Source organism: Priestia sp. YIM B13486 (assembly GCF_042787865.1).
Taxonomy (GTDB): domain Bacteria; phylum Bacillota; class Bacilli; order Bacillales; family Bacillaceae_H; genus Priestia; species Priestia megaterium.
Genome location: NZ_JBHZOZ010000015.1, coordinates 1 through 108,306 on the forward strand (window position 1 = coordinate 1; position 108,306 = coordinate 108,306).

Below are 108,306 nucleotides of genomic sequence, written 5' to 3' on the forward strand. Positions count from 1 at the left end.
GTCACCGGTACAATACCGACAACTGGCTGTTTAAAAGGTGTTTTGATCCCTGTCTCGAAATCAGGGGTCAGTCCCATTCATCTCGAGGCTTTTCTTTATTTGTCATTTAAAAATTCTTGCAGCGCTTCTTTATTTTTATCTAAATCAATAGCAAGCACCATACCAACACCGCTATACGTTTTGTTTTCAAACGATCCGTCTAACGGCAGTCGCAGACTTTGAACATCTTTCATGTTTCCTGTTACCACATCTTTAGCGAGAAGCATCATACTTTTTGTATCTAAATTTGTATCGATATAAGGATCCATTACGCCGAGAAGCTTCGGTATTTTAAACACGCTGTTTAGGCTTGCTACTTCATCTTTAAGCTTTAAAACGACTTCTTGCTGGCGTTGAACGCGTCCAAAATCACTCATGTTATCATGACGAAAACGTACATAGCCAAGCAGTTGTTCACCGTGTAAAACTTGGGTACCTTTGTGAAGCGTCATACCAATTCCCGAAGACATGTCGTGAGGCACGGTTACTTTAATGCCATCAGGTGCAATCGTATCTACAATTTTTGAAAACCCTTCGAAGTCCACAACTGCATAATAGTTAATATCGATATCAAAATTTTGTTTGATCGTTTTACGCAGCAGCTCAGGACCTCCGAACGCGTAAGCAGCATTCAGCTTTTGCTTGCCGTGTCCTGGAATATCCACATACATATCCCTCATAAGGGAAACAATTTTCGGATGTTTGCTTTTAGAATCGTAGTGAGCAATTAAAATAGAGTCTGTACGAGAATGCTTTTCCCCGCGCGAGTCACTTCCTAACAGCAGCATATTTACTTCTCCGTTATTTGGGAGACTGCCTTGAAACTGTTCAAATGTCGTGCCGTCATCCGCAAATTTACCATCGCTTGCCATCGATAGCCCTTGCTTATATTGGAAATAGCTGTATATGCCTCCAACGATAATAAAAAGAAACAACAAAGCAAAGAACACTCTGCCCCATCGAACTCTTCTTCTTCTTTTGCGTCTTGTTCGCTCCACGTTTCTGTCACCAGCTTTCTTTTTCAATGAAGTTCTCATAAAACAAGCAAGTAGCTAAGCTTTTAAAAAGCTCCTCTACTTGCTTGTTTGGATTGTATGGTGTGAAAGCTTACATTACTTTTCTGTTTCTTGGTCTTTTCCATACATGTATTTTGATGGATCGACCGGTTTAAAGTCATCTAATTTATTAAATCGTAATAAATCACCGTATAACACTTTATCAGAAAGTTCTAGCTCTCTTCCAACTTTCTTTTTATAAGCTTTCGCTTCGTCTGTTGCTGTGATTCTTTCTCCCGTGTTTGTATCGTAATACTTGCCGTCAATTGACGTGTATTTCGGAGAAACATAATCACCGTTTCTAAATGCTACTACCTGATCATGGTCTTTTGATAATAAATCTGTACCGAATTGAACATACTCTTTACTATCAATTCCCACTAAGTGAAGAAGCGTAGGTACTACGTCAATTTCACCGCCGTACGTATGGTTCACTCCACCTTTTACGCCTGGTACGTGAAGGAAGAACGGTACGCGTTGAAGCTGAGCGTTTTTATATGGCGTAATTTTCTCGCCAAGAACTTTTTCCATTGCTTTGTTATGATTTTCAGAAATACCGTAGTGGTCACCGTAAATCATAATAACTGAGTTGTCATATAAGCCTGAAGCTTTTAGCTCTGTAAAGAATTCTTGCAGTGATTCATCCAAATAACGAGCCGTTTGGAAATAACGGTCTACCGTTCCATCTCCTGTGTTTGCCGGCTCAATGCTAGCATCGCCTTTATCAAGGACAAATGGGAAATGGTTTGTTAATGTAATCATATGCGCATAGAAAGGCTGCTTCAATGACTGTAGCATTGGCATAGATTCTTTGAAGAATGGCTTATCTTTTAATCCATAGTTTACTTTGTTATCACCAGTCATATTGTAATAACTTGCGTCAAAGAATTTATCCACACCGAACTGTTTATAAATTTCATTACGGTTCCAGAACGTTTTATAGTCTCCGTGTAAAACGGCACTTGTATAGCCGCCCTCTTGATCTAAGATCGCTGGTGCTGCTTGGTACGTGTTGCGGCCTTTTAAGCTAAATGCTGATCCTTGAGGCAAGCCGTATAATGATGTATCCATCATAAGCTCTGCATCAGCTGTTTTACCTTGTCCTGTTTGATGGAAGAAGTTATCAAAATACATAAATTCATTTCCATTTGCTAATGAGTTTAAAAACGGCGTTACTTCTTGCCCGTTTAACTTGTAGTTAATCAGGAACGACTGAAATGATTCTAGATGAATTTTAATAATGTTTTTTCCTTTTGCTTTACCGGCATACTCAATATTTGGAGCTGCATAGTGACTTGTACTGAAGTTTTTCACTGTTGTTAAGTCATCACTGCTTGCGAATGCTCGCTGCTTTGAGTTTTTAAACGTTTGAACTGCATCATACACCGTGTAGTTGTATGCTCCTAAATATTTCACTAGGTAGTTGCGATCAAATGTTCTTGTTAGTAATTCAGGGCGATCTTTTTCAGCATAGTGCAAGTTAATTGCAAAAGCGATAGCTCCTGCCGCTAGTACCATGAACGTATAGCGGAATTTAAGGCGTGCTTTTGGCCATTCGATTTTTCTAACAAACAATAGCGCAATCAGTAAAACGATATCTACAAAGTAAAAAATATCGTGAGCTTTTACTAAATCAGCGATACTGCCTCCTAAATGACCCGCATTGCTTGTTTGCGTTAAAGTAGGCAATGTCACAAAGTCATTGAAGAATCGATAATATAAAATATTGCTGTACAAAATGACCGTCATGATTGTACTAAGGATAAGCGTCCAAACGATGGCTCTTTTCCCTTTTGCAAACAATGCTAACCCTAAAAAGATCAAAGTTGAACTAATTGGATTAATAAACAATAACGTTTTTTGCATTGAGTCACTTATATCTAAGTTGAACTCCACTTTGTAAGACATGTAAGACTTGATCCACATGAATAAAACCGCTATAAAAAAGTAAAACAACGGCTTTGAAAATAGTTTTTTCATTTTCAAATTCCTTTCACTAAAAAGTAGAGATTTCATGTTCAGCTAACCTCAGGAAAGTCCCCTACATTAAATCGTAACGGTTACGTCCTGCAAAAGATTACCTGAAAATGATTCAATTTGTCAAACAATATCATCTTCATCTCTTTTTTTAGTCATCTACAAAATTTACATTTCAACTTGTAATCTCTTATTTTTTATCGTGATGTTAATATTACACAATTGTTAATTTGTAAATTTTGTTCTCCCTATATTGCATACATATTAATTTACCACATTTCTGCTCTGCAATAAAAGTATTTTTATTTTATTAGGCATAATATTTCACATACTGAATGAAAAGGTACTATTGTACTGGACGTTATTCTTCGCTTGCTGTTAGGACTAGTAAAAATAGACTGATCTATGCTTAGTCTTTATCTTCATCAACAGCTATGCGGTCTCCGTGTGCAAAGGGCTGTGAAATAACTAGAAACTCAATCTCTTCGCTCGAACGATTCATCATTTGATGAAGAATGGACGGAAGCACTTCTATTCCTTCATGTGCTTTTACATCATAAATAATTCCGTCTACTTCTAGAGCAGCTGTTCCTTTTAGCACAAAGAAAAATTGCTGTGCTCTCGTGTGATAATGCCTTACCTCTTTCGTATGAGGAGGCATGCGCTCATGAATAATACTTACGTCTTTATTTTTCACTAGGTGCCACCCATCGCATTTTCCTCCCCACACGTAGTGTTCTGCGTTTTGCTTACTGACTTTCATGACTAGCTCCCCTTTTTCTAATAAATGAAGACCTGCAGATGAAATAGAAATTCTATGTGATCTTTTTAATCTTGCTATTGGAAATACTTTTTTTAGATGAAGGTTTTGGCTTCAAAGTAAAAAGCATTCCTAAAAAGATCAAAACAATGCCTGCCAGCTGAAAAAGCGTCGGGCGAAATCCCGTGAATGCTGTATCTAATAAAATAGCAACGGCTGGATCTAAAAACACTAGAACCGAAATCACCTGAGTTTTTAAGTAGCGCAGGCTGTCGAAAAACAAATAATACACTAAACCAGTATGTACAAAGCCCGTTACCAAAATAGCTGTCCAATTGGCCGCTGTTAAGAAATGAAAATCACTAAAATGAACAAACGGCAATAATAAAAAAATCCCTAAAAAAGTCTGAATAAATGTAACAGCGTAAGCACTCGTATGAATAATTCCTTTGCCAAGCAGCGTTGTGCATGCATAAAACAAAGCGGCTAAAAGCGCCCACAGTATTCCTGAAGACATGAAGCCATCAATCGTAAGTTCCTTCACCCCAATAATCAGAAGTGTTCCCACAAAACAAGTGAAAATAGACATAACGCCAAGAACCGTTAATTTCTCCTTAAAGATAAAGCTTCCCAGAAGCAATACTAAGACGGGTGCAAGATGATAAATAGAAATAGCTACCGTAACGGACATCATTTCAAATGCTTTAAATAGAAACACCCAGTTAAACACAAGGAATATGCCGCACAGTAAAATCTGCTTTATTTCTTTGGCATTCCATTTCTCCCTTTTATATTCACCGGTTACAAACCAGCACATTCCTAGAAAAAGCGTTGCACAAATACAGCGAACAAATACTAAATCAAAAGAAGGAAGTCCAGTTTGTGTGGAGAAAAAGCCAATTGAACCAAAAATACTCATTGAAACCATCATTTTTACCATTGGGCCAGCTTTCATTTTTCCACCTCACTTTCAGAAAACTATTATTATTCAAACATAAAGAAGTCTATTTGTAAATTAATGGTTCATAAGCTCTGTTCCATGAAAAAGCAAAAAGCGCAAAGACACGGGGTCAGTCCCATCGTCTTTGCGCTTTTCTGTCTTTCTTTTAATCTTCAACCGGGAACCAGCCTGGTGTGTTAATAACGGCTTGCCACAGCGGGTCAGGAATCACAAGCTTTTCCTGATCTTTTTTGCTTAATGTTGTCACAATTTCATTTTCACGGCCTTCTTTGACTTTTTGAACCCAGTCTGGATCCATAATTAATTCACGGCCAATCGCAAGCAGTGGAATGCCGGTTTCAAGAGCTGCTGCTGCTTCGTCTGCTGTATGAATAGAACCTACGCCCATCACAGGTACGCGGCTTCCTACGCGCTCTTGAATAATCTCAATACGTGAACGAGTATCTTCCACGCCTCGGCGAGGTTTTGACCAGAATTCCATTAGCGATACGTGAAGGTAATCAAGGTCTTTTTCTGCTAGTGCATCAACTAACTTCAACGTATCAGCCATTGTAATTCCAGGCGTTTCAGGCTCTTCTGGCGAGAAGCGATAGCCTACTAAAAATGGCTCTTTTGCATGTTTAGAAACGGCTTGCTTTACTTCGTCTACAATTGCCAGCGGGAATGTTAAGCGTTTTTCTACGCTACCGCCCCATTTATCTTGGCGGCGATTAGAATGCGGAGAAAAGAACTGCTGAATTAAATAGTTATTTGCTCCGTGGATTTCAACTCCGTCAAATCCTGCTTCAATAGCACGGCGCGTCATCTCACCAAAATCATGAATAATGCCGTCGATTTCTTCATTTGTTAACTCTCGAGGCACCGGTGCTCCTTCTTGTTCTGCAGCAACAGCACTTGCGCTAACAACCTCTCCATTTGGAACAAGCTCAGGCGGACACATGCGGCCTCCGTGAAAAATTTGAAGAACTGCTTTTGCTCCTTGATCTTTAATGGACGTTGCTAAACGGCGCAGACTAGGAATCATTTCATCGCTGTCTGCAGCAAACTCTCCGTGAAATCCTTTGCCGTTCGGCGTTCCGTATGTACATGCTGTAATGACCATGCTAACACCGTTTGAACGTCGTACATAGTAGTCTACTTCTGCATTTGATACTGTTCCATCTTCATTTGATGAAAAATTTGTCATAGGCGCAAGAATAACGCGGTTATCTAATTTGATGCCATTTGAAAAAGTAAACGGCTGTAAAAGCGGCTCATACTTTTTATTTGTCATTTTGTTTCCCTCCAAAAATGATACGGTCAAAAATATTGGCATATTATAGGTAGAAACTGTTTTTCCTTCCTATAATATGTGTCATTTAAAACTGTAACTTTAAAATATACTGTTATTTTAATCTGTACAGTTTCGCCTGTCAAAGAATAAGACTTTCTCATATAAAAAAGCACTCATATACTGAGTGCTTTTTTATCATTGCGAAAGAGGTCCCTGATTATACATGAATGCTTTTACTTTTACATATTGAGCTTCTAACTCTTGAAGTGTCAGTTCGTATAGGTGCCGATTTCCTTTTTTATAAATACCAAAATTCAATAGCGCATTAATAAACCAATTTCTCTTATGTTCCGTTTCAGGCTGTGTGTGTTGTTTCACCATTTCCACCACCTAAGTTTATCTCATTTTAATTTTGCAAAGCATTCGCTTTTACATAAAGGATTTTACTTCTGTACGATGAAAAAACAGTGAAATAGAGAGTTTTTTTATTTTAAATTTCCGCAGCCGGACCCGCCATTTTTTTGCGTCTTTTTACTCCTGACAATATTTTTTCAATATAATAAATAACAATAATAAAAACCGACATAATAGCAAAATAAGTACCGATTACAACAAAAGGATTCGGACTTTCAAAACCGCCTTCTTTTCCTTTCATCCCTCTTTCCGGACCTCCGCCATCGTGATCAAAGTTCGGACGTTCGTGACCAGCAGATGCCGTCGCCGAAGATTTGTTCTCGCCAAATGAATGGCGATCAAAATCCGGCTTCCCACCGCCTTTTTGCGGCATATCTGAGGAACTTAAATTCAGTACTTTCGCTACTCCTCCAAGCTTTCCAAGAAAACTCGTCTCATTTATTTCGTATATACCAACGACTAACAATGCAACGGTTGCGAGCTTAGCTGCTATGCTCAAGCTTTTCTTTGACTTTTTGAATTTCGTCATGTTTTTACATACATTTATAACCCATTGCCAATGAAGACCTATGTGAGCGGCTACTAGAATTAACACTAAAAATGATACCGAAATATGCGAAACCTTAAACCATTGTTCATTGCCCACATTAATATTTGGAAATACTACTCTTGAAATAAAAATACCGCTAATCATAATAAATGACATCGTAATCAACAGCATGATATTTAAAAAGTAACCAAACTTTGTTCTGCGCGGCAGCTTGCGGTCAAATAATTTAACCGTAACTTTCTTTACCCACTGCCAGTTTAGCAGCACGTGGGTAAAAAAGGCGACGGCAATCGCTAGCCCCGCAATTTCATGAAACGTTAACCCTCCCAATACTTGTTTGTTAAAAAATAAAACAAACGTAACAGCCATTAAAAGATCCAGTCCAAATCGGACGTACATCATCTTTTTCACTCTATTCATTCTCCTCAGCTATGTATTTGTCAAAACAACCTCTTTTTCATATTTCTTAATGTAAGCAGAGTTGGTGAAAATTAGGTGAAACGACTGGTTTTTTTACCAAAATAACCAGTCCTGAATTCTATAAAAAACAAAGTTCCATCATTTTATTTTTTAGAAAATAGCTGTTGACAAAGAAAAAAGAAGCACGTATAGTAATGGTTATTCATCAAGAACTTTCAGATTTTAATCAAAAACACAGCGATTGGGAGTAGTAGAAGCTTATTATTCGGTCAAGAGAGCTACGGGTTGGTGTAACGTAGTCCAATAATACTTTGAACTCGCCCAGGAGTGGTAATTCAGAAAGAATGCAGAAGTATTCTCTAAGTTTTAACGTCTAACCTTCGTTATCAGGTTTTAAGCAGGGTTCTTTAAGAGCCAACAAGAGTGGTACCGCGGTTAGCTAAAGCTTATCGTCTCTTCTCTCATTTGATAATGAGGTAGGAGACGATAAGCTTTTTTTATTTTATAAAAAAGTGGAGGGAAAAGTCATGAAGAAGGACAACCAAGGTTTGCAGCGAACAATGACTTCACGTCACATTATGATGATGGCGCTAGGTGGAGCAATTGGCGCTGGTTTATTTAAAGGAAGCAGCTCAGCTATTGATATGGCAGGACCATCAGTTATCATTGCTTATTTAATTGGCGGAATTATTTTACTATTCATTATGCAAGGTCTTGCTGAAATGGCGGTTCGAAACAGTGACGCACGAACGTTTCGTGATTTAGTTCAGTCGATTTTAGGAAGCTACCCCGCTTATTTTTTAGACTGGATTTACTGGAAAATGTGGGTGTTAAACATTGCAGCTGAAGCTGTTGTAGCAGCTATTTTTATTCAGTACTGGCTTCCTGATTATCCAATTTGGATGCTTGCTTTAGGCGTATCCGTTATTGTCACAGTTATTAACTTGCTTTCGGTCAAAGCATTTGCTGAAACGGAATACTGGTTAGCATTAATTAAAATTACGGTCATTGTAATCTTTATCATCGCTGGACTTCTGTTACTATTTGTATCATTTGGTCACCATACCGCAGCGGGCTTTTCGAACTTGAGCGATCACGGCGGTTTCTTTCCTAAAGGACCAACTGGGTTAATTACAGCGATGCTAGTTGTCATCTACTCTTACGGTGGAACTGAAATCATCGGGGTAACGCTAGCTGAAACAAAAAACCCTGAAAAAGTAGTACCAAAAGCCGTGCGCAGCACATTAACGCGCATCATTGCTTTTTATCTGTTCCCGTTTTTTATCATCGTGAGCTTGATTCCTTGGAATGAAGTGAACGGCGTTTCTCAAAGCCCTTTTGTAATGGTATTTAAAATGTTTGGAATTCCCGGAGCAGATCATATTATGAATGCCGTGATCTTGTTAGCCGTTATTTCTTCAATGAACTCAGGGCTTTACGGTTCATCACGTATTTTGTATACGCAAGCAGTAGACGGTCGAGTGCCGAAGATATTTTCGAAACTTTCTGTTAACAGAGTTCCTGTCTATGCAATCTTAATGTGTACATCATCTCTTTATGTGGGCGTGTTGATTTCCTTATTTGCAGGAAGTAAAACATTTGATTATTTGATGGGATCCTTAGGATATACCGTGTTGTTTATTTGGTTGATTATTGCGATCGCACACTTAAAGTCCCGCAAAGTTCAGCCAGAAGCATCGAGCAGCTACTCTGTTAAATGGTTTCCTTATACGACGTGGGCTGCCCTAATTGCACTAAGCGCTATTTTAATTGGTGTTATCTGCACAACCTCCGTTGTTATTACGGCTATTACACTAGCTATCTATTTATTTATTACAGCTACGTATATCTTTAAAGGCCGCTTTTATCGATCATCGGCAGTCAAGCACGCTAAATAAAAAAACGCCTCCTTTGAGTCATCAGAGGAGGCGTTTTTTTATTTAAAATGATAAGTACCAATAGCCAAGTGCAAAGCCGATATAGTTACCAATAATATAGCCAAGCGTTCCTACTACCAAGATAGGACCAACCAAACTTCCCCATCCTTTAGCAATTGCCATTGCACTTGCTGTCGTAGGTCCCCCTACCGTTGCATTGCTCGCCAGTAAAATATGTTCTAAATCAATTTTAAATACTTTTCCTAAAAGCAGCCCCACTATTAAATTACTTAGTCCCACAATGAGCACAAATAGAATCAAAAGAGGTGCTTTTTCAACAATTAACGGAATGGACGCCGGCACTCCAATGACAACAAAGAAAATATAAATGAAGTACGTGCCGATTTCTTGGCTTCCGCTAATGTTTTTAAAATAAGAAGGAAATAGATAAATGACAAGAAACGTAAGTGTGGAAAGCAATAAGTATTTTTCGCTCAAAATAGTATGTAATAATGTTTGAACTACCGAAACATTTGGACCGGTTGGAATGATTGTTCCAAACCATTCGGCTAATTTAAACGATGCAACCACTAGAAAAAATGATGTACCAATTGAAGCCGCCACGTCTTTTAACGAAATTTCTTTTTTTGCCCAATATTTTTCTGCAAGCGTATGGCGATCATTTTCTCCATATTGCCCAGCCTCTACTTCTTGAATATGAGGCGTCTTAAAATGTTTTCTAAAAAACTTCATAGAAGGAACAAACATATACACGGCAAACAGCAAAGCCATGACCATATTATCAGCAACCACCGTCGCGGAAACCATTTGACTTGATGGTTCAAATTTAGCCGTAACGGTAGCAAAATTAACCCCTCCGCCTACATAAGAAGCGCCGATAGCAGCTGCAATTTTTGCTAGTTCAGGAATATAATCTTTTAATAACAAGAAGCCTGCCGTGCTCCCTATAACCGTTCCTACTGCACAGATTAAGAAAATAAAAAGCAGCTTCCGGCTTTCTTGAAATAATTCTTTCATGTTGACTTGAAATAACAATAATGGAATGGCAAGCGGTACTAGATACGCCCAAACCGCATCATAAACCGGAGACTCTGTTGGAATGATTTTTAAATTTGATAGGATAAGCGCTCCCGCTAGCGCAATAATAGCTCCTGACAGAAAAGAAGCCCACTTATACTTTTGTTCGAGAAAAATGCTAACAGAAGCCCAAATCGCTAGAATTCCCCATAGTGCCCACGTATCATCAGCTTGAATAATAGTAAAAATCACAAGCTACTCCTTTCTTTCTCTTTTTCAAGAAATAGAATTTTCAGAAAATACACTTTAAATTTTATCAATATATGCCAAATTCCGTCAATCTATAAAAAAGAGTCGAGGACAAAGTAGTCTAGTTAAAGTGAAACACGAACTATCTATCACAAAGGATGAATAGTTCGTGTTTTTTTATGATTATAGTGAACGTAGGTTTTATGTTGGTAGCTAATTCTAGCTGTTGATTGGAGGACAAGGCGAAGCCTTGCACGGAAATCAACTGCGGTGTCACAAGCAGTCCAGCTCATGTATTCCGATTGTTAGTCTTTAGATTAGATTCATTTCGTTATGTCCCAGCCTCACTTTTTATTTACGAACAAGAACTGGAATCTGCTGCTGAATCTGCTGCAAAGGAGCGCTTGTTTTCTCTGTTAACGAACGCAAGATCCCCCCTTCGATCATACAGTTAATCACAACTGCGAGCTCTCCTGCCTGCTTTTCTTGAAATCCGCTCTCTATCATTTTTTCTCTAAAAAGTTTTTCCCAATCTTGAAACGCTGCGTAGCAGACTTCGCGCAGCGGTTCATTAATAAGCGCTGTTTCTCCAGCCAGCAGCCCAACAGGCATACCAGCAATGCTTTCTTCGTGTTCAAACTGCTTGGACAATTCTTCAATAAAATACTGAATAGCCTGCGATGCGTCAGAAGATTTATTTAGACTTTCTTTAATTTGAACTTGGACGTATTTATTCGTATATTGAACAGCGTGAATCGCCAGTTCTTCTTTCCCTTTTGGAAAATAATAATAAAGAGACCCTTTTGGCGACCCGCTCTCTTTAATAATTTGATTTAATCCTGTTGCATGATAGCCTTGCAGCTGAAAAAGCCGCGATGCTGTTTCTAAAATCTTATCGCGTGCATTTGCTTTCTTCACAAAACGATGCCTCCCCTATATAATAAGTGGTTTCTATAACACTACTTATCATATAAGGAAATGAAATTTTTGTCAAAATAAAGTGAATATTTTACCATTCGTTTTTTCTTTCTTTCATTCCTTATGACCTAATAATTGTTTTTCTTACTTCTTCCGCTAACGGTTGAAGAGGCGTAATAATACGGTCGCTTACCTCCGCCGCCGCTTCTACCATCGAGAGCTGCGCCACTGAAACAACAGTGTTATGCTCTTTTATTAGCTCATGTAAGACATGTTTTACCTTCTGTTTATACTTCTCTAGGTTTCCAGTCATTACTAGTTCAAAAGCACCTTCTATCACAACAGGGCGAACCTTTATCTTTACATTTTGATAAAATGCAAATTCGTCTAGACGCTTCATTGTTCCTTCTATGGTCTCCGGATTTGTAAACACGATAAGCTGCGGTTCTTCTATTTCACATATTCGGCGAAAATAAGGCTCATCGATTTTAATAATTGGAATATCGCTTGTAAATGCTTCTGGTAAAAGAGCAATGTAGTTCGTACACGTGAGTAAAATGGCATCCGATGAACATTCTTTCATCCACTTTAACTGCTTTTCTACTTTTGCAGCTGCTGCCTCCGCTGCAAACTTAGGGTCGGTTGTTATCCGATGTACAAGGCCGGGGTCTACGAAATGCATACAGTTCGCAAACGGCAGCGTTTTTTCTATATAAGAGATGTTCGAATGATGAGCGTGCAGGCAAGCAATTTTCTTCATCGTTTTCCTCCTGTATGATGGTCTTTGAAATACTGAATTAAAAATTCCTGAAACTTTTTCGCAACAGGAGTTAAATATTTATCCTTGTTCCACGCAATCCCAATTACCCTTGAAGCTGAGTCTTCTTTGAGCTTTATTTTTTTAATGCCTCGCAAGTCCACTCCCTTTATTTCAGGAAGCAAGGCAACCCCTAAATGAGCCGCTACAAAACCAATCACCGTCAAAAATTCTTCTCCTTCAAACGTAATATTTGGGACAATCTCCGCTTCTTCAAACAGCTGATCAAAAATTGTTCGGCTTCCGTATCCTTTTTTTAACGCGATAAACGATTCATGAGCCAACTCTGAAATCGAAAGCACTTGTTTTGAGGCAAAAGAATGCGTATCAGGGACATACGCGTACAGCTCGTCTTTCCATAAATATTCCCACTGAATTCCTGCCCTGGATTCCGTTACGGAAGACATACAAAAATCAATTTCTCCTGTTTGAAGCTGATCGAGCATGATGTTCGTGGCGTTCTCAAAAATTTGAAATTGAACGTTCGGATACTCTTGTAAAAAAGCATGAACTAGTTTTGGGACGGATGAAGCGCCTAATGATTTTAAAAAAGCAAACGAAATACTGCCGCGGTGAGGATGAATCAAATCTGAAAGCTCACGTTTAGCTTCTTCCATTTCGTTTAATACTTTAGCCGTTCGTTCATAAAAAAGCCGTCCGTATCGATTTAAAATAACTTGCCTTCCTTTTCGTTCAAATAGCGGCACGCCAAGCTCTGATTCTAATTTAGAAATTGAGCGGCTGAGCGTAGGCTGGGCGATTGATAATTTTTCTGCGGCCTTTGTGAAATGTTCCGTTTGAGCTACAACATTAAAATATTCGAGCTGCTGCCATTCCATTTTTTCACATCCTTTACTTATTACATAATACTATCAATTTCATATAAATTATACATTGGACGTCATAAAAAATTCATGTTTAAATGAAGAACGTAGCACTTGCTAAAAATGTTATGTGTCTGCATAGAATAAGTGTTGAAAGAAGGAATTAGTTTATGGATGTTTCAATTGTTTTAACAATGTTAGCCGTCGGACTGATCTTAGGATTTGTCGGAGCAGGCGGATCAGGTTTTATTATTTCAATTTTAACGCTGCTGTACGGCGTATCTGTACACGTTGCTCTCGCAACGGCTCTTACCGCAATGATTTTCTCTTCTTTATCTGGCGCCGTCAGTCATTACCGCGAAGGTAACGTATCTTTAAAATCCGGTATCTCTGTTGGTATCCTCGGTGCATTAGGCGCTTGGATTGGGTCTAACCTTTCATCCTTTATCCCAGAAGGCGAGCTAAAGTGGCTAACAGCCGGTATGCTTTTATTATCTGGCGTTTTACTTTGGCTGCGTATGTTTTTATTTTCCCGTCAGCAAAAAGAACGTACGATTCCAACAGGAGCTAAATTTATCGTCTATTCTTTACTAATTGGCTTAATCACAGGCGCTCTGTCAGGAATGTTTGGAATTGGATCAACTCCATTTATCCAGCTTGGCCTTATGATGGTATTAGGCTTGTCTATTCGTCAGTCGGCCGGAACGACAATGCTCGTTATTATTCCGATTGCCATCGGCGGGGGAATGGGCTATTATCAGCAGGGCTTTTTAGATATTCCACTGTTGATCCAAGTAGTGGTCGGCACAATGGTCGGTTCCTATATTGGAGCAAAGTTTACAAATCGTGTACCTGCTCCCGTATTAAAAACGTCCCTTGTAGCGCTGCCTATTTTCTCTAGTTTCCTACTTGTTATATAAGAAAAAAGCTTGAACTCTTGTTCAAGCTTTTTTTATGTCCATCTGATAAACAAACTGCTTTCCTTGGTTTCCAAAAATATGCCGGTTTGTATCAACAAAGCCGCTTCGTTTATACAGATGCTGCGCCGCCGTGTTTTTATGGTTCACGCCTAGCACCACTTCATTTTTAGTCGGAAAGTGATGGTTGATAAAAGAAGGAAGAAGTTTCAATGACTTTTTGCCAACTCCCTTTCCTTGATAATCAGGATGAATGGAATACGACCGTATTAAAAGCGCGCCGGAGCTCTCGGTATATTCTTTAACAGCTTTCCCTGCGTCAAGCACGAAAAAGCCGGCTACTTTGTTTTCTGTCAAAATCAAAACGGGCGTTCTATCCTTTTCCTGCTTACACCTAGCTAAGGCTTCAGCGGGAAGTGCCGTATAAATGAGCTGCTCTTTAGGCAACGTATAGCTATGTATAGATGACTCGTAGGCTTCACTATAAAACGCTAGTGCTACATTTACTGTATTATCCATTCTATACCTTACCCCTTTTTCCATAGTATAACATGCACAAAAAAAGCCGCATAAAGCGGCTTTTCCTTTATCTAGCGTCGGATACAACGGTAAAGCGTTCGTTTATATGCTCTCCTCGCTCAATTTCATCAATGACTGCAATGGCGTAATCAGCATAGCTGACATGGCTGTTTCCTTCTGAGTTTAAAATAACATGATCTTTCCCTGTTTTATAAGCATCTGTTCGTTTTCCTGAAGGATTAAAAAATGCTGCTGGGCTAATAAACGTCCAATTAATATCGCTTGTACTTTCTAAGTCTTTTAAATTTTGAGCTTGATTGTCAGCTGTCGCTTTGTACTCTTTTGGAAAATCAGGCGTATCCGCTAGACGCGTCGTTTTCTCCTCATCAACAAACAAACTGCCTGCTCCTCCTACAACAAGAAGACGAACGTCCGGAGCTTGTTTAAATACATGGATTAACGATTGCCCCGCTTCTACATGCAGATGTTCTTTTCCTTCAGGAGCTCCAAACGCATTCACTACTGCGTCGAAACCTTCAATATCGTTTGCCGTAATATCAAAGATGTCCTTTTCCAATGTACGAACATCCCGTTCTTCTACTTTGCCCCCATCACGTACGATTGCCGTTACATCATGCCCGCGATTTAAAGCCTCTTTTACGATAAAACTTCCTGCTTTTCCTGTAGCACCTACGACTCCAATTTTCATTTTATAACCTCCAGTAAAATTCTCTATATTTAGGTAATAGCCTTTTTTTGCTATGCTAAAACACTGCGAAACGATTTAAGCAAGATAGAGAACGAATAAAGAGGCTGAAGCGAAAGTTTTTTAGTTGAAGGAAGATCCGAACGTAGGTTATATATATGTCGATACTTCTAGCGGTTGATTGAAGGACAAGGCGAAGACTCCTGCGGGAAAAGCGGAGCAGGTGAGACCCCGCAGGAGCGCAAGCGACGAGGAGGCTCACCTGCCGCCCGCGGAAAGCGAAGCCTTGCACGGAAATCACCCGCGGTGTATAAACGATCCATACTGGTTCCTTTATCCGTTTGTTCGACTTTAGACTAATTTAGTTATGCCTTAATCTCTTTGACGAAAAATAAATAAGTGCTTATTCAATTTCAATAAATAACACGTGAGCCATAGAATGAATTGATTTAATCAATTCTACTTTATTCCCTTTCTTTTTTGCTTTTCCTTTTATTTCAACAAAATAAAACAGTTCACCTTGATGATGGTCTCGGTGAATTTCATAGGATGAAATCATAATATTTTCCCTTTCAATCTTATCAAGAAGCTCATAAATATCCTCTTGATTCGCTGCACGAAACTTAATTAAAAGGGAATGAGTAGAAAGAGATGTAAACATCACGTTCAATATTTCTAAGCCAATCAGCACCAATATAGTTGCACTAATGCCGACTGTATACATACCCGCCCCAATGGTTAAACCAATTCCCGACGTTGCCCATACGCCTGCGGCTGTTGTGAGCCCTCTAATATGCTGCTTCTGAATAATAATCATACCTGCTCCTAAAAAACCAATACCGCTTACTACTTGTGCTGCAACCCGGCTCGGATCAAGGGCCATATGATCTTGATGACGCACATCTGAAAAGCCGTATTTCGAAATTAACATAATCAGCGTGCTACCGACAGCAACTAAAAAATGAGTGCGAAAGCCCGCTTCTTTTGCTCTAAATTCTCTTTCTAATCCAACCAAAGCTCCTAACAGACCGGATAGAGCTAGACGACTAATAAAAGCTGCGGTCATTTTCCCTCCCCCTTTCTCTTCCTCTTCATTTTTTCATAAACACACCTATTAACTATTTCTATTTTTGTTATAATTTACTATAACCATTTTTTGAAGTGGAGGCTAATCAAAGTGGGTAAAGTTATCGATTATTACAGCAGATTTGATGAGGGGGGAAGATTAGAACGCGAGCCTATTGAGTTTCAAGTAAAATTGCATTTTATAAACAGACGAAAACACTAATAATCACCTCTACCTATCATAGGATAAATAGAGGTGATTATTGATGAACCGTTTATTCACATGGAGTACGAGCACTTTGCTATGTTTGATGTACTTCTTTTTGATTCCCCTTCCCTCTTATGCAAGCGGTGACTCTTACTCTTCCTATGCGGAACTGCAGCAGCACGAGATTCTCCATCAAGACTATGATATTCGCTACGAACAGCGCTTTAGCTACCTATCCATTATGGCCATTCACGGCGGAGGAATTGAACCGGGCACATCAGAAGTTGCCAAAGAACTCGCCGATCGCTTTTCCGCTTCTTATTATTTATTCGAAGGCATCAAGTCCACTAACAACGGAGTTCTGCACATAACCTCAGAAAACTTTGACGAACCGATTGCTAGAGGAATGGCTCAGCAAAGTATGTCCGGCATGACGATTCACGGCTATAGCGGTAGTCAGCCTATCGTATATGTAGGCGGAAAAAATCAGCTTTATAAAGAGCTGGTAAAGCAATCGCTGCGCAAACACGGCTTTACAGTCCGTGACGCCCCTTCTGATATAACCGGAACAAGCGAGCAAAATATTGTGAACGATAATCTGTTAAAAGCTGGAGTACAGCTTGAACTGACGGCCGAACTAAGAAAATCATTTTTCGCAAACCACGACTGGTCGAGAAACAACCGCATGAATGTAACGCCGCTTTTCCATACATTTGTATCTTCCTTACAAGAAGCATCTTCTTCCTATCAAACTTTCCTTTACTTTCAAGTTCACTAACTTATCAACTCTTGCCTGTTCCTTGATTTCCAAACAAAAAAGCCAGCGCAGTCTGTATAATCAAACGCGCTGGTTCTTATCTATTTCTCTCGCTAAAATAGACCGTTTAAAGTCTTTTTGTTTAAAGAACTCTTTAATTTCACTTCTTATTGGACGAACCAAGCTTTAAACAGCGAATCTATGCCCGTTTTTATCTCTTCGTCAGATAGTCCGGCAAATCCAAGCAATACATAAGGCGTGTTGTTGTCACCGGCACTATGATAATAAATAGACGTTGGATAAATTGATACCCCTTGCTTGGCAGCTGCTTCAATTAGTTTCTGTTCATTCATTCCGTTTTTCACCTTAAGAAGAATATGCAACCCAGAATGTTCTCCAATAACATCTACACGTTCTCCCATAGTAGTAGTCAAGCAATCTAGCAGCAGGGCTTGTTTCTTGCGGTATGCTGTTCTCATTTTATTCAAGTGACGTTCCCAGTGCCCTTCTTTCATAAACAGAAAAAGCGTATGCTGATGAAGTCTTGAAACAGGCTGTTTAAAAAGTTCACAGTGCTTTACATAGCTTGGACGAAGCCGGTGTGGCAGCACGGCATAGCTTATTCGAAGAGAAGGCATCAAAGACTTTGAAAACGTTCCCGTATAAATAACGCGATCGTCTTGATCTAATCCTTGAAGTGCGGGAATGGGTTTTCCTTTATAGCGAAATTCCCCGTCATAGTCATCTTCTATAATATAGCCATTCGTTTCTGCCGCCCACTCTAGTAGTTCAAGTCTTCTTGCTATCGGCATGACCATACCAATGGGAAATTGATGAGACGGCGTAATGTATACGGCATCCGCTCCGCTTTCTTTCAGTTCCTTCACTTTCAAGCCAGAATCATCAAGAGAAACAGGGATCACTGACATACCTTGCTTTTGAAAAACGTGCCTCGTCCGGTGAAAACCCGGATTTTCAAACCCAATTATTTTTTCTTTCCCCAACGTGACAGAAAGCAGCCACATAAGATACTGCGTACCTGCACCTATCACAATTTGCTCCGCTGTGCAGCGCACTCCTCTTGAGTGGTAAAGGTATGCTGCAATTTCTTGGCGAAGAAGCAGTTCTCCCTCTGGATGTCCGCTGTAAAAAAGCTGGCTTTCACCATGATAAATAGCTTGCACCGTTAGTTTTTTCCACGTATTATACGGAAATTTCTCCACATCTATCTTTCCGTGGCTAAAATCAATAGCAGTCGATTTCCGTTCTTCTTGCGGGAAAGAGACATAGGCGGGAGGCTGTTTTTGAAGCACGACTTCATTTTTTATCTCTTTTACAAATGCTCCTTTCCTGGCTAGTATCTCGATATAGCCTTCAGCTTCTAACTGTACATAAGCTGCTTCAACCGTATTTTGGCTAATGCTTAAATGAAGAGCTAGCTTTCGTTTGGAAGGCAGTTTTTCATGAGGCGGAATGGTACCTTTTTGAATTTGTTTTTTTATGTAGATATAAAGCTGCATGTACAAGGGATCTGTTTTTCTTTTATCAAGCAAAGGCATTAACTCTAACATGGTGTTCGTTCCTTTCTAACTGATACTATTAAAATTACCGTTTCTGACACTTACTCTCCATTCAGTTTCTTTATAAACTGGACTATATCTTATCCTTCAAGGAGATGACACAATGACCATTATTTATAAAACCAATGTCTCAATCCGTGCAGAACAAGCCGCTGAAGTGTTTGTACATTCAGGTATTAAACGTCCTGCACAAGACCTTGATCGAATTCAAAGAATGCTTGATCACGCTTCTCTTACTATTACCGCTTGGAACGGCAGCGAACTCATTGGCATAGCCAGAGCGTTAACAGATTTTAGCTACTGCTGCTATTTATCGGATTTAGCTGTTGTAAAAGACTATCAAAAGCAAGGAATCGGTACACAGCTCATCAAACACGTTCAATCAGAAATCGGCGAAGAAACCGCGCTGATTTTACTTTCCGCTCCTTCTGCTATGAACTACTATCCAAAAGCCGGCTTTCATCAAATTGATAATGGATTTAAAATTGATAGAATTCGGTAGACGCGAAGAAAGGAGCTTCTCCTTTCTTTTTATCCAAACGCCTGAGCTGCTATAGCAAAAAGATTGCCCTGTCTAGCAGGGAGAGGATTGACACCATACGCCATAACAGGAGGCTCATTTTGAAGCTGAAATCCGTGATTTTCCACAAGTTTCTTTAACGTTTCCTCATGAGAAGACAGGTCAATTCTCAGCTTTTCTTTGTAATTCTTCGCTAGTTCATCAATGACTAGCATCGCTGCTTCAGCGTTTGGAGCAACTACGGGACCAATCACGATATTGCTCGGCGTACGAACCGCTAAACCATAGCCCGTCATTTTATTTTGTTCGTTTTGTAAGACAACTGCTTTTTCAGCTTGCTGAATTCTACTTTTTAAAAATAGCTTTCTATTATCTCCAAATGCTGCTTCATCAAGCTTTACAATCCCTTTGAAGTCACTTCTCTTTAGGGGTCGTGTATAAAATCCTGAAACTTTAAATGCTCTTGGTGTGTATTCACTGATTATGTATTTACTTACATAGTCCACGGTTTTAAACCCTGTTGTTTGATATAAGTGCTCACCTTCTTTTGTCGCAATTAAGTAGGCATTCATCTCAGGGGAAAGAACTTGCAGACAGTGCTTCATGAGCTGCCCGGCTAACCCTTGTTTTCGGTAATCTTTTCTCACAATCACCATTCCTATAAAAGCTGACTGATTTTTGTACGAAATTACGGCCACACTTGATACGATGTCTCCGTTCTCATTTCTATGACCAAATACGTCTCCAGATGAAAAAATCGTATGTAAATCTGCTTCACTATAATCCCATTTTTCCAGCTGCGATAACAGCAGCAAACCTTTTATGTCTTTTTCACTAAATGTTTCAATCATTTCTGCATATGTCCTCCCAACTTTTCGATGCACTGTGTGGCGTTAAAAAGCATAAAACTAACATACTCATCCACTTTCAATTACCGTTTAATCATTAACGAATTCTCTAACTAAATAGTACAGAATAAATAGAATATTTTCTACATTATTTATCCGTACCAATGATCCCTTAAAATAAACTAATCATTCACACATAAACTAATGAAAAAAGACCTCTTTCCAAGAAAGAGGTCTTTTCTGTTATTTCACTAGCTTTTGCTCAGCTGCAGCTGAACTTTGACTTCGTTTATGAAATCCTTTTGCGTAGTACGCGATAATAAGACCGATAAACCATAATGGTCCGATGACAACTGCAATTCTTGTATCTGGATTATATGCCATGAGAACCACTACCAGCGCTAGGAACGCAAGTGACACATAAGATGTTAACGGAAATAAAGGCATTTTGTATTTCAGCTTTGCCTCTTCACCTGTTTTTAACGTTTTGCGATATTTAATTTGAGAAAGCAAAATAATTCCCCATGTCCAAATCGCACCGAATGTTGCAATACTTGTTACCCACGTAAATACTTTGGCAGGCACAATGTAGTTTAACGCTACTCCGACTAATAGCGCACCTGCTGATGCCAAAACAGCTTTTCCCGGTACGCCGCCCTTTGTAAGCTGACCGTATCCTTTTGGTGCTTCTCCGTGTTCTGCTAAGTTAAACAGCATACGGCCTGTACTAAAAATACCGCTGTTACAAGAAGAAAGAGCTGCTGTTAGTACAACAAAGTTAATGATACCAGCCGCCGCTGGAATGCCGATTTTTTCAAATGTTAATACAAACGGGCTTCCCTGTGAACCAATCTCTTGCCACGGATAAATCGACATAATGACAAATAACGCACCGACGTAGAAAATCAGAATACGCCAAAAGACAGAATCAATCGCTCTTGCTAGAGATTTTTCGGGATTTTTCACTTCTCCCGCGGTAACGCCGATCATTTCAATTCCTAAATACGCAAACATGACCATTTGCAGCGACAGCAAAATACCTTTGAATCCGTTCGGGAACAGTCCGCCGTTGTCCCACAAGTTTTTGATACCAGTCGCAACGCCGCCGTTGCCGATTCCGAACACGATCATTAATAATCCAACGGCAATCATTAATACAATCGCTAAAATTTTAATAAGTGCAAACCAAAATTCCAGTTCACCATATGCCTTAACAGCTAAGAAGTTAACCGTTGTCATGATGACAAGCGCCGATAACGCCCAAATCCAGTTTGGTACATCCGGATACCAATACCCCATATAAATACCAACGGCTGTAATTTCAGCCATACATGTTACAACCCATAAAAACCAGTAGTTCCAACCTGTTAAATAACCAGCAAGCGGCCCTAAGTAGTCGCGTGCGTACTTGCTGAATGAACCTGCAACAGGTTTTTGAATCGCCATTTCTCCAAGTGCTCTCATAATAAAAAACATAATCATTCCGCTAAATCCGTACGCCAATAATATTCCTGGCCCTGCTAATTTAATAGCAGATGCAGATCCAAGAAACAGTCCTACCCCTATGGCTGCTCCTAAGGACATCAGCGTCACATGTCTTTCTTCTAACCCGCGTTTCAATTCTTTCCCCTGAGTTTTCCCCTGCATAAACGTCTCCCCTTTTTCCAATCTGTCAAAACGAGATGAACACAGCCTTTTTTGTTAGCGCTTTCATATAAATTTGTGCTAAAAGACAGCTAGGCTGTATATTTGTATTCTATCACCTTTCCCTCACTTTTCTTTTGTCGAAAAACAAAAAAATTATCTTATCATTTTGTTTAAACGCACAATTAGACATAGGCACTACTTTTTTACTATGTATTTATTATTGCACTTAAGTAATAGTATTTTTTAAAAATAGAAAAACGCCGACTCAACTCCGTCAGCGCATCGTTCATTTTATGCTTTTTTATAAAAACTAGCATTTATCTCGCGGGTTCAAAAGTTTTACAGCCAGGTTCTTCCGTTTCAGAAACATGGTGACTACTTTCAGGACTCACAACGTAAATGGACTCTGCACTGCATTTATTTCCGGATTTCCAATACATGCACTCATTCACTTCACACAATACACCTTGAGCCACTGTTATCCCTCCTTTGCTTGTCTTATCTATTTACTACCCGAAATATAACGATTCTAACATTTTCACGCAAAAAAACCGCTTGTTTCTCAAGCGGATCTTTTTATTGCGTGTGTTCAACATACTGTTTTTTAGCTAAATATAACTCACGGCTCAGCGTGATCCGCCGTTCTCTCAAGTGCCTTAAGTTAGCCTGAAATTGTTCGTTAGTTGGCTCTTCTTGAATTAAGCGATACGTAAAAGAAATATCTTCATTTAACTGTTTAAAATCTTCCCATATCTCTTGAACTAGAGCGGATTGTTTTTCTTCAAATGAACGATTTTGATGCGTTTTTAGCGCCGCTAAAATTTCCTGCTGCCACGTTTCGTCTTTTATTTCTTTTGCTAATAAGTATAGATCTAAATAATCATTAATGCATAAATTCGTTTGTGTATTATTCAATGTCATCACCTTTTCTATACGAAATGTTTCTTCCTAAGAAGAGGATTTCATCATAGAAAAAGATTCCTCTTCTTATCTGTCAGAGCTAGGCTATGCTGGAATTAGCACCATTCAATAATTGTGGTTGCTGAGGTTTCAAAGGGCCAGTCCCTCCACCTCTCTAGATAAGAATATTTCGTTTTTAAATTATTTCTGACTATTCTAATATGTTTTATAGGTTACGTCAATAGCTTTTCAATAAAAAGAAAAAAGAAGTAAAATATGGTATGCTTTCATAAAGGATGGTGAGCACATGAAACGATATATGTTATCTGCTTTTTTGGGAAGCTTGCTGCTGCTTCTCAGCATTGCCTTTTCATCTACTTTCCATATTGCAATTGTCAAAACAACCGGAAGTATTGGAGGGATTATTTTAGCAGCAGCGGCTTTGATTATGAACGCGCTTGAAGCCCCCCCCTCCTCAGACAATACAGCTGGAGGAGCCCTTGAAGTACTAGATAAAGGCGCTGTTTGGGCTACTTATTTACTTTTACTTTCATTACCGAACCTCATCGCATGTATAACATCTTATGTTTTATGGACTCGCTGACATTCATCAACGTTACGGACGTTTTGCCACTTGGAAGCTCATTGATATTTGTTTATCTACAAAGCCAAGTTCACGATACACATGCTGTGCAAAATTCCCAGCATGAACGCTGAGTCTGATTTCAGGGTATCCTTTGATAGACAATTCATCAATTGCTTTTTGCATTAACGGCTTGGCTAAACCTTGCCCGCGGTATTCGGGTACAACATATAATTCGTAGATAAAGCCAATTTCTTCTTTTGAAAAGAAGTCGGTAGATGGGCCGATAAGAACCCAGCCTGCGAGTTTATTTTCTTGTCTTAAAACTAAATAATAACAGCCTTTTTCAAAGGCACTACCAACTAGTTCATTTACGCGTTCAGCTGACGGATGAAACTGCTTCATCGTTCCTTCAAACAGCGCATCAGCAGATTTCGTCCGAATTTCCTGTAATTCTTCTTCAGTAGCTTTTGCAATCATTATGGATCTCTCCTTTCGTGTTCGTTTTCCACATGCGAGGATAAATTCCTGCAAAAAAAGTCTTCGCCTAAGCGAAGACTTTTATTTAAATTCAAAATGTTCTTGATGATTGCCTCGTTCGTCCGTCCAGTTAATCATAATGTCTAAACTTGCCGCTTTTCCAGGAACAGCAAAATTCGCGTAGCGAAAACGCTGACCGCTTTTGCTTAAGTTAGACCTTTCAATAGGAGAAAACAAGCTGTATTTCGCCTTATTTTTTCCTTCGTGCCGAAAAGCTTGGACCTGCACGCGCTCTACGTCTTTTCCAATGTTTTCAACGGTTAATCCATATGTATGATAGACATTATTTTTCCACTTTAGCTGATTATCTCCCGTCATGCTCGCTTTTGTCAGTTCAACCGACCATTGTTCAGATGATTTCTTCATTGGAAGCTTCTCAATCGAAAGAGCGCTGACATGAATGGCTGCAAAAGCAAGCCAAACAAAACAAAAAGTGCTGACTGTATAAAATAGTCTTTTCATAGATTTTGATCTCCTTAGAAATTTTAGTAGTAGCATTTCCTGTTCACTCAAAAATTATGATAAACGCTTTAACAAAAAAAGCCTCTCCATTTAGGAGAAGCTTCTTAAATTAATGCATAAGCAAATCTTTTTGTTTGTCTAATGAGTGTTTTGTATATAAATCTCTTTCAATCGCATATTTAGGACGCTGTTTCACTTCGTTAAAAATCTTGCCAATGTATTCTCCGACAAGACCCATTCCCATTAGCTGCAAGCCGCCTACAAGCCAAATTGATAAAATAAGAGACGTCCAGCCGATTTGCGTATGATCTAAATATTTTTGAATCAGCGCATAAATACCAAACGCAATACTAAAGAGAAAAGAAGCTCCTCCAAGCAGCGTCAATAAGCGTATCGGCGCTACGCTAAAAGATGTAATTCCATCAAATGCAAAAGCAAGCATTTTCTTTAACGGATATTTTGATTCGCCCGCTGTCCGTTCTTTGCGGTCATATGTGACTTCCGTGGAGCGAAATCCTACTAATGGTACAAGGCCTCGTAAAAAGACGTTGCCTTCTTTATATTTCATAAGTTCACCAAGAGCACGTTTGCTCATGAGACGAAAATCGGCGTGATTTTGAACGAGCTGAATTCCTAGCTTATTCATAAAACGGTAAAACCCTACTGCCGTGGTTCGTTTAAAAAATGTATCAGTTTCTCTGCTGTCTCGAACACCATATACGACTTCATACCCGAGCCAATATTTCTCTATAAAAGTACGAATAACGCTGATATCATCTTGTAAATCTGCGTCAATGGAAATGACGCAGTCAGATTGCTTATGGGCTGCTTCTAGTCCTGCGAGCAAAGCATTTTGATGTCCTACATTCCGCGCTAGCTTCAACCCTTTTACAAACAAATTGCTGCAGCTTTCTTTTTCAATAAGCGACCACGTGCTGTCTTTGCTTCCATCGTCTACAAATAAAATGGTACTTTCACTTGATACAAGACGTTCATTTATCAGTTCTTTTACTACAGTAGTTAATTGAAAAGATGTTTCTGTGAATACTTCTTCTTCGTTGTAACATGGAACAACAATCGTTAAAATAGGTCTGTTCATGTTATTGCCCCCTTACTTTGCTTCATATACATACACTTTCCAAGCGGACTGTTTATCGTTAAACGCTTTTAAAAAGTGCAAACCGTCACTTTCAGCATTTTCGATTGGCACAGCTGAAAAGATATAGCGACCGCCCATTTTTTTAAATTGGCTGATATTAAGCTGCAAATGACGGATTTTTTTCGTTGAGTCTTTTCGGTAATCATATTTTTTCCCTAGCTCGCTAACAAACACATAGCAGCGGTTGCCCCAGTGATCATAGTAACTTTCTAACTTTTTATTTTTATCAAGCTCTTTGGCAATGATTTTGCGAAACTCATGTTTATACGTTAACGGATAGAAGTTGTTATACGTATCGAGCGTATAAAAGCCGTTATACTGAGCAATTGATGGATGAAGCCCAATGCTTGCTACCCGATAAGATGATTTAGGTTTCCCTATATATCTGCTGATTTCATCGAATTGATGGACAGCATAAAATTCTTTGACTGACGGCTCGTGATTGTAGCGATAATAAAGCTCAGGGTTCGCTATAAATAACACAAGCAGCTGTAAAATCAAACACACCCACACAAACTTTTTCCACGCCTTGCTCCGTTTCCATAAAACATAGCTGCCAACTGCAAACATCAAATAAATAATGAGCGGGCGTAAAAAATGAAATCTAGCAAAGTTAAACGTATTAAAAAGCTGATATTTTTCTTTTAACGGCTCCCATCCTTTATAAAACCAAAACGCATACCAAATCGACAGTAGTAGATTAAGGATAAATAACTGCAAAAACGTTTTTTCAAGCTTCCCCTTCTGATTCCGAGCAACGATCCAAAGTACGATAAAAGAAAGCGGTAAAATCACAAAGGTATGAAGCGTCATTACATGCGTATGCCCAAGCGTATAGTTCTTAAAAGCAAGGCGAACGGAATGTCCGAAACTTAGAGTAGAGCTTAAAAATTCATTTCGACTCGTCGGGGCCTCGGGAAATAAAAGAGAATCAACAAGACGGTATTCAATGAGCAGAAAGACAGCGGTCATCGCTGCAATACTGCTTAAAAAAGGAATATTCCAAACTCGTTTTTTAACTGCATCTCTTAGCCACAGCATTCCCATCGCCGTTAAAAAGAAGAAAAATCCTAGAACAAAGCTCGCGTAAAACGGAAGTAATAAAAGAGTAAGCCATTCCTTCCACGTTCCTTCGCGGTTTCGAATGGTTAAAAACGCCCACAGCGCCAGCGGCTGTCCTAATGTACTCAGCATGCCCGAAGGCCAAAATGGCGTAAGTGCAAAAGCAAGTGATACAAGCACTCGAATCGCATAAGCATCCTCACTTTTAATAAAATGCTTTTTTAATAATAAGTACATTCCAATTAAAGCAAATACGCGCGTGATCGTTTGGCTGAGACTGTACGCAAGCATGGTCGGAAATAAACCATACAGCCACTGAATACCGCTAAATTCTGTTCCAAACGTATTCCTCGGCAATCCATTAATAATTTGAGGTAATACGGCATGACTGGAGCCAAACAGCTCTCCGCTTCGATGCAGAACTTTATACCACGTAATATTTGAGTCTAAATTATCGTGCACGCGTATATGTGAATTTTCCCCGAGCAAAAACATAGGGGATACATACGCAAGCAGCAAAAGGAAAGCGATAATAAGCAATGTTTTTTCTTTATTCATAGCTGTTTCTTTCTTCATCTGTTAACACCTATTTCCATTTCATAATTGCTAGAAGCTAATCGTGTACGACGACTGCTTCTTTTTTTGTATTGAATACAAAGTATTTTTGACCCGTATAATTTAAAAGCGTATACAGACCTGTTCCGATTAATATACCGACGTCTTTTTTGAACGGACGCACAGCAGCAGGAAGTTGATGCAATAACCAGCTGGAGAACTGCAGTCCAATATAGTAAGACAAGCCGTAGCAAACGCCGATAACCAAAATAAAACGCAGTATGCTTGTAGATAAATGAACTCCGCTTTTAAACGTAAATATTCGATTTAACACGTAGCTGACGACTGCTCCTGCTGCGTTTCCGATAAACGTTGCTGCCCAGTAATGATGAAAAATATGAAGCAGCACATACATAATGGAAAGACCTACTGCTGTATTGACCAGTCCCACTACTAAAAAACGTACAAAAGATCCTTTCATACAAACTCCTTTTGATTTTTGATACTTTCATTAAAATTACATATTATGACTTTAAATACAGTTTCAGTGTAGCAACTCCACTTAAAAATCTAATGAAAATAACATTAAAAACAGATGAAAAAAAGCTAAAAGAATCAATAAAAATCAGGATTCTTTTAGCTATTTAGTAGAGCCTTCAATGATTAATTTTTGGTCGCTTTGATTGTCAAACGCATCCACTGCCGCTACTTCTATTTGATACGCAGTATGAGGCTGTAAACCTGATAACGGAAGACTTAGAACATCCGGAACGGGATCGCTGTAGTATTGAGAAAATGCATTATATGTTTTGACCACTTCTCCAGTTTGTTTATTTTTGACGGTAATGCGATAAGAATGAACCATCAGATTATCCACCGCTTGCGTAAACTGGATATACAGCTGATTCGATGAAGCTTTTTCTTGTATAACAGAAATAGTAGAGCTTGGGAGAAAAATCGGTTTTACTAAATCTCGTTCATTCGTGTAGTGAAACTTTTTTGCATCTGCAGGTATGTTAATTTCCCACGCTTCTCCTGTCCACTTATTTGCGTGAAAATCTCGCCTTTTAACGACTACTTTTCGATTATAAACCTCTACAAGAAGACCTTGACTCACATCTCGGTAGCCAGGAGGAAGTTCACCTTGTAAATATCCGGCACCAGGCCATATATACCGAACAGAAGACGTTGCAAGAGATGTAAAATCTCTTTGAAAAATAGTACGAGGATCGTCCAGCGGATGGTGGGTATGACCAGAAAATGTAATGACTTGCGGATAAGGTTTTAACGTATTGTAAAGAAGCTGTTCATTCACTTCTATCCCCCATCTGTTTTTCCCGTACAGTGTATTGTTAATAGGCTGATGAATAAAGACAAAAATCGGTTTTTTAGGATCGTCTCGCTTTGCTATCTTCAACTGTTCAGCAAGCCAGTTAATTTGTTTGACTGAATAATCACCCGCGGTCAGACGGCTTTCTGTTCCAAGCATGATAAAATGATATCCTTTTATCACTTGATGAAAATAAAGAGCTTTCATTTTAGTTTTAGATAAAAAACGCTGCTGCGCTTGCTGATTAGTTACGCTGTCCCTGTATTCATGATTACCAATCGTAAAAAGAGATACGGCCTGCGGCTGTTTATTTTGATTATAAATAGAAAAAAAGCGGTCGTATTCTTTTAACGCGCCGGTATCAGCCAAATCTCCTACTACTACAAATGCATCTTGTTTCGGTGCCTGTTCATTTAATTGCGTTAATGCATGTTGAAAAGTACGCAAATCAAGCGTTCCTGTTTCCTTAATATGAACATCACTGATCACAGGAAAAACTAGCTTTGGTTCGATGTATCCGCTTCGTCCGCTCTTCTCTTCGGCTCGTACGTTTAAGGTAATACCGCATATAAGAACACTTATTAATACTAAAGCGAGCCAGTCTTTTTTCAGCGTTTCCATAAAACCGCCGAGCATGATGCTTCCTCCTTTCTTCACTGCTGCGTCTCAGTCATTTTCTCTACGTGTATGAGCTTTTATTTTATGTAATTTCAAAATATCTAATCGTATAGTTTCAATATTTCTTTTCGTGTTTGCACACACTATGTTCACAATCAATTCATTACACTTTTCCTAGTCATAGTGGTATGATTTTCGTATATTACAGACTAATTGTTGAAAATGTAGGAGTGAATATTTTGAAAACGGTCGCTGTTATTGGAGGAGGAATTACGGGCTTAACCACTCTGTACTATTTGCAGAAACTAAAACGAGAACGTAATCTCCCGGTTAAATTATTATTACTAGAGAAACATGCCCATTTAGGAGGGAAAATCAATACGCGTGAAGCTGGGGAATTTATCATGGAAACAGGGGCGGATTCTATTGTAGCTCGAAAAGAAAACGTTATGCCTCTGCTAGAAGAGCTGTACTTAACAAACGATTTAGTATATAACGAAACGGGCAAATCGTTTATTTACTCTGCTAATGAGCTGCTTCCAATTCCTGAAGATACCATGTTCGGTATTCCAACAAGCGTGGAATCTCTTTTTAAAAGCGAGCTGATTTCTTCAAAAGCTAAAATTACAGCTTTAAAAGACTTAATCACTAAAAATACAACGTTTACGAAAGACAGCTCAATCGGACTCTTTTTAAAACATTTTTTAGGAGAAGAGCTAGTAGAAAAGCAAATTGCACCTATTTTATCCGGCGTCTACTCTGGCGATTTAGACAAACTTACGATTTCTTCGACTCTCCCGTATCTGCTCGACTACAAAAACACGTACGGCAGCATCATCAAAGGAATGGGAGCCAATGAAAAAAAATTCAAAACGGTAGGAAATAAAAAATTCATTTCGTTTAAACAAGGTTTATCAACGATTATTCACCGCTTAGAAGAAGAGCTTTCTGATGTAACGATTTTAAAAGATACGCCAACTACCAGCATAAAACGGGACGGTGAACGCTACCAAATCAGCACGCCGGGGCAAGCCTATTCAGCAGATTATGTGGTGTTAGCTACACCGCACACGGCTGCTCAGCACCTGTTGAACGATCCCGAATTAAACGAAGACTTTGAGCAGTTAAAAGATTCTTCTCTCATTAGCGTATACATCGGCTATGACGTTCCAGACGAATACCTTCCCGCTGAAGGCACTGGATTTATTGCCTCTCAATCAAGCAACTTAATCGCCAATGCCTGCACGTGGACGAGCAAAAAATGGGCTCACACTTCTAAGCGAGGGAATTTGTTAGTTCGCCTGTTTTATAAAAGTACGAGTCACCACTTTGACAGCCTGCGGACGATGTCAAAAGAAGAGCTGCTAGCAGTGGCACAAAAGGACATTGAAAACAGCTTAGGAATCAAAGAGGAGCCTATTGAAAGCGACGTAACCAATTGGGATAAATTGATGCCTACCTATCACCTTAAACACGGTGAACTTGTACGCAGCTTGACTCAAAAATTCCATGACAAGCACCCCGCTATTACATTAGCTGGCTGTTCTTACTATGGAGTAGGCATTGCAGCGTGTATAACAAACGGCAAACAAACGGCTGAAGCTATCTCTCAACAGTTGACTTAAAAAAGGTTTGAAAACAATAAAAGGCCTGAAAATAAATATATTATTTTCAGGCCTTTTATTACCTTTTCGTTAGCATATAAAGCTACTTTCCTTACTATTAACAACTCTTTTATCGCTTTTCTTTTTGCAAAGCAGCAGTAGCAAACAATACAAGATAGCGCTCGTCTGAAGTTAATCTAAGCCAATGTTTCACTTTATATCTCACAGGTTTCCGCTCCCTTCTTTCAAGGTTTTATATGAAAAGACTTTATATAAAAATTCAATAACGATAAGAAATGATGCTTGATATGTATTTTATTCCCACGCCCGCTTGTTTACAAACTTTTTTAAACGTAAGACTCTTCGTTTATTTCCCTGAAAATAACACCGTTTTCGCCATTATCATCTTACTATTTGAGAAAAAAGTGTACATTTCTTTCCTATTTTGACGAACATTGCGATAAATAAAAGCTGCCAATTGCGGCAGCTTTTATGTTAAAGGACTAATCTAATTATATTGCCTGATGGATCTTTTGTGATGAAATCTTGGTTTTCTTTAGACACAGCTGCTCCGATTTCACGAAGCTTATTTATTGCCTGCTCCCTTTCTTCTTCAGCTGGAAAAACAAGTGTAAATGACTCTAAACCAACGCTGCTTTCAAGAGGACTAGGCGCTCCAATTCCATTCCAAACGTTTAGTCCGATGTGATGATGATAGCGCCCAGTTGAAATAAACAATGCTTGATTATGGTAATTGCTCACAACCTCAAAACCTAATCCATTTCGATAAAAGTTTTCCGTTTGCTCTAATTCAGAAACGTGAAGATGAATATGTCCCATTAAGGTAGCAGAAGGTAATCCTGTCCATGGTTTACCGTTTCCTTCAGCTAATATCGCTTCTGCATCTAAAGGTTTTGTAGCCATTACTACTTCACTGTCATTCCATTCCCATGTACTTGACGGACGATCTCGATAAATCTCTATGCCGTTTCCATCTGGATCTGCCAAGTACAGCGCTTCGCTCACTAGATGATCAGACGCCCCTTGAAGCGGATAACCGCTATTTAACAAATGCTGCAGTATACTTCCTAAATCAGAACGAGTCGGCAACAATAGAGCAAAATGATATAAGCCTGTTGTACGAGGCTGTTTTGCTGTAACGTTTTCCGGCTGTTCAATCGATAACAGCGCCGTGCGTCCATCAGCTGTTAACAGAGCTTTGTTCTCTTTTCTCCCTAAAAGTTTAAACCCGATTATTTGCTGATAAAAAGCAAGTGAACGCTCTAAATTTTCTACTTTTAAATTTACTTTCCCAACAAATACATGAGGTGCACGGTGAAAGTTCATGATTATTTCTCCTTTTGAATGTATCATTTTTTAATCAACTTACTTTATGTAACTTATTATATTTTTATAACTTTATTTCGTCAAGTTATTTATTTTACTATCATAACTTAAAACTTATATCACTGCACAACCAATTGAATAAGCCCGCCTGCTCATAACATAGTATGAACAGGCGGGCTTATTTATCATTAGGCATAAACTATCAAAACAGTTCTCTGCTTTTGCGTTTGACATTTCCATTAACAAAATACTGTATTCTCTCTTTTTGCTCATTTGTTGGTTTTTTATACGTTTCACATTCAAACTGAAAACATGCTTTTTCTAAATCGACTTCATTTCCTACAATTTCTCCAATCGCACTCAATTGGTTTAAATCTTGCCAAAGTTCCTCAGGAGTTTCAGGGTCAAAATGAGATGAGAGATAATACTGCGCATCATATTTTTTAAGCTCTCTCTGAATCCGCTCAAAGTCTTCTTTATCATAACTCCAGTCACCGCTATAAAAATCTGGACATAGACAATCACCTAAAAACAGGACTTTTTCTTGAGGTATGTAGACAATGGACGAGTCCTGCGCGTGTACTCCGCCAATATGCTGAATGCAACAAGTGATTCCACCTAGGTCAACTTCCATATGATGATGAAACGTTACGTCCGGCTCCTGTAAAATTAACGTCTCTCGACTCGGCATTTCTTTCTTGATCATATCCCGGCAAAACTCGATTTCCTCCCCCTCCTGGACGCGTTTATCCAAGGAATCATCGTCCCAGCGCAGTGTCTTTAAATAGGCCAGCTTTTTCTTTGTTAAATGATGGCTGATTGTATACTTATTCATTGCATGAATACCAAATGTATGATCCCAGTGCCAATGCGTAATAGCTACTCCTTTGATTGGAGGGACGCCCATTTTTTCCACTTCTTCTAAAAATGATGATGCATGCGCAGGAGAATTCCCGGCATCTACGATGAAACTATACTTCTCCCCGCAGATAAGCCCGAGCACCGGCCGATCCGTTTCTTCAGAATGAGGAAAGTAATAAACATGGTCCGTTAGTTTTTTCAGCATATTTACACCCGCTTTATGTAGTTTAATAAAAGCCTCTTTACCAAATGGTAAATAATGATAAATAAACTGTATCATACTCGGTGCTGCTTGCCTATCCAATTAGCTGATATTGGACTTTTCTTGAAGAGCCATGACTTTTTCCGGCTCTGCTGCTTTGTACTTTAAGAAGATCATCACACTAATCATCACAATCATTCCTCCCACTAGCTGAGAAACAGTTGTCATTTCTCCAAGCAAGAAATAAGCGAGAATGATGGCACCAATTGGCTCGCCTAAAATAGCCATTGAAATTGTCGTAGCACCTACGTACTTTAACAGCCAGTTAAATAAGGCATGACCAAAAATATTAGGAATAAGCGCTAAAAGCAAAAAGATCCACCAATCTTTTATGTCATATTGAGTCAGCGATACATTTGTACAAATATTGTAGACAAATAGAACCAGGCCACCGATAAAAAAAACGGCGAAGCTATAGATGATTGAAGGCATTTTCCTGCATAATTCTTGCCCCGCGAGCATATGAACAGAAACAGCTACTGTACCTAAAATAGAAAGTAAGTCTCCGTAAAGAGCCGTTTTGGTTACTCCGATATCTCCCGATGCAATAATTACCGAGCCGCTAACAGCAATTAAAATGCTGATGATTCCTACTTTGCTTGTTTTTTCTTTAAATAAAAAATAAGCTCCTATCACTACGAAGACCGGCTCAAGCGCAGTCAAAATCATAGCGCTAGCAACTGTTGTATGTGAAAAAGACTCCATCCAAAACAGAAAGTGAAGCCCTAAAAACACGCCTGATACAGCTAGCATTAGCCATTCTTTTACCGTGCTGTTTTTAAAAAGAATTTTCATTTGCCTCCATGGTAAAAACGGTAAAAATAAAAGGACCGTAAACAGCAGTCTATACATTCCTAAAATAGAAGCAGGCGCGTCCGACCATTTAATTAAAATAGAAGAAAAAGAAACGGCTAATACACCGATTAAAAGAAAGACAGGAGGCGGTAAAGGAAGAGTTGATTTATTCATGCCATTACTCCTTTTAGAATCTCTTTTTTCATATTTACTACGGGAATATCCACTCCGTCTCTATGTACGATTTCTTTTTGCTCTATGTAAAAGCCGATTGATTCATACAAAGCTATATTACGAAAAACACTCATTCTCACCTTGCATAATAAACTTTCCTTGCCACACTCTTTGGCGTATGTTTCTAACCATTGAATAAGCTGTTTAGCCATTCCTTTTCCTTGAAAAGCAGGAATAACAGACAGGCGATAAAAATATAAGCTTGTTTCTTCTAGCGTAAAACGCGCCATCGCTACCGGCTTATTTTCGACGTATAACATGACAGCTTTTTTTCCGTGCTTTAACGATTGCATAATAGATTCTATTGTTTCATCAAGAGCACTGGACGGTGGGACAGAATCGCGATAGACGGAGAAGGCTTGCAGCATAAGATCATGAACTGTAGCAGCGTCCTCCGGCTGTGCTAAACAGTACTTCATAAATTTTCACCCTCTTTCTATAAAAATTAAGTATATCGAATTATTATACAACACCACCTATTTTTTTCCTACACTTTTATTGATTTTTATTAAGGAGAATAACCTCTTTTTACGCTTTTACACCTTCTTAACTTTACTCCATTAATCTATTAATTCATTAGCACACACTCTTGAGAACTTTTTGTCGAAATGGTTAAAATTCTGTTGGGAGGGAATCATCATGACATTTTCTTGGCTTATACCTTACATAGCCGTGTCACTTATCATTGTCTTAATACCAGGACAAGACATGATTTTCGTAATGACACAAAGTATTGCTTCAGGCGTCAAAGCAGGCATCAAAACCGTATTAGGATCTATTACGGGAACATTTGTACATACTCTTTTAGCCGCAGTGGGGCTATCTATTATCTTTCAAAAATCAATTATTGCCTTTACGATTCTAAAGGTTATAGGTGTTCTGTACCTGCTGTTTTTAGCCTACCAATCGTTTCGCGAGAAAAGCGGTTCGTTGGAATTAACAGAAAACGTTCAGCAGCACCATCACTTTAGAAAAGGATTTGTTAGCAACTTAACCAATCCAAAAGTAGCTATTTTCTTCATTACGTTCTTACCGCAGTTTGTTAATTCGTCTCTTGGACATGTAAGTTTGCAAATGATTTTGTTTGGTATCATCTTTATCGCCGAAACGCTCATCATCTTTTCACTTATTGCGCTATTTGCTTCTGGCCTTGGGAAAAAAGTCAAAAAAAGCCGTATCTTTCAGCACACATTAAAATATGTAAAAGGAACGGTTTTTGGCGTACTTGGCCTAAAACTTTTATTTTCTAGCAACAATTAAGTAAAACAAACTGAAATTTCTTTCACCCCTGCTGTTATCGCCTTTTCATACCCGCTTCATTTGTCATATCACCCTATTTTTCCATGTGAGGTTAGTTGACAAAAGACCAAAATTATTATTTTATATATATATAAGGTTCAGATTTAGCAACAAGATTCGACAAGGATAATGAAGAAAAACAGCGGGGAAATAGGGAGATCTATCTAAATAGAGGGAAAATTCTATAAATTCACGTTTTTTATTATTATTCTACTATAATTCATGAAGAGGTGAAACTATGCAAGAAGTAGTTCAAGGTTTTGTTAGTTCAATCAACGAATTTCTTTGGTCCTACTTACTGATTGCGATGCTGATTGCATTTGGTTTGTTTTTTACATTCAGGTCAAAATTTTTACAAATTCGGTTATTAAAAGAAATGATTCGTGTGTTAAAAGAAGGTGCGGATAGCTCTTCTAAAGACGGAATTTCGCCATTCCAAGCGTTTTGTATCAGTATGGCAGCCCGCGTTGGTACGGGGAACATTACAGGTATTGCGATTGCGATCGCTTTAGGGGGACCTGGTGCTGTATTTTGGATGTGGGTGCTTGCCGTTATTGGCTCAGCTTCAGCATTTATCGAAAGTACATTAGCACAAATATACAAAGTAAAAGACAAAGACGGCGGCTTTCGAGGCGGACCGGCTTACTATATGGAAAAAGGGTTAAAGAAGCGCTGGATGGGCGGACTGTTTGCTGTCTTAATCACTTTATCATTCGGCTTAATTTTTAATGCTGTACAATCGAACACGATTACTCTTGCGTTTGAAAATGCGTTCGGAACAAATCGTTTAGTGTTAGGAATTATTATGACAGTGGCTTTCGCTGCCATTATTTTTGGCGGAGTTAAGCGTATTGCAAAAATGTCAGAATACATTGTTGTGGTACTAGCTGTTGCCTATATTGCAGTAGCACTTTTCATTATTATCATGAACATTCAAGAGATGCCTTCTCTTATTGCGTTAATCGTTAAAAATGCATTTGGTTTCGATCAAATTGCCGGCGGTTCTCTTGGAGCAGCTCTTATGCAAGGAATTAAACGCGGATTATTCTCAAACGAAGCTGGTATGGGTAGTGCTCCAAATGCAGCCGCAGCTGCAACAACAAGCCACCCGGTAAAGCAAGGATTGATTCAAGCATTTGGTGTATTAACAGATACGCTTATTATTTGTAGTAGTACTGCCTTTATCATTTTGCTTTCAGGTACTTATACAAATAAAAATTTAAGCGGTATTGAGTTAACACAAGCTGCTTTAAGCACTCACATTGGCTCTTGGGCAACAGGTGCTCTTGCAATTATGATTTTCCTATTTGCTTTTAGTACATTAATCGGTAACTACTACTACGGAGAAACAAATATTGAGTTCTTGAACACAAATAAAGCTTGGCTAGTAACTTACCGTGTTGCTGTACTTGCAATGATTGTGTTCGGTTCTATTTCTCAAATTCAGCTTGTATGGGATTTAGCAGACCTGTTTATGGGCTTGATGGTAGTAGTCAACTTAATCGCGATTCTCTTGCTCTCGAAAATTTCTTTTGCAGCACTGAAAGATTATCTTGCTCAAAAGAAAGCTGGAAAAGACCCTGTCTTCTACCAAGACAGCATTTCTGGACTTGATAATATTGATGCATGGGATCATTCAAAAGATAAATCTAGCTCGAAAGAAGCGATCTAATAAAAAAAGCCGTGAATATTCACGGCTTTTTTTATTGTGCAAATTTACTTCTTTTTCTTTCTTCTAGTGAAGCAGTCTAAGACTAACCAAATACCTATAGTATAAATAAATCACGTCGTACGGAATCCAGTAGGAAAAAAATGTCCAGCCGAGATTCCATCCGTTTCCGTATGTAACTCTTTCCATATGCACATACGTTCCTTCTAAACATGTTGTAAACAGCGCAATAAGAAAAATAAAAAAATGAGGCTTTCCAATTCGCTGGATTAAAAAAATCATATAGCTAGCCAATACAGGATAGACGCCTAAATTAAAAGGCAGCGCTTCTAATGCTTCATTTTCTAAAGAAGTCCGGAGTTTCCAAAAACCATAATAGCTCCCTAATTCATTGATAACGATTGCTAAAATGCAAAAAGCAGTTCCTACTAAAGGCAGTAAACGACGATTTTTAGGATGTAAATAGAACGTTCCAAAAATCCAAGGTAAAACAAACGCCAGCGCTATATTGATAAGCAAAAATATCCGACCTTTTTCTTTCTAGTATGCCACACCGTTTCTTTTTCTAATCATCTCGTTATCTTGAACGCAGCAAGCGTAAAAGCACCTTATCCCTCGTCATTAAAACAGAGTGCTTACTTTATGATTACTATGGTTCCTCCCTTACTTCTTCCATTTATTTTAATGAAACAAATTCAGCGTCTTTTTTCTCGTAATAGTTTTGAACTAAACGCCCTGATAAAGCAGCTAATACCTGCTGAAATAACATCCCCAGTACGACGGGTACAGCAACGGGAGCTGGAAAATAAGATACGGCTAACACGGCTCCGGCGCTAATATTTCTCATGCCTCCGCAAAACGTAAGCGTCACAACTTTTGCTCGGTCCCATCTTAGCCATTTGCCAATCATCCAGCTGAAGAAATAACCAGCTGAACTCATTAAAAAGACGATCACGATAATAAACAGCAGTTTTTTATCAATATGTTTTAAATAAGGTGCAATTACTCCCCCGTTTATCATAACCATCACACTTAGCCCTATTTTCGAAACAGGTGCCAGCTTTGGTCCTAATGTCTGCTTAATTGTTCCTTTTGTATATTGATTTAAGCACATGCCTAACAAAGATGGAAGGACAATCATAAAACACAAATCTTTGACTAACTTTAGCGCTTCCAAATGCACGGTGTCTCCAACTACCAATAAAAGTGTATAAGGAACGATAAGCGGCGCCAAAAGAGTATCAATTAAAATAATGGATAGCGCAAGAGGAATGCTTCCTTTGTAAATCGAGACCCATATAAAACTAGTCACTCCTGTTGGAATGATCGCTGCTAGCAAAAGACCTGTGCTTGTAAATACATCATGTGGAAAAATCACTTGGCCAACGCTCCAAGCCCACGCTGGCATAAAAATATGTAAAACAAACAGGGCCATAATGATTGGAAATGGACGGTGTATCGTGGCATTTAACTGGTGAAAATTTGAATTCAAACTTCCGGCAAACGTCATTAATGCAAAAAGCCATGGAATTAAGAAGGCATACTGACTTAATGACGAACCGATAAGAACTCCTATGAGCAAGCTGACCGGCGTAATAAACGGCATCAATTTTTCTAGCATTCTATTCAATTGACTTAACAAAACTTCTCCCTCCAACGAACGTTTTCAATAAATAAGAAGATACATTAACGTTTATAATATCACCTATTTATTATACAACTTATTTTCAGACTGTTGTCTGTCTCTTTTACTAAAAAGAGATATATTCATAATTATCACTTAAATAGATTTAAAGGTATTTTTGTGCTATTTTAATAGGGAAGAAGCTTTTAAAAAGCATGAATTTAGGGTAAAGAACACTCTACATAGAAATGCTTTCGATCGACGGATATAAATGGACTGTAGCACAGTTTTGGTAATTAGGAGGATTGTATGGATTTTTTGAAGTCTCTATCATCGTTAGATGATTGGAAAAAAATCGTGATTGCGATTGGGATCTTTTTGATCTTTTTAATTCTTCGCAAGCTTTTCACGACTTATTTGTTTAAGTTTATTATTGGTTTTGTCAAAAATAAAAAAATCAATTTAATTACGAGCGTTTTGGAAGCTTTTGAAAAGCCGCTGCGCTGGATTTTTGTAATTATTGGTTTCAAGCTTGCTCTTCCCTATCTTCCCTTTGATGTTTTAACAGCCGACACGGAAAGACATTTAGTTCGTTCAGCTTCTGTTGGCCTTGCAGGATGGGGCTTGTATAATTTAGCTGCTTCTACCAATTTATTTTTTGCAACGTTTGCCAAAAATTTCGATATCCAAGTGGATCGAATCATTATTCCTTTTATTGAAAAGTTCATCCGCATCGTTGTTGTTATGCTTTCTATCTCCATCATCGCAGAAGAGTGGGGTTTTAACGTAAACGGCTTTGTAGCGGGTCTTGGTTTAGGTGGCCTTGCTTTTGCCCTAGCCGCTAAAGACACCGTTAGTAATTTATTCGGCGGAATTGTGATTATTACCGAAAAGCCTTTTACCATTGGAGATTGGATTAAAACACCGAGTGTTGAAGGCGTTGTAGAAGATATTACGTTTCGAAGCACCAAAATTCGAACGTTCGCTCAAGCAGTCGTAACGGTTCCAAATGCTACTCTTTCTAATGAACCTATTATTAACTGGGCTAAGATGGGAAAACGTCAAATTGCCTTTCATTTAAACTTGAATTATAATACACCAAAAGAAAAGTTAGAAACCGTAGTGACAAGAATTAAAAAGATGCTGACGGAGCACGAAGAAATTCACAATGAAACGATTCTTGTAAATTTTGACGGCTTTTATGAATCCAGTCTAAATATCTATCTGTATTTCTTTACAAATACAACCGTTTTTGCTGATTATTTAGATGTAAAAGAAAATATAAACTTCGAAATTATGGACATTCTTGAAGAAGAAGGCGTAGAATTTGCTTTCCCTACGCGCACACTCATCGTTGAGCAGGACGGAAAGCTTTCTGGCAATCCAAAAGAATTTCTAGAAAGTGCTCGAAGCTAAAAAAAGCTGACTACTAAGTCAGCTTTTTTTCCTTTCTTTTTTAGTTTGAAATGAACATTTGAGTCCAGTAATGACCGTAGCTTCCACCTTTAGCGTAACCTACTCCAATTTCGGTAAATTGACTCGATAGTATGTTTTTACGGTGACCTTCGCTATTCATCCATGCGTTAACCACTTCTTTTGGAGTTGCTTGTCCAGCAGCGATATTTTCACCTGCTGTACTGTATGTAATACCAAAGTTTTTCATCATGTCGAACGGACTTCCATATGTAGGCGATGTATGACTGAAATAATTTTTATCAATCATATCCTGCGATTTATAGCGAGCAACGCGAGCTACTTCCCAATTAGACTTTAAAGGCTTAAGTCCTACTTTAGCACGTTCTTGATTCACTAGCTGAACTACTTGCTCTTCGTATGAACTTCCTGCTTTATCGGTTGGAATAGTAATTTTCTGTCCCGGATAGATCGAATTAGGATTTTTAATAGCAGAATTCGCTTCAATCAGCTCGGAAACGCCAACCTGATATTTTACTGCTATTTTCCACATCGTATCTCCCGATTGAACGGTATGTACGGTTGCTGCTTGCGCAGTGTTATTAAGACCAAAAGCTAGAGTGACAGACAACAGTGTTACTAATAAAAGTTTTGATAGAGTTTTCATACTTTTATTAAAGCAAATTGATTTTAAGATTCATAGCGGTAATATTATCCCTTAGTTCCATCATATTACTTTATCATCTTCCCAGCACGCTTTTTCCATAAGAAAGGCGCATTGCTCTTTTGCAATGCGCCTTTTTGTTACGAAGATAAAGCCTGTGACTGATTCATGTCTGAAACATTAACCCCTTCATCCGTGCTTTGATGCACCTGACGTTTTTTGATCACATCAATATATTGAATATGATGGCCTTCCATTTTCGTAACGGTAAAGTCATACTGATCAAAGCTAAGGCTTTCTCCTTGCTTGACGTCATATTTTTCCGTCAAGACCCAGCCTCCAATTGTATCAACATCCGTATCATCAATTGTTGTGCCAAGCAACTCGTTAAGCTCACTTACTAATAATTTTCCATCTACAATATAATGATCGGGTTTGACTTTCTGAATTAATGGAAGTTCATCCGCATCAAATTCATCACGAATTTCACCGACAATTTCCTCTAAAATATCCTCTACTGTTACAATCCCTGCTGTTCCTCCGTATTCATCAATTAAAATAGCCATATGGATGCGTTCACGCTGCATCTTAAGCAATAAATCATGAATAGGAATCGATTCAATTACTTCAATAACAGGACGGATATACTGTTTTAAATTTATTTTTTCCTTGCTGTTGTTCATGACAATCTCGGTTAAAATCTCTTTCATATTGACCATTCCAATAATATGGTCTTTATCTCCATCGATGACCGGATAGCGGGTAAACCGCTCTTCTTGGACCATCTCAAGGATGTATTCGACCGTATCTTCCTGGTCAATCGAAACGACTTCCGTACGCGGCACCATAATCTCCTTGGCAACGCGATCATCAAAGTCAAAAATCTTACTTACATATTTAAACTCCGATTGATTGATTTCACCGCTTTTATAGCTTTCTGATAACAAGATGCGAAGCTCTTCTTCACTGTGTGCAAGCTCATTTTCTGAAGCAGGCTTTAGACCAAATAACCCTGTTATTAAACGAGAAGAACTGTTTAATAGCCAAATGAAAGGATAGGTTACTTTATAAAAGAGTATAAGCGGACGAACAAATAATAAAGTGACTTTCTCTGCTTTTTGAATTGCAAATGTTTTCGGAGCAAGCTCTCCGACCACAACGTTTATAAATGTAACAACCGCAAAAGAAATCGCAACAGATAGTACTTTTGTTAAAGCTCCGCTTATCCCTAGTTGATCAAGTAATGGGGACAGGAGATGCGAAAGTGTAGGCTCTCCTAACCAACCAATTCCCAGCGCAGTAATCGTAATACCAAGCTGACACGCAGATAAGTATTCATCTAAGTTTGAAATAACTTGCTTCGCAGCTTTTGCATTGCTGCTCCCTTCTGCTATAAGCTGATCCACTTTGGAACTCCTCACGCGAATAATCGCAAACTCGGTAGCAACGAAAAAAGCAGTTAATGCAATCAGTACCGCTAGTAAAATCAAGTTAAATATGTCCAATCAAGTTCCTTAGCTCGTTTAAAAACGAGTAAGGACTCACCTCCTAAAAAATAAAAAATTTGGATAAAGAACTCTATCCCTGTACTGATCACTTGGAAAAGTGCATATAAGGAGGAATCAAATGATAAATGTATAAACATTTTTATATGGAGCAAAACTGCCAGTCTTTCTTCCTTATCTCACGTTTCACTCGTTAATGTAGCAGGTCATTCTTTATTCAGCTGTTCTAGATGTGAAGCAATGGCTCACATCGCTTCATTTCATGATGTTGCTTCAGCGCTGATTCTCTCTTCCATTCATTTATAAAAAATTTAGTAGTTTACAATCTTTATAAAGTTAAAGTCTGTTAACGTCTTAAAAGAGCGATTATGTGATAAAGAGCGATATGCGTGAAGCAAATGTAGGTTTATATAATACTGTATTGTACGCTTTGACACTGGTGCATATAATGCTACTTCGCCAACGTGGTACACTGCCCCATCCAATCACCTCTATTTCCGTATATCTAAAAAGAATAAGGAATAATTATCCTATTTCTTTTTAAACTTATTGACTTTATTTTAAATGTTAAAAACTTTGCAGTCAAACGTTTTAGTTAGTCTCCTGCCCTTGCTATTTACTGGTACGGCGATTTTTAGCAGGTAAATAAAAGCTTGCTGCTACACAAAAAAACCCAAGGACAAAACAGATAATGGGGAGTTTCATACCTATTGCTTCAGCATAATAAGTGAGACTCCTTCCGTGAATAGGGACAAGATTCATTTCAAAAATCAAAATCAAAACAGCTGTCACTTTGAGTGCAATACCAACAATGAAGAGACAAACTCTCAAGCCTCCACTCATATGCGCAAACATCCCTTCTATCCATTAGCGAATGGATGATGTACTACACCATATGATACATCCCTACACTTTATCACTAAATGCTAAAAAAGCGCTATGTCCATGCATAGACGCTTATAAATTTGCGACCACTTGTCCAATGGAATCATAGATAACCAAATCAAACAAATAATCGTAATGCGTAGGTTCTTTATTAATCATCACCATGTTTGTACGATTGTACCGGCTCACAAGCAGCGGAATCTGATTAATCGGTGCTACTTCAAGCGATGAACCAAGCACGATGAATAAATCAGATGACAGCGCTGCTGTAACTGCTTCATCGAACTGATGAATGGCATCTCCAAAAAGAACAACATTTGGCTTTAAAAGGCGCTCACACGCTGTACATTGTGGGAGAGCTGACTGATTTAAATACGCTAAGTCATACTCTTCTTTACAGCTCGGACAATGAGCTCTCTTAATGGACCCATGAATTTCAAAAACGTTCGTGCTTCCTGCATCTTGGTGCAAGCCATCAATATTTTGCGTAATTACATGCACGGTTTTGGCTTCTTCTAGTTCAGCAATAAAGCGATGGCCCGTATTTGCTTTATACTGATGCAGCATTTTAATATGAAAAATTTCTTTAAACAGCGGCCAAAATTCATGAGGATATTGCTCATAGAAGTCAGCAGCTACTATGTCCACAAAGCTTTTATTTTGGCGATATAAGCCATTTTGAGAGCGAAAGTCCGGTATGCCCGACTCTGTGCTCATTCCTGCTCCTGTAAAAAAACAAATGTGTTTAGCATCATCAATGAGCTGTTTTAATTCTTTGTACTGTTTTACCATTGCATTTCTCTCCTATTTAACAATTAGCACAGGAATCGTTACTTGCTGTGCAATCTTAGAACTCACGCTTCCAAGCAGCATGCCTTTTACAGGATTTAACCCTCTGCTTCCTATTACTACAAGGTCAAATGAATTTTGATTAGCAAATTGAATCACTGTTTTAGCCGCGTCTCCGTGCATAAACGTAATCTCATACTCCACGTTTCCTTGCTTTAAAATTTCATCTGTTGTATGTATCCGGCTTTCCCGTTCCTCATCGCGGCTAAGTGATTTTAATCTTGAATCACCCTCTACTGCATAAATGACCTGAATAAAACTGTTTTCCGTCAGCTGAGCCAGCTGAACGGCTTTTTCTGTTGCTTTAGCTGCATGCTCTGAGCCATCTGAGGCAAGTAAAATTCGTTTAAACATCACGCTTCCTCTCCTCTTTTGTAAAATGGTCTTCTCTCTTTACTATATCACTCGCTGTTCAAATGTAATCATTTTTTTGATTATTTCTATAATTTTTAAAATTATTTGTCTACTTTTATGATAAACTGAAAGAAAACTTGTACAGAGGGGATGGAACGATGTTTGGTTTTGAATTAATTTGCACCTTTTGCAAAGGACTCGGAAAGCTAGCCGTTATTCCTGGTATCAGTTACATGAAAACATGCAAACACTGCGAAGGAACAGGGATGCAATCAAAAAAAGACGAAACTCCTTCCATATAAGAAGTTTCGCCTCAGCCATACTGTGATTAGATTGAAAGCTCTTTAGATAAACGGTACATATCAGCATTGATATGGTGAGGTTCACCTAAAATTTCCATAATATCATAATCTACAATTTCATTTTTACGGATACCGATTGCACGGCCGCCTTTACCTTCTAGCAGAAGCTCGACTGCACGACCGCCGAAACGGCTTCCTAGCACACGATCTTGAGCAGTTGGGGAACCACCGCGCTGAATGTGTCCTAATACTGTTACACGCGTTTCAATACCTGCAGCTTCATGCAGCTGCTTCGCTACTTCATTACCATTGGCTACGCCTTCAGCTACTACGATAATGCTGTGCTTTTTACCGCGCTCTTGTCCTTTTCTCAAACGGTCAACCATTTCTTGGAACTCATCTTTTGCTTCTGGAATAAGGATTGTTTCCGCACCGCCAGCAAGACCTGACCAAAGAGCAATGTCTCCTGCATTACGACCCATAACTTCAATAATAAACGTACGTTCATGAGAAGTCGCCGTATCACGGATTTTATCAATAGCATCGATAACCGTATGAAGAGCCGTATCAAACCCTAATGTAAAATCTGTTCCTGGAATGTCGTTATCAATTGTTCCTGGGATACCGATACAAGGGAAACCAAGCTCTGTTAGTTTTACAGCTCCCATATATGATCCGTCTCCACCAATAACTACTAAGCCTTCAATACCGTGCTTCTTAAGGTTTTCAATACCTTTTAAACGCCCTTCTTCTGTTTTGAATTCTGGACATCTTGCAGAATAAAGCATAGTTCCGCCGCGTTGAATGATGTCACCGACATCTCCAACTTCTAGCTTTTTAATATTTCCTTCTATTAATCCTTGATACCCTTGATAGATACCGTAAACTTCCATACCTTCATGAATTGCTTTACGCACAACAGCACGAACCGCAGGATTCATACCTGGAGAATCTCCGCCGCTTGTTAATACACCTATTCTTTTCATTACTTTCACCTCATCAAAGTCACATACATGACTACTATATTATAGTTCTACATTTTACCCGAGTTCGAACTTTTTGTGTAGTAATTCACAACATATTTCTTTGTTAAATTTTAAATGTACATACTTTTTCATATCTTTTAGTTATTTACCGTCAAATATTCAAAGTTTTTCTAGCAATATTGCACATCTAAAGAACCCTTTTAGTTACAGCTTTTATAAGACTATATTCACCTTTATATTTCATTTTTTTCATATATGTAATGAAATTGTAACGTAGAACACTGTCGAAAGATGATATGATGAATTTACTCAAATCAGGAAAAATTTTCAGGGGGTACTAGTTTTATGAAAAAAGTAATAGCAGCTCTTACGCTTGCTGGCGTTATTGTTTCTACTAGCCCGATTGTCAGCCAAGCGGCTCTAGGCGACCAAACGCTTCGCCAAGGCATGAATCACCAAGATGTTAAACAACTACAACAAACGTTGAAAAATAAAGGTTATTTTAAAGGGAATACGACTACATACTTTGGGACTGTTACAACTTCTGCTGTAAAATCATTTCAGCGCAAAAATGGACTAGCAGCAGATGGTATTGTCGGAAAAGGAACGTATGCTAAACTAGGCGTTTCAGCAAAGGGCAAATCGCCTTCTAGCTCAGCGCGCTATAACCCTAACGCAGTGATTAACAAAGGAAAACAGTATATGGGCGTTCGATATCGCTGGGGCGGAACAACGCCAAGCGGCTTTGACTGCAGCGGTTTTATTGGCTATGCGTTCAAACATGGCGGCGGGGTTCAGCTTCCTCGAACAGTAGCTCAAATTTATCAAAAAGGAACGCGCGTCTCAAGTCCAAAAGCTGGAGATATTGTGTTCTTCCAAACCTATACAAAAGGGCCTTCTCATGCAGGAATTTATTTAGGAAATAACCAGTTTCTTCACTGCTCTTCATCTAAAGGTGTGAGCATCTCTTCTCTAAAAGAGAGCTATTGGAGCAAACGCTATTTAGGTGCTAAAAGAATGTAGTTTCTATAAAAAGGGCAAGCTGTGCGATTTTGATGCGGCTTGCTCTTTTTCTGCATGTAAAAGATTTGGTATAGTAGAAGCAGCACATTACATTGCAAAACCAAGCGTGTAGATGAATACTGTAAAGGAAGTTGAATAAATGCACACCCTTTTAATTGACATGGATTCTGTCATTTGTGATCTTATGACGGATTGGCATAACCAATATAACAAAGATTATTGCGACAGCTTATCGGTTGAAAAGTTAAAATGCTGGGAATCAGAAAAGTATGTAAAGCCGGAATGCGGCACGAAAATTTATGACTACCTCGATCAGCCGGGGCTTTTTTTACATTTACAACCTCTCCCTCATGCTGTTGAGGTTCTTAAACGACTTTATGAAAGGTTTTCCATTTTAATTGTTACAAGCAGCCGTACCTATGCTTATACAGAAAAAGAGCAGTGGGTTGAGAAACACCTTCCATTTATCGGAAAATACAATATCGTGTTTACACACCAAAAAGATAAAATATACGGAGACTTGCTATTTGATGATGCACCGCATAATTTGAAGGCTTTTCAAGCTACAGGTCGCCATGCTGTTGCCATGAGCTACCCTTATAACGAAGAAGTAAATGTCCCTCGCGTGGACGATTGGCTTCAGTTTGAACAGTACGTAAATACTTATTTTAACGAATGTTAAGCTAAAAAACACGTGGACTTTGTCATCAGAGAATGAATGCAGTGCGTTTGTTAGCACAGCTATAAGCATAAAAAAACCGCCTTTTGGGCGGTTTTTGACGGATAGCCCCTAAGGGTTATCCGCTTTTTATTTAAAAAAGATATCGTTTTTTAGTACTTATCAGCTGATGAGAAAAAGTCCATAATGGCATGGATAATTTCAACGGACTGAAAAGAAAACAATGATATGGCTGTTAATGAAAAGAAACCAATCATGGCCATACGTACAAGTAACATAGACTAATCGCCTCCCTGTTTTGAACTAAATGAACGCACCCAAAACAATTCGCTATCTGTCTTTGTTTGTACGACGTTTTCGCCAAGCAAAGGCAGCTCATTCACTGCGTGTAACAATGACAATGAATCTTCATCTTTCTCTTAAAGACTAAGCGTATAGTTAGTATATCAAATGAAACTTTTTCTTCAAGGCTATACTAGCGGTAAAAAAGGAAATAGTATGAAACGATGCGTCTTATCTTTATTTCATACAATTCAGTACCCTAATATTTATTATATTAAACCTTTTAGGAAAATTGCTACTATTATATCTTTTTTTATAAAAAAAGATATAAAGACATAACTAAATCAATCCAACCTAAAGACGAACAAGTGAGATAAATGATCTCGACCGCTTGTTGCATCGCTGTTGATTTCCGTGTAAGACTTCGTTTTCCGTCAGCGTCCGATGAGCCTCCTCGTCTACATATACGAAACCTACGTCCACCCTACCAATGAAAAAATCCGAACGCGTTAAATTCTCAAGCAAGAATCAAACTCATTCGGATCTTCTTTCAATTAAAATAATTTTGTCTCTTCACTTTATTTATCGACACGTACTGTAATACTCATTGACAATGTCTAAAATGGTTGGGTATTCTTCCACCCATGTAAAATTTGTTTTTTCATTTTCTTTTTTTACTGCTTCTTGTTCTGCACTTATCTTTTCCATTGTTCAATCTCTCCCTTTAACTGTTATATAACATTTATATTAAATTAACTTTGTTTTATAACAATTTTCAGAAAAAAGTTGGACAATGACGTATGAAAAAAAGTTATTGTGCCGATAAAATTTTTACATAATACGTACGAGTCCTCGGTCCATCAAACTCACAAAAATAAATTCCTTGCCACGTTCCTAACAGCAGCTGCCCATCGTGAACGATTATATGCTGAGAGGAGCCGACCGTGCTCGCTTTGAGATGCGCCGCCGTATTTCCTTCCATATGAAGATCTAACTTATGTTCCCAAGGATATACTTCATCGAAGCGTCGGATCATATCGGTTTTTACATCCGGATCCGCATTTTCATTAATTGTTATACCAGCGGTTGTATGAGGACAGTAAACAACTACAGCCCCTTCTTTTAATCCTTCTGTTCTTATTAATGCTTGTACCTGACTCGTCACGTCAATCATTTCGTCACGCTTATTCGTTTTTAACGTAAATGAATGTAGCATACCATCACCTCTTTTCTTTACCATAACATATCTTTTCTATTCTTCCACATTTTTCGCATAACTCGTTTTTACATCGTAAACACTAAGCTCATTAACACAACAGGCGGTGAGTTTATTTATGCTCGATTCAAAATTTCAGCCCAATGCAGACTACACCGTTCAAACGTTTCTAGATTTGGTGGGTCAAAATACAGACGTTGGTTCCAAAAAATTATGGCTGTCTCCCACAAAATATATATGTATTATTTATCTCCAAGGATTAGTAGACGGAGAAAAACTTGATAATCTTACTCAGCATGTTGTTGAGACAAAAGCAAAAAGTGAAACGCAAACACTCGATGACATCGATTCGTTTATTTCTGTCATTAAAGACAAAGAAGTTTATACATACAAGCAAGCGATCTCGTGTTTTTTTAAAGGTCAGCCCTTGCTGTTCATTAGCGAAAGCACCACGGCATACTCGCTGAATATGTCTATGACCAAACAGCGCTCTTTAAGTGAACCTACAACAGAAAAAGTAGTGCGCGGCCCTAAAATTGCTCTTATCGAAAACTTAGATGAAAACCTTGGTCTTTTAAGGCAGCGTTCTACCGAAGAAGAAATGGTTATTGAAGACATTTATATTGGAAATACAAAGGAACATCGAACAAGTATCGTTTTTCATAATAAACACTGTCAAACTCACATCGTGAATCAAGTCCGAGAGAAATTATTAGACATTCCTTTAGATAACATTCAAGACTCAGGAATGATTGAAGAATTTTTAGAAGAAGCACCTTACTCACCGTTCCCTCAAGTACAAAATACAGAAAGACCGGATCGTGTTCTCGCTGCAGTGAATGAAGGGCGAGTAGCCATTTTAGTAGATGGCTCTCCTTTTGCTCTTTTAGTGCCTACAACTTTCGATATGATTATGAAATCACCCGACGATTATTACGAAAGATGGATAGCTGGTTCGTTGCTAAGATTACTAAGGTACTTGTCTATTTTTATTACCCTATTCTTTTCAGCTATTTATATTTCACTCGTTTCGTTTAACCAAGGTCTGCTTCCGACGGAGCTTGCTATTACTATTGCGGCCACACGAGAAAACGTTCCTTTTTCTCCTTTTATCGAAGCAGTGGTTATGGAAGTGACGCTTGAATTATTGCGCGAAGCCGGTCTGCGTCTCCCTACTCCTGTGGGACAAACAGTTGGACTTGTAGGCGGGGTTGTGATTGGTCAAGCAGCGGTGGAAGCCCATATCGTTAGCTCCGTTATGATTATTGTTGTATCTGTATCGGCAATTGCGTCCTTTACCGTTCCTCAGTACGGAATTGGTCTTTCGTTTCGAATTTTGCGTTTCGTATCTATGATGATTGCAGCAATATTTGGATTATACGGAGTTACCATGTTTTTTCTTGTTCTCGTCATTCATCTAACCAAGCTCGAAAGTTTTGGTATGGCTTACTTCAAACCGTTTTTTGCGTTAAATAAAAAAGCGTGGAAAGATTCTTATATTCGTCTGCCAAACAAAAGTCTAAAACAGTCTAAAAGTAAAGCCAAATAAAACTGACAAAAGGAGGACCATATGGAACAATCACAGTCACAATCAAGCAAGCTTCTTTCAGACTTTTATGCCATTTCAATTATCTCTTCAACCATGCTGGGCGTCGGTTTATTAACACTGCCAAGCAGCATTACAAACCAGACAAATAATGCAGACGGATGGATTGTACTTATTATGGACGGCCTTTTGTTTATTGGAATTGTTCTTTTTTTAGTCTGGATGGTTAAATATTTTACGATTAGCTGTATGTTTGACTTCACGCAAGAAGTAACCGGCAAGTTGATTGGAAATATCTTTAACTTCGCTATAGTCGTTTATTTCACATCTGTAGCAAGTTTTGAAGTAAGAGCTATGGCAGAAATGATCCATTTCTATTTACTGGAAACGATGCCCATTGAGTTAATTATCCTTTCGTTTATTTTGACAGGCGTCTATTTAATCACTGGGGGTATTAATTCTATTGGAAAAGTAATGGCCCTATGTTTTCCTGTAACGGTCATCATTCTTCTTATCTTATATCTTCTTAGTATCGGAATGGTCGATTTAAAAAACTTACAGCCCGTGTTAGCCGATGGATTCAATCCGCTTCTTGCTGCTTTTACAACCGTCTCTGTTTCCTTTTTAGGGATTGAAACGATTGTATTTCTTCCAAAGCATATGAAAAACAAAAATCATTTACGAAAAGTTTCTATCATCGGATTTTCCATTCCTTTACTTTTATATATTATCACTTACGTATTAGTTGTCGGCGCGTTATCCGTTCCGGAGGTAAAAACGACCGTCTGGCCTACGATTGAATTTGTTCAGACGCATGAAGTAAAAGGAATTTTCTTTGAGAGGCTTGAATTATTTTTACTTATTGTCTGGCTTCTCCAGTTTTTTTTAACCTTTGTAATGTATTTCTTTTTAGCTGTTTCAGGATTTAAAAAGATTTTCAAAAACCGATCAACTACTAATATTATCTTTCTTGTACCCGTTTTATTTATGAGCTCTTTAGCTCCCAAAACAGCAAGCGACGTGTCGAATTATTCAACTGTTCTAGGCTGGGCATTTTTAGTGACATTTTTGGTTATCCCTCTTTTTTTCAGCATGTTAATGAAAATAAAAAAGGTTGTGTTCAAATGACGAAAAAATGTCTTCCTGTCATGATGACCATTTTTTTATTGTGCGGCTGTACAAATCATCGAAACATTGAACAACTTGCTCTTGTTATAGGCGTGGCAATGGATATCACATCGAAAATAGAACCAAAAACAGGAAAAAATCAGCTTGTGCTGACTCATCAAACGTTAACCGAGACAGAGTCCGGAAATATGTCTTCTTCCATTCCATACAAAAACATTACAACAGCTGGTCCTACCATTCATGAAATCACGCGAAATATTTCGCTGAAATCTGATCCTATATACAGCCAGCATCAGCGAGCACTTTTAATAGGAGAAAAAGCAAGCAAGACCATCCCTCTTGATGCGCTTATCAATCAGTTTGTACGTGATAATGAAATACGCCGCAGCAGCCTTGCGTTTGTTACAAAAGGCGATGCTAAAAACGTTTTAACGATTCAAGGAATGTCTGTACCGCCTGTAAACTTAATTTACGAGCTTGTTTATAATAAATTCAAAACGAACAAAATTCTAAATCCCCTAACCATGGGAGAGCTATCGGCTAAGTTAAAAACAGATCAAAGCTTTTTAATACAGCGGCTTTCTAAAATAAAAAATAGCGTTGAAATAGACGGCGCGGCAATCATAAAAGATAAAAAAGCAAAATTCACCTTAACTCAGCACCAAGTGGAGGCATTAACGTGGTTAACGGGGAATATTAAAGGCGGAATTATTTACGGCAAACACGGTCCATACCCCTTTTCCTATGAAATTGGAGATGTTCAGCAAGATGTGAAGGCCCGCATTGATTCAAATCACTCCGTTCATTTTGACATCAACGTTCAAACAAGCGGCAGGCTATCAGAAGATTGGGAGACTTCAAAACAGGCTCTTGCCGCCTCTAATGTAAAGAACACCGAAAAAAAAATAGAAAAAATCATTCGAAAAGATGCAGAAAAAACACTTCGCTTATTACAAAATAATTACAAAGCTGATGTGATTGACCTGCATGATTACGTACGAATTCATCATCCTCATTTTTGGAAAAAACATCAGCATGAATGGGATGAAATATTTAGCCAGTCGACCATCGACTATCATGTTCATGTTCAAATTAAAGATTTTGGGACACAGGGCAGGGATTAGCTCTTATTACTCAACGCCAGCTTCAGTCAGCTCTTTTTTCTTTAGTTCCATAATCGTGAACTTATCGGTATAGTTTTTGCTGACGAACAGCTGGCGTTCATTGTCGTTATTAAAATAAAATTTTTTATCATCTTGATATTGAAAATTTACTTTTTTCTTTTTCATTTGTTTAATAAACGTTAAGTAGTCATCTGAATGAATGAGATACCTTTTAGGCTTATCCGATATTTGCACAACATCTTCACCCGAAGATTTTAATTTTACAATACTCCATGCAATAGGAAGAGGATTACCTTCTTGAAAGATCGTTTTGTGAAAAATGAGCACAAAGAAAGCAGCTGTAATAATTGAAATAAGAACAAGCTGTTTTTTCACCGTATATCATCCTTTCTTCACGTCGTTACTACGTTAAGTAATACGACAGGCGTATGAAAAAACCTGTTCATCCGCAAAGGTTGTGTAAAGAAATAATGCAAAATCAACAAAATATAACAGTTTGGTTACCTTTTGATTAAATAACATTACTTCTTTACAAATTTAGCTAATCACGTGATAGACTAAACTCAACATATTAAGTCAGGACTAAACTAAATGAGGTGTTGCGTATGACTACAATGCGGCTTCAATCATACTTAACAACAATGTTTCCAAATGTTCAAATGAAAAGACCTCTTTTTTATAACGCGCCCGCAGGTATCCGCTTTACGCTTACCAATCAAAAAGGCGTATGGGAACGAGAATACATGAAAAATGTGTACGCACGCGCTTACGAAATTTTTGAGACACTCCATGAAAAAAATGATGAGCTGTTACTTGTTTTCAAAGCGAATGCTGCACAGGATGATTTACTTTTAAAAAAGAAAAAAGAAACAGCTATTAAAAAATTCATTCGCTCTCGCCTGAAGAAACAAGAAGTTCAATCCGTAGCATTATTAAATAACGCTGAGTATATTATTGCCTGTAAAACAAATGATGTGAAAGAAAAGCTTCTTTTGCAATCAATTGCCAACCGCGATCTTCATATTCATCCGGCTATTGAAGAAGAGTGTTACATTGTGAATTTGAATAAAGAAACCATCTTCCACCTATACGACGAGCGCGGACTGGACATTGTATCGAACAATCAGTCTTCTCTTCAACTTCTTCAGCAAAAGTTTCACGACTGGATTCTAGATATTGATGCAGCTTGCTCTAAAAAAGTACAATAAAAAAAGCAATCATTCAGTAAAGGAATGATTGCTTTTTTTATTAGGCTTGATGGACAGGAGACGCTTTTTTTAAAAACAGCCAGTTGATAAGAAAGAATAAGAAGCTTACGATAACCATTGTTCCGAATGTAAGTAACAACGACCCGTTCGAAAAGCTTTTTATAAAATGAATAACCGGTTCTTTTGTCACTGGAATCGTAAACAGTAAAATTAAAACAGCACCGGTGATCATCCCTCCTGTTTGCCCGAATTTGTAAACGATGCTGCCGAGCAAACACGATGCTGCTGTAACAAAAAAAATAAATACAGCGTCCGTTAAAAAGTGAACAGTGACAGTAGGGTCATGAAAGATAAAATCGCTCGCATAATAAAGCTGAACATTCATTAAATTCAAACTATTAATCACCTTTATGGAAATGCTCATGATGACAACATTGATAAGGGACATTACAATTGCAAATAAAGCAAAAACACAGGTCATCGTTAAAAGATATGCTTTACGAGTAGCTCCTAACTTTAAGCAAAAGGAAAAACTTTTTCGAATGATAATAAAACTTACAATACCTGAAAAGATGTACTGCGGCATACTTGTTACTAATAGAAGATGCTCATTCACCTGACTGAACACTAAAATATCTACTACAACAAAAGCTAACAGAATCGTCCAAAAGCGAATCATTAAATACTTTAGTTCAACGTAGAGTGAATAACTAATGGCGGCAAACTGTCCTTTCATTACGCTACACCTCCACGATTTGCTGTAAGATAAATCATAATATCCTGTATATGAACAGCTTCTATATGAAATGAACTGTCGACAAGCTCCTCAGCATAAATATCTTCATTAAAGAGGACTATTTTTTTCTCTCCTCCGAATACTTGTTCATGGATTACTTGCTTTCCTTTTTCATATTCTTCAATTTGACTTTTAGGTCCTTTCACACTTACACAGCGCTGCTGCAAATTTTCTGCCGTATCCTGAAGAATCAGCTTTCCTTTTTGCATAATGAGTACTTCTTCAAATAAATTACTTACCTCATCAATTAAATGCGTTGAGATAATGAACGTGCGTGGATATTCTTCATATTCATCCAATAGAAGCTCATAAAAACGCGCTCGCATCGCAGCATCAAGTCCAATATAAGGTTCATCAAAGATTGTGATGCTCGTTCGGGAAGATAGCCCAACAATAATTCCTAATGCTGATTCCATACCTTTAGATAATGCTTTCACTTTCATATTACAATCTAAATCGAACTCTTCCATAAGCCTCTCAGCAGCTTCTTCGCTCCAGTAAGGATAAAAAAGTGACGCAATTTTTAACACGTCTTTGATTTTTAATGTTTTTTTGAAATTTCCGCTTTCGTTAATTAAGCAGATGTTTTGCAAGACAGAGCGGTTTTCAAATGGAGATTGATTGCCCACTTTTACCTCTCCTGTCGTAACTGGAATATGCCCGGCTACAATTTGCATCAGAGTCGTTTTGCCCGCTCCATTTCTACCTAGTAACCCGTATATTTTATTTTTTGCTAGCGTAAGTGAAATGTCTTTTAACACTTGTTTAGATCCATAGCATTTATTTAACAGCTGCGCTTCTATATTCATTTTATTTCCCCCTTGTCTAACAGCTCTTTTAACTCGTTTACCGTAATCCCCAAATGCTGTGCTTCTTTTTTCAGGGGAACAATAAAACGGTTATAAAATTCTTCTTTTCTTTGTGTAAGCAATACTTCTTTGGCGCCCGCACATACAAACATCCCTATCCCTCTCTTTTTATACAATATTCCGTGGTCAACTAGCTGATTAATTCCTTTAGCTGCTGTTGCAGGGTTAATGCGATACATTTTGGCAAATTCATTCGTAGACGGTACTCTTTCTTCTTCTGGAAAAGCATCATTCAAAATATTCTCTTCGATGGTTTCTTTAATTTGTTGAAAAATTGGTCGCTGATGATCTAATGATTGTTTCATTTTTACTACCTCACTTAAGTGGTTCATTACTCATGTAACTAACTATATAACTAACTGGTTATTTTTTCAAGTGTTATTTCCAAAAAAAGAAAAAAAGTCCGTCAGTTAGTTACTGACGGACTTTTTTATTTGACTGTTTAACCACTTGACCGTTCTTTTTACCAGCTCATCCTGCTGCTCTTTAGGGGAAATACTGGCTTTGTTATCGCCTTTTTGTTTCCCGTACATTCCAAACTGTGCGTGATTAGCTCCTTTTACTTGGACCAGCTCCGTATTTTTTGAAAGTAAATGCTTGGTTTCTTTAATTTTTTCAGGCGTCGACAAACCATCTTTCTCACCGGTTAAAGACAAAATAGGATAAGTGGAAGTTGAAAAATTATTTTTATTCATCGGATACGATGCTAAAAGAACTAAGCCTTTTATTGAGTTTTGATGATCATACGCATAAGAGGCTGCACTCACTCCTCCAAGGGAATGCCCTCCGATAAACCATGCGGAAATCTTCGGATAGCTTTTCACAATATCCGTCGCTTTATTTTGACTAAAAAAACTCATATTAAACGGAGAATCTACAACAGCAACAAGATATCCTTCATTTGCAATTTGCTGAGCATAATAGCCATATGCTAACGGCTCTACTTTAGCACCTTGATAAATAATATAGCCGGCTTTTATCTCTTTGTTCGTTTGAGGCTTAAATACGTAATAATCGTCTTTCTTCACTACTTTTTTCTCATCTACTAGTGAGTGAAGCTCCTTTGAAGGTTCATAATCAAAACCTGACCATATGACAAAAAAAGCCACGGTTACTGCAACAAGAACCGCAAGACCGACTCCTACTATTTTTAACGTTTTTTTCATGTCACTCCCTCTTTCTGTTTTTTACTATGTACTCTTTTTATATCTTTTAGACATTTTACATGTTTGTTTTAAAGATATACAAGAAAAAAGAGAAGTTCGATATGCCCAAAGCAGGACGCAGCAGAAGCGACATAAACCATTCCATATACTCGAAACAAAGAGAGAAATTTAAAAAGGCTGCTACATGTAATAACGGGACAGCCTCATTAGCAGACAACTTTCACTAATGAATATCTCGTTTCTTAAACCTCCCTCCTCTAACTTCAGCAATAGCTGCTACAGCAAAAAAAGCAGATGGATCTATCTCATCGATAATCGCTTTTAGCTTTGCTTCTTCAAGCCTGGTAATCACACAAAAAATGACTTTTTTATCATCTCCCGTATACGCCCCTTCCCCATTTAAATACGTGACGCCTCTCCCTAAACGAGCAAGAATTGCTTCACCAATTTGTTCATATTGTTCGCTGATAATCCAAGCTGACTTAGACTCATCTAAACCTTGAATCACAATATCAATCGTTTTAAAAGCAATGAAGTAAGCCATTAAAGAATACATAGCGCGATCCCAGCCAAATACAAAACCGGCACTTCCCAAAATAAATAAATTAAAAAACATAATCGTCTCACCTACGGAGAAAGGCGTACGCTTATTAAATAAAATAGCTAATATCTCGGTGCCATCTAGCGAACCTCCGTACCGAATAACAATTCCTACTCCCACACCGAGAACAATTCCGCCAAACACAGTGGCTAAAAGAGGGTCACCTGTTAAGACCGGTAAGTCGTGAAAAATAGAGGTAGCAATGGATAGAATGATAACACCTAAAAGCGTAGATAGCGCAAATGTTTTTCCAATTTGCTTATAGCCAATGAAAAAGAATGGAAGATTTAATACGAAGATATAAAAGCCGATTTGAACATCCGTTAAGTGGGATAAAATAATAGATATACCTACAATTCCACCGTCAATAACCTCATTAGGGACAAGAAAAAATTCTAGCCCGACGGCCATTAAAAGGGCTCCCACTAAAATAAACAGCATGCGCTTTACAATCATTTTAGCTGATAGCGAACGATGAACAACCTTTTTTATTTCATGATTCGTTTGCAGCACATAACTTCCCCTCCTTTTATGATAGAGACATCAGCTACTAACCAAATCCTTATTTTAATATTATCACAAAATTCAAACTATTTACCTGCTCTTTTACAAAAATTTCATCTAATGAAATAAATTATGCATATATTGGATAAAATTGTAGATGATAACAAGTGAATAAATGCCCGAGTACGTTCAAAAGTGAATGCATGCCCACCACTTTTCATACGGGACTAACAGGACAAACTTAGATTAAAAGGAGAGTAAAACGTTATGAACCGTGTAAAGATTATTGCTGCTTCTTTACTCGCAGTTTTATTGCTAGCTTTTTCAGATAATTTCACTTCTGCAGCTGTGCAGGAGGCAATGATACGAGTTGTCCATGCGTCACCTGATGCACCTGAAGTAGATATATATGTGGACAATCAAAGCATCGTAGTCGGCGCATCGTTTAAAGATGTGACAGATTACCTTAAGGTACCTGCAGGTTCTCATAAAGTAGAGGTATATGCCATAGGTACAAAAGGAAAAGAAAAACCTGTCATTTCCACTAATGTAACCGTCGAAGCAAACAAAGCCTATACCCTTGCTGCTATTAACCAAGTTGCACACTTGGAATTAAAAGTAGCTCAAGATGATATGAACGTAGCTAAAGGAAAGAGTAAAATCCGAATTGCTCACTTTTCTCCAGACGCTCCTGCTGTTGATGTAGGTATTAATCACGGCCCTACTTTGTTTAAAGACACTGCTTTTAAACAAATGACAAACTATTCTGAAGTAGATGCCGGAACCTATGATTTGACCATTACAACTAGTCAAGACAATAAAAAAGTACTGGACATCCCAAACCTTAATTTAGAAGCCAACACGGTTTACACAGTGCTCGCTATTAACAAAGCCGACAGTCTTGAAACGCTTTTATTAAAAGATAATACGGCTATGCCTTCCGAAATGCCAAAAACAGGTATGGGCGGTGCTTCACAGGATAATTATAATTCAATTGTGCCAGTTCTTACTTTATTAGGAATTGGAGCGGTCGCTATATTTGTTGTTCGTCGTCACAGAGGATACGAAAGCGAATGAAATGGATAGGAGGGGTTTTCACCTTTTCTTTTATACTATTCATGAGCAGCTGGTTTGCCCAATCAGCAATTGCAAACAGCTCGACGGATTTTGTTGTGAAGATGGCTGAAACAAAATCAGCTCAATCCTTGAAATCTTCAGGAAATGCTTCTACGCCTCTTCCATCTCAGCTTATTATTCCGAAACTTCATATCAAGGCTTTTATAAAAGGAATGGGCCTTACTAACCAAGGTGAAATGAGCGTTCCTGATAATGGTTATGATGTAGCTTGGTTTAAGCTCGGAGCAAGACCCGGAGAGGAAGGAAATGCGGTCATTGCAGGACATGTTGATGATCAAAAAGGACCCGCTATCTTCTATCATCTCGACAAGCTCACAAAAGGAGATGAAATTTTTGTAACCGATCAGCAAGGGGATCAGCTGACCTTTGTTGTTACCAATAAAGCTTCTTACCCTCGAGATTCTGCTCCTATCAGAGAGATTTTCGGTCCAACTTTTCAACACCAGCTTAATTTAATCACCTGTACGGGAACATTTGATCATAAACAGAAAACTCATGAGCGCAGGCTCGTTATTTATACAAGCCTCCGCCCGGAAAAAACAGCCGATGTTTCTCACTAAACATCGGCGTTTATTACTTTTAATTACATACTCGTTCGTTTTATTTAAATATTTACACAGCCTTAATATGAACACAACATCTCGCTAGTAAACTAATGCACGACCCCTCAATAAAAAGGAGTTTTGATATGAGACGAAAATGGTGGTTTGTAAGCTCACTCACTCTTTGTTTATGCGGTATTTTTATGTTTATACATACGCAGGCAGCTTCTACTCAAGCAGAAAAAGTAGCCATTATTGCTCATCGAGGCGCATCAGGTTATGAGCCAGAGCATACGATGCAATCTTATCTCGCAGCCGTTCAGCAAAAAGCGGATTACATTGAACTTGATCTTCATATGTCTAAAGATCAGCAGCTTGTAGCAATTCATGACTACAAAGTTGACCGAACGACAAATGGAACAGGATATGTAAAACAGTATACAGTGAAGCAGCTTCAGCGTTTGAACGCAGGAAAAGGTAATAAAAAAGCCGTCATTCCAACTTTAGAAGAAATATTCCTTACGTTTGGCAATCGAACAAACTATTATATTGAAACAAAATCTCCTCATGAATATCCAGGTATGGAAAAGGAATTGCTGACGCTGATGGCTAAGTACAACATTCATACCAATCACGTCATTGTACAATCATTTAGTCCTGAAAGCTTAAAAACCGTCCATCGATACCGACCTACTATGAAACTAATTCAACTGATTCGTTCTAAGCAAACCAATATGTTAACAGATCAGCAGTTCAGACAAATCAAAACGTACGCGAACGGCATCGGTCCGAACGCAAACACGCTGACAAAACCATATGTACAAAAAGCTCGCTCATATGATTTAGACGTTCATCCTTATACCGTAAATGATGAAAAGCAAATGAGAATGCTTATCGAGTGGGGCGTAACCGGCATGTTTACTAATTACCCGGATCGCCTTTATAACGTGCTTCATAATAAATAAACACTTGCCGCGGCAAGTGTTTATTCTTTATACATCTCTTCTATTCGCTCTCCACAAGTACAGGCTAATTAATGCTATGGCATAAAGCAAAGCCCAGCCAAACACCAAAAATTTATTTAATCCTTCGTTAATAAATTGAATGATTGCAGATACGGGCGGCAAAACATACAGCAGCAGTCCCCCTCCTTGATACGGAAATGAAACGCCTGCCGCTGCAAGCGTAACGATTAAAATAAATAGAGGCCCAAACCACGATAAGCTGCCTTCTCTTACAACATCTCTTGTGAAAATAAGGCCTATGCTCATACCAAGCAAACTAAACGTCCAGTGAATAATAAACCCAAACACCATTTGCTTAGTGGATATGTCCACTTCAAACATATCAAGGAGCACAGGATAAGCAATGGAAACCGCTGATAAAAATGTAAACAGCAGCATACAGCTAATAAGCTTGCTCATAAAGTACTTGTTCTTTTTCCCTACGTGAAGTTTTGTAATAACTTCTTGACTGGAATCTTCCGCGTGAAACAGCGACATCGTAAACCAAGTGGTTAGAAAAAAGAGGAAAAGTGCCGTATTAAAAAAGCTATCAAGCACCGGGTTCGGTCTATATGTATAGTTCATACACAACGAAATAATATAAAGTGCAAGCGGCGGAATATATCGATACGATTTAATGTATGTAATAAAATGATAGCGAATCAATGCACCCATCTTAAATTTCTTCCCTTTCCATATGATATAGCTTTACAACTTCAGCTTGAACAGCAAGCAATTCTGCAAGAAACTCGTTTACATATTTTTTATCTATATAAAAAATCCAGTAGTTTCCATGCTGTTCAATTTTCGTGCACTTTTCTTTTAATAAGCGAAGCGGCTTATTGAGAATGACATTTGCCTCAATAACCGTTAAATGCTCAATGAGTTGAACGCGCTCATTTTTTAAAATGCGCTGTGAGCCAATGGTGATAACACGATCAGCTACAGCATGAATGAGCCTTTCTTCATGACACGTAAATACAATGGTCATCCCTCGTTCTTTGAGCTTTGTAAAAATTCGTTCTACTTCTAGCTGAGCACGAGCATCTAATCCTGATAGAGGTTCATCAAGCAATAGCAGCTTAGACGAACTCAGCAGCGCTTGCATCATGTTGACTTTTTGCTTCATTCCTTTTGAAAAAGAAATGATTTCTTCATGTCTAAACTCTACCATTTCGAAAGTTTCGAGCAGCTCTTCAATTCTAGAGCTGCGCTTTTTCTTAGACAATCCTTGAATTCGTCCCATGTGCTGCAAATAACCTGCTAGCGTAAAACGCAGCTCCTGAGGAAATTGTTCCACCACAAATCCAGGCGTACCGGTTTCTTTATGAAGGTGAACTGTCCCTTTAGTCGGTTTAGATAATCCGCCAATTAGCTTTAAAAACGTACTTTTTCCCGCACCGTTTTTTCCAACAATCGCCACAGTCTCTCCTTTATAAAGGGTCGTGTGAATGTTTTCTAATACGGTATGTTTTTTGTATACTTTTGCAACATTTTTTAATTCAATCAGTTTTTCCATCTGCTGCCTCGCCTCTCCATAATCCTATATGTTAAATCATAGCATATTTATGGGGAATGTGCTTCCATCTCTATACGTTTCAGCTAAATTTTTCCCGCACAAAAAAGCCTTTGATATGATCAAAGGCTTTTCATACACAATACCATATGCTCTTCATCAATAAATTCACCATCTACTTGAAGAGCTCTTTTTTCATACGCATAAGAAGTAAAACCGAGGCTTTTGTATAGGGCTTTTGCTCCTTCATTTTTAGCAGCAACGGCTAGGTAGATTTGCAAAACATTTGTTTTTGAAAAAGCTTGTTCAACAGCTGTTTTTAACAGCTTCTTTCCAAGACCTTTCCCCCTTGCTTCAGGGGCTACGTACATCCCCCAAATATCTCCCTTATGCTGAACTTTTAAAGGCTTTTGCTGCTGAAACCCTACGATCCCCACAAGCTGTTTTTCCATAAAAGCTCCTACTACAAATTCTGATTGGCTGCTCGGAAAATAATTTCGGATGTCAGCAATTTCTTTTTCATATTCTTCTTCATAACTTAAAATAAAACTTTCGGGATGATCTTTTAAAGCACGAAGCCGGAGTTCAAAGTACATGTCAGCGTCTTCTTTTACCAACAATCGTATATTCATTTTTTCACCTTAGTTTCTTATGTTTTAATTAGCTATTAAGGGTTGTACACGCTAAATACTTCATTCCACCGATACAGCTCATAATAATTTCCCGGCAAGTCTAAGCCTGAAATAAGCACCTTATCATTTTTCGTATCTTTTAGGCGTGTTAAAAGATTTGCTTGTTTTCGATTTGTACGAATCCACATCGTTTGATTCGCTGCTTTATGATAAACAGGCACATAATCTCCTAAGCCTTTTTGTGGAAATGTGAACTGACTTTGCTTATTGGTCTTTACGTCCATGCTATACAAAAAAGGCAGTGGCCTCTTTTTTTCATCATTCGACCACCCTGCTTCGGGCACACGTGAAATGATGATGTTATCTTTTTCTGTCCAAGTAAAATCCCAATCTGCGAAGCCTTTTGGAGTAAACACATGTTCTTTAAAAACCGGCATCTCTTTTAAAGTGAACTTTTTATTTTCAGTAGCAAACCTTCCTTCTCCATTAATAAATGCCAGTACTTGCTCTTCATTACTCCACTTAAACCAATTAGGTACATTAAGCATATCTCCCACTACTTGAAAAGCTTTCCCTTCTTTTGTAATGATGCACAGCTTATTTGCATCTGCAGACATCGAAGCCGTTGGAATAGCGATAAAACTAATCCATTGACCGTTAGGAGACCATTTGAAGCTGCTTGTTGTATACGCAAAAAACGAATCATTTTCTGCCGGGAGCGTCGTAAAAGCCTCCACTTTTTTTACATCTAACCCTGCATATTTGCTCACTGTATATAGCTTTACCGGCCCCCATCCCGTCGGCGCCAGCGCAGCAGCTGACGTAATTAAAAATCGATCTCCTTCTGGAAACCATGAAAACTGATCAACCCCTACGGCTACACGCTTCTTTTCATGCGTTTTAACGTTGTAATATACTAAGATTCCATTCGAAATGTACGCAAGTTCCTCAACAACCGGTGACCATTGATAATGAGTCACATCATGTTCAGCAAGTAGCGGTTTTCCTTTTAACGGTGCAATCATTAAAGAATCATTTTCTGCATAAGCAACCATATCTCCATGTGATGACCATTGAGGCATAGAGGCATGACGGGCATATGATAACTGCCTTTCGGTACCGTTATCATATACCCATAGGTTTCCTTGCCGTATAAAACTGACTTTCACTGTATTGGCAGCATTTATTTGCATAGGGAACAACATAAGAAAAAGCAGACATAACGCTATTTTTTTCACCATGTTCACTCCTGTCTTTTTTTATAGCGTTACACAAATCTCCTCATCTCATCACATTTTTGAAAAAATAAAAAAGCGCAGCGAATAGCTGCGCTTTTTGTATATTATGATTTTGACTTAGATTTTGGTGATGGTTTTGTTTTAGCTTGTGCTGTATTATTACCCGCATCTTTTTCTTTTAATAAGCTCATACGTTTTTTCAAGTAGTAACCTTGTCCAATTCCGAATAAGTTACCAATTACCCAATATAATGCAAGAGCAGATGGAAGCGAAATTCCCGCTACTAAGATGAAAATTGGCATAATGTTCATCATCATTTTCATTGGAGGTTGAATTTCATCCGTCATACTTACACGAATTTGTAAGAATGTCGTAATCGCTGCAACTACCGGTAAAATGAAGTAAGGATCTGGCTTTCCTAAACTTACCCATAAGAATGAATGCTGTGCAATTTCATGCGTTCGTGCAATGGCATTATAAAATGCGATAATAATAGGCATTTGAATAAAGATTGGCAAACATCCGCCAACCGGATTAATTTTATGCGTTTGGTAAAGCTGCATCATTTCTTTTTGCTGCTTTTGCTGTGTTTCAGGATCTTTTTTACCAGCATATTTCTTTTGAATCTTTTCCATCTCTGGACGAAGTGCTTGCATAGCCATCGTGCTCTTTTGCTGTTTTAAAATAAGCGGCAATAGAACTAAACGAATGATAAACGTCGCAATAATAATAGACAGACCATAGCTTCCGCCTGCCCACTCAGCAATTTTCGTTAATGCCATAGATAAAGGGTAAACAAAATAATGATCCCAGAATCCGCCGCTTGTAGCCGTGACCGGTGTTTTTGTACTGCTACAGCCGGCTAGAGCTAAAAGAAGCGCTCCCATTAAACCAAGCAATAATAATTTTTTATTTCTTTTCATATTCTTTCCTCCTAATAATGACTAAATGTATGAAGTGTTTTTCAGAAGGAAAGGATCTTCTTCATCATTATTCTTCTCTTTAACTGGTGTTTTTCTATACACATGTATAAATACATTTCGTCTTTTCCATATTGTTAATACTGAAGGATCAATCCCTGCATTCACATGGTCGGTGACAGGTTCCGCATGAAAAGCCGTAAACCTAGCTTCACGAAGCATATAATAACAAAGGATGTATAAAACGAAAGCAGATAAATACGGCGCATATAGAAAAAGATCGTGATAAAATTCCATGTGCCAGCTCTCTTTCTGACTATAATAGTACAATCCAATATATGTAGTGTAGCATTTACGTTCCTGTTACACAACATCAACTTATCTCTTTGACTGTTCTACGTATTACTTTTTAAAAAGTTTCATATTTACGACACAAAATTTGCTCACCATAAAATATGATGAGCAAATCTAATACCATTATTTATTCTCGTATGCTTACCGCTGCTTCTCAGTCTTCTTTTAGTTTCATGAACCACGTAACGCCGAATGCTACACCTACAGAAATAATCATGCCGATTATATAGTGAATTAAATTGCTCATACCAAGCGGCGCAGCAATGGCCATCATTGGAATACCTGTGAGTCCGTAGGCATTGGCTACTACGTGCATAAGTACAACATAGCCTCCTCCGGCTGCTCCGCCTATAGCCGCAGCAATAAACGGCTTGCGAAGTCTTAAGTTGACGCCGAAAATAATCGGTTCTGTAATTCCTAAGAAGGAAGAAATAGCCGCTGGAATCGCAATTTTTTTCGTTTTGGCATTTTTCGTCTTAAAGTAAACAGCCAGCCCTGCTCCTCCTTGCGCCACATTCGCGCAGGCCCAAATAGGAAGTAAGAAGTTAACGCCAATCTTCGGATTAGCAAGCAGTCCTGCTTCAATAGCATGAAAACTATGCTGCAAACCTGTTAATACAATAGTTGAGTACAAGCCACCAAACAAAATTCCTGCAAACACTCCGGCTACATCGTATAGAGACTGAAGGCTGATCGAAATTAAATCTCCAATATAGCGACCGAAAGGGCCAATAAACACAAGTGACACAAAGCCTGTGATAATAACCGTTAAAAAAGGCGTAACAAGTAAATCAACCGAATTCGGCACAATTTTCCGGAGTCCCTTTTCAATTTTACTCATGACGTAGATAGCCAATAAAATCGGAACGACCGTACCTTGATAGCCGATCAGCGGAATACTTAAGCCAAACAAATCCATATATTCCGGCTTAGCATCTGCTAATGTCCACGGATTTAATAACATCGGATGCGTTAAGATCCCTCCGATAACCGCTCCTAGATAAGGATTTGAACCGAATTCTTTTGCAGCTGAAAACCCGATTAAAATCGGTAAAATGATAAATGCTGCGCCTGAGAACATATCCAATAACACAAATAACGCGCTATCTTCTGAGACCCAGTGGAACGCTTTCATCATCCCGAGCAGCCCCATTAGTAAACCACTGGCTACAATGGCTGGAATAATCGGAACAAAAATATTGGAAAGCATGCGGGCAAAACGGGCAAATGGGTTCATTTTCTTTTTCATTTCTTCTTGATGATCCGCTGGGGCAGCAGCCTCGTCAGCACCTAATTCTTTCACAAAAGCAGCGTGGATTTTATTAACGAGACCGGTTCCAAAAATGATTTGAAACTGTCCTGAATTTGAAAAAGCCCCTTTTACATCTTCTATTTCATCTAAACCTTTTTGATCGATTTTGCTTTCATCTCGAATAACGAGGCGCAAACGCGTAGCACAGTGCTGCGCACTAGCAATATTTTCTTTTCCTCCTAAAAGCGGAACAAGCTTTTTAGCAATTTCTTTTACGTCCATCTTACTTCCTCCTTGTTGTATGTCATAAAAAAAGCAAGACCTAAAATACGCTTATAAAAGACATACTTGTCCTTCATGCGCATTCTAGGTCTTGCCTGCTTTACCAGTCACAATCCCGATTATTCAATTAATACGCTTTCATTGTACTCAAAGCAACAATATTCGTCAATGGTTTTTTCTATATTCTTTGCTCTATTCGGCAAATGTGAAGCGTGATATATCCTAGCTCCGCTTCTGGAAAATTAATTTCGTACTCATCTTTGACAAATTGCTTGATCGTTTCAGCACACTGATACGATTTTTTATATTTGACTTTTAATACGTCAAGCATCTCTTCATCCATCTCATGAAAAGGTTCATTTTGTGCTAAACGGTTTAACGTGAAGCGCAAGTGAGTCAGCAGCCGCTGATAGGACATGCTGTTTTCATCAATCTCCATATTCAGCTCTTTTTTTATAATCGTAACCATTTCATTAATAATCGTTGTATTCATCATGAGCTGCTGCATGCCCGGTGAATTCAGTTTCGCCGTATGAATATGAAGCGCAATATATCCCGCTTCGTCAATCGGCATCGTGATATCTAGTCTCTTTTTGATATGCTGAAGAGCCCATACTCCTATTGCATACTCAGGCTGATAGAGAGATTTAATTTCATTAAGCAATTTATTTTGTATGGAAATTCCGCGGGCTATCCTTTCGACAGCAAAGGATAAATGATCGCTCAAAGCAATATGCACATGATGACTTAATGTAGCAGAAAGCTGCTGCTCAGCATAAGAAATGATTTCTTCCGCCACTTGAATATGCTCTTCAGGAAGGTTTTTTAATAGTTCTTGAAACTTCTCCTGCTCTTCTTTCATGACAAAGACTTTCTCCACTTTTGCAGCATTAATAAGATCATTTTTACCTTTTTGAAAAGCAATACCGGGACCCATCGCAATTTTTTCAACTCCGCCTTCTTTAAAGACAACGGCGTTGTTATTTAACACTTTTAAAATCTTCAAATGCGCTCTCCTTTCTTAAAGGAAAAGGCTTTGCTAATTACTTCATCGTTACTTTTGCACAAGCCGTTTCGCCTTTTTGAACCGTCCCTTGAGCCAAAATTTCGAAACTTTCACTTGCATCACTGTTTGTAATAACGATTGGTGTGATAATGCTTTTCGCTTTTTCTTGAATAAGCGCTAAATCAAATGTGATAAGAGGTGTTCCTACACTTACTTTGTCACCTTGTGCCACGTGAGCTTCGAATCCTTCGCCTTCCATTGCCACTGTTTCAAGGCCGATATGTATTAATACTTCCGTACCGGCTTCTGTTTTTAAGCCTACCGCGTGTTTTGTATGGAACAGCTGAACGACTTCCCCAGCAACAGGTGAAACAACTTGTCCTTCTGAAGGTTCAATTGCAAAACCGTCTCCCATCATCTTCTGTGCGAACACTGGATCTGGCACTTCGCTGATTGGCAGGATATTACCTGAAAGCGGAGCTAGAACGGTTGTTTCTTTTGATTTTGTCTTATTACCAAATAATTTTTTAAACATCTCAATCACCCTTTTTTAGATTGTACTTGTAGCATACCCCAATGATTCTGCAGAAAAACTTCCCCTATCCCGATGTTACGTTAACATGGTCATTATTTAACCATGCTTTTTTTGTCTTGTAAATAAAAATGTATAAGCGTTTTTATAAGAAGTGCGTTCTCTATGCTGCATTTTATGTAACCCTTTGCATATTTTCCGAAGGAGGGGTATTAAATTTTAAACCTAAAAAAAAGCCCTTTTAAAGGGCTTTTGACATTAGAACGTTGATGCAACTTCTTTTGCTCTTTCAGATGCTTTTGCTAGAATATTGTCTGCTTCTGCTGGTGTGTAAGCCATGCCTTCTGCAACAACCAATTGGAAATCTTGAACCCCAATGAAGCCCATCACTGTACGTAAATAGCTTTGAGTAAATTCTAGCTCTGCCGCAGGGCCTTCTGAATAAACGCCTCCGCGAGCTTCTAGTAATACTACTTTTTTATCTGAAGCTAATCCTACTGGACCATTTTCAGTATATTTAAACGTTTTTCCTGCAATTAAAATGTTATCAATATATGCTTTCATTAGTGGAGGGAAGCTTAAGTTCCACATTGGAGCTGAGAAAATAACTTTGTCAGCTTGTAAAAACTGCTCTACTAATTCACCCATACGCGTTACTTTTTCTAATTCAACAGCTGATAATTCTTCACCAGCTCCAGCTTTTCCCCATGCCGCTAAAACATCTCCATCAATGAATGGAACTGTTTCTTTATACAAATCAAGCGTTGTCACTGTATCAGTCGGGTTTGCTGTTTTATACTCATCCAAGAAAACCTGTGCTAAACGAGTTGAAAATGATGCTTCATCAATCTGCGGATTTACTTTTACATATAATACATTTGCCATAAATGTCATCTCCTAAAAAGTGTCTATTATCATTAGTTCAAGATATTACTAAACAAATTATCTTTAATTCGAGATTTATTATATAACGCCATTTTTTTTGCGTCAACCTTTTCGCACAAAAAAACTCCGCAAGCGGAGTTTTATACACATTGAAATTCTCGAATTTGATTTACATCTACCCCAGCATACACCCAGAAAGATCCTGTCCAGCGATATCCTGCAACTGAGCGTCTGCCTACAAAGGTTAGGTAAAACCAGTAAGGTCGACCATTTCTCGGCCATATATAGGTGTATCGGTATAAGCACCCTGAAATAGCGCCTGGATCAACAGCATAAAGTGATGGACCTCCTGAACCTAGCTTTGGTGCAGGTGTAAAAGCTGGCGGCGGACTTGAAGGCGGCTGCGCTCCTCCCTGCGGCGGAAACCCTTGGCCCCCTCCTCCAGGTGGCTGTGGTGGAAACCCTTGGCCTCCTCCAGGTGGAAACAAATTTTGAAAACGTGGATCGTATTGATATGGATACATACGCACTCCCCCTTTATAATGCTTGCTACGTTACAATATGCATCATAATGAAGATAGGTGAATGTCTACTTTTACCTTCTATAAACTAATTGAACGATGTTAAACTTGGTAAACTTAAAGGGGAGTCTTATCAGAGGAAATAATAAATCCAACACGGAAACTACTTGCGTGTTGGATCTGCTTGCGGAAAATATTTTTCAATAAAATTATACAGCCAAAATACGGTAATCAAAATAGGAGCTATCAGAAAAGGATGTTGAATCCACATTTTTACCAGTACCTTTTCAAATGACGGAATCGATTTTAACACTTGAAATAACGAGCTTCCGCCAAAAATAACGCTCGTTCCTATCAATAAAAAAGATAGCCAGTTAAATTGATCCATCCACATGCTCATAGAGATATAAAAACTAACACCGGTTCCTATCCCCCCCATTATTCCACTTAAAATACTTTTCACCGAAAAAGGAATCCCTACAAACCATCCGGCTCCTAGTCCTGCACACCCTGCTAAAATGCTAGAAAAAAGCAGCGGCTGCTCAAGCCAGAGACATGCATTCACTCCAACCACTAAGGTGACATGTATTCCTACGTGAAGGGAAATTCTTTTGCCAACAGGCTCTGAAACATAATGATAGTAGCGCCCGCTATAAAAAATTGTCCACCATAATAATAAAAATGCTGTCACACTTGCCCCTATAATCATAAACACACCTCTCTACGTTATGATTCTATTAATCTCTATCTATTATTTTCCTCATATCCTATGTGTCTGATTCGGTAATCTATCCATATACCTTCCATACGTTCGTTCATCAGCAAGAAAGTCGAATATAACTATATTCTTGTCTCAACTGTTTACTTGTGGGAGTGCTAAGAAGTTGAATGTCTGCATGTAGAAAAAGATAGTGTAGAACACTTTCTCTTATCTTTACTATTATTCATATGTATAGCTTGCTAGATTTAGTCCTCGCAGTTTAGAATTTTTCAGTCGTTCATATGAAACTATTTGCCCTTTCTTTCGTTATATATATACACGTTTCTTTATCTTTTCACGTGCAAAAAAAGATAAATTCCTATAATATGTTTTCATATTAACCTTTAAGGAGATAAAGAAGATGAATTGAATAAATCCCTACAAATAGAGTTTTTAGAAAAAAGAAATTGTTATCATTTCTCCTATTTATGTTATAGAATAATTCATGTATAATAAAAGGCTGTATGGTAACGCAGCTTGCGACATATCTTTTCTTACTTTTAGCAAGTCTATATTCAAAGCAAAAACTGCAAAGTGGGGTTAGTGCGACTCTTCATTAATCGACTTTGCATTAAAAACCAGCATTTTTCTTTTATCATAAAGAAAGAATGAGATTTAATAGTGACAGGTGAATAATATGGGTGAAAATCAAAGAAATGTTAGTAGATTTGACTGGAACTTGGCTTTCCTAATCTTCCTATTGTTTTGCGTAAGCGTTGTGGCAATCCATAGTGCTGAAAAAATTGGGCAGTATGATAAGAACTTCGTAGCGCAACAAGTTGTTTTTTATATAATCGGAATGGTGATTATAGGGTTTGTCATGCGTTTTGACTCCGATCAGCTTCAAAAGCTAACGTGGGTTTTTTATGGATTTGGGAACTTTTTATTGCTTCTTTTACTAGTGGCTCCGTCAAGCATTGCCAGAGAAATTAACGGGGCAAAAAGTTGGTTCACACTTCCCGGCTTTTCGTTACAGCCATCAGAGTTTATGAAAGTGTTTTTGATTATCACACTGAGTACGGTCATTGTGAAACACAATGAAAAATATCGTATTCGGACAGTAAGAGAAGACTTTTTACTGCTTGGTAAACTGGGTGCTGTACTTGCTTTACCTTTATTATTAATCATGCAGCAGCCTGACTTAGGTACCGCCCTTGTGTTCTTAGCAATCACGGTTGGACTTGTATTTGTTTCAGGCGTAAGCTGGAAAATCATCGCGCCTGCATTTTTAGGTATTACAGCGGTTGGTTCTGTCATTTTGGGACTTGTTGTTTATGCACCTAACCTATTAGAAAAGTATCTAGGGGTTAAGCAATACCAATTTGGACGTATCTATTCTTGGCTTGATCCTGAGTCATATAGTTCGGGAGAGGGCTATCATTTAAAGAAATCGTTAGATGCAATTGGATCAGGAATGGTAAACGGTAAAGGAATCGGAAATGGAGTTGTCTATTTGCCAGAGGGACAGACCGACTTTATTTTTGCGGTTATTGGAGAAGAGTTTGGCTTTATCGGCGCCAGCATTGTTATTAGTCTTTTCTTCGTACTCGTTTATTACTTGATCAAGCTAGGCCTTGAAACAAAAAATGAATTCAATTCTTACTTATGTGTAGGCGTTATTTCAATGCTTACGTTCCACGTATTTCAAAATATCGGTATGACCATTCAAGTCTTGCCTATTACCGGAATTCCACTTCCTTTTATTTCATATGGAGGTAGTTCACTGATGGGGAACATGTTTGCAATGGGTCTGATGTTTGGAATCTCATGGCATCACAAACGCTATATGTTTGGAAATGATTAAAGAGAGACGATGGTCTCTCTTTTTTCTTTTATCTCCCTATTAAGCATGCTACAATAAAGAAAACGCTTCCAAATCCTGTTTTAAAAGGAGTAGATATGCATGCTTGATTACCAATATCGGCGCAAAGCCTATGCTATTTTGTTAAAACAGACATCCGTACCTCCATCTACAACTTCTTTTTCCACCTGGCTCATACAGCTACTAAAACGAAACAAGTAATAAAGGTGTGCTACTGCACACCTTTTATTTGTTCGACAGCGACGTTATGCCAATTTGCCTTACGATTTTTTTACTATCTTCATTTAGTCCTTTTACAATAACCTTTTTATTCAATCGCTCGTACTTATCGATAATTTTTGAGATGCCGATCACGGCCGATTGATCCCATATATGAGAAGAACTAAAATCAATAATGATGGTATCCGGGTCTGTTTCATACTGAAATTCATCCATGAAGAAGCTGATCGTGGCAAAAAATAATTGCCCTGAAACCCTGTATTGCTTCATATTGCCTTCTGTTTGTGAAGTTGTTTTGATTTTAGCCATCTTCCAGCCAAATACAATGGTGCTTAAAACAATACCTACCATTACTCCTAATGCTAAGTTATGTGTAAACAATACGATAACCACCGTAACAACCATTACAATAGCATCCGATAGCGGATATTTCGTTAAGTCTTTAAGGGACTGCCAATCAAATGTACCAGCAGCTACCATAAACATAACGCCTACAAGAGCAGCCATTGGAATTTGTTTAACAACATCGCCAAGCACCATAATTAAGAACAATAAAAAGACTCCGGCGACTAAGGTAGATAACCTTCCACGTCCCCCTGATTTTACATTAATCATAGATTGTCCAATCATGGCACAGCCAGCCATTCCTCCGAAGAAACCTGTTACAATATTAGCGATGCCTTGACCGCGCGCTTCCTTATTTTTATTCGAAGGCGTATCTGTAATTTCGTCCAGTACCGTTGCCGTTAGCATAGATTCAAGTAGGCCTACAATCGCTAAAGGAAGCGAATAAGGTAAAATGATAAGCAGTGTCTCCACTGATAAATCAACCTTTGGAAAGTGAAGAACCGGCAGCGAACGCGTAATATTCCCCATATCTCCTACCGTTTTTAAATCTAAATGAAAGACAATCGCTACAATCGTCATCAAGACAATGGCAACAAGCGGAGATGGTATGGCTTTGGTCATGAGCGGAAACAAATAGACGATGAGCAGCGTTCCGGCTACCATTGCGTACATCATCCAATTTGCTCCTTGAAAATGCGGAAGCTGTGCTGTGAAAATTAAAATACCTAGCGCATTTACAAATCCAATCATAACTGTTTGAGGAAGAAATGATAAAAACCTTCCTACTTTCAAAACACCAAGTAAAATTTGAATAATTCCGGTTAAAACAGTAGCTGCAAATAAATACTCAATGCCGTGATCTTTGACTAAATTAATCATTAATAAAGACATTGCTCCTGTTGCAGCTGAAATCATAGCTGGTCTTCCGCCTGTAAAAGCAATCACAATTGCCATACAAAAAGATGCATACAAGCCAACCATGGGATCGACACCGGCGATAATGGAAAAAGCAAGGGCCTCTGGAATAAGCGCAAGAGCAACTGTCATCCCAGACAAAATATCTGCTCGAACGTTTGAAAACCACTGCTGTTTAATACTTGCCATCATGATGGTTTATCACCTCTTATGAATTTTTTATACGATTTTCGACTTTCACGAAAATCAAAGCCGTTTTTAACGTATCAAATCGTACCATACAATTTCCCGTTTGGAAACAATTAATTTTCACAAATAAAAAGACGAGAAGCTTGATTGCTTCTCGTCTTTTTATTTGTTACGTCGCAGCTTTTCGCTGCCATTCAGCAAATAAACGACTTTATGTTCATTCATTAATTGCTGCTTCAAGCGCAACAACAATCATATCGTTAAACGTCGTTTGACGCTCTTCTGACGTCGTTTCTTCACCAGTGAAAATGTGATCACTTACTGTTAAAACCGATAAAGCATTACGGCCGTATTTAGCAGCTAGCGTATACAAAGCCGTTGTTTCCATTTCAACTGCCAATACGCCGTGAGCTGCCAATTTTTCTAGCTGGCCGTCTTCATTGTAAAATTGATCAGATGTAAATACACTTCCTACTTTTAACTGAAGGCCTTTTTCAACACCTGCATCGTAAGCGCGCTTTAATAAATCAAAGTTAGCTGTTGGTGCATAGTCGATAGGACCAAATTTAACGCGGTTCATTTGTGAATCACTTGACGAAGACATGGCTAAAATAACGTCCCGTACTTTTACATCTTTTTGAATTGCTCCGCATGTACCAACCCGAATTAGGTTTTGAACACCATATTCATTCATTAGTTCATTTACATAAATAGCAATTGATGGTACACCCATTCCTGTTCCTTGAACAGAAACGCGCTTTCCTTTATATGTTCCTGTGAATCCAAGCATACCGCGCACTTCGTTATAGCAAGTTACATCTTCTAAAAACGTTTCTGCAATGTATTTTGCACGAAGTGGATCACCTGGAAGTAAAATCGTTTCTGCAATATCACCTTGTTTTGCCCCAATATGTACGCTCATTTCGTACCTCCTATATGTAAAAAATCTTACGCTTTCACTATACCATATTGTATCCCTTGCTTGTCTATTTACTTCTAACATTATGCGTCAAAAATAAAAAGACATACGGCCCAAAAAATGGCGTAGTATGTCTTTTTATATAAGGGTACGCTAATAGCGCAAGGGATTTACTAACGTTAGCTGAGGTGATATGTATGGGAAAAAAACATCGCAATCGAATTAATTCGCCTAAAAAGAATAATCATATTCCAAAAGAAGCAATTATAGCAGAACATGAAGCCCATGGAGATGAATATTCAGCAACAAACCGAAAAAATGGCCCTGGCCATCATACTCGTGATTACTAAGGGTCAACATATAAATAAAAAGCGGCCAGGTAGGTCGCTTTTACCTTATGTTTAGCGTACGTGCAGGCGGTTCACTTTTTGCCAGCCGTCTGTCCATAGCTTGTAGTAATACTTTCCTCGAGTACCTTCATCAATTAACAAAATATCGCCTGTGCTGATAAACCTCGCATCACAATCTTTTGGCAAATTATCAGCAATATTAAACATCTGAAATACTTGTGTTGCTGCGTCTTGATGATCGAATGCTGTAATCGTTAGACGATGGACAGGCTTATATCCGCGCTTTTCGCCTTTTTCTTCTGTTTGCATAATGGTTACATCATATTCTGTGCTAATATTAAATTGTTTTTTTATTGTGGTCCACACACTCAACATTCTTCCCTCCACCCAAAAGCAAGTATTTACTCTTTTACGTCATGTATTCTTATATAATTAGTGATAAAATCCGAAAATCCTTTATCGAATCAAAACGTTTTTTGTCGAAATTACTAGTTTTTTCTTATTAAACATGTACATAAAATATTTGTTTCCCATTTTATCATTAGTTGTTTTTGAATGGATGAATCAATAGGCCTACTTAAACAAAATGAAATATTAACGAAAAAAATGTAACCATTGCTCCTATTTTTGGTTATATAGGCGCTTAGAAAGGAGGTAGACCCCTAAGGACCAAGCAAGTCCTAAACAATATCCTGCTAGTATATCCGTTAAAAAGTGTACGCCTAAATACAAACGGCTAAATCCAATTAATAAAATAACAATAGCAATTACGCATGCAGCTGCCGTTTTGATAGCCCTGCTTCTTGTATACATCCATATTAACAAAAGTACTCCGCTGTAAAACGCCATTGAGTTCATGGCATGTCCGCTCGGAAAACTATAGTGAGAGGCGGGAACGACTTGACTCCAATCAGGTCTTGGTCTTGCAAAAATCTCCTTCAATCCCCAATTTAAAGCGCGAACTCCCCAAAAAACGAGCGTGATATATAAAACGAGCAATCCTTTTCGTTTATAAAGAAGAAATACTATAATTGCAAACCATATTGGCGCAGTAACATACCAAGATCCTACGGTTGTTATAAATATGATGATGGGTGTTAACGTGTCCGTCCTCCATCCTTCAATGGTATGAAGCACATTAAAGTCAAGCTGTTTCACCCAAGGTGTATTAAATGTAAATAAAATCAGTAAAAAGAAAGCTAAAAGCGATACAATAAATAGAGAATATTTTGTAGTGCGGTTTACCATTTTTTATTTCCTCCAACCTATTAAAAGAAAAAGCATGTAGTGTTCTACATGCTTTACTTATTCACACGTTTTGGCTGAATATAGTCTTCTGGCTTAGGAGCTTGATGAACGACAAATTCAGCCGAAAACTCCTCTTTTGCATTTATTTTTTTCGTTTGCTTTGATTGCGGCATATACCTCTCTCCTTTCTTTTTACTGTCTTTAATATACGAAAAATAAAGGAGAGCTATGCACCTTAGCTATAGCGTGAAATAATACTGGTTAATATATTTTTTAACTGAGGAATTTCTTTTTCAGAAACATGAACATGAACGAGCGACTCATCTGCATCCAGCATTTCAGATAGAAAGCCGCCAAACCCTCTGGCACGTCGATCTACTTCTATAAATAAATCGTAGTCATGTAAGCCGCTCGGCTGTACGATGATTTCAATTTCATCTACTTTCCCAGCGTACACTCCACCACTTGGAACAAATTCAAATTCTTGAACAAAAGGAAGTCTTTTTCTCATCCGGCGAGGGGCTTCTTCGCACTCGACTTGGCGCAAGCGAAAGCCAAGCTGTTCCATAGCTTCAATTGTGCTTGTTACCATAAGGTTAGGAAGCACTTTTACATGATCAATATCTGACGGATCAACGGCGTCTTTAATATCAAGGCTCGTCGCCACCCAAACCCGGGTTCTCCCTAATGTAACAGGCGTATCATCAGGCAGCTGAAAGGTAAAAGGAATAGACTTCGTTTCAGATGGTTGAATCGTGAACGGGTCGTTAATCTTAAACGTATTAAGCTCAATATCCTGCTTGTATTTTTTATCGTCCCTTTCTTTTACATAAGTTGTGAATAGACGCAGATAGATGCTGTCAATTTTCTGATCAACATTGCCTCCGTACACTTCAACAATTCCTTCAATCTTTTCACCAGCACGAAATTCATCATTGACAAGCTTAGCGTCCACTCGCGCTGCACCAATTCCAATGCGGGCTAACGCTTTATTAAATAGCGCCATACTTTCCCCTCCCTGAGTTCTTACTATTTATATAGTCATAAATATCTTTTTGTAAACTTTTAATGCTTTCATACGATTCATCTGCTCTCAGCATTTTTTGAATGATTGTCTTAATAGGCGCCGACAAATGTAACTCTTGTTCCCAGCTTCTTTCTTGTTTTTCCGTCGGCTCATAACCAGAGTATAATAAAAATAAAAGAAAATGACCAAGTGCATAGATATCGCTTGCAGCAGATGTTTGTCTCATAAACTGCTGTTCTTCTATAAGGGTGCTTGTTTCTTCATGGTCTCCTAAAAATCTAGCAAGACCAAAGTCAATAACATAGATGGTTCCGTTAACATCAATAATATTTGGAATACGAAGATCACGGTGAACGATTCCTTGCTCATGAATAGCAGAAACTACGTCTAGAATATTAAGTAAAATGTTAAGCGCTTGTTCTTCCGTATACACGCACTTCTCTTCAAAAATTAAATCTTCAAACGTTTTCCCTTGAATCAACTCCATCACTAAGAAACAGCCTTCAGCTGTTTCGATAGCTTCATACAGTGAAGGAATTTGAGGGTGATTTAATTGAGACAGCAATTTTGCTTCATAATGATAAGACTTCAGCCCCTGGGACGTGCACTGCTTCGTTTTACGGAGCTGCTTTACGACTACCTTTTTTTGTTGCACAATGTCGTTAGCAACATATGTTATACCATAGCTTCCCATTCCCAGTACATCTATGATTTCATAGCGCCCGCAAATGACTTTTCCTTTTTTAAAAGGGCGGTCAACTAGCCAGCGATGAAGATATTTGAACATTCGATTTTTCATCATAAATCAACTTGAGAAAAAGCTTGAGAAGAAACTTCCGCTTTTACGCTTACGCTTATAGTGGTGGTGTCCATATTTTGAATGACTGTGGCTGTCATAATATTTGCTTCGCTTATAATCGCTACTGCTGCTATGATGACGAGGACGTCTGTAATGATGATCACTGCTGCTGTAGTGACGAGGACGTCGATAGTGTCGATCGCTGCTGCTGTAGCGTCGATGTTTAGATCCAGTTAATGATTCAAAAATTTTTCTGAACATAAAGAAAACCTCTTTTCTTAACATTTGTTACCCTTTATACGTACGAAATGTTATAAAGGTTTCAAAAAGTCCCTTACCCTTTTTTTATATAGTTAAACGTTTCAAAGGAGGCTTAACATGACTTCTACTAACACAAATCCCCTCATTAGATTGGAGGATGTTCTTCGCCTGCAGCAGATGATGCAGCTCAAACCTCCTGCTACCCTCCCGCTGTCTTTTATCGGAGAAGACGTAAAATTGATTAAAGAGATTCGAAAAAAAGTAAAAAAAGCTAATCAAAACAATGTTACACGTACCCAAGCTTATTTAGACTATTATCAAAAACATCCCGAAATTCACTGGGCTTTTTTAGCACACTTGGTTTCACGGAACGGCGGCTATTACATGACAGATCTCTCCACTACCTTAATAAAATCCCTGCTTTCTCCAGAAAAACAGCACGCGTACTTCTTGTTTTTAGAACATTCCAATTCCGCCATTTTTCATGATGCTTACGCTCAGCTGTTACTCTATGAAAAAAGCAAAGAGCAAAACAGCAATCTGTTTCATTTACTCTCCGCTTTTCACATATCTTCTTTTATGAAAACTGTTTGGAATGACTTTTGGCAGCATAGAAACAAAACACTCTTATCAATAGCTCTGATTGTGAACGAACAGTATCATATCGAAAAAAATGTTCTCTTTAAAAAAGAGTTTCAGCGGGATGTTCTTCACTCTTGGCAGTTTCACACTCAAAACTTTCTCGGTATGACTCAAATCGTCTTTCCCTATTATTCAGGTAATAACATTGATTTAAGTGGCACAAAAGTGTATCATTTCGAGTCTGTCTTAAAACGGATTGAAGTGGGAAAAACTTTATACGTTCTTCTTTTTTATTCAAACTTGCATGATTCTATCTATACATTTAGCCTTAAACACCCCCACACAGGGTCTCGAAGCGATTATAATTCAGATATATTTACAAAAAATCGAACTCATTCCAAAAAGCTGTATAGCCCGACGTTAAATATGAGCTGGGGAGACCGCGTACACCTTTTTTTAAGAAAAGATGAGTGGTTTGAAGAAGAAAGCATATTTTCTCTCCTTGAGTCTATTCCCGCTTCTTCCGTTAAAAAAATTCCTCTTCAGCATCATATAAAAGTGCAATCTGCTATTAAAGCTGCTAACCCTTTTTCATAGCCGCTGTCTCATAAACAAAACGACGAGTTTCCCCGTCGTTACAGATGTATCTATCTTTTTATTCTTCATCTTGCTCATCAATAATGCATTTATCAATGAGATAATCAAAAGTTATATCCGCTAATTCGCCTAGCTCTTCTTCAGCGGGAACATAGCCTCGCTTGACTAGTTCATTGTAAAAGAACTCCGCAATTTCTTCCGTATCAATGACCACTTCGATTTCTTTCACAATATCACTCCTTATCCCGTTTGAACGGATTAGCGTACCTTATTTTTCTTAAAAATAGGTTCACTCCATCTTCTGCTTGAAGTTTTACCTTATACACATTTATGAACAATTCGGCAATAGTATGTCTAAAATTTCAGCAGTTTAAATAGAAAGGTAATTATACCCATTCTTTTTTCATTACCATCGCCGTATACACAATAAAAGATAGCTAAGAGAGATGTAATGATCTATCTCGGCTATCTTTTATTTATTAGGCATCTACCTGCTATTTTCCTTGTTCGGATTTTGCTATCTTTTTTAAATGTTTCAGCACTAAGTTCATGACTTCAGCGTATTCTTCATCTTCAAAAAGCTCATACAAAAATTTATAATCATTGTACACATCTAAAAGACCGTTTATAATCTCATGCTTTTCTTTAGTTAACCTCACTTCTTCTTTTTCAGAACCGTTTTGTTTTTTCATCTTTGGTAGCAACTCCGTCTTTTTAATTTCTTTACCTAAATACAACATATCAACACTTTGAGCGTAATTTTCTGTTTCCTCATGAGGAGTTACGAGAATGAGTTCTTCTTCACTAGCCTCAAGCCATTCTCCATCTGTTACACGTGACAATTCATAGACAATATCTTCCCATGAATCCTCTTTATAACGCCATATTTCTGTTCGAATACCAATGATTTTAAATAACTCTTTTCCATAATTAAAAACCTGGACGATATCGCCGAAGAAAAATTTATATTCAAGCTCTACTCTTTCCTGTACTAATATTTGACCTTCATATTCTTCTAGAAGCTCAATTGTATCTTCTAAAAAAAGACCTTCACTATGGTTGATTTCGTATACAAAAATCCCATCCATCACTTTTATATCGGTAATAGTGCCAACGGTCCCGTATATTGTTACAACGACTGTTTCACCAATTCCGTATTTAGGTTTTTTCTTCCCTGCCATCGTCGCACCTCCTTAGTAAACATACACCTACTGAAAAGTTACAATATTATATGCAGTAACTAAAAAAGGGGAAGTATAACATCTTTAGAACCAAGCCTTTATTATCTATTGCCCTCTATCATTTTTACCCCTGCTTATTGCATGAACTAAAGAAAATAAAAAAGCAGGCTGATGGATATCCATCAGCCTGCTTTTTTATTCCTCACGCATTATTTTGATAAAGCTCCCATGCTTCATCAAATACAGTCATACTTGATAAATAATGTCCGTTGAGCTCTAAATAAGAACTCAGTTCGTCATAATCTGTTGAAGATTTAGGGAAGCTGTGATCATCATAAGCACTTCGCGCAAACTCTCCCATTCGATCATGTTTTTTATTTGATCGGAATTTCATTATATAGTGATAAAAGGATTTCATCGTACTCCCCCTCCAGCGGTATGTGTATCTTTTCTATCATTTTTTCAAGAAATCTACAACTTTCTTCTGTGATATGTAGATGTCGAACACTGCAATATAAGTGGTTTACTGGACAAAAAATATTAAATTCATGTTACAGTTGCAAAACAAATTTCACTATTAGCGTAACTAATAAATATTGTTATATCAATATTTTTCTTTTTTCAAAAAGACATTTGTAACAAAAACACATCGTTTTTATAACAAAAGCATTGATTCGACAGGTTTCTCAAACCTTTATGTAATTGCAAAAAAGAAGAATTCATGTTTTAATTCCGTAGTGAAAGGTTATTCTAACAATAATCGCCATTTAAATAAATCTTGTTGGTGGGAGGTTTACATCAGCATATGTTGAGGAAAAATAATACTATGAATACTCGAAATGCTTACTTTGATAATGCTAAATTTGTATTAATTTTTTTGGTTGTATTTGGACACATGATTTCTCCGTACCGAACAGATAGCAGCGGAATGCTGTCCATTTATCACTTTATCTTTATTTTCCATATGCCTGTCTTTATTTTACTAGCAGGTTATTTCTCAAAAAATTTTCATAAAAAAGGCTATTACAAAAAAATATTTACAAAGGTGGCTCTTCCTTACTTAGCTTTCCAAACTATCTATACCCTATATTATAGCGTGCTTTATACAGATGAAACGTACACGCTTCAATATTTGGTTCCTAGATGGGCAATGTGGTTTCTACTGAGCTTAATTTTTTGGAAATTAATGCTTCCTTTCTTTGCGAAATTCCCGATGTGGATTAGCTTAACTGTCTCTATTTCGCTTGGACTTGCAATGGGCTTCATTGATATTGACGGATTTGATAAAATTCTAAGCATTAGCCGAATGTTTGTCTTCTTCCCGTTTTTCCTTTTAGGCTACTATTTGTCACAGCGACAAGAGCCTTTTACAAATCTTTTGACAGCGCGAAATCGAATCATTGCATCCATCGTATTACTAGTGACATTAATCGGAAGCTATTCTTTCTTAGACGACACGGCTTACACAGATATGCTGTATGGAACGAACACGTACGACAATGTGGCCGAATTTTTAATGCGCGTTTCTCACTATGGAATTGCTTTTCTTGTATCTTTTGCCTTTATGGCTTTAATTCCAACGCGCGGTTTTGCTTTAACAAGCATTGGACAGCGATCCCTATACGTGTATTTATTGCACGGCTTCATTTTAAAATGGTTCTTTACAACTGACTTCTCAAAAAGTCTAGAGCCAACGTCATGGGGGATTATCGTCTTAATTGCCCTGTCCATTTTAGTAACGATGCTTCTCGGCAGCCGTATTGTCGATTGGTTCATTACAGGTACTAAGCTCATCGTTCAGTTTGTTACACCTAAAAAAGCCATTCAGAAATTTTCATTAGCATTCAAACGTACGTTTTCATAAAAGTCATACTCCTAAAGGAGTATGACTTTTTTCATTTTCTTCGAAGAAACCAAGTAAATAATTTCATTTTGCTGAATTTTATGTTAACGTTTTAATATCTGAAGGAAGGGAGTTTTTCAAGATGGAATTAGCATATTATGCTGGAGAGTTTAGAGATATTAATGAGGCTGTTATTCCAATTGATGAACGCGGTCACCAATTTGGAGACGGTGTTTATGAATTTATTCGCGTATACAAAGGAGTTCCGTTTTCAATTGAACGTCACTTAGACCGCTTAGAAAGAAGTGCAAAGGCAATCTTTATCGAGCTGCCGATTTCAAGACAAGAGCTAAAGGACATCATTCATCAAGCAATGGAAAAATCAACGTTAAAAGACGCTGATATTTATATTCAAGTTACGCGCGGGATTGCTCCTCGAAATCATTTATTTCCCGATGTAGCTGCACAATTAGCACTCACAATACGTCACCCTCGTCAAACACCTGAAGAAGCCTATGAAAAAGGCATTTCCACGCTTCTTTTGGAAGACGAACGATGGGCTAATTGCTATATCAAATCATTGAACCTACTTCCTAACCTTCTGGCCAAACAAGCTGCGGCTTCTAAAGGATGTAAAGAAGCTATTTTAGTAAAAGACGGATACATAACCGAAGGGTCGAGCAGCAATGTATTTGCGATAAAAGACAACGTCTTGTTCACGACTCCTGCCACAAGAAAAATTCTATCCGGTATTACGCGCGCTAACGTGCTGGAATGTGCGCAGGAACAAGCCATTCAAATCCGCGAACAAAATATGACTCCTTCCTTTTTAAAAGACGCTGATGAAGTTTTTATTACGAGCACGTCTGTTGGCCTCTTGCCCGTTTCGAAAATAGACGAAGTCGAACTTCCAACTTTCCGTCCTGTTACAGTGGCTTTAAAACACGCCTACAGCCTGCGCACTGCTGGAACAAAGGCTTATCAATAAGCAAAGCCGCCCCTTACAAAATAAGGGGCGGCTTTTTAGAATTTAAAGTAGTTGCGCTTTAATAATCTTGGCACTTTTAATAGCTCATCATACCGAATGGATTCATCAAGTTTTTTTGTATCGACAAGAAGCAGCTGTGTTTCCACTTCTTCTATGATCTCTTCTTCTTGATATGACATCCCGCAACCTGAACAGCTGATACATGGCATATGAGTAATTTCAATACTTCTCGTTCCATCTGGCAATTCCCAGTATGCGGTATTGGTTGTTTCTACCGCTTTTTCTTCTTCGCACCATGCGCATTGAACAGTCATATTACAGGACCTCCTTAAGATGATGGAGCATCGTCGCTTTTAACGTCTTTTTTCAATTGAGCTTTAAACTTTTTATCTTTTAATTCATCTCTTTTTTCACGTTTATCTTTTAGACTTTCGTGAGCACTGTCACTTTCATATGTTTTACGTCTTTTTACTCTCCCTAACCCTTCCGGTACAAGGTTGAATTGAGCATCATTCATAAGACCCGAGATGCCGATGGAAGAATCTTTAGCATCCGATGCTGGATAAACAGCTCGAAAATAATCATCTGCACGCCCAGGCACATAGCTTTCTGGCTCCGGATACGTCGTAATCACTCCTTCAAAGTTTCGCAGAACAACTTTACTTGCGCTTTGACTAATAATATAGTTTGGCTGAACTGCAATCTTTCCTCCTCCTCCTGGCGCATCAATAACAAACGTTGGAACAGCATAGCCAGACGTATGACCTCGCAGCCCTTCCATAATTTCAAGCCCTTTGGAAACAGGTGCGCGGAAATGTCCAATTCCTTCTGACAAATCACATTGATAAATATAGTAAGGACGAACGCGTATTTTCACTAAATCGTGCATAAGCTTTTTCATGATAGCTACGCTGTCATTAATCCCAGCTAAAATAACCGCTTGATTGCCAACTGGAACGCCTGCATCGACAAGCATTTCACATGCTTTTTTTGTCTCTTCCGTAATTTCAATGGATGTATTAAAGTGAGTATTTAACCACACTGGATGATATTTCCTTAAAATGGTACATAAATTTTCTGTTATTCGCTGCGGAAACACAACGGGTGCTCTTGTTCCAATCCGAATAATTTCCACATGGGGAATAGCTCGTAAATTCTTCAAAATATATTCTAAAATGTTGTCATTAATCAGCAAGCCATCACCGCCTGAAATGAGTACATCTCGTACTTCAGGTGTTTTGGCGATATAAGCAATCGCAGCATCTAACTGCTTTTTTGGAACGCCCATTCCGATTTGTCCTGAAAACCTTCTTCGAGTACAGTACCTGCAGTACATGGAACATTGATTGGTGACTAAGAACAAAACGCGATCAGGATAGCGATGAGTCAACCCTGGCACTGGAGAATCTTCGTCTTCATCTAGGGGATCTTCTAGATCATATTTTGTTTTATGAAGTTCTTTGCCAACCGGAACAGACTGCATACGGACGGGGCAGCGAGGATCATCTGGATTCATCAAAGATGCATAGTAAGGCGTAATATTGAGCGGAATGGTTTTGGTTGAAATGCGTACTCCTTCTTCTTCTTCAGGAGTTAAGTTAATAACCTTTTTTAAATCATCTAACGTTCGAATTGTGTTTGTTAATTGCCAAATCCAGTCATTCCATTTTTCTTCAGGAACATCTTTCCATAACTCAATATCTTTCCAGTGTCGGGACGGCTTATATAAATCATATAACATACAATCGCTCCTTTATGAAGATTTACTATTGTTATATGTTACAGCCCATAAATTGGTTAATTATTTCTCACCCTTTACTTTTTGACAGATCCTTCACCCATACGTTCATATCTTCTAACGATTTATAAATGTAACAATTATTCGTTAACCTTCCCGTATAGGTATAGCCAAGCTGCTGAAAGGCGGCGTTCATCCCGAATGAAAGCGCTCTCGCTATTGTGTATGCACAAAAAATATGCCGCTGTTTTAGCTCCGCCTCTAGTGCGTTTAATAAATGCTTCATGAATCCATACTTTCGGTAAGCAGGGAGAGTCGCACAATCCGTTAGTTCAGCATTGTGATAGACATAGTCAATTTCAGCAGAAGCAGCGCTAACGATATCGTTCTTGTCAACTATGATATAAAACAAGCTATCTTCTTGAAGCAAATTAGAGAGATACTCTTCTTCGTAGAGGGGAGTAGGATACACTGTGAAGATTTGACGGTAGAGCTGAGAAAGTTGTTTAGCGTCAGATGAAATGGCTTGGCGCATGATCAGTTGATTCGATAAAGAAGAATAATCAGATGTCGGCAAATTCAACACATCTTGAAGCAGCTCTGTTTCTTTTAACGTCTCCCCGCTTTCTCGGCGGGATTGAGACGTATAGTAGCATAAAAGATACGCGTCGCTTCCGTTAAAATAGTAGGGAACAGTTGCTTCTAAAGAAAATCCCAAGCTTATCCAGTCCAACAGATGTTCAGCACGTGCTTTTATAATCCACTTTTCGTACGTTTTCTTATCAATTTCTTTATATATATAGCTGTAAATATCGTTTACATTTCCCCGGTAATCATCTACTCTCAGACGCTTGTTATATTCATCTAAAAAAAGAGTCATAGCAAAGGTTGGCTGACAAATATTTTCTTGTTTCCCCATTTGTTTGTATCCTCTCCCTTTTTAGCTTAGTCCGCAATACTGCACCAGTCTGCTACAGTGAGAGCAATAATTTCCGCTGCGTCAAGCATCGTTTGAATACAAATATACTCATTCGGAAAGTGGGCCACTTCTGTTACTCCCGGTCCAAAAACAACTGTTGGAATATCCCCTACTTGTGACAGTATCCCTCCGTCCGTTCCCCAAGGAGATGCTTCAATGATCGGCTGATTCTGTTTCACTTGATAAAAAGAGGACGAAAGAGAGGTCATAAGCGGATGCTCCAATTCAATTTCACCGGGAAGCCAGTGGGCCCCAAACCATTCCAAGTCGACAGGGTGCTCAGCAAACCACTCATCACGCTGAGCCAAAAGTTCAAGCCAGGATTTCATTTCTGCTCTGACATTTTTCATTTTTTCATGCGGAGCAACTCCTATCCTGCCTTCTAATATTACTTGATCAGCGACTGAAGAAGGCCACGTTCCGCCTTGTATATTTCCGATATTAATCGGCACGGGAATGGGGATTTTATTATAGAGCGGATCGGTAATTCGGCTGTTTCTCTCTTTTTCAAGACCCTCAATATGTTTAAGCACAACAGCTGCTTTTTCAATCGCACTCACGCCTTCATACCGAGTCCCTCCATGTGCTGCTACTCCATGCACGGTCACTCGAAACCACATGGAGCCTTGCTGTTTAGGGAAGATCTTCATGTTGGTTGGTTCTGGAATGATGGCACCATCTGCTTTATACCCTCTAAGTACACAGGAAAGTGTTCCTGCCCCTCCGCTTTCCTCTTCTACTACGCTTTGAAAAATAACATCTCCTTTTAGTGAAATATCTAGCTCTTTCAACGCTTGAATAGCTAAGAGTAACGACACATTTCCTCCTTTCATATCCGTTGCTCCGCGTCCATATAAGTTTCCATCTTTTACAACAGCCGTATAAGGGTCTTCCGTCCACTGTGAAAGATCTCCGGGTGGCACTACATCAATGTGCCCATTCAAAATAATGGATTTCCCTCCGCCTTTCCCTTTTAACACGCCTACCACATTCGGACTGTCTCGAAAAGTAGAACGGTTGGAGGCAAAAGCTTCATGGCTGCGAAGTATTTTTTCGTCCGGTTCCCATATATCAATATCTAACTGCAGCTGTCGAAGGCGTTCAATAACAATTGCCTGCGCATGCTTTTCAGAACCTTGTACGCTTGCTTCTTCTACGAAACGCTTGAGTAAACGCACTGCACTTTGACGATGCTCTGTCATCCAGTTATGAATAGATTGCTGTATGTTCATGTAAGGGTCCTCCTTATGGTATCGTAATCAATTGATCACTCAGGCGAACTGTCGCTTCTGTTGAACTCAAAATATCCTCTACAGTATAAGGAGACATTAACTCTGTTAGAAGAAGCGCATCTTTTTCTACTTTAAAAACCGCCCGATCTGTAATAACTAATCCCACGCAGCCCGAAGCAGTCAGAGGTAAAGAGCACGTCTTAACCAGCTTCGGTTCTCCTGTCTTGCTCGTATGATTCATTAGCACAATGACTTTTTTCGCTTTTTGAGCTAATTCCATCGCTCCTCCCATCCCAGGAACTCGCTTACCTGGCACAATCCAATTAGCTAAATCCCCTTTTTCACTCACTTCCAACGCACCAAGAATGGTCATATCGACGTATCCTTTTCGAATCATCGCGAAGGCTGTAGCACTGTCACAGTATGAAGCCCCTTGAACGGTAGTTGTTGGATAGCCTGCTGCATTACAAACATTCTCATCTTCTTCACCTAAAGGAGGGGAAGATCCTAACCCTAAAATTCCATTTTCAGCATGAAACATCACATGAACAGCGCTTGGCACATAATTAGGAATAAGAGAAGGAATGCCAATCCCTAAATTAACAATCATGCCGTTTTGAATTTCAGCCGCAGCACGTTTTGCAATACGATGACGAATATCTATTCCCAAACCCATTTCCAATTCACTCCTTTCGAAGGGACAATATAATCCACAAATACACCTGACGTCATCACGTTCTCTGGGTCAATGTCCCCAAGAGGAACAATTTCATCCACTTCAGCGATAGTTATACGACCTGCCATTGCCATTAACGGATTAGTGTTTCGAGCGCTTTTATCATAAAGCAAGTTGCCGAATGGATCTGCTTTTTTTGCATACACAAAAGCAACGTCGGCTGTGAGCGGCTTTTCCACTAAAAATGTCTTGCCGTCTACTTCCACTTTTTCTTTTCCAAATTGAATAATGTCATTTTCTATTCCTACATCAATCAGTACTCCTCCGAGTCCAACTCCTCCCGCTCGAATCCGTTCAGCAAGCGTTCCTTGAGGAGAAAACTCAACTTCCAGCTTTTCTTCTGTCATCAGCGTTCCAGCCACTGGGTTCGACCCAATATGAGAAGCAATCAGCTTTTGAATTCTTCCTTGGCTTACCAATTTTCCCGCACCAATATGAGGAAAGCCTGAATCATTACATATCAATGTAAAATTTGATTTTCCGCTTTCAATCAGACCATCAATGAGAGAAGGCGGGCTGCCTACTCCTCCAAATCCTCCTATCATCAACGTAGCCGCATGATCCACGTATTCAATCGCTTGTTCCACAGTTGTGATCTTTTGAAATGAGTTTTCGACCTTTGTCACTCATTTCACCTCATTTCTCTGTTTTTCATTTTGCACTTCATGCAATGTTTTCGAAAGCAGATCGACCGCTTCATCAAGCTGACGATGAGTAATCGTAAATGGTGGCGCAATAATAATACCGTCTCCTTCTACTCCGTCTGTTCCTGCTTGTGAAGGATAAAGGAGAAGACCATTTTTTTGGGCTTTACTTATTACGCGTGCCGTCATATTTTCCGAAGATGAAAAAGGCTCCTTCGTCTTTGGATTTTGCACAAGCTCAAGACCAACTAGTAAGCCTTTGCCACGTATATCACCAATGATAGGGTAAAGAAGTTGAAGCTTCTTCAATTCCCCTACTAAATAGTCTCCTTTCAGCGCTGCTTCTTGAACAAGATCATGCTTTTCAATATAGGTTAAAACAGCTATCCCTACAGCGGATGACAGCGGATTAGCGCTTAGCGTATGTCCGCTCATAATTAATTTGGATCCGTTCATGATAGGTTCAATCGTTTTGCTGCTAGCTAACGTAACGGCTATTGGTGTATATCCTGCTCCTACTCCTTTTCCAAGCGTCATGATGTCTGGTTTAACTCCCCAGTGCTCATACGCAAACATCACGCCTGTACGCCCAACTCCAGTCATGACTTCATCCGCAATCCATAACACATCATATTTATCGCAAATTTCTCTTATCACTTCATAATAACCGGGAGGAGGTGTAAGCGCTGCTCCGGCTGCTCCTACAATGGGCTCTGTAATAAAAGCAGCAATATGTTCAGGGCCGGTTCGTTTGATAACTGTTTCCAATTCGCGTGCACAAGCAAGATTACAAGATGGATAGGTTTGATGAAATGGACACCGATAGCAATAAGGAGGCGAAACCGAAGGATAATCTTCAAGCAAAGACGAGAAGCGTTTTCGTCTTCCAACGTGCCCTGACATAGACAGAGCTCCTATTGTAATACCGTGATAGCTCATCCAGCGTGACAAAACCTTTGTTTTGGTTGGCTTTCCTTGCTCTTGAAAATGCTGAATTGCCGTTTTCATAGCCGTTTCAGTCGCTTCTGTCCCGCTGTTAACAAAAAAGCTCCACTGGAAATGATTGCTGCTTAATTCACATAGTTTCTTAGCTAAGGCTTCTGTTGGATCACTTGTAAACTGCGACCGATATACAAACGCAACTTTCTGTGCCTGATCGGTCATCGCATCAATAATTTCTTTTACGCCGTGTCCAATACTTGCTGTAACTGCCCCCGACGAAGCATCTATGTACCTTTTTCCATCTTGGTCGTACAAATAAATTCCTTTTCCATATGAAATAACTGGGTAGTCGTCGTCGAGCAGCGGCTTTATTACATGAGTTTTATTCATTTCCGCACTCTCCTTTCAAACATACACTCTTATTAAACTGTATGCTGAAACGAAGAGTTTCTTGCCAATAAAAAAAGCCCTAGCATATAGCTAGAGCTTTTACGCTTATTAAGCTGATTGCGTTACAGATTTATCGATACGCTTTGCTTCTGACTCAGCCACAATAACGGCACACGCAGCGTCTCCCGTAATATTTACAGATGTACGAAGCATGTCAAGCAAGCGATCAATTCCAATAATCAATCCGATACCTGCTACAGGCAGACCAACCGAACTCAATACCATTGCTAGCATAATGAGACCAACTCCAGGCACACCTGCTGTACCAATACTAGCAAGCACCGCTGTCAATACAACCGTCACAAGAGCACCCAGCGACAGGTCAACGCCGTATACTTGTGCAATAAAAATAGTCGCTACACCTTGCATAATTGCCGTTCCATCCATGTTAATGGTAGCACCTAACGGCTGAACAAAACTGCTGATGGACTCCGGGACACGAAGATTTTTTTGAGCCACATTCATTGAAATCGGAAGCGTTGCATTACTGCTTGATGTACTGAATCCAACTGTCATCGCAGGAGCAAAACCTTTAAAGAATTCAATTGGGTTACGTCTGGCCATAAGAGCGACTGATCCCCCATATGTTACGATCGAATGGATAAACAGTGCGAGCACGACTACAATCATGTACAGCCCCATCGCTTTAATTGCCTGCCAGCCTTGACTTCCGACTGCTGTTGCAAGAAGCCCAAATGTTCCGTAAGGAGCAAACTTCATCACTAGATTCACAAGGTACATCATCAATTCATTGCCTTGCTCAAGTAAATTGTAAAGCCCTTTTGTTTTACTTCCAAGCATCGTTATACCAAAACCGATAAAGATAGAGAAAACGATAAGTTGAAGCATATTCCCTTCAGCCATCGCTTGAATTGGATTGACTGGAATCATATTTAAGAATGTTTCTCCAACCGGCGGTGCTTTTTCGGCTTCAAAAGAAGCGTTTTTTGTATCAAAAGATCCAAATGTTCCTGGTTTAATAACAAATGCTAATAATAAACCAATTACAATAGCAACGGTTGTTGTCACTAGGAAGTACGAAACTGTTTTAGCCCCGATTCTTCCTAGTTTTTTAGGATCTCCTAAACCTGCTACACCTAACGTGATAGAGAAAAACACAATTGGTACAACAAGCATTTTAATTAAGCTTAAGAAAATTTGGCCAAGCGGTGTAAACAAGTACTTGTCCAGCGGAGCAAAAGCACTTGGAGCAAAAGCGTTAATTAACACTCCTACAATAGCACCAGCAATTAGCGCGATAATGATCTTTGTCGATAGCTTCATAGATTTACCTCCCGTAAATAAATTATATTAGAATGATTCTAACTACTATACTTATTTTACCATGCATTGAGAACGATAACACTCAAAATATACAATATATTAAAAATTTTCAGATTAATAGTTTAGGAATATTTTTAGCTATACAAAAAACCATGAGAATATCATGGTGTCATAGACCTGTTATTCCCTCACTGAATGCTTACGGAGTTAGCTGTCGGATTCGGGTACGTGAGTTACCCTACTTGATTCATTCAAGATTCACCCCAAGTACATTACGCACAAATATGGGTCCCCCGTTCTCTTATAAAACAAAAGAGATTAAGCAAATAATTTTCTTTAATATTTTTGCATGATAATAATTGTTACTTTAATTAAAATTCATTTTATATGTTTCTGTCAAGTTTTTATTCAAAAATAATGCATGATTTTATCATAAAAAGTTGATAATTGTTATATTTTAAAATTTTTACATCATATTTCAATAAACCACAAATACTTATTTAACAAGACTTACAATCTAATGGATAAAAAATTAATTCAAAAAATAGTTTGTAAAGTGAACTTTATTCTCATTAACTCTCATTCATAAATTTGCATAATTATTCTAATATCCGTGTACTTTATTGCTTTCATAAATATTTTACTCATCAAAAAATAACTCTTTTCAACTGTTGATTTTATCCTTGTATTGCTTGATATACCCTCCTTAAAATTCCACTGAATTTATTGATGCAAAGAAATGGACATTATCAATTCGCCTTATTGTATTTAATTCTGTTCACGATAGAAGGATGGATTCCGTCATACTTTTTAAAAAAGAGCGGGTAATTATCATATAAAACTATCGGAGTTGGAGCGGTACAAGTTCTTTACTTTTTACTTAGTCGCTCTCGTTATTTAACACATAAAAAAAAGAGGCCGTGACGGCCTCTTTTTTTATACAGTAACAGGTTCAGAACTTGCTTTGCGATTCTTTAATTTTTCAACAATGTCACGCGCTACCCACACACCGCACGCACTTGCCTGCGCGAGCCCTCGCGTAATACCAGCTCCGTCTCCTCCCACGTATAAACCAGAAATTTCAGTTTCAAACTTATCGTTTAACTTCGGACGGGCGGAGTAAAATTTCGCTTCCACACCGTAAAATAGCGTATGTTCAGATGCTAACCCAGGCGTTACATGATCCAGTGCTTCTGTCATTTCAATTAAGCTTTTCATCGTATTATAAGGAAGCACTAAGCCCAAGTCACCAGGTACAGCTTCTTTTAACGTTGGTTCTAAAAAGCCTTCTTTAATTCGAGTCGCTGTTGAACGACGGCCCTTTAAAATATCTCCATACTTTTGAACAACTAAGCCCCCGTTTGACAGCATATTAGCTAATCTTGATACTTCGTGCGCATATTCGTTCGGCTGATCAAATGGATCCGAAAATTTATGAGAAACAAGCAGCGCAAAGTTCGTATTTTGACTTCCAAGCTTCGGATCTTTGTATGCGTGTCCATTTGCTAACATAATACCTGAATGATTCTCTACTACCACATGTCCTGAAGGATTGCTGCAGAACGTTCTGACTCTTGTACCTACAGACGTATTGTAAATGAATTTCCCTTCGTACAAGTGCTTGTTGATTTCTTCCATAACAACGTTGGATGTTTCGACTCGAACGCCGATGTCCACTTGATTGTTAATCATTTTCAAACGACGTTTTTTTAGTAAGTCGCTCATCCACTTCGAGCCGTCTCGACCTGGTGAAACAACCACTTTATCAGCCGTAATTCTTTCACCATTCTTCAATTCGATACCGCGCACGATATGCTGACCGTCTTCTTTTTCTGTTATTAAATCGGCTACTTCCGTTTTATACTGCATATCAATTTTTTCTTTTAAGTATTCATAAATGCTTTTTAAAATTTCCAAATTTTGCTCTGTTCCTAAATGACGCACCTGGGCACGCAATAGCTTTAATCCTGCTGCGTATCCGCGTTTTTCAATTTCACGAACTTTATCAGTTAACGGATCCGTAATCGTATCGGTTGCTCCGTGTTTTAAATTAATTTCATCCACATATTTAATTAAATCTACCACCTGTGATTCAGATAGATAATCCGTCATCCAACCTCCAAATTCACTGGTGATATTAAATTTCCCGTCTGAATATGCGCCGGCTCCACCAAAACCATTTGTAATAGAACAAGCGGGCAAACAGCCAGCAAACTCTTTTTTGCCAACCGCAGGCGGACATTTTTCAATTTTTTTCTGAAGAATCGGACAATTACGTCGATAGATATCGTGTCCTTTATCGATTAATAAAATAGTTGCTTCCGGTAATTTTAACGTTAACTCATAGCAAGTAAAAATCCCAGCGGGTCCTGCCCCTACCACAATAACATCATAATTTGAGTTCATTGTACATTCTCCCATCATCTTTTTTCTTTGGGTAAAAGATAAAAGTTATTGACCGAATTTTCTTTTTTTATTATCATTCGGTTATTTTCTAGCCATTTGATAATATATCAAAAAAAAATCCTTTAGTCAACAATATACACGAACATTAAAATAAAATATTTAAAAAACATTCGTTTTTATTCCGAACAAATAAAAACCAGTGAACGAATAGCAAGCGCTATGAAATGTTCACTGGTTCTTTAATGTACGGAAGAGCAATTTCTACTTTTGTTCCTACTCCTACTTTACTCGCAAATGAAATATGCCCTTGATGCTGTTCGATTATTCGGTAGCTAATCATTAACCCTAGCCCCGTTCCTGTTTGTTTAGTGGAATAAAATGGTTCACCTAGCCGAGCTAAAGATTGCTCATCAATTCCACAGCCTTCATCCTCGATAATGACCATGCCGTATTCATTTCTTTTCTCAACGGTGACTTTAACTGTACCTTTGCTCATTGACTCAAGCGCATTTTGAATTAAATTAATAAAAACTTGTTTAAGCGCATTTTCTTCACAAAAGATTGTAATCTCATCACTAATCTCATTAATAATACGACAGTTTTTATAATTGGCGTGTGTATCTAATAGTAATGTCACATGACGTATGATTTGATTGAGACTTTTGGGGTGGTATGAGTTTTCAATTTTAGGCTTGGCCAGCGTTAAAAATTCTTGAATAATGGATTCGACGCGATTCAATTCTTCAAGCATAATATCATTGTATTCTTCGTTGTACTGTTTCGATGCTTTTAACAGCTGAATAAACCCTTTAATCGCCGTCATTGGATTACGAATTTCATGTGCTACTCCTGCCGCTAACTTGCTCACCATTGTAAGCTTTTCAGATTTGCTTGCCATTTCATCATATTTTTTTCGATCCGTTACGTCGCGAATAATATACTGAATGGCATCCTGTCCTTCAAACTTAATTTTGGTTGCCGAAGATTCAATAATGACAACTCCTTTTTTAGTCAATAGTTTCACATCAACACGCGGCCTCACGGACATTCCATTCATCAGCTGAACCATTCGTTCTTTTACGATTTCTAAATGTTCGGGGTGAATAAAATGAAGCCAAGGACGCCCGATATACTCTTCTTTTTTCTCGCCGCCAAGAAGTTTAACACCAGCAGGATTCAAATATTGAATTCGGCCTTCTCTTGTTACAATAAATGCATCTTGACTTTGCTGGACAAACTGCTTATATTGCTTCATTTTTCGAATGACTTCCTCTTGTTTTTCAATACTTGAGGAAAACTCTTTCCACTGAACAACTAAGAGCGGAATATCCCCTTCCGTGCGCTGAATATGGATGTGCATCGGAAACTGCTGATCTACTTTTTTCTTAAGTAAAACAACTTCTTCCTCTTGCTTTCTTAACGGTTCCACTTCATGCTTTTCAATAAAAAAGCGATTTGGCTCTTCAAATACATTACAGGAAAGAAGTCGTTCTTCCGTCGTTTTAAAAAGGTGGCAGCACGCTTCATTTAAAATTTGAATATCTCCATCCATATTCATTACGAGCATTGGTGTAAATGACATTGAAAATAGCTGTTGAAATACTTTTTCCTTTTCCATATATTCACCTTCGCTTATTGAGTTACTAGCTATAGTATAATATGGTAAATGTTGATTTGGCAAAATTTTTTTATTATTTAAATAATTTATATGTAAGTTTGTCCTTTTCTATCTGTTATAAAAAGCTCGCACATGCGAGCAAATGAGGCCTAATCAGCAAAAACAGGTGCAGCCAATGATGATTAATAAAATAAATAGCACAACAATTAATGCAAATGACTGACCCGTTCCGCAATGATGATAACCGCCAATTGGATAGCTAATTGGATAGTGGCAAGTATCATATAGGTGGTGATAGCCTCCGTGATGGCATGGGTCGTAACAATCGTAGTTATACATAGCAATCTCTCCTCTTGTTTTTTTTATTCATTTCGTACACTGTACTTTATATGCATTAGTTGATTGTCCTGTATGTGCATTCGCCCATTTTTCACTTTCTCTTACGCCATATTCGCCTTTTCGGCTGCAGCGTATACGAAAACAACAAAAGTAAAATACTTCCCATTACCAGTAACGTAGTAAGCTCTTTCATAAATCCAATAATGCCCCCTATATACGGGAGATGGTATGCGTAGCTTCCAATCACTTTAAAAGAAGCAGGCAAAGAACCTCTTTGAGCTGTAACCAGTACATCAAGCTCTTGATTATGGGCCAGTACAAGTTCATTCTTTGAAGAAGATGATTCGTCTCTAAAGACAACTATATCTCCGCGATGCAGATGGTGATAATCCGTTTCTTGAACGGTCACGGTGAAACCAAATAGACTTGGAACTGTACTAACAAATAAAAATGTAAAGCAGATAGCATAAAGAACAAGTACATATCGAAACGCAGAAAACATACATTTATTGATCATAGGTAATCAGCTCAATTCGCTCGGTTACTTTATTTAGCGCGGGGGTAATGTGAATAAATGAAGTAGAGCGCTCTGTAAATTGAATTAAAAGTAGCAGCAGTAAAAAACTTAACATAATTAACCGTAGCATCCGAGCATAAAAATCGCGCATGCTCTCACTCCTTTTTTCTATACTAATTTCGGTCGTACAATAAGCCTTCAGTCAATAATTTGATTCAGTATATGCACATAGAGGGCATTTGGCTCATTGTTTCTTCTTGGAGGTCTCGGGAGTGATCAGTGATCGGCATAAATTATGAGTTTTAGCATATGTTTGGTTACGTATGGAAATGTTTTTATACTCCGACAATAAGGGAGCTGAACATATGGCTAATTATTCCTTTGATCAATATATTAAAAAAGCAATGAAATACGATTTTCTAGCTAACTACTATAAGTATAGTGATCCATCTAAGCATATTCATTATTATCAAAAGCATTTGTACTATATCCAGCAGGCCATCTTAACTTCTTCTGAAAATACGAATCTGCGCGTAAATCCGCCGCAAATTCGTATACTTCACGCTTCTCCAGATTCTCCATCTGTAGATATTTATATTAACAACAAACGAGTGATTCGTAACTTAACTTATAAACAAGAAACAGATTATATTGAATTACAAGAACCTGGAAGATATACAATTTCTATTTATCCCGCTGGAGAAACGGGAAGACCTGTTTTAACGGAATCATTTACATTTGAAGGAAACCAAAATTACACGGTAGCGGCGGTAGATGAGCTAAACAAGCTTGATTTATTGTTTATCTATGACAATACGGATGTACCAAGTGGAGAAACAAAGCTTCGGTTTGCGCACCTTTCTCCGGATGCTCCTGCTGTGGATATTGCGGCTAGAGGCGGAGACGTCATTTTTTCTGGAGTGCAGTTTAAAGAAGTCACAAAATATTTGCCTTTATCCCCCATTCATGTTCAACTTAGTGTGCGCATAGCAGGAACCAAAAATGTAGTACTCGAAATCCCGGCACTGAACCTTCGCCCGAATCGAACATATACAGTATATGCCGTCGGATTTGCTAAGAACCGTCCTGTATTAGAAGCGCTGATTTCCCAAGATCGTTAACAAAAAAACCTTCCAAATTGGAAGGTTTTTTATTCACTGCGCGAAATTAAACGTACGCGAATATCATCATTTTTCAAATCAAACTTTTGTACTTTTACAGCAAAATCACTCTCTAACTTCATCTGCTGTAACGCTACGTATACTGATTCATTCTTTGGATCAATCGTTACCCATTCTGGTAGCGCAAAGTTATTATTTACGTATCGAAGCACTGTGCGGACAGGAAGCTGCAGCTTTCCAACAGAAAGTGACTGCTGTTCAAGCACAATATCTCCATTTTTTTGTACGATTGGATCAAATGTCATTCGAATATTAATGTCATCGCCGAATACTTGAATCGTACCGTCTACTCTTACTACATCGGTGAGAGTAATTTTGTAGTTAAGCGGCTGATTCTTAAATTCTTTCTTTAAATATTTATCAATCAGTACATTTAAGTCCGCTTTTTTAGCCAAAATAGTTAGTTCTGCGTCTCCTTCTACTTTTTCAGAGGGAGTTGGATTGGCCTTGTCAACCGGTTGAAAAATAAACGCAATAATAAGGATAGCCCCTAGAACATTAATCCCTAATAACGCGATAAATAGGGTTTTCCACTTCTTCATATAACAATCTCCTTACTCGTTCCCACTCTCTTTCGTGTTTTTCTCTTTTTCATCAGATGTAACTTCTTTTGCTGTTTCCTTTTTCTGATCTCCAACGAGAGGATCTTCTTCCTCCATTGATTTACTAATGCGTTCAGCCATTAGTTTGTACCCTTTTTTATTAGGGTGAAACTCGTCTTTCCCTAATAAATTTACGTCAGAATCATAAAAAATATCATCAATTTTTACATAACTTACATTATCATATTGAGAAGCAATTTTCTCGCTTGCCGCATTCCATTCATTAATAACGACATTAATTTCTTTCACATCACTTAACGATTTAAAGAATGGATTATAAAAACCAATTAAATAAATATGAGCATTAGGATTAAGCTTACGTATACGTGAAAACACGTCATTTAGACGTTTTTCATATTTTGACTGCTGTGATTCAAACGTCTTAATTGAGATATTGTAAAAGTAATCTCTTACCACTTTCATCACGTCATTGCCGCCAATCGTCAAGAAAACGATGTCTGCTCTTGATACTTCAGCTGCTACTCCCGGCTGATTTAACCTCGCTAATAGCTGATCCGTCCGGTTTCCTCTTTTGCCTAGATTCTCTGTTCGTACATTTTGCACTTCATTTTGTTTAGAAAGGTATTTAGTTAAGTATGGTACATAACCGCCTTTTTTAGACTCATCTCCTACTCCTTCTGTTAATGAGTCACCAATGGCTACAATATCTAAATCTACAGGAAAAAAGCCTTTCGGAATATGCTTTTTAGGTGTTAAATCCACTTCTTTCTGAACGGCTTCTTCTTTATTGTCCGTTGGCAAAAAAGTCGTCGTCGAACAGCTCGCTAACACCACCGCACTCATACTGCTTATCACTATACTTTTCCATTTTCTCATCATAACACCTACTAACTATGCTGTATTCTCGCTGTCACAAGCAATACTGCTTACCGCTCTGAATAACTATATCTTTATATCTTATCATACTATGTCAAGTTGATATTTTACTACGTTTCTTATATATAGTATATGTAAAAAAAAGGATAAGCATGTTTCTTTCATAAAAATATCCGCTAACACATCACTATAAAGATAGCTGTGTTTGGCGGATAGATTTGACGGATTTATAGCTCTTACTGAAGGGTTTTGATATCTTTTATCATATCTTCATAAGGAGGATCAGTCACTCCCTGATAAGATTTTTGAACGACTCCATCTTTGTCAATTAGAAAAAAATCCGTACCGTGAATAACCTGCGGATTTTCTTGCGGCTTTTTCACAATCGTTTTAAATTGGTCCAGCGCAAACTTTTCAATTTCCGCTTGTTTATAACCCGTTAAGAAATCCCAATTCGAAAAATCAGCGCCAAATTTAGTCGCATAGTCCTTCATTTTCGGTGGAGTGTCCACTTCAGGGTCTACGCTAAATGAAACAAAGCGAACGTCCAGCCCTTCATCCTTGGCCATTTTTTGTAATTTAGCCATATGAGCCGTCATTGGGGGACATACGGTTTCGCAGCTTGTGAAGATAAAGTTAGCTACCCAAACGTTCCCTTTCAGCTGACTTAGCCCTACTTTCTTTTGATCTTGGTTAACATAAGAAAAAGAGTCCATCTTCCAATTGAGAGGATTTTCTATTTTGGAACCACAGGCTGTTAACATCATACAACTAATGAGCAGTAAAAAAGACAATTTATAAGACCAGCTTTTCATATGTTCCTCCTGCACGGTTAAAGTTTAGTCATAGCTAGGGAAAATCAAGGTAAACGTTGAACCTTTTCCTGGTATGCTTTCCACTTCAATTCTTCCATTCATTTGTTCGACCAGTTGATAAGACACCATCAGACCAATCCCTGTTCCTTTTTCTTTTAAAGAATAAAATGCTGTTCCCAGCCGGTTCACTTGTTCACTGGTCATGCCTATACCAGTATCTTCAATTTGAATATGTACTTGCCCTTCTCGCTTGTAAAGCCCTACTCGAAGCGTTCCTCCAGCTCTCATGGCTTCAATTCCATTTTTCATAATATTAAGCAGAACTTGATTCAATTCGTTTCGGCTGCCGCGAACATACATCTCTTCTTTTGCGTCTAATTCTATGAGTATATTATTTGTTAACAAAGCATAAGAAGATAATAAGTCTACTAAGCTTGTAATACACTCCAAGCAGTTAATAAAACGATGCTGATGAACATCCGGCTTGGCTAAAGATAAATAGTCATGAATAATCGCTTCCGCTCTGTCCATTTCGTTAATCATAAGATGAATGTAACTTAATTCAGTGTTTGAAAGCTTTGTGTTATCTTGAAAAAGCTGTAAAAACCCTTTTACCACCGTCATAGGATTTCGAATTTCATGGGCTACAGAAGCAGCTAATTGACCAATTGCATTCATTTTCTCTGCTCGCTGCAATTCCTTTTGCATCCTCGTTTTTTCCATAATAACTTCTAATTCATCAATCGCTTTAGCAATTCCATCTTTTGAATGACTGAAATTCGTTTCTACGTTCAGCTGTTCTTTTGTTGCTGACACTTGTTGAAAAAGCTGCTGAAGCCGCTCTGCCATTTCATTAAATCTTGTGTGTACATTCCCTAACTCAGAATCATTTTCATGTGTCAGTTTCACATCAAACTTCCCTTGACTTACTGCTTGAATTCCTTCTACTAATTCTCCTAGGGGCGACATTAATCGCCTTAGTCCCCAGTCTTGAATAACAATAATGAAGGTAAACAAAATCGTAAATGCAACGATCAAAGCCACAATTAAACGTTTTTGATAGATATAGATAGCGCTTGCATCTATATCTACACCAAGAATAGCCACGACTTTTCCGGAGCTGTTTGTAATAGGCGATAAAACGGTTATCCACGTCCCGAATTCGTCTTTGTATGTAGATGTTACGATATTCTTCTTTTCTTGTTCTGCTTGCTTAAATGATTTGTAAAATTCTTTTCCTCCATAATAAATCATGGATGGCTCTAGTGATTGCTTAATTTTCTTATTCGCTGTTACGATAATCTTATTTCCATGCGACTTGAATTTTTCGGTCGTCATAATATATCCCTGCAAGTACGACGGATGCAATTGGTAAATATTTCTGAACTGCTTTTCTAGCTCGTCTTTTTCAGGAATCGTCCCGTTCCTTGAATCCACTGCTGCTATTACGTCTTGTTTAGATAAAGACTCCCTCCATAAATCGGCCATAATTAACGCGTGCTGCGTTAGTGTCTCTTTTGCCATCTTTTTTTGAACTTGATAGCTAATGGCTAAAGAAATGACTCCAAGGGCAACTACAATTAAAGTAGAAAATAAAACCGTTTTGTTAAACACACTCAAATTTCGAATATATTTTTTCATCGGTATACTCCGGATTCAAAAGAATAGTAACCAGCACAGCATTCGCTGGTAGAAAGTTGATTCTATTATATCACACGTTTGTCCACTTCTCTTTCCTCTTTTTCCAAAAAAGAGAAAGCCAAAAAAGTGACTTGCAAAAAGCAACCCACTTTATTCAGCAAAATACATAAAACCAATTGCACCAATACCTGTATGCGTTGAAATAATAGGCGTCGTATCTTCAATCGAAAATTGCGTATAGCCCCTTGCCTTCACAATTGATTCTTTTAACTTAGAGGCGAGTCCAAATCCATCTGCATGTACAAGCCCTACTCCTTTAATACTTTTTCCTTCTGTATGCTCTTCGAACTGTTTCGTTAAAAACTTAACAATTTGAGAATGGCTGCGCACTTTAGCAACAGGAGTATATACTCCGTCAGCTAGAGAAGCAATTGGCTTAATATTTAAAAGAGAACCGATCAATCCTTTTCCTCGTCCAATACGTCCACCTTTAACCAAATTTTCAAGCGTATCAACTACGACAAAAAGATTCGTATTTTGACGCACCTCTTCCAAGCGCGTGATAATTTCTTCTACTGTGTGCCCATCTTCAATCATTTTCACCGCTTCAAAGACTTGAAACGAAAGAGCTTTTGTAATGTACATAGAATCAACAACGGTGATGTTTCCTTCTACCATTTGAGCCGCGCTTTCAGCTGCTCGAACAGTTCCGCTCATTCCCCCAGTCATATGAATCGAAATGACGTCATACCCTTCACTAACTAATCGTTCATATACTTCAACAAAAGAACCAATAGCTGGCTGAGAGCTTTTTGGTAATTCTTTTGAATTTTTCATTTTTTCAATAAAATCTGTCGGCGTTAATTCCACGCGATCTAAATACGTTTCATTATCAATGTTAATACATAAAGGTATCATCTCAATACCGTATTTTTCAGCTTCTTCCAACGTTAAATCAATTGTTGAATCCGTTACCACTTTAATTTTCGCCATGTGTTCACCCCTATAAGATGCATTGCAGACTAGTATAACATGAACACTTACAACAATATAGTTATAATAGAATGCAAGTTTTGCTAATTCGTAAAACGCATGTTCAACCTTTTATATCAACAAAAAAAAGTTGACTCTGCTGAAATATTCAGAAAAGTCAACTTTTACGTTTATGCATTATGTTTTAATACATGAGACTTAAAGAGCTGTTCGTAATCTTTCCATTTCAACACGCGTTTTAAATATTCTTGAAACGAGTAGGTTTGCTTCGGAACTGATTCGTTCGTGATTTGTCTAATAAATAAATCAAGTTTTGCAGATAACATGAACCGAAACGTGCTATTTTCCTCTAAAACTGGAATTTCAGTAATTTTTACTTTTTGACCACTGACATGTTTAAATTCAAGGCTTTTTAATAGCAAGGCGATCAACCCTCTTTTTACCCGTTTATTTTATTATAATGCTTCAGGCACTTTCTGTCTTGATAAAATAAAAAGAAAACACAAATATTTTTTAAAATAAAAATGCTTCATCAACTTATTCGACAGTTGATGAAGCATTCCTTTTTAAAATGAGCTTCTATTTAAATAAATAAGTGAAACAAGTTGCTTTCTTTATTAATTTCTGTGTAAGGGAATCCTTTTTTATCCATACGATTAATCAGTGGATAATAATCTTCTTTATGCTTGAGCTCAATTCCCACAAGTGCTGGTCCGCTGTCTTTGTTATTCTTTTTCGTATACTCAAAGCGCGAAATATCGTCTGTCGGTCCAAGCACTTCGTCTAGAAACTCACGAAGAGCTCCTGCGCGTTGAGGAAAATTAACGATAAAATAATGCTGTAATCCTTCATAAATCATTGAACGTTCTTTGATTTCTTGCATACGTCCAATGTCATTGTTTCCTCCGCTGATGACGCAAACAACCGTTTTTCCTTTAATTTGCTCACGGTATGAGTCAAGAGCAGCAATCGAAAGAGCTCCTGCTGGTTCTGCTACAATCGCATTTTCATTGTATAGAGATAAAATGGTTGTACAAACCTTGCCTTCAGGAACAACTACAATATCGTCCACAAGCTCTTTACTGATGTCGTACGGAAGCGTTCCAACTGTTTTAACAGCTGCTCCGTCTACAAATGGATCGATTGCCGGTAGCGTCACTACATTTCCATTTGCTAAAGATGTCTGCATGCCAGGCGCGCCTGCTGGTTCTACCCCAATCACAGCTGTTTGAGGCGAGATGCTTTTTACGTATGTGCCGACACCGGAAATTAATCCGCCCCCGCCGATACCCGCAAATACGTAGTCAATTTCATCTTCACAGTCATTGAACATTTCAACGGCTACTGTACCCTGTCCTGCAATAACGTCTACATCATTAAATGGGTGGATAAATGTTCGATGTTCCTCTTCACTGCATGCAATAGCTTGTTCATAAGAATCATCAAACGTATCTCCGATTAGTACGACCTTTACGTTATCTTTGCCTAAAAATTTCACTTGATTAATTTTTTGGCGCGGCGTTGTGCTCGGCATAAAGATTTTACCATCGATATTTAAATGACGGCACGCATATGCTACACCTTGTGCGTGGTTTCCTGCACTTGCACAGGCAATTCCATTTTCTAATTCTTCTGGGGATAACTTTTTGATTCGATTGTACGCACCGCGAATTTTAAATGAGCGCACCACCTGTAAATCCTCACGTTTTAAATAGATATTACATTCATATCGTTCAGACAAAACGTCATTACGCTGTAGTGGTGTATGCACAACAACATCTTTAATCAATTGATTTGCAATCATGATGTCCTCTAAATGTACGTGTTTTGTTCGATTATCTACTTGTTGTTTCATAACCAACTTCCTTCCTCTTCTACCATTATTAATTTGTACATTATATCACAAAAAATTTAGAAAAATCATTATTTTTCATTAATAATAACTAAAAAAACTTTTCCAACTATTTTACTGTCCACATACTTTACATATGTTTAGCAAACGCTAAATAGACTTACAAAATTGCCCATACTTTCTACATGCAGCTGATGCGATAACAGGTATAAATTAAGAAAGGTTGTGGAATAAATGGAGTTTTCGCTTCAAAGTCATGAAAGTGCCGTTCCGTGCGAAATAGTTGCAGATGAAGAAAACGGTAGATACATGCTTCGCAAAGCAGATACGAGCGGAGAAGTTTTTAATACACCAAGCGAGCTGATTCAATGGATTGAAGCTAACTGGAGCCCTGAACAGTTTGTGAGCCCAGCGGCTTTTCACGAAATGATAAAGCAATTAAAATCAATATAAAAAGAGATTGAAACATAACGAAATCAATCTAAAGACGAATAAACGGAGTATAGAAGCTAGCTAATAGGAGGTGCTTGTTACACCGCATTTGATTTCCATGCGAGACTTCGCTTTCCGCGGGCGGTGAGCCTCCAATCAACTGCTAAAAGCACCTACATACATGAAATCTACCTTCACCCTCATAATGAAAAGATCCGAACGACTCAACGTTCGGATCTTTCTTCGACTAACATACTTTGTACCAGACTCGCGTTTTTTATAAACAAAAGAGCTCAGCTTCGCTCGTATAAGGTAAAATAATACGTGTAGGGATTTTTTTCATCTTTAATTCCTTGCTGCTTCGAAATAACTTTCCATTCGCTCAAATCAATCGAAGGAAAATGTGTATCTCCTTCAAAGGATTCTTCAATATGCGTAATATAAAGTCGATTTGCAACGTCTAATGTTTGCTCATACAGAGTAGCTCCGCCAATCACGAAGAGCTCGTCTTCTTTTTCAGCATCTAATGCTTCTAGTTCCTCAACTGAATGAATAACGGTTGCTCCTTCTTGCTGATAATCTTTTTGACGCGTAAGAACCACATTTTCGCGATTAGGAAGCGGCCGTCCAATTGATTCAAATGTTTTTCTTCCCATTACAATCGTATGACTCGTTGTGATGCGCTTGAAATACTTCAAATCTTCCGGAAGGCGCCATGGCAAATCATTCTCTTTACCGATCAGCCTGTTTTGATCCATTGCGACAATGAGGGAAATCATACGCTCACAGCTCCTTTGATGTGAGGATGCGCATTATAGTCTACTAACTCAAAGTCTTCAAATTTAAAGTCAAAAATTGATTTTACGTCTGGATTGATTTTCATTTTTGGCAAAGCATGAGGCTCACGCGTTAACTGCAGGTTTACTTGTTCAATGTGATTGCTGTAAATATGCGCATCGCCAAACGTATGAACAAAATCACCTGGCTCTAAATCACACACTTGTGCCACCATCATTGTAAGCAGCGCATATGAAGCAATATTAAACGGTACGCCTAGGAAAATATCAGCTGAGCGCTGATACAATTGACAAGACAATTTGCCGTCCGCTACGTAAAACTGAAATAAGCAGTGACACGGCGGTAAAGCCATATTGTCTACATCAGACACATTCCAGGCGCTTACCATTAAGCGGCGAGAATCAGGGTTGTTTTTAATTTGATTGATAACATTGGTAATTTGATCAATTTTTTCTCCGTCCGGCGTTGGCCATGAACGCCACTGATGCCCATACACAGGGCCAAGCTCGCCGTTTTCATCCGCCCATTCATTCCAAATGCGCACGCCGTTATCTTGTAAATACTTAACGTTTGTATCTCCTTGTAAAAACCAAAGCAATTCATGAATAATTGATTTTAAATGAAGTTTTTTTGTCGTTAATACCGGGAAACCTTCTTGTAAATTAAAACGCATTTGATAGCCAAATGTGCTAATTGTACCTGTTCCTGTCCGATCTTCTTTTTTTGTTCCATTTGCTAACACATGCTCGCAAAGTTCAAGATATTGTTTCACTTCCGACACTTCCTTTATTAAAAAGTCCTTTTCTATTGTATAAGTGTTCACGAGCTAAGTAAACAACTAAATCTCAGCTCATGCAGAAAAGTTTTTTATCATTTAGATACGCAATTCCCCTAGAAAAAACAAGAATGAGACCTAACAAAATCAATTAAATAATCGCGTATGAATCGCTTATGACACCGCGGTTGATCTCCGTGCAAGACTTGGCCGATGAGCCTCCTCGTCGCTTACACTTGCGGGGTCTCATCTGTTCCGCTTTTCCCGGAGGAATCTTCGCCTTGCCTCCAATCAACCGCTAGAAGCAACTAAACAGATGAAATCTACGTTTACCATGACCATAAAAAAAATCCGAACGAATTTCATTCTCTTTCAAGAATCTCGATTCATCGTTCGGATCTTCCTTCGGCTAAACTACTTTTTCAACAGCTTAGTCTTTGTTAATTGAATACAATTGTGCGGTTTTCATGCACTAAAATGCGGTCTTCTAAGTGCCATTTCACAGCACGTGCGAGCACCGTACGTTCAATTAAGCGGCCTTTTTTCTTTAAGTCATCCGCATCATCACGGTGGTTCACGCGTTCAATATCTTGTTCAATAATTGGTCCTTCATCCAAGTCGTCTGTTACATAGTGAGACGTAGCACCAATTAATTTTACACCTCGTTGATATGCGCGTTCATATGGACGTGCTCCAATGAATGCCGGTAAGAATGAATGGTGAATATTAATGATACGATACGGATTTTCCGCCACAAAAGTCGGCGTTAAAATTTGCATATAACGCGCCAAAATAATCACGTCAATATTATAATCTTTTAATACCTGCAGCTGTTTGGCTTCTGCTTCTTGGCGAATGTCTTTTGTCGCCGGTATATGCTTAAACGGTATACCGAATGATTCAACCACTTCGCGCGCATCTTCGTGATTGCTCACAACGACAGCGATGTCTGTCATCAAATCTCCGCTTTCCCATGCCCACAGCAGCTCTAGTAGACAATGAGGCTCTTTTGACACAAAAATAGCTGTTTTTTTCAAATTATGAGCATATGTAAACTGCCAGTTCATTGAAAATGTATCGGCAATTTTTTTGAAGCTTTCTTCTAGCTTTGCTTCTTTAGCTAATAAATCCTCACATTCAAATTCGAAACGGATAAAAAACATACCCCCTTCATGGTTCGTTGAATGTTGACTTGATTCTACAATATTTGCACCGTGCTCATGTAAAAACGTAGACACAGCGGCTACAATACCCGGTTTGTCCGGACAGCTAATTAGCAGCCGACCGCGATTTTTATATTTCTCTTTATATGAAGTTAAATGTTTTTGAATATGCGATTTCATGTAATTCCCTCTCTTTTTTTAAATATACAGACAATTGTACCATTATCCTTGTAGCGATGCGACATTGAAATAAGACTTTGACAAAAGAAAGCCGAAACGTTTGCTTCAGCTTGTGTACTTGTTGTTCTAACATCTACTCCATCAAATCGTTCATTCACTCACCTTTACGTTCTACACATACCTAAAATGAGTGTTTCCTAAAGTGCTGCAACTCATCCCCTTCGCTTCCTGCTTTTGAATTAACCATAAAAAAGCCGCTACACAAGGGACTGACCCCATAGAGTGAGACAAATAAAAAAACACCTTTAAGTAAAAAACGGGTATGTAGTACCTAACAATA

117 protein-coding genes, 2 riboswitches and 1 other annotated feature are annotated in these 108,306 nt (G+C 38.3%); of the genes, 27 read left to right on the plus strand and 90 right to left on the minus strand.

All coding sequences use genetic code 11. The annotated features are described in order from the left end of the window. Positions 1-95: 95 nt before the first annotated feature. From ACFX4G_RS24775 to ACFX4G_RS24805, 7 genes are all read right to left on the minus strand, one after another. Positions 96-1,076: an LCP family protein gene (locus tag ACFX4G_RS24775; RefSeq protein ID WP_406884522.1), complete on the minus strand. Its 981-nt coding sequence runs from the start codon at positions 1,074-1,076 to the stop codon at positions 96-98. Between the two features lie 75 nt (positions 1,077-1,151). Next, complete coding sequence (ltaS, locus tag ACFX4G_RS24780) at positions 1,152-3,074, minus strand: lipoteichoic acid synthase (RefSeq protein WP_028410968.1); 1,923 nt, start codon at positions 3,072-3,074, stop codon at positions 1,152-1,154. Positions 3,075-3,480: 406 nt separating this feature from the next. Next, positions 3,481-3,834, minus strand: coding sequence for a cupin domain-containing protein (locus ACFX4G_RS24785; protein ID WP_028410967.1), 354 nt, complete (start codon positions 3,832-3,834; stop codon positions 3,481-3,483). A 52-nt stretch (positions 3,835-3,886) separates the two neighbouring features. Next, on the minus strand, positions 3,887-4,786 hold the full coding sequence (locus tag ACFX4G_RS24790) for a DMT family transporter (RefSeq protein ID WP_028410966.1): 900 nt from the start codon (positions 4,784-4,786) through the stop codon (positions 3,887-3,889). Positions 4,787-4,937: 151 nt separating this feature from the next. Then, entirely contained in the window at positions 4,938-6,065 is a 1,128-nt protein-coding gene (locus tag ACFX4G_RS24795) for an NADH-dependent flavin oxidoreductase (RefSeq protein WP_323617859.1), read from the minus strand. A gap of 195 nt (positions 6,066-6,260) precedes the next feature. After that, positions 6,261-6,446, minus strand: coding sequence for a Fur-regulated basic protein FbpA (locus ACFX4G_RS24800; RefSeq protein ID WP_034649488.1), 186 nt, complete (start codon positions 6,444-6,446; stop codon positions 6,261-6,263). 109 nt (positions 6,447-6,555) lie between these two features. Then, on the minus strand, positions 6,556-7,440 hold the full coding sequence (locus ACFX4G_RS24805; protein WP_043978345.1) for a DUF4405 domain-containing protein: 885 nt from the start codon (positions 7,438-7,440) through the stop codon (positions 6,556-6,558). Positions 7,441-7,677: 237 nt separating this feature from the next. Then, positions 7,678-7,909, plus strand: a binding site (T-box leader). 67 nt (positions 7,910-7,976) lie between these two features. Here ACFX4G_RS24805 and ACFX4G_RS24810 point away from each other — a divergent pair. Further along, complete coding sequence (locus tag ACFX4G_RS24810; RefSeq protein ID WP_162214857.1) at positions 7,977-9,347, plus strand: amino acid permease; 1,371 nt, start codon at positions 7,977-7,979, stop codon at positions 9,345-9,347. A 42-nt stretch (positions 9,348-9,389) separates the two neighbouring features. On the opposite strand, the gene ACFX4G_RS24815 is transcribed toward ACFX4G_RS24810, so the two are convergent. The 4 genes from ACFX4G_RS24815 to ACFX4G_RS24830 all read right to left on the minus strand — a co-directional run bounded on the left by ACFX4G_RS24815 (position 9,390) and on the right by ACFX4G_RS24830 (position 13,187). Continuing rightward, a complete protein-coding gene (locus ACFX4G_RS24815) occupies positions 9,390-10,616 on the minus strand; it encodes a DUF819 family protein (protein ID WP_043978340.1) in 1,227 nt (408 codons plus the stop codon). 348 nt (positions 10,617-10,964) lie between these two features. After that, positions 10,965-11,531: a TetR/AcrR family transcriptional regulator gene (locus ACFX4G_RS24820; protein ID WP_043978336.1), complete on the minus strand. Its 567-nt coding sequence runs from the start codon at positions 11,529-11,531 to the stop codon at positions 10,965-10,967. A gap of 121 nt (positions 11,532-11,652) precedes the next feature. Beyond that, positions 11,653-12,291 (minus strand): hypothetical protein, encoded by a 639-nt coding sequence (locus ACFX4G_RS24825; protein WP_377577670.1) that lies wholly within the window; start codon positions 12,289-12,291, stop codon positions 11,653-11,655. After that, positions 12,288-13,187 (minus strand): LysR family transcriptional regulator, encoded by a 900-nt coding sequence (locus tag ACFX4G_RS24830; protein WP_043978330.1) that lies wholly within the window; start codon positions 13,185-13,187, stop codon positions 12,288-12,290. The genes ACFX4G_RS24825 and ACFX4G_RS24830 overlap by 4 nt, the downstream gene beginning before the upstream one ends. Before the next feature lie 155 nt (positions 13,188-13,342). Here ACFX4G_RS24830 and ACFX4G_RS24835 point away from each other — a divergent pair, with 155 nt between their 5' ends. Beyond that, a complete protein-coding gene (locus ACFX4G_RS24835) occupies positions 13,343-14,092 on the plus strand; it encodes a sulfite exporter TauE/SafE family protein (RefSeq protein WP_043978328.1) in 750 nt (249 codons plus the stop codon). 21 nt (positions 14,093-14,113) lie between these two features. On the opposite strand, the gene ACFX4G_RS24840 is transcribed toward ACFX4G_RS24835, so the two are convergent. Together ACFX4G_RS24840 and ACFX4G_RS24845 are read right to left on the minus strand one after the other, a co-directional pair. Beyond that, on the minus strand, positions 14,114-14,608 hold the full coding sequence (locus ACFX4G_RS24840) for a GNAT family N-acetyltransferase (RefSeq protein ID WP_043978326.1): 495 nt from the start codon (positions 14,606-14,608) through the stop codon (positions 14,114-14,116). Positions 14,609-14,675: 67 nt separating this feature from the next. Next, entirely contained in the window at positions 14,676-15,317 is a 642-nt protein-coding gene (locus tag ACFX4G_RS24845) for an NAD(P)-dependent oxidoreductase (protein ID WP_043978324.1), read from the minus strand. A gap of 174 nt (positions 15,318-15,491) precedes the next feature. Here ACFX4G_RS24845 and ACFX4G_RS24850 point away from each other — a divergent pair, with 174 nt between their 5' ends. Further along, complete coding sequence (locus ACFX4G_RS24850; RefSeq protein ID WP_340446821.1) at positions 15,492-15,674, plus strand: hypothetical protein; 183 nt, start codon at positions 15,492-15,494, stop codon at positions 15,672-15,674. Positions 15,675-15,717: 43 nt separating this feature from the next. Here ACFX4G_RS24850 and ACFX4G_RS24855 read toward each other — a convergent pair whose 3' ends face one another. After that, a complete protein-coding gene (locus ACFX4G_RS24855; protein ID WP_377577673.1) occupies positions 15,718-16,380 on the minus strand; it encodes an MgtC/SapB family protein in 663 nt (220 codons plus the stop codon). Positions 16,381-16,645: 265 nt separating this feature from the next. Between ACFX4G_RS24855 and ACFX4G_RS24860 the strand changes: the two genes are divergently transcribed. Further along, the gene (locus ACFX4G_RS24860) at positions 16,646-17,365 is read left to right on the plus strand and encodes a poly-gamma-glutamate hydrolase family protein (RefSeq protein ID WP_043978320.1); all 720 of its coding nucleotides are present in this window, start codon (positions 16,646-16,648) and stop codon (positions 17,363-17,365) included. Positions 17,366-17,511: 146 nt separating this feature from the next. Here the strand turns inward: ACFX4G_RS24860 and pdxR are convergent, their stop codons facing one another. Then, positions 17,512-18,915 (minus strand): MocR-like pyridoxine biosynthesis transcription factor PdxR, encoded by a 1,404-nt coding sequence (gene pdxR, locus ACFX4G_RS24865; protein ID WP_043978318.1) that lies wholly within the window; start codon positions 18,913-18,915, stop codon positions 17,512-17,514. A gap of 112 nt (positions 18,916-19,027) precedes the next feature. On the opposite strand from pdxR, the gene ACFX4G_RS24870 reads away from it, so the two are divergent. After that, entirely contained in the window at positions 19,028-19,426 is a 399-nt protein-coding gene (locus ACFX4G_RS24870) for a GNAT family N-acetyltransferase (protein ID WP_043978316.1), read from the plus strand. Positions 19,427-19,455: 29 nt separating this feature from the next. On the opposite strand, the gene ACFX4G_RS24875 is transcribed toward ACFX4G_RS24870, so the two are convergent. The 4 genes from ACFX4G_RS24875 to ACFX4G_RS24890 all read right to left on the minus strand — a co-directional run bounded on the left by ACFX4G_RS24875 (position 19,456) and on the right by ACFX4G_RS24890 (position 22,854). Continuing rightward, positions 19,456-20,295, minus strand: a complete 840-nt coding sequence (locus ACFX4G_RS24875; protein ID WP_043978314.1) for a GNAT family N-acetyltransferase — start codon at positions 20,293-20,295, stop codon at positions 19,456-19,458. A 240-nt stretch (positions 20,296-20,535) separates the two neighbouring features. Beyond that, positions 20,536-21,939 carry an alanine permease AlaP gene (gene alaP / locus ACFX4G_RS24880; RefSeq protein ID WP_028410948.1) on the minus strand — a complete coding sequence of 468 codons (1,404 nt, stop codon included), beginning with the start codon at positions 21,937-21,939 and terminating at the stop codon, positions 20,536-20,538. Positions 21,940-22,256: 317 nt separating this feature from the next. Continuing rightward, positions 22,257-22,415, minus strand: coding sequence for a DUF1540 domain-containing protein (locus ACFX4G_RS24885; RefSeq protein WP_016765258.1), 159 nt, complete (start codon positions 22,413-22,415; stop codon positions 22,257-22,259). Between the two features lie 100 nt (positions 22,416-22,515). Then, on the minus strand, positions 22,516-22,854 hold the full coding sequence (locus ACFX4G_RS24890; protein WP_043978312.1) for a hypothetical protein: 339 nt from the start codon (positions 22,852-22,854) through the stop codon (positions 22,516-22,518). A gap of 69 nt (positions 22,855-22,923) precedes the next feature. Further along, positions 22,924-23,025: riboswitch (SAM riboswitch) on the minus strand. Between the two features lie 121 nt (positions 23,026-23,146). Here ACFX4G_RS24890 and ACFX4G_RS24895 point away from each other — a divergent pair. Continuing rightward, positions 23,147-23,443, plus strand: a complete 297-nt coding sequence (locus ACFX4G_RS24895) for a hypothetical protein (protein ID WP_377577678.1) — start codon at positions 23,147-23,149, stop codon at positions 23,441-23,443. A 12-nt stretch (positions 23,444-23,455) separates the two neighbouring features. On the opposite strand, the gene ACFX4G_RS24900 is transcribed toward ACFX4G_RS24895, so the two are convergent. From ACFX4G_RS24900 to ACFX4G_RS24925, 6 genes are all read right to left on the minus strand, one after another. Next, the gene (locus ACFX4G_RS24900) at positions 23,456-23,902 is read right to left on the minus strand and encodes a GNAT family N-acetyltransferase (protein ID WP_043978308.1); all 447 of its coding nucleotides are present in this window, start codon (positions 23,900-23,902) and stop codon (positions 23,456-23,458) included. 81 nt (positions 23,903-23,983) lie between these two features. Then, positions 23,984-24,424 carry a hypothetical protein gene (locus ACFX4G_RS24905; RefSeq protein WP_253351767.1) on the minus strand — a complete coding sequence of 147 codons (441 nt, stop codon included), beginning with the start codon at positions 24,422-24,424 and terminating at the stop codon, positions 23,984-23,986. A 109-nt stretch (positions 24,425-24,533) separates the two neighbouring features. Next, positions 24,534-25,523 carry a glycosyltransferase family 2 protein gene (locus ACFX4G_RS24910; protein ID WP_043978303.1) on the minus strand — a complete coding sequence of 330 codons (990 nt, stop codon included), beginning with the start codon at positions 25,521-25,523 and terminating at the stop codon, positions 24,534-24,536. A gap of 12 nt (positions 25,524-25,535) precedes the next feature. Then, complete coding sequence (locus ACFX4G_RS24915) at positions 25,536-27,221, minus strand: DUF6044 family protein (RefSeq protein ID WP_097824431.1); 1,686 nt, start codon at positions 27,219-27,221, stop codon at positions 25,536-25,538. 37 nt (positions 27,222-27,258) lie between these two features. After that, positions 27,259-27,681, minus strand: a complete 423-nt coding sequence (locus tag ACFX4G_RS24920) for a GtrA family protein (protein ID WP_013084632.1) — start codon at positions 27,679-27,681, stop codon at positions 27,259-27,261. Between the two features lie 159 nt (positions 27,682-27,840). After that, complete coding sequence (locus ACFX4G_RS24925) at positions 27,841-29,166, minus strand: metallophosphoesterase (RefSeq protein WP_043978299.1); 1,326 nt, start codon at positions 29,164-29,166, stop codon at positions 27,841-27,843. 221 nt (positions 29,167-29,387) lie between these two features. Here ACFX4G_RS24925 and ACFX4G_RS24930 point away from each other — a divergent pair, with 221 nt between their 5' ends. Beyond that, positions 29,388-30,773 carry a protoporphyrinogen oxidase gene (locus tag ACFX4G_RS24930; RefSeq protein ID WP_377577682.1) on the plus strand — a complete coding sequence of 462 codons (1,386 nt, stop codon included), beginning with the start codon at positions 29,388-29,390 and terminating at the stop codon, positions 30,771-30,773. A gap of 474 nt (positions 30,774-31,247) precedes the next feature. Here the strand turns inward: ACFX4G_RS24930 and ACFX4G_RS24935 are convergent, their stop codons facing one another. From ACFX4G_RS24935 to ACFX4G_RS24950, 4 genes are all read right to left on the minus strand, one after another. Beyond that, the gene (locus tag ACFX4G_RS24935; protein WP_230184501.1) at positions 31,248-32,099 is read right to left on the minus strand and encodes a VOC family protein; all 852 of its coding nucleotides are present in this window, start codon (positions 32,097-32,099) and stop codon (positions 31,248-31,250) included. 202 nt (positions 32,100-32,301) lie between these two features. Continuing rightward, positions 32,302-33,240 carry an MBL fold metallo-hydrolase gene (locus ACFX4G_RS24940; RefSeq protein WP_043978291.1) on the minus strand — a complete coding sequence of 313 codons (939 nt, stop codon included), beginning with the start codon at positions 33,238-33,240 and terminating at the stop codon, positions 32,302-32,304. Between the two features lie 24 nt (positions 33,241-33,264). Further along, the gene (locus tag ACFX4G_RS24945) at positions 33,265-34,191 is read right to left on the minus strand and encodes a DMT family transporter (protein ID WP_230184503.1); all 927 of its coding nucleotides are present in this window, start codon (positions 34,189-34,191) and stop codon (positions 33,265-33,267) included. Further along, positions 34,188-34,670, minus strand: a complete 483-nt coding sequence (locus ACFX4G_RS24950; RefSeq protein ID WP_230184504.1) for a GNAT family N-acetyltransferase — start codon at positions 34,668-34,670, stop codon at positions 34,188-34,190. Before ACFX4G_RS24950 ends, ACFX4G_RS24945 begins: the two co-directional genes overlap by 4 nt. Positions 34,671-34,890: 220 nt before the next feature. On the opposite strand from ACFX4G_RS24950, the gene ACFX4G_RS24955 reads away from it, so the two are divergent. Both ACFX4G_RS24955 and ACFX4G_RS24960 read left to right on the plus strand, forming a co-directional pair. After that, positions 34,891-35,511: a LysE family translocator gene (locus ACFX4G_RS24955; protein ID WP_377577686.1), complete on the plus strand. Its 621-nt coding sequence runs from the start codon at positions 34,891-34,893 to the stop codon at positions 35,509-35,511. Positions 35,512-35,788: 277 nt separating this feature from the next. Beyond that, positions 35,789-37,222 carry an alanine/glycine:cation symporter family protein gene (locus ACFX4G_RS24960; protein WP_043978284.1) on the plus strand — a complete coding sequence of 478 codons (1,434 nt, stop codon included), beginning with the start codon at positions 35,789-35,791 and terminating at the stop codon, positions 37,220-37,222. A 63-nt stretch (positions 37,223-37,285) separates the two neighbouring features. Here the strand turns inward: ACFX4G_RS24960 and ACFX4G_RS24965 are convergent, their stop codons facing one another. Both ACFX4G_RS24965 and ACFX4G_RS24970 read right to left on the minus strand, forming a co-directional pair. Beyond that, positions 37,286-37,738, minus strand: coding sequence for a CBO0543 family protein (locus tag ACFX4G_RS24965; RefSeq protein ID WP_377577689.1), 453 nt, complete (start codon positions 37,736-37,738; stop codon positions 37,286-37,288). A gap of 157 nt (positions 37,739-37,895) precedes the next feature. Continuing rightward, positions 37,896-38,861, minus strand: coding sequence for a bile acid:sodium symporter family protein (locus tag ACFX4G_RS24970; RefSeq protein WP_043978279.1), 966 nt, complete (start codon positions 38,859-38,861; stop codon positions 37,896-37,898). Positions 38,862-39,152: 291 nt separating this feature from the next. Here ACFX4G_RS24970 and ACFX4G_RS24975 point away from each other — a divergent pair, with 291 nt between their 5' ends. Continuing rightward, the gene (locus ACFX4G_RS24975; protein ID WP_043976672.1) at positions 39,153-40,259 is read left to right on the plus strand and encodes a mechanosensitive ion channel family protein; all 1,107 of its coding nucleotides are present in this window, start codon (positions 39,153-39,155) and stop codon (positions 40,257-40,259) included. Between the two features lie 40 nt (positions 40,260-40,299). Here ACFX4G_RS24975 and safA read toward each other — a convergent pair whose 3' ends face one another. The 5 genes from safA to ACFX4G_RS25000 form a co-directional block, all read right to left on the minus strand. Further along, positions 40,300-40,923: a SafA/ExsA family spore coat assembly protein gene (gene safA, locus ACFX4G_RS24980; RefSeq protein WP_078082276.1), complete on the minus strand. Its 624-nt coding sequence runs from the start codon at positions 40,921-40,923 to the stop codon at positions 40,300-40,302. A 137-nt stretch (positions 40,924-41,060) separates the two neighbouring features. Next, a complete protein-coding gene (locus ACFX4G_RS24985; RefSeq protein WP_230184507.1) occupies positions 41,061-42,425 on the minus strand; it encodes a hemolysin family protein in 1,365 nt (454 codons plus the stop codon). A 612-nt stretch (positions 42,426-43,037) separates the two neighbouring features. After that, positions 43,038-43,268 carry a YuzI family membrane protein gene (locus ACFX4G_RS24990; RefSeq protein ID WP_377577692.1) on the minus strand — a complete coding sequence of 77 codons (231 nt, stop codon included), beginning with the start codon at positions 43,266-43,268 and terminating at the stop codon, positions 43,038-43,040. A gap of 114 nt (positions 43,269-43,382) precedes the next feature. After that, positions 43,383-44,102, minus strand: a complete 720-nt coding sequence (locus tag ACFX4G_RS24995; protein WP_025750171.1) for an NAD-dependent protein deacylase — start codon at positions 44,100-44,102, stop codon at positions 43,383-43,385. A 12-nt stretch (positions 44,103-44,114) separates the two neighbouring features. Next, the gene (locus ACFX4G_RS25000; RefSeq protein ID WP_013058676.1) at positions 44,115-44,513 is read right to left on the minus strand and encodes a universal stress protein; all 399 of its coding nucleotides are present in this window, start codon (positions 44,511-44,513) and stop codon (positions 44,115-44,117) included. Between the two features lie 158 nt (positions 44,514-44,671). Between ACFX4G_RS25000 and ACFX4G_RS25005 the strand changes: the two genes are divergently transcribed. Beyond that, the gene (locus tag ACFX4G_RS25005) at positions 44,672-44,815 is read left to right on the plus strand and encodes a hypothetical protein (protein ID WP_377577695.1); all 144 of its coding nucleotides are present in this window, start codon (positions 44,672-44,674) and stop codon (positions 44,813-44,815) included. Positions 44,816-44,841: 26 nt separating this feature from the next. On the opposite strand, the gene pfkA is transcribed toward ACFX4G_RS25005, so the two are convergent. Further along, positions 44,842-45,801: a 6-phosphofructokinase gene (gene pfkA, locus ACFX4G_RS25010; RefSeq protein ID WP_013058678.1), complete on the minus strand. Its 960-nt coding sequence runs from the start codon at positions 45,799-45,801 to the stop codon at positions 44,842-44,844. 345 nt (positions 45,802-46,146) lie between these two features. Between pfkA and ACFX4G_RS25015 the strand changes: the two genes are divergently transcribed. Together ACFX4G_RS25015 and ACFX4G_RS25020 are read left to right on the plus strand one after the other, a co-directional pair. Next, entirely contained in the window at positions 46,147-46,824 is a 678-nt protein-coding gene (locus tag ACFX4G_RS25015) for a C40 family peptidase (protein ID WP_016765281.1), read from the plus strand. Positions 46,825-46,963: 139 nt separating this feature from the next. After that, complete coding sequence (locus ACFX4G_RS25020) at positions 46,964-47,506, plus strand: 5' nucleotidase, NT5C type (protein ID WP_028415087.1); 543 nt, start codon at positions 46,964-46,966, stop codon at positions 47,504-47,506. Between the two features lie 149 nt (positions 47,507-47,655). Here ACFX4G_RS25020 and ACFX4G_RS25025 read toward each other — a convergent pair whose 3' ends face one another. The 3 genes from ACFX4G_RS25025 to ACFX4G_RS25035 all read right to left on the minus strand — a co-directional run bounded on the left by ACFX4G_RS25025 (position 47,656) and on the right by ACFX4G_RS25035 (position 49,001). Further along, entirely contained in the window at positions 47,656-47,781 is a 126-nt protein-coding gene (locus tag ACFX4G_RS25025; protein ID WP_013058681.1) for a hypothetical protein, read from the minus strand. Between the two features lie 586 nt (positions 47,782-48,367). Next, complete coding sequence (locus ACFX4G_RS25030; RefSeq protein ID WP_255255768.1) at positions 48,368-48,493, minus strand: hypothetical protein; 126 nt, start codon at positions 48,491-48,493, stop codon at positions 48,368-48,370. Between the two features lie 103 nt (positions 48,494-48,596). Next, positions 48,597-49,001, minus strand: coding sequence for a secondary thiamine-phosphate synthase enzyme YjbQ (locus ACFX4G_RS25035; protein WP_043976663.1), 405 nt, complete (start codon positions 48,999-49,001; stop codon positions 48,597-48,599). Between the two features lie 118 nt (positions 49,002-49,119). Between ACFX4G_RS25035 and ACFX4G_RS25040 the strand changes: the two genes are divergently transcribed. From ACFX4G_RS25040 to ACFX4G_RS25050, 3 genes are read left to right on the plus strand one after another with little or no spacing between them, the layout of a single operon-like run. After that, positions 49,120-50,550: a spore germination protein gene (locus ACFX4G_RS25040; protein WP_377577698.1), complete on the plus strand. Its 1,431-nt coding sequence runs from the start codon at positions 49,120-49,122 to the stop codon at positions 50,548-50,550. Positions 50,551-50,571: 21 nt separating this feature from the next. Further along, positions 50,572-51,675, plus strand: a complete 1,104-nt coding sequence (locus ACFX4G_RS25045; protein WP_377577701.1) for a GerAB/ArcD/ProY family transporter — start codon at positions 50,572-50,574, stop codon at positions 51,673-51,675. Next, positions 51,672-52,799 carry a Ger(x)C family spore germination protein gene (locus ACFX4G_RS25050; RefSeq protein WP_230184511.1) on the plus strand — a complete coding sequence of 376 codons (1,128 nt, stop codon included), beginning with the start codon at positions 51,672-51,674 and terminating at the stop codon, positions 52,797-52,799. The genes ACFX4G_RS25045 and ACFX4G_RS25050 overlap by 4 nt, the downstream gene beginning before the upstream one ends. 6 nt (positions 52,800-52,805) lie before the next feature. Here the strand turns inward: ACFX4G_RS25050 and ACFX4G_RS25055 are convergent, their stop codons facing one another. After that, positions 52,806-53,174 (minus strand): hypothetical protein, encoded by a 369-nt coding sequence (locus tag ACFX4G_RS25055; RefSeq protein ID WP_013084654.1) that lies wholly within the window; start codon positions 53,172-53,174, stop codon positions 52,806-52,808. 230 nt (positions 53,175-53,404) lie between these two features. On the opposite strand from ACFX4G_RS25055, the gene ACFX4G_RS25060 reads away from it, so the two are divergent. Continuing rightward, positions 53,405-54,007 carry a DUF3885 domain-containing protein gene (locus tag ACFX4G_RS25060; protein ID WP_013058688.1) on the plus strand — a complete coding sequence of 201 codons (603 nt, stop codon included), beginning with the start codon at positions 53,405-53,407 and terminating at the stop codon, positions 54,005-54,007. Positions 54,008-54,047: 40 nt separating this feature from the next. On the opposite strand, the gene ACFX4G_RS25065 is transcribed toward ACFX4G_RS25060, so the two are convergent. From ACFX4G_RS25065 to ACFX4G_RS25085, 5 genes are all read right to left on the minus strand, one after another. Beyond that, the gene (locus ACFX4G_RS25065; protein ID WP_043976658.1) at positions 54,048-54,743 is read right to left on the minus strand and encodes a hypothetical protein; all 696 of its coding nucleotides are present in this window, start codon (positions 54,741-54,743) and stop codon (positions 54,048-54,050) included. Further along, positions 54,743-55,612: an ABC transporter ATP-binding protein gene (locus tag ACFX4G_RS25070; RefSeq protein WP_097824442.1), complete on the minus strand. Its 870-nt coding sequence runs from the start codon at positions 55,610-55,612 to the stop codon at positions 54,743-54,745. The genes ACFX4G_RS25065 and ACFX4G_RS25070 overlap by 1 nt, the downstream gene beginning before the upstream one ends. Then, positions 55,609-55,977, minus strand: coding sequence for a GntR family transcriptional regulator (locus ACFX4G_RS25075; protein WP_013058691.1), 369 nt, complete (start codon positions 55,975-55,977; stop codon positions 55,609-55,611). Before ACFX4G_RS25075 ends, ACFX4G_RS25070 begins: the two co-directional genes overlap by 4 nt. 105 nt (positions 55,978-56,082) lie before the next feature. Beyond that, the gene (locus ACFX4G_RS25080; RefSeq protein WP_322552377.1) at positions 56,083-56,838 is read right to left on the minus strand and encodes an alpha/beta family hydrolase; all 756 of its coding nucleotides are present in this window, start codon (positions 56,836-56,838) and stop codon (positions 56,083-56,085) included. A gap of 223 nt (positions 56,839-57,061) precedes the next feature. Next, the gene (locus ACFX4G_RS25085; protein WP_013058693.1) at positions 57,062-57,952 is read right to left on the minus strand and encodes a YitT family protein; all 891 of its coding nucleotides are present in this window, start codon (positions 57,950-57,952) and stop codon (positions 57,062-57,064) included. A gap of 258 nt (positions 57,953-58,210) precedes the next feature. Here ACFX4G_RS25085 and ACFX4G_RS25090 point away from each other — a divergent pair, with 258 nt between their 5' ends. From ACFX4G_RS25090 to ACFX4G_RS25100, 3 genes are all read left to right on the plus strand, one after another. Then, positions 58,211-59,020 (plus strand): DUF4397 domain-containing protein, encoded by an 810-nt coding sequence (locus ACFX4G_RS25090; protein WP_043976651.1) that lies wholly within the window; start codon positions 58,211-58,213, stop codon positions 59,018-59,020. Continuing rightward, positions 59,017-59,640 carry a class F sortase gene (locus ACFX4G_RS25095; RefSeq protein ID WP_097824445.1) on the plus strand — a complete coding sequence of 208 codons (624 nt, stop codon included), beginning with the start codon at positions 59,017-59,019 and terminating at the stop codon, positions 59,638-59,640. Before ACFX4G_RS25090 ends, ACFX4G_RS25095 begins: the two co-directional genes overlap by 4 nt. 128 nt (positions 59,641-59,768) lie before the next feature. Further along, positions 59,769-60,587 carry a glycerophosphodiester phosphodiesterase family protein gene (locus ACFX4G_RS25100; protein ID WP_097824446.1) on the plus strand — a complete coding sequence of 273 codons (819 nt, stop codon included), beginning with the start codon at positions 59,769-59,771 and terminating at the stop codon, positions 60,585-60,587. Between the two features lie 27 nt (positions 60,588-60,614). Here the strand turns inward: ACFX4G_RS25100 and ACFX4G_RS25105 are convergent, their stop codons facing one another. The 11 genes from ACFX4G_RS25105 to ACFX4G_RS25155 form a co-directional block, all read right to left on the minus strand. Continuing rightward, the gene (locus ACFX4G_RS25105) at positions 60,615-61,301 is read right to left on the minus strand and encodes an ABC transporter permease (protein WP_377577707.1); all 687 of its coding nucleotides are present in this window, start codon (positions 61,299-61,301) and stop codon (positions 60,615-60,617) included. 1 nt (position 61,302) lies between these two features. Continuing rightward, positions 61,303-62,145, minus strand: a complete 843-nt coding sequence (locus ACFX4G_RS25110) for an ATP-binding cassette domain-containing protein (RefSeq protein ID WP_043976644.1) — start codon at positions 62,143-62,145, stop codon at positions 61,303-61,305. A gap of 119 nt (positions 62,146-62,264) precedes the next feature. Beyond that, entirely contained in the window at positions 62,265-62,774 is a 510-nt protein-coding gene (locus tag ACFX4G_RS25115) for a GNAT family N-acetyltransferase (RefSeq protein WP_377577710.1), read from the minus strand. Between the two features lie 35 nt (positions 62,775-62,809). Next, positions 62,810-64,015: a TolB family protein gene (locus tag ACFX4G_RS25120; protein WP_377577713.1), complete on the minus strand. Its 1,206-nt coding sequence runs from the start codon at positions 64,013-64,015 to the stop codon at positions 62,810-62,812. A gap of 101 nt (positions 64,016-64,116) precedes the next feature. After that, the gene (yidC, locus tag ACFX4G_RS25125) at positions 64,117-64,935 is read right to left on the minus strand and encodes a membrane protein insertase YidC (protein WP_043976640.1); all 819 of its coding nucleotides are present in this window, start codon (positions 64,933-64,935) and stop codon (positions 64,117-64,119) included. A gap of 505 nt (positions 64,936-65,440) precedes the next feature. Beyond that, positions 65,441-66,820 (minus strand): sucrose-specific PTS transporter subunit IIBC, encoded by a 1,380-nt coding sequence (locus tag ACFX4G_RS25130; protein WP_116514644.1) that lies wholly within the window; start codon positions 66,818-66,820, stop codon positions 65,441-65,443. Positions 66,821-66,998: 178 nt separating this feature from the next. Next, a complete protein-coding gene (locus ACFX4G_RS25135) occupies positions 66,999-67,826 on the minus strand; it encodes a PRD domain-containing protein (protein ID WP_377577716.1) in 828 nt (275 codons plus the stop codon). Positions 67,827-67,863: 37 nt separating this feature from the next. Further along, positions 67,864-68,361 carry a PTS sugar transporter subunit IIA gene (locus tag ACFX4G_RS25140; RefSeq protein ID WP_013084668.1) on the minus strand — a complete coding sequence of 166 codons (498 nt, stop codon included), beginning with the start codon at positions 68,359-68,361 and terminating at the stop codon, positions 67,864-67,866. A 255-nt stretch (positions 68,362-68,616) separates the two neighbouring features. Next, positions 68,617-69,243: an FMN-dependent NADH-azoreductase gene (locus tag ACFX4G_RS25145; RefSeq protein ID WP_097824452.1), complete on the minus strand. Its 627-nt coding sequence runs from the start codon at positions 69,241-69,243 to the stop codon at positions 68,617-68,619. A 140-nt stretch (positions 69,244-69,383) separates the two neighbouring features. Further along, on the minus strand, positions 69,384-69,767 hold the full coding sequence (locus tag ACFX4G_RS25150; RefSeq protein ID WP_377577720.1) for a transporter: 384 nt from the start codon (positions 69,765-69,767) through the stop codon (positions 69,384-69,386). Between the two features lie 160 nt (positions 69,768-69,927). Continuing rightward, complete coding sequence (locus ACFX4G_RS25155) at positions 69,928-70,473, minus strand: hypothetical protein (protein WP_230184519.1); 546 nt, start codon at positions 70,471-70,473, stop codon at positions 69,928-69,930. 688 nt (positions 70,474-71,161) lie between these two features. On the opposite strand from ACFX4G_RS25155, the gene ACFX4G_RS25160 reads away from it, so the two are divergent. Beyond that, positions 71,162-72,328 (plus strand): FtsW/RodA/SpoVE family cell cycle protein, encoded by a 1,167-nt coding sequence (locus ACFX4G_RS25160; protein ID WP_014458560.1) that lies wholly within the window; start codon positions 71,162-71,164, stop codon positions 72,326-72,328. A gap of 243 nt (positions 72,329-72,571) precedes the next feature. On the opposite strand, the gene ACFX4G_RS25165 is transcribed toward ACFX4G_RS25160, so the two are convergent. Together ACFX4G_RS25165 and deoD are read right to left on the minus strand one after the other, a co-directional pair. After that, entirely contained in the window at positions 72,572-74,020 is a 1,449-nt protein-coding gene (locus ACFX4G_RS25165; RefSeq protein WP_028410908.1) for a SulP family inorganic anion transporter, read from the minus strand. Positions 74,021-74,234: 214 nt separating this feature from the next. Further along, positions 74,235-74,939: a purine-nucleoside phosphorylase gene (deoD, locus tag ACFX4G_RS25170; RefSeq protein ID WP_013058711.1), complete on the minus strand. Its 705-nt coding sequence runs from the start codon at positions 74,937-74,939 to the stop codon at positions 74,235-74,237. A gap of 194 nt (positions 74,940-75,133) precedes the next feature. Here deoD and ACFX4G_RS25175 point away from each other — a divergent pair, with 194 nt between their 5' ends. Next, positions 75,134-75,286 carry a hypothetical protein gene (locus tag ACFX4G_RS25175; RefSeq protein ID WP_013058712.1) on the plus strand — a complete coding sequence of 51 codons (153 nt, stop codon included), beginning with the start codon at positions 75,134-75,136 and terminating at the stop codon, positions 75,284-75,286. 51 nt (positions 75,287-75,337) lie between these two features. On the opposite strand, the gene ACFX4G_RS25180 is transcribed toward ACFX4G_RS25175, so the two are convergent. From ACFX4G_RS25180 to ACFX4G_RS25200, 5 genes are all read right to left on the minus strand, one after another. Beyond that, positions 75,338-75,661: a hypothetical protein gene (locus ACFX4G_RS25180; RefSeq protein WP_013058713.1), complete on the minus strand. Its 324-nt coding sequence runs from the start codon at positions 75,659-75,661 to the stop codon at positions 75,338-75,340. Between the two features lie 246 nt (positions 75,662-75,907). Continuing rightward, complete coding sequence (locus ACFX4G_RS25185) at positions 75,908-76,534, minus strand: phosphatase PAP2 family protein (protein WP_025750197.1); 627 nt, start codon at positions 76,532-76,534, stop codon at positions 75,908-75,910. Between the two features lie 235 nt (positions 76,535-76,769). Then, a complete protein-coding gene (locus ACFX4G_RS25190) occupies positions 76,770-77,540 on the minus strand; it encodes a sporulation protein (RefSeq protein WP_230184520.1) in 771 nt (256 codons plus the stop codon). After that, a complete protein-coding gene (locus tag ACFX4G_RS25195; RefSeq protein WP_097824457.1) occupies positions 77,527-78,363 on the minus strand; it encodes a serine/threonine protein kinase in 837 nt (278 codons plus the stop codon). Before ACFX4G_RS25195 ends, ACFX4G_RS25190 begins: the two co-directional genes overlap by 14 nt. Positions 78,364-78,366: 3 nt before the next feature. After that, positions 78,367-78,621, minus strand: coding sequence for a hypothetical protein (locus ACFX4G_RS25200; RefSeq protein WP_114324454.1), 255 nt, complete (start codon positions 78,619-78,621; stop codon positions 78,367-78,369). Between the two features lie 117 nt (positions 78,622-78,738). On the opposite strand from ACFX4G_RS25200, the gene ACFX4G_RS25205 reads away from it, so the two are divergent. Then, positions 78,739-79,800 carry a DUF2515 family protein gene (locus tag ACFX4G_RS25205; RefSeq protein WP_097824459.1) on the plus strand — a complete coding sequence of 354 codons (1,062 nt, stop codon included), beginning with the start codon at positions 78,739-78,741 and terminating at the stop codon, positions 79,798-79,800. A gap of 58 nt (positions 79,801-79,858) precedes the next feature. Here ACFX4G_RS25205 and ACFX4G_RS25210 read toward each other — a convergent pair whose 3' ends face one another. From ACFX4G_RS25210 to ACFX4G_RS25220, 3 genes are all read right to left on the minus strand, one after another. After that, complete coding sequence (locus tag ACFX4G_RS25210) at positions 79,859-80,029, minus strand: YozD family protein (RefSeq protein ID WP_013058720.1); 171 nt, start codon at positions 80,027-80,029, stop codon at positions 79,859-79,861. A gap of 265 nt (positions 80,030-80,294) precedes the next feature. After that, a complete protein-coding gene (locus ACFX4G_RS25215; RefSeq protein WP_013058721.1) occupies positions 80,295-80,981 on the minus strand; it encodes a hypothetical protein in 687 nt (228 codons plus the stop codon). Positions 80,982-81,183: 202 nt separating this feature from the next. Further along, a complete protein-coding gene (locus ACFX4G_RS25220) occupies positions 81,184-81,399 on the minus strand; it encodes a YozE family protein (RefSeq protein ID WP_013058722.1) in 216 nt (71 codons plus the stop codon). A 408-nt stretch (positions 81,400-81,807) separates the two neighbouring features. Between ACFX4G_RS25220 and ACFX4G_RS25225 the strand changes: the two genes are divergently transcribed. Further along, positions 81,808-82,845, plus strand: coding sequence for an acyltransferase family protein (locus tag ACFX4G_RS25225; RefSeq protein WP_013058723.1), 1,038 nt, complete (start codon positions 81,808-81,810; stop codon positions 82,843-82,845). A 121-nt stretch (positions 82,846-82,966) separates the two neighbouring features. Then, entirely contained in the window at positions 82,967-83,812 is an 846-nt protein-coding gene (gene dat / locus ACFX4G_RS25230; protein ID WP_377577725.1) for a D-amino-acid transaminase, read from the plus strand. 35 nt (positions 83,813-83,847) lie between these two features. On the opposite strand, the gene ACFX4G_RS25235 is transcribed toward dat, so the two are convergent. The 13 genes from ACFX4G_RS25235 to ACFX4G_RS25295 all read right to left on the minus strand — a co-directional run bounded on the left by ACFX4G_RS25235 (position 83,848) and on the right by ACFX4G_RS25295 (position 96,848). Further along, positions 83,848-84,126, minus strand: coding sequence for a YokU family protein (locus ACFX4G_RS25235; protein ID WP_013058725.1), 279 nt, complete (start codon positions 84,124-84,126; stop codon positions 83,848-83,850). Positions 84,127-84,140: 14 nt separating this feature from the next. Further along, the gene (gene kamA / locus ACFX4G_RS25240) at positions 84,141-85,553 is read right to left on the minus strand and encodes a lysine 2,3-aminomutase (RefSeq protein ID WP_028410902.1); all 1,413 of its coding nucleotides are present in this window, start codon (positions 85,551-85,553) and stop codon (positions 84,141-84,143) included. 67 nt (positions 85,554-85,620) lie between these two features. Beyond that, on the minus strand, positions 85,621-86,469 hold the full coding sequence (gene ablB, locus ACFX4G_RS25245) for a putative beta-lysine N-acetyltransferase (protein ID WP_377577728.1): 849 nt from the start codon (positions 86,467-86,469) through the stop codon (positions 85,621-85,623). A 26-nt stretch (positions 86,470-86,495) separates the two neighbouring features. Beyond that, entirely contained in the window at positions 86,496-87,761 is a 1,266-nt protein-coding gene (locus tag ACFX4G_RS25250; RefSeq protein ID WP_097824463.1) for a peptidase, read from the minus strand. Between the two features lie 13 nt (positions 87,762-87,774). Further along, on the minus strand, positions 87,775-88,437 hold the full coding sequence (locus ACFX4G_RS25255) for a 3-oxoacid CoA-transferase subunit B (protein ID WP_043976615.1): 663 nt from the start codon (positions 88,435-88,437) through the stop codon (positions 87,775-87,777). Continuing rightward, entirely contained in the window at positions 88,422-89,123 is a 702-nt protein-coding gene (locus tag ACFX4G_RS25260; RefSeq protein ID WP_043976614.1) for a CoA transferase subunit A, read from the minus strand. Before ACFX4G_RS25260 ends, ACFX4G_RS25255 begins: the two co-directional genes overlap by 16 nt. Further along, positions 89,124-90,473, minus strand: a complete 1,350-nt coding sequence (locus ACFX4G_RS25265) for an aspartate aminotransferase family protein (protein WP_043976613.1) — start codon at positions 90,471-90,473, stop codon at positions 89,124-89,126. A gap of 108 nt (positions 90,474-90,581) precedes the next feature. Next, the gene (locus ACFX4G_RS25270; protein ID WP_097824465.1) at positions 90,582-91,817 is read right to left on the minus strand and encodes a dicarboxylate/amino acid:cation symporter; all 1,236 of its coding nucleotides are present in this window, start codon (positions 91,815-91,817) and stop codon (positions 90,582-90,584) included. A 180-nt stretch (positions 91,818-91,997) separates the two neighbouring features. Continuing rightward, a riboswitch (cyclic di-AMP (ydaO/yuaA leader) is annotated at positions 91,998-92,152 on the minus strand. A 601-nt stretch (positions 92,153-92,753) separates the two neighbouring features. Beyond that, entirely contained in the window at positions 92,754-94,223 is a 1,470-nt protein-coding gene (locus tag ACFX4G_RS25275) for an NAD(P)/FAD-dependent oxidoreductase (protein ID WP_013084690.1), read from the minus strand. Positions 94,224-94,440: 217 nt separating this feature from the next. Beyond that, positions 94,441-95,841, minus strand: a complete 1,401-nt coding sequence (locus ACFX4G_RS25280) for an ATP-binding protein (protein ID WP_013058734.1) — start codon at positions 95,839-95,841, stop codon at positions 94,441-94,443. Positions 95,842-95,994: 153 nt separating this feature from the next. Continuing rightward, positions 95,995-96,180 (minus strand): YjcZ family sporulation protein, encoded by a 186-nt coding sequence (locus tag ACFX4G_RS25285; protein ID WP_075419415.1) that lies wholly within the window; start codon positions 96,178-96,180, stop codon positions 95,995-95,997. Between the two features lie 91 nt (positions 96,181-96,271). Next, positions 96,272-96,697, minus strand: coding sequence for a hypothetical protein (locus tag ACFX4G_RS25290; RefSeq protein ID WP_377577731.1), 426 nt, complete (start codon positions 96,695-96,697; stop codon positions 96,272-96,274). Further along, positions 96,687-96,848, minus strand: coding sequence for a hypothetical protein (locus ACFX4G_RS25295; protein WP_164796341.1), 162 nt, complete (start codon positions 96,846-96,848; stop codon positions 96,687-96,689). Before ACFX4G_RS25295 ends, ACFX4G_RS25290 begins: the two co-directional genes overlap by 11 nt. A gap of 214 nt (positions 96,849-97,062) precedes the next feature. Between ACFX4G_RS25295 and ACFX4G_RS25300 the strand changes: the two genes are divergently transcribed. Beyond that, positions 97,063-97,818 carry a DUF4397 domain-containing protein gene (locus ACFX4G_RS25300; RefSeq protein ID WP_377577734.1) on the plus strand — a complete coding sequence of 252 codons (756 nt, stop codon included), beginning with the start codon at positions 97,063-97,065 and terminating at the stop codon, positions 97,816-97,818. Between the two features lie 29 nt (positions 97,819-97,847). On the opposite strand, the gene ACFX4G_RS25305 is transcribed toward ACFX4G_RS25300, so the two are convergent. The 7 genes from ACFX4G_RS25305 to ilvA all read right to left on the minus strand — a co-directional run bounded on the left by ACFX4G_RS25305 (position 97,848) and on the right by ilvA (position 104,621). Continuing rightward, complete coding sequence (locus ACFX4G_RS25305) at positions 97,848-98,420, minus strand: YpmS family protein (RefSeq protein WP_013058738.1); 573 nt, start codon at positions 98,418-98,420, stop codon at positions 97,848-97,850. A 12-nt stretch (positions 98,421-98,432) separates the two neighbouring features. Continuing rightward, positions 98,433-99,317, minus strand: a complete 885-nt coding sequence (locus ACFX4G_RS25310) for an SGNH/GDSL hydrolase family protein (protein ID WP_043976611.1) — start codon at positions 99,315-99,317, stop codon at positions 98,433-98,435. Between the two features lie 236 nt (positions 99,318-99,553). After that, positions 99,554-100,132 (minus strand): SCO family protein, encoded by a 579-nt coding sequence (locus ACFX4G_RS25315; RefSeq protein WP_043976610.1) that lies wholly within the window; start codon positions 100,130-100,132, stop codon positions 99,554-99,556. A gap of 24 nt (positions 100,133-100,156) precedes the next feature. After that, positions 100,157-101,773, minus strand: coding sequence for an ATP-binding protein (locus ACFX4G_RS25320; protein ID WP_377577737.1), 1,617 nt, complete (start codon positions 101,771-101,773; stop codon positions 100,157-100,159). A 150-nt stretch (positions 101,774-101,923) separates the two neighbouring features. Beyond that, positions 101,924-102,766: a DegV family protein gene (locus ACFX4G_RS25325; protein ID WP_013058742.1), complete on the minus strand. Its 843-nt coding sequence runs from the start codon at positions 102,764-102,766 to the stop codon at positions 101,924-101,926. Between the two features lie 170 nt (positions 102,767-102,936). After that, the gene (locus ACFX4G_RS25330; protein WP_013058743.1) at positions 102,937-103,188 is read right to left on the minus strand and encodes a YpmP family protein; all 252 of its coding nucleotides are present in this window, start codon (positions 103,186-103,188) and stop codon (positions 102,937-102,939) included. 161 nt (positions 103,189-103,349) lie between these two features. After that, positions 103,350-104,621, minus strand: a complete 1,272-nt coding sequence (gene ilvA / locus ACFX4G_RS25335) for a threonine ammonia-lyase IlvA (RefSeq protein WP_013084697.1) — start codon at positions 104,619-104,621, stop codon at positions 103,350-103,352. A 231-nt stretch (positions 104,622-104,852) separates the two neighbouring features. On the opposite strand from ilvA, the gene ACFX4G_RS25340 reads away from it, so the two are divergent. After that, complete coding sequence (locus tag ACFX4G_RS25340) at positions 104,853-105,071, plus strand: hypothetical protein (protein WP_043976608.1); 219 nt, start codon at positions 104,853-104,855, stop codon at positions 105,069-105,071. Between the two features lie 272 nt (positions 105,072-105,343). Here ACFX4G_RS25340 and ACFX4G_RS25345 read toward each other — a convergent pair whose 3' ends face one another. From ACFX4G_RS25345 to purU, 3 genes are all read right to left on the minus strand, one after another. Then, positions 105,344-105,829 carry a dihydrofolate reductase gene (locus tag ACFX4G_RS25345; protein ID WP_043976607.1) on the minus strand — a complete coding sequence of 162 codons (486 nt, stop codon included), beginning with the start codon at positions 105,827-105,829 and terminating at the stop codon, positions 105,344-105,346. Beyond that, positions 105,826-106,620, minus strand: coding sequence for a thymidylate synthase (locus ACFX4G_RS25350; RefSeq protein ID WP_013058746.1), 795 nt, complete (start codon positions 106,618-106,620; stop codon positions 105,826-105,828). The genes ACFX4G_RS25345 and ACFX4G_RS25350 overlap by 4 nt, the downstream gene beginning before the upstream one ends. 443 nt (positions 106,621-107,063) lie before the next feature. Further along, positions 107,064-107,966 carry a formyltetrahydrofolate deformylase gene (gene purU, locus ACFX4G_RS25355; protein WP_042991947.1) on the minus strand — a complete coding sequence of 301 codons (903 nt, stop codon included), beginning with the start codon at positions 107,964-107,966 and terminating at the stop codon, positions 107,064-107,066. Positions 107,967-108,306: the final 340 nt, after the last annotated feature.

What these genes read in the sequence shown, in the direction of transcription:
- ACFX4G_RS24775 (WP_406884522.1), bottom strand. Translation starts at nt 1,076, where the DNA reads ATGAGAACTTCATTGAAAAAGAAAGCTGGTGACAGAAACGTGGAGCGA.
- ltaS (WP_028410968.1), bottom strand. Translation starts at nt 3,074, where the DNA reads ATGAAAAAACTATTTTCAAAGCCGTTGTTTTACTTTTTTATAGCGGTT.
- ACFX4G_RS24785 (WP_028410967.1), bottom strand. Translation starts at nt 3,834, where the DNA reads ATGAAAGTCAGTAAGCAAAACGCAGAACACTACGTGTGGGGAGGAAAA.
- ACFX4G_RS24790 (WP_028410966.1), bottom strand. Translation starts at nt 4,786, where the DNA reads ATGAAAGCTGGCCCAATGGTAAAAATGATGGTTTCAATGAGTATTTTT.
- ACFX4G_RS24795 (WP_323617859.1), bottom strand. Translation starts at nt 6,065, where the DNA reads ATGACAAATAAAAAGTATGAGCCGCTTTTACAGCCGTTTACTTTTTCA.
- ACFX4G_RS24800 (WP_034649488.1), bottom strand. Translation starts at nt 6,446, where the DNA reads ATGGTGAAACAACACACACAGCCTGAAACGGAACATAAGAGAAATTGG.
- ACFX4G_RS24810 (WP_162214857.1), top strand. Translation starts at nt 7,977, where the DNA reads ATGAAGAAGGACAACCAAGGTTTGCAGCGAACAATGACTTCACGTCAC.
- ACFX4G_RS24825 (WP_377577670.1), bottom strand. Translation starts at nt 12,291, where the DNA reads ATGAAGAAAATTGCTTGCCTGCACGCTCATCATTCGAACATCTCTTAT.
- ACFX4G_RS24830 (WP_043978330.1), bottom strand. Translation starts at nt 13,187, where the DNA reads ATGGAATGGCAGCAGCTCGAATATTTTAATGTTGTAGCTCAAACGGAA.
- ACFX4G_RS24835 (WP_043978328.1), top strand. Translation starts at nt 13,343, where the DNA reads ATGGATGTTTCAATTGTTTTAACAATGTTAGCCGTCGGACTGATCTTA.
- ACFX4G_RS24840 (WP_043978326.1), bottom strand. Translation starts at nt 14,608, where the DNA reads ATGGATAATACAGTAAATGTAGCACTAGCGTTTTATAGTGAAGCCTAC.
- ACFX4G_RS24845 (WP_043978324.1), bottom strand. Translation starts at nt 15,317, where the DNA reads ATGAAAATTGGAGTCGTAGGTGCTACAGGAAAAGCAGGAAGTTTTATC.
- ACFX4G_RS24855 (WP_377577673.1), bottom strand. Translation starts at nt 16,380, where the DNA reads ATGACCGCAGCTTTTATTAGTCGTCTAGCTCTATCCGGTCTGTTAGGA.
- ACFX4G_RS24860 (WP_043978320.1), top strand. Translation starts at nt 16,646, where the DNA reads ATGAACCGTTTATTCACATGGAGTACGAGCACTTTGCTATGTTTGATG.
- pdxR (WP_043978318.1), bottom strand. Translation starts at nt 18,915, where the DNA reads ATGTTAGAGTTAATGCCTTTGCTTGATAAAAGAAAAACAGATCCCTTG.
- ACFX4G_RS24870 (WP_043978316.1), top strand. Translation starts at nt 19,028, where the DNA reads ATGACCATTATTTATAAAACCAATGTCTCAATCCGTGCAGAACAAGCC.
- ACFX4G_RS24875 (WP_043978314.1), bottom strand. Translation starts at nt 20,295, where the DNA reads ATGATTGAAACATTTAGTGAAAAAGACATAAAAGGTTTGCTGCTGTTA.
- alaP (WP_028410948.1), bottom strand. Translation starts at nt 21,939, where the DNA reads ATGCAGGGGAAAACTCAGGGGAAAGAATTGAAACGCGGGTTAGAAGAA.
- ACFX4G_RS24895 (WP_377577678.1), top strand. Translation starts at nt 23,147, where the DNA reads ATGAAACGATATATGTTATCTGCTTTTTTGGGAAGCTTGCTGCTGCTT.
- ACFX4G_RS24900 (WP_043978308.1), bottom strand. Translation starts at nt 23,902, where the DNA reads ATGATTGCAAAAGCTACTGAAGAAGAATTACAGGAAATTCGGACGAAA.
- ACFX4G_RS24905 (WP_253351767.1), bottom strand. Translation starts at nt 24,424, where the DNA reads ATGAAAAGACTATTTTATACAGTCAGCACTTTTTGTTTTGTTTGGCTT.
- ACFX4G_RS24910 (WP_043978303.1), bottom strand. Translation starts at nt 25,523, where the DNA reads ATGAACAGACCTATTTTAACGATTGTTGTTCCATGTTACAACGAAGAA.
- ACFX4G_RS24915 (WP_097824431.1), bottom strand. Translation starts at nt 27,221, where the DNA reads ATGAAGAAAGAAACAGCTATGAATAAAGAAAAAACATTGCTTATTATC.
- ACFX4G_RS24920 (WP_013084632.1), bottom strand. Translation starts at nt 27,681, where the DNA reads ATGAAAGGATCTTTTGTACGTTTTTTAGTAGTGGGACTGGTCAATACA.
- ACFX4G_RS24925 (WP_043978299.1), bottom strand. Translation starts at nt 29,166, where the DNA reads ATGCTCGGCGGTTTTATGGAAACGCTGAAAAAAGACTGGCTCGCTTTA.
- ACFX4G_RS24935 (WP_230184501.1), bottom strand. Translation starts at nt 32,099, where the DNA reads ATGAACTTTCACCGTGCACCTCATGTATTTGTTGGGAAAGTAAATTTA.
- ACFX4G_RS24940 (WP_043978291.1), bottom strand. Translation starts at nt 33,240, where the DNA reads ATGATACAGTTTATTTATCATTATTTACCATTTGGTAAAGAGGCTTTT.
- ACFX4G_RS24945 (WP_230184503.1), bottom strand. Translation starts at nt 34,191, where the DNA reads ATGAATAAATCAACTCTTCCTTTACCGCCTCCTGTCTTTCTTTTAATC.
- ACFX4G_RS24950 (WP_230184504.1), bottom strand. Translation starts at nt 34,670, where the DNA reads ATGAAGTACTGTTTAGCACAGCCGGAGGACGCTGCTACAGTTCATGAT.
- ACFX4G_RS24955 (WP_377577686.1), top strand. Translation starts at nt 34,891, where the DNA reads ATGACATTTTCTTGGCTTATACCTTACATAGCCGTGTCACTTATCATT.
- ACFX4G_RS24960 (WP_043978284.1), top strand. Translation starts at nt 35,789, where the DNA reads ATGCAAGAAGTAGTTCAAGGTTTTGTTAGTTCAATCAACGAATTTCTT.
- ACFX4G_RS24975 (WP_043976672.1), top strand. Translation starts at nt 39,153, where the DNA reads ATGGATTTTTTGAAGTCTCTATCATCGTTAGATGATTGGAAAAAAATC.
- safA (WP_078082276.1), bottom strand. Translation starts at nt 40,923, where the DNA reads ATGAAAACTCTATCAAAACTTTTATTAGTAACACTGTTGTCTGTCACT.
- ACFX4G_RS24990 (WP_377577692.1), bottom strand. Translation starts at nt 43,268, where the DNA reads ATGAGTGGAGGCTTGAGAGTTTGTCTCTTCATTGTTGGTATTGCACTC.
- ACFX4G_RS24995 (WP_025750171.1), bottom strand. Translation starts at nt 44,102, where the DNA reads ATGGTAAAACAGTACAAAGAATTAAAACAGCTCATTGATGATGCTAAA.
- ACFX4G_RS25000 (WP_013058676.1), bottom strand. Translation starts at nt 44,513, where the DNA reads ATGTTTAAACGAATTTTACTTGCCTCAGATGGCTCAGAGCATGCAGCT.
- ACFX4G_RS25005 (WP_377577695.1), top strand. Translation starts at nt 44,672, where the DNA reads ATGTTTGGTTTTGAATTAATTTGCACCTTTTGCAAAGGACTCGGAAAG.
- pfkA (WP_013058678.1), bottom strand. Translation starts at nt 45,801, where the DNA reads ATGAAAAGAATAGGTGTATTAACAAGCGGCGGAGATTCTCCAGGTATG.
- ACFX4G_RS25015 (WP_016765281.1), top strand. Translation starts at nt 46,147, where the DNA reads ATGAAAAAAGTAATAGCAGCTCTTACGCTTGCTGGCGTTATTGTTTCT.
- ACFX4G_RS25020 (WP_028415087.1), top strand. Translation starts at nt 46,964, where the DNA reads ATGCACACCCTTTTAATTGACATGGATTCTGTCATTTGTGATCTTATG.
- ACFX4G_RS25025 (WP_013058681.1), bottom strand. Translation starts at nt 47,781, where the DNA reads ATGTTACTTGTACGTATGGCCATGATTGGTTTCTTTTCATTAACAGCC.
- ACFX4G_RS25030 (WP_255255768.1), bottom strand. Translation starts at nt 48,493, where the DNA reads ATGGAAAAGATAAGTGCAGAACAAGAAGCAGTAAAAAAAGAAAATGAA.
- ACFX4G_RS25035 (WP_043976663.1), bottom strand. Translation starts at nt 49,001, where the DNA reads ATGCTACATTCATTTACGTTAAAAACGAATAAGCGTGACGAAATGATT.
- ACFX4G_RS25040 (WP_377577698.1), top strand. Translation starts at nt 49,120, where the DNA reads ATGCTCGATTCAAAATTTCAGCCCAATGCAGACTACACCGTTCAAACG.
- ACFX4G_RS25045 (WP_377577701.1), top strand. Translation starts at nt 50,572, where the DNA reads ATGGAACAATCACAGTCACAATCAAGCAAGCTTCTTTCAGACTTTTAT.
- ACFX4G_RS25050 (WP_230184511.1), top strand. Translation starts at nt 51,672, where the DNA reads ATGACGAAAAAATGTCTTCCTGTCATGATGACCATTTTTTTATTGTGC.
- ACFX4G_RS25060 (WP_013058688.1), top strand. Translation starts at nt 53,405, where the DNA reads ATGACTACAATGCGGCTTCAATCATACTTAACAACAATGTTTCCAAAT.
- ACFX4G_RS25065 (WP_043976658.1), bottom strand. Translation starts at nt 54,743, where the DNA reads ATGAAAGGACAGTTTGCCGCCATTAGTTATTCACTCTACGTTGAACTA.
- ACFX4G_RS25070 (WP_097824442.1), bottom strand. Translation starts at nt 55,612, where the DNA reads ATGAATATAGAAGCGCAGCTGTTAAATAAATGCTATGGATCTAAACAA.
- ACFX4G_RS25075 (WP_013058691.1), bottom strand. Translation starts at nt 55,977, where the DNA reads ATGAAACAATCATTAGATCATCAGCGACCAATTTTTCAACAAATTAAA.
- ACFX4G_RS25080 (WP_322552377.1), bottom strand. Translation starts at nt 56,838, where the DNA reads ATGAAAAAAACGTTAAAAATAGTAGGAGTCGGTCTTGCGGTTCTTGTT.
- ACFX4G_RS25090 (WP_043976651.1), top strand. Translation starts at nt 58,211, where the DNA reads ATGAACCGTGTAAAGATTATTGCTGCTTCTTTACTCGCAGTTTTATTG.
- ACFX4G_RS25095 (WP_097824445.1), top strand. Translation starts at nt 59,017, where the DNA reads ATGAAATGGATAGGAGGGGTTTTCACCTTTTCTTTTATACTATTCATG.
- ACFX4G_RS25100 (WP_097824446.1), top strand. Translation starts at nt 59,769, where the DNA reads ATGAGACGAAAATGGTGGTTTGTAAGCTCACTCACTCTTTGTTTATGC.
- ACFX4G_RS25105 (WP_377577707.1), bottom strand. Translation starts at nt 61,301, where the DNA reads ATGGGTGCATTGATTCGCTATCATTTTATTACATACATTAAATCGTAT.
- ACFX4G_RS25110 (WP_043976644.1), bottom strand. Translation starts at nt 62,145, where the DNA reads ATGGAAAAACTGATTGAATTAAAAAATGTTGCAAAAGTATACAAAAAA.
- ACFX4G_RS25115 (WP_377577710.1), bottom strand. Translation starts at nt 62,774, where the DNA reads ATGAATATACGATTGTTGGTAAAAGAAGACGCTGACATGTACTTTGAA.
- ACFX4G_RS25120 (WP_377577713.1), bottom strand. Translation starts at nt 64,015, where the DNA reads ATGGTGAAAAAAATAGCGTTATGTCTGCTTTTTCTTATGTTGTTCCCT.
- yidC (WP_043976640.1), bottom strand. Translation starts at nt 64,935, where the DNA reads ATGAAAAGAAATAAAAAATTATTATTGCTTGGTTTAATGGGAGCGCTT.
- ACFX4G_RS25130 (WP_116514644.1), bottom strand. Translation starts at nt 66,820, where the DNA reads ATGGACGTAAAAGAAATTGCTAAAAAGCTTGTTCCGCTTTTAGGAGGA.
- ACFX4G_RS25140 (WP_013084668.1), bottom strand. Translation starts at nt 68,361, where the DNA reads ATGTTTAAAAAATTATTTGGTAATAAGACAAAATCAAAAGAAACAACC.
- ACFX4G_RS25145 (WP_097824452.1), bottom strand. Translation starts at nt 69,243, where the DNA reads ATGGCAAATGTATTATATGTAAAAGTAAATCCGCAGATTGATGAAGCA.
- ACFX4G_RS25150 (WP_377577720.1), bottom strand. Translation starts at nt 69,767, where the DNA reads ATGTATCCATATCAATACGATCCACGTTTTCAAAATTTGTTTCCACCT.
- ACFX4G_RS25155 (WP_230184519.1), bottom strand. Translation starts at nt 70,473, where the DNA reads ATGATTATAGGGGCAAGTGTGACAGCATTTTTATTATTATGGTGGACA.
- ACFX4G_RS25160 (WP_014458560.1), top strand. Translation starts at nt 71,162, where the DNA reads ATGGGTGAAAATCAAAGAAATGTTAGTAGATTTGACTGGAACTTGGCT.
- ACFX4G_RS25165 (WP_028410908.1), bottom strand. Translation starts at nt 74,020, where the DNA reads ATGATGGCAAGTATTAAACAGCAGTGGTTTTCAAACGTTCGAGCAGAT.
- deoD (WP_013058711.1), bottom strand. Translation starts at nt 74,939, where the DNA reads ATGAGCGTACATATTGGGGCAAAACAAGGTGATATTGCAGAAACGATT.
- ACFX4G_RS25175 (WP_013058712.1), top strand. Translation starts at nt 75,134, where the DNA reads ATGGGAAAAAAACATCGCAATCGAATTAATTCGCCTAAAAAGAATAAT.
- ACFX4G_RS25180 (WP_013058713.1), bottom strand. Translation starts at nt 75,661, where the DNA reads ATGTTGAGTGTGTGGACCACAATAAAAAAACAATTTAATATTAGCACA.
- ACFX4G_RS25185 (WP_025750197.1), bottom strand. Translation starts at nt 76,534, where the DNA reads ATGGTAAACCGCACTACAAAATATTCTCTATTTATTGTATCGCTTTTA.
- ACFX4G_RS25190 (WP_230184520.1), bottom strand. Translation starts at nt 77,540, where the DNA reads ATGGCGCTATTTAATAAAGCGTTAGCCCGCATTGGAATTGGTGCAGCG.
- ACFX4G_RS25195 (WP_097824457.1), bottom strand. Translation starts at nt 78,363, where the DNA reads ATGATGAAAAATCGAATGTTCAAATATCTTCATCGCTGGCTAGTTGAC.
- ACFX4G_RS25200 (WP_114324454.1), bottom strand. Translation starts at nt 78,621, where the DNA reads ATGTTCAGAAAAATTTTTGAATCATTAACTGGATCTAAACATCGACGC.
- ACFX4G_RS25205 (WP_097824459.1), top strand. Translation starts at nt 78,739, where the DNA reads ATGACTTCTACTAACACAAATCCCCTCATTAGATTGGAGGATGTTCTT.
- ACFX4G_RS25215 (WP_013058721.1), bottom strand. Translation starts at nt 80,981, where the DNA reads ATGGCAGGGAAGAAAAAACCTAAATACGGAATTGGTGAAACAGTCGTT.
- ACFX4G_RS25220 (WP_013058722.1), bottom strand. Translation starts at nt 81,399, where the DNA reads ATGAAATCCTTTTATCACTATATAATGAAATTCCGATCAAATAAAAAA.
- ACFX4G_RS25225 (WP_013058723.1), top strand. Translation starts at nt 81,808, where the DNA reads ATGAATACTCGAAATGCTTACTTTGATAATGCTAAATTTGTATTAATT.
- dat (WP_377577725.1), top strand. Translation starts at nt 82,967, where the DNA reads ATGGAATTAGCATATTATGCTGGAGAGTTTAGAGATATTAATGAGGCT.
- ACFX4G_RS25235 (WP_013058725.1), bottom strand. Translation starts at nt 84,126, where the DNA reads ATGACTGTTCAATGCGCATGGTGCGAAGAAGAAAAAGCGGTAGAAACA.
- kamA (WP_028410902.1), bottom strand. Translation starts at nt 85,553, where the DNA reads ATGTTATATGATTTATATAAGCCGTCCCGACACTGGAAAGATATTGAG.
- ablB (WP_377577728.1), bottom strand. Translation starts at nt 86,469, where the DNA reads ATGGGGAAACAAGAAAATATTTGTCAGCCAACCTTTGCTATGACTCTT.
- ACFX4G_RS25250 (WP_097824463.1), bottom strand. Translation starts at nt 87,761, where the DNA reads ATGAACATACAGCAATCTATTCATAACTGGATGACAGAGCATCGTCAA.
- ACFX4G_RS25255 (WP_043976615.1), bottom strand. Translation starts at nt 88,437, where the DNA reads ATGGGTTTGGGAATAGATATTCGTCATCGTATTGCAAAACGTGCTGCG.
- ACFX4G_RS25265 (WP_043976613.1), bottom strand. Translation starts at nt 90,473, where the DNA reads ATGAATAAAACTCATGTAATAAAGCCGCTGCTCGACGACGACTACCCA.
- ACFX4G_RS25270 (WP_097824465.1), bottom strand. Translation starts at nt 91,817, where the DNA reads ATGAAGCTATCGACAAAGATCATTATCGCGCTAATTGCTGGTGCTATT.
- ACFX4G_RS25275 (WP_013084690.1), bottom strand. Translation starts at nt 94,223, where the DNA reads ATGAACTCAAATTATGATGTTATTGTGGTAGGGGCAGGACCCGCTGGG.
- ACFX4G_RS25280 (WP_013058734.1), bottom strand. Translation starts at nt 95,841, where the DNA reads ATGGAAAAGGAAAAAGTATTTCAACAGCTATTTTCAATGTCATTTACA.
- ACFX4G_RS25285 (WP_075419415.1), bottom strand. Translation starts at nt 96,180, where the DNA reads ATGTATAACTACGATTGTTACGACCCATGCCATCACGGAGGCTATCAC.
- ACFX4G_RS25290 (WP_377577731.1), bottom strand. Translation starts at nt 96,697, where the DNA reads ATGATCAATAAATGTATGTTTTCTGCGTTTCGATATGTACTTGTTCTT.
- ACFX4G_RS25295 (WP_164796341.1), bottom strand. Translation starts at nt 96,848, where the DNA reads ATGCGCGATTTTTATGCTCGGATGCTACGGTTAATTATGTTAAGTTTT.
- ACFX4G_RS25300 (WP_377577734.1), top strand. Translation starts at nt 97,063, where the DNA reads ATGGCTAATTATTCCTTTGATCAATATATTAAAAAAGCAATGAAATAC.
- ACFX4G_RS25305 (WP_013058738.1), bottom strand. Translation starts at nt 98,420, where the DNA reads ATGAAGAAGTGGAAAACCCTATTTATCGCGTTATTAGGGATTAATGTT.
- ACFX4G_RS25310 (WP_043976611.1), bottom strand. Translation starts at nt 99,317, where the DNA reads ATGAGAAAATGGAAAAGTATAGTGATAAGCAGTATGAGTGCGGTGGTG.
- ACFX4G_RS25315 (WP_043976610.1), bottom strand. Translation starts at nt 100,132, where the DNA reads ATGAAAAGCTGGTCTTATAAATTGTCTTTTTTACTGCTCATTAGTTGT.
- ACFX4G_RS25320 (WP_377577737.1), bottom strand. Translation starts at nt 101,773, where the DNA reads ATGAAAAAATATATTCGAAATTTGAGTGTGTTTAACAAAACGGTTTTA.
- ACFX4G_RS25325 (WP_013058742.1), bottom strand. Translation starts at nt 102,766, where the DNA reads ATGGCGAAAATTAAAGTGGTAACGGATTCAACAATTGATTTAACGTTG.
- ilvA (WP_013084697.1), bottom strand. Translation starts at nt 104,621, where the DNA reads ATGAAACAACAAGTAGATAATCGAACAAAACACGTACATTTAGAGGAC.
- ACFX4G_RS25340 (WP_043976608.1), top strand. Translation starts at nt 104,853, where the DNA reads ATGGAGTTTTCGCTTCAAAGTCATGAAAGTGCCGTTCCGTGCGAAATA.
- ACFX4G_RS25345 (WP_043976607.1), bottom strand. Translation starts at nt 105,829, where the DNA reads ATGATTTCCCTCATTGTCGCAATGGATCAAAACAGGCTGATCGGTAAA.
- purU (WP_042991947.1), bottom strand. Translation starts at nt 107,966, where the DNA reads ATGAAATCGCATATTCAAAAACATTTAACTTCATATAAAGAGAAATAT.